The 115343-nt window shown below is 39.3% G+C and carries 95 protein-coding genes, 5 tRNA genes, 1 other RNA gene and 2 pseudogenes (1 of these 103 only partly in view); 28 read left to right on the top strand and 75 right to left on the bottom strand.

The window, feature by feature from the left end; all coding sequences use genetic code 11:
• Positions 1–36 precede the first annotated feature (36 nt).
• From cas1f to ACJJVZ_RS08525, 3 genes are all read right to left on the bottom strand, one after another.
• Positions 37–1020, bottom strand: coding sequence for a type I-F CRISPR-associated endonuclease Cas1f (gene cas1f / locus ACJJVZ_RS08535; RefSeq protein ID WP_405599765.1), 984 nt, complete (start codon positions 1018–1020; stop codon positions 37–39).
• Between the two features lie 132 nt (positions 1021–1152).
• The gene (locus ACJJVZ_RS08530; protein ID WP_193154459.1) at positions 1153–1995 is read right to left on the bottom strand and encodes a WYL domain-containing protein; all 843 of its coding nucleotides are present in this window, start codon (positions 1993–1995) and stop codon (positions 1153–1155) included.
• Between the two features lie 288 nt (positions 1996–2283).
• Complete coding sequence (locus ACJJVZ_RS08525) at positions 2284–2844, bottom strand: outer membrane beta-barrel protein (RefSeq protein ID WP_226894471.1); 561 nt, start codon at positions 2842–2844, stop codon at positions 2284–2286.
• A gap of 205 nt (positions 2845–3049) precedes the next feature.
• On the opposite strand from ACJJVZ_RS08525, the gene ACJJVZ_RS08520 reads away from it, so the two are divergent.
• Positions 3050–4288 carry a helix-turn-helix domain-containing protein gene (locus tag ACJJVZ_RS08520; RefSeq protein ID WP_405599763.1) on the top strand — a complete coding sequence of 413 codons (1239 nt, stop codon included), beginning with the start codon at positions 3050–3052 and terminating at the stop codon, positions 4286–4288.
• On the opposite strand, the gene ACJJVZ_RS08515 is transcribed toward ACJJVZ_RS08520, so the two are convergent.
• The 4 genes from ACJJVZ_RS08515 to ACJJVZ_RS08500 all read right to left on the bottom strand — a co-directional run bounded on the left by ACJJVZ_RS08515 (position 4278) and on the right by ACJJVZ_RS08500 (position 7565).
• Complete coding sequence (locus ACJJVZ_RS08515; RefSeq protein WP_405599760.1) at positions 4278–4622, bottom strand: 2OG-Fe(II) oxygenase; 345 nt, start codon at positions 4620–4622, stop codon at positions 4278–4280. The two genes, ACJJVZ_RS08520 and ACJJVZ_RS08515, sit on opposite strands and share 11 nt — an antisense overlap.
• 311 nt (positions 4623–4933) lie before the next feature.
• Positions 4934–5386, bottom strand: coding sequence for an FxLYD domain-containing protein (locus ACJJVZ_RS08510; protein ID WP_405599758.1), 453 nt, complete (start codon positions 5384–5386; stop codon positions 4934–4936).
• A gap of 309 nt (positions 5387–5695) precedes the next feature.
• Positions 5696–5980 (bottom strand): hypothetical protein, encoded by a 285-nt coding sequence (locus ACJJVZ_RS08505; RefSeq protein WP_405599755.1) that lies wholly within the window; start codon positions 5978–5980, stop codon positions 5696–5698.
• Between the two features lie 124 nt (positions 5981–6104).
• Positions 6105–7565, bottom strand: coding sequence for a PLP-dependent aminotransferase family protein (locus ACJJVZ_RS08500; protein ID WP_405599752.1), 1461 nt, complete (start codon positions 7563–7565; stop codon positions 6105–6107).
• A gap of 109 nt (positions 7566–7674) precedes the next feature.
• On the opposite strand from ACJJVZ_RS08500, the gene ACJJVZ_RS08495 reads away from it, so the two are divergent.
• Complete coding sequence (locus tag ACJJVZ_RS08495) at positions 7675–8451, top strand: aldolase (protein ID WP_405599750.1); 777 nt, start codon at positions 7675–7677, stop codon at positions 8449–8451.
• Between the two features lie 10 nt (positions 8452–8461).
• Positions 8462–9349, top strand: coding sequence for a dihydrodipicolinate synthase family protein (locus tag ACJJVZ_RS08490; RefSeq protein WP_405599748.1), 888 nt, complete (start codon positions 8462–8464; stop codon positions 9347–9349).
• 269 nt (positions 9350–9618) lie between these two features.
• Here the strand turns inward: ACJJVZ_RS08490 and ACJJVZ_RS08485 are convergent.
• The 17 genes and pseudogenes from ACJJVZ_RS08485 to ACJJVZ_RS08405 form a co-directional block, all read right to left on the bottom strand.
• Positions 9619–9723, bottom strand: a pseudogene (locus ACJJVZ_RS08485) (2OG-Fe(II) oxygenase); the annotation flags it as partial.
• Positions 9724–9949: 226 nt separating this feature from the next.
• Positions 9950–12223 (bottom strand): collagenase, encoded by a 2274-nt coding sequence (locus ACJJVZ_RS08480; RefSeq protein ID WP_405599745.1) that lies wholly within the window; start codon positions 12221–12223, stop codon positions 9950–9952.
• A 929-nt stretch (positions 12224–13152) separates the two neighbouring features.
• A complete protein-coding gene (locus ACJJVZ_RS08475; RefSeq protein ID WP_273050719.1) occupies positions 13153–13701 on the bottom strand; it encodes a hypothetical protein in 549 nt (182 codons plus the stop codon).
• Positions 13702–14348: 647 nt separating this feature from the next.
• Positions 14349–14657 (bottom strand): DUF6419 family natural product biosynthesis protein, encoded by a 309-nt coding sequence (locus ACJJVZ_RS08470; RefSeq protein ID WP_405599742.1) that lies wholly within the window; start codon positions 14655–14657, stop codon positions 14349–14351.
• Between the two features lie 844 nt (positions 14658–15501).
• Positions 15502–15861, bottom strand: a complete 360-nt coding sequence (locus ACJJVZ_RS08465) for a VOC family protein (protein WP_405599740.1) — start codon at positions 15859–15861, stop codon at positions 15502–15504.
• Between the two features lie 1024 nt (positions 15862–16885).
• Positions 16886–17275 carry a hypothetical protein gene (locus ACJJVZ_RS08460; RefSeq protein WP_405599737.1) on the bottom strand — a complete coding sequence of 130 codons (390 nt, stop codon included), beginning with the start codon at positions 17273–17275 and terminating at the stop codon, positions 16886–16888.
• Positions 17272–17910 (bottom strand): N-acetylmuramoyl-L-alanine amidase, encoded by a 639-nt coding sequence (locus ACJJVZ_RS08455; protein WP_405599735.1) that lies wholly within the window; start codon positions 17908–17910, stop codon positions 17272–17274. Before ACJJVZ_RS08455 ends, ACJJVZ_RS08460 begins: the two co-directional genes overlap by 4 nt.
• Before the next feature lie 606 nt (positions 17911–18516).
• Positions 18517–18645, bottom strand: coding sequence for a DUF4365 domain-containing protein (locus ACJJVZ_RS08450; RefSeq protein WP_405599895.1), 129 nt, complete (start codon positions 18643–18645; stop codon positions 18517–18519).
• Between the two features lie 1327 nt (positions 18646–19972).
• A complete protein-coding gene (locus ACJJVZ_RS08445) occupies positions 19973–20473 on the bottom strand; it encodes an AAA family ATPase (protein ID WP_405599732.1) in 501 nt (166 codons plus the stop codon).
• Between the two features lie 129 nt (positions 20474–20602).
• A complete protein-coding gene (locus ACJJVZ_RS08440; protein WP_405599730.1) occupies positions 20603–21007 on the bottom strand; it encodes a hypothetical protein in 405 nt (134 codons plus the stop codon).
• A 1020-nt stretch (positions 21008–22027) separates the two neighbouring features.
• Positions 22028–24418 carry a hypothetical protein gene (locus ACJJVZ_RS08435; protein WP_405599727.1) on the bottom strand — a complete coding sequence of 797 codons (2391 nt, stop codon included), beginning with the start codon at positions 24416–24418 and terminating at the stop codon, positions 22028–22030.
• A gap of 12 nt (positions 24419–24430) precedes the next feature.
• Positions 24431–24664 (bottom strand): hypothetical protein, encoded by a 234-nt coding sequence (locus ACJJVZ_RS08430; RefSeq protein ID WP_033028539.1) that lies wholly within the window; start codon positions 24662–24664, stop codon positions 24431–24433.
• A 259-nt stretch (positions 24665–24923) separates the two neighbouring features.
• Positions 24924–25343, bottom strand: coding sequence for a hypothetical protein (locus tag ACJJVZ_RS08425; protein ID WP_405599725.1), 420 nt, complete (start codon positions 25341–25343; stop codon positions 24924–24926).
• Positions 25344–25379: 36 nt separating this feature from the next.
• On the bottom strand, positions 25380–27350 hold the full coding sequence (locus tag ACJJVZ_RS08420) for an AAA family ATPase (protein ID WP_405599723.1): 1971 nt from the start codon (positions 27348–27350) through the stop codon (positions 25380–25382).
• A 108-nt stretch (positions 27351–27458) separates the two neighbouring features.
• The gene (locus ACJJVZ_RS08415) at positions 27459–28580 is read right to left on the bottom strand and encodes a hypothetical protein (protein WP_405599721.1); all 1122 of its coding nucleotides are present in this window, start codon (positions 28578–28580) and stop codon (positions 27459–27461) included.
• 167 nt (positions 28581–28747) lie between these two features.
• An RNA gene (gene ffs / locus ACJJVZ_RS08410) (signal recognition particle sRNA small type) lies at positions 28748–28844 on the bottom strand.
• 138 nt (positions 28845–28982) lie between these two features.
• On the bottom strand, positions 28983–29876 hold the full coding sequence (locus tag ACJJVZ_RS08405; protein WP_405599718.1) for a DUF3014 domain-containing protein: 894 nt from the start codon (positions 29874–29876) through the stop codon (positions 28983–28985).
• Between the two features lie 238 nt (positions 29877–30114).
• Here ACJJVZ_RS08405 and ACJJVZ_RS08400 point away from each other — a divergent pair, with 238 nt between their 5' ends.
• Entirely contained in the window at positions 30115–31260 is a 1146-nt protein-coding gene (locus ACJJVZ_RS08400; protein WP_193155926.1) for a patatin-like phospholipase family protein, read from the top strand.
• A 9-nt stretch (positions 31261–31269) separates the two neighbouring features.
• Here the strand turns inward: ACJJVZ_RS08400 and ACJJVZ_RS08395 are convergent, their stop codons facing one another.
• Complete coding sequence (locus tag ACJJVZ_RS08395) at positions 31270–33243, bottom strand: monovalent cation:proton antiporter-2 (CPA2) family protein (RefSeq protein ID WP_405599716.1); 1974 nt, start codon at positions 33241–33243, stop codon at positions 31270–31272.
• A gap of 133 nt (positions 33244–33376) precedes the next feature.
• Here ACJJVZ_RS08395 and ACJJVZ_RS08390 point away from each other — a divergent pair, with 133 nt between their 5' ends.
• The gene (locus tag ACJJVZ_RS08390; protein ID WP_077537438.1) at positions 33377–34273 is read left to right on the top strand and encodes a GGDEF domain-containing protein; all 897 of its coding nucleotides are present in this window, start codon (positions 33377–33379) and stop codon (positions 34271–34273) included.
• Positions 34274–34507: 234 nt separating this feature from the next.
• On the opposite strand, the gene ACJJVZ_RS08385 is transcribed toward ACJJVZ_RS08390, so the two are convergent.
• The 6 genes from ACJJVZ_RS08385 to lpxB form a co-directional block, all read right to left on the bottom strand.
• Entirely contained in the window at positions 34508–34846 is a 339-nt protein-coding gene (locus ACJJVZ_RS08385; RefSeq protein ID WP_193155928.1) for a hypothetical protein, read from the bottom strand.
• A complete protein-coding gene (tilS, locus tag ACJJVZ_RS08380) occupies positions 34847–36151 on the bottom strand; it encodes a tRNA lysidine(34) synthetase TilS (RefSeq protein WP_405599712.1) in 1305 nt (434 codons plus the stop codon).
• 82 nt (positions 36152–36233) lie between these two features.
• Complete coding sequence (accA, locus tag ACJJVZ_RS08375) at positions 36234–37190, bottom strand: acetyl-CoA carboxylase carboxyl transferase subunit alpha (protein WP_077537435.1); 957 nt, start codon at positions 37188–37190, stop codon at positions 36234–36236.
• 16 nt (positions 37191–37206) lie between these two features.
• The gene (dnaE, locus tag ACJJVZ_RS08370) at positions 37207–40698 is read right to left on the bottom strand and encodes a DNA polymerase III subunit alpha (protein ID WP_405599710.1); all 3492 of its coding nucleotides are present in this window, start codon (positions 40696–40698) and stop codon (positions 37207–37209) included.
• 2 nt (positions 40699–40700) lie between these two features.
• On the bottom strand, positions 40701–41303 hold the full coding sequence (rnhB, locus tag ACJJVZ_RS08365; protein WP_193155931.1) for a ribonuclease HII: 603 nt from the start codon (positions 41301–41303) through the stop codon (positions 40701–40703).
• On the bottom strand, positions 41293–42450 hold the full coding sequence (gene lpxB, locus ACJJVZ_RS08360; protein ID WP_405599707.1) for a lipid-A-disaccharide synthase: 1158 nt from the start codon (positions 42448–42450) through the stop codon (positions 41293–41295). The genes rnhB and lpxB overlap by 11 nt, the downstream gene beginning before the upstream one ends.
• A gap of 301 nt (positions 42451–42751) precedes the next feature.
• Between lpxB and ACJJVZ_RS08355 the strand changes: the two genes are divergently transcribed.
• The 5 genes from ACJJVZ_RS08355 to cydC are packed head-to-tail and all read left to right on the top strand — an operon-like array spanning position 42752 to position 49169.
• Entirely contained in the window at positions 42752–44335 is a 1584-nt protein-coding gene (locus ACJJVZ_RS08355) for a cytochrome ubiquinol oxidase subunit I (protein WP_405599705.1), read from the top strand.
• Positions 44332–45471: a cytochrome d ubiquinol oxidase subunit II gene (cydB, locus tag ACJJVZ_RS08350; protein ID WP_405599703.1), complete on the top strand. Its 1140-nt coding sequence runs from the start codon at positions 44332–44334 to the stop codon at positions 45469–45471. Before ACJJVZ_RS08355 ends, cydB begins: the two co-directional genes overlap by 4 nt.
• A gap of 12 nt (positions 45472–45483) precedes the next feature.
• Positions 45484–45648, top strand: coding sequence for a cytochrome bd-I oxidase subunit CydX (gene cydX, locus ACJJVZ_RS08345; protein ID WP_138584327.1), 165 nt, complete (start codon positions 45484–45486; stop codon positions 45646–45648).
• Positions 45638–47431, top strand: a complete 1794-nt coding sequence (gene cydD, locus ACJJVZ_RS08340) for a thiol reductant ABC exporter subunit CydD (protein WP_405599893.1) — start codon at positions 45638–45640, stop codon at positions 47429–47431. Before cydX ends, cydD begins: the two co-directional genes overlap by 11 nt.
• The gene (cydC, locus tag ACJJVZ_RS08335) at positions 47424–49169 is read left to right on the top strand and encodes a thiol reductant ABC exporter subunit CydC (RefSeq protein WP_405599700.1); all 1746 of its coding nucleotides are present in this window, start codon (positions 47424–47426) and stop codon (positions 49167–49169) included. The genes cydD and cydC overlap by 8 nt, the downstream gene beginning before the upstream one ends.
• A 74-nt stretch (positions 49170–49243) precedes the next feature.
• Here the strand turns inward: cydC and lpxA are convergent, their stop codons facing one another.
• The 13 genes from lpxA to rpsB form a co-directional block, all read right to left on the bottom strand.
• A complete protein-coding gene (gene lpxA / locus ACJJVZ_RS08330) occupies positions 49244–50014 on the bottom strand; it encodes an acyl-ACP--UDP-N-acetylglucosamine O-acyltransferase (RefSeq protein ID WP_405599698.1) in 771 nt (256 codons plus the stop codon).
• Positions 50015–50016: 2 nt separating this feature from the next.
• Positions 50017–50469, bottom strand: a complete 453-nt coding sequence (fabZ, locus tag ACJJVZ_RS08325) for a 3-hydroxyacyl-ACP dehydratase FabZ (protein ID WP_077537426.1) — start codon at positions 50467–50469, stop codon at positions 50017–50019.
• Positions 50470–50496: 27 nt separating this feature from the next.
• A complete protein-coding gene (gene lpxD, locus ACJJVZ_RS08320) occupies positions 50497–51519 on the bottom strand; it encodes a UDP-3-O-(3-hydroxymyristoyl)glucosamine N-acyltransferase (RefSeq protein WP_193155936.1) in 1023 nt (340 codons plus the stop codon).
• A 7-nt stretch (positions 51520–51526) separates the two neighbouring features.
• On the bottom strand, positions 51527–52045 hold the full coding sequence (locus ACJJVZ_RS08315; protein ID WP_077537424.1) for an OmpH family outer membrane protein: 519 nt from the start codon (positions 52043–52045) through the stop codon (positions 51527–51529).
• A gap of 11 nt (positions 52046–52056) precedes the next feature.
• A complete protein-coding gene (gene bamA / locus ACJJVZ_RS08310) occupies positions 52057–54528 on the bottom strand; it encodes an outer membrane protein assembly factor BamA (RefSeq protein WP_405599693.1) in 2472 nt (823 codons plus the stop codon).
• A gap of 98 nt (positions 54529–54626) precedes the next feature.
• The gene (gene rseP / locus ACJJVZ_RS08305; RefSeq protein WP_405599690.1) at positions 54627–55979 is read right to left on the bottom strand and encodes a sigma E protease regulator RseP; all 1353 of its coding nucleotides are present in this window, start codon (positions 55977–55979) and stop codon (positions 54627–54629) included.
• A 1-nt stretch (position 55980) separates the two neighbouring features.
• A complete protein-coding gene (ispC, locus tag ACJJVZ_RS08300) occupies positions 55981–57186 on the bottom strand; it encodes a 1-deoxy-D-xylulose-5-phosphate reductoisomerase (RefSeq protein WP_405599687.1) in 1206 nt (401 codons plus the stop codon).
• Positions 57183–58049: a phosphatidate cytidylyltransferase gene (locus ACJJVZ_RS08295; protein ID WP_405599685.1), complete on the bottom strand. Its 867-nt coding sequence runs from the start codon at positions 58047–58049 to the stop codon at positions 57183–57185. Before ACJJVZ_RS08295 ends, ispC begins: the two co-directional genes overlap by 4 nt.
• Positions 58050–58067: 18 nt before the next feature.
• On the bottom strand, positions 58068–58847 hold the full coding sequence (locus ACJJVZ_RS08290) for an isoprenyl transferase (RefSeq protein ID WP_077537419.1): 780 nt from the start codon (positions 58845–58847) through the stop codon (positions 58068–58070).
• Between the two features lie 324 nt (positions 58848–59171).
• Complete coding sequence (gene frr / locus ACJJVZ_RS08285; protein WP_220492750.1) at positions 59172–59693, bottom strand: ribosome recycling factor; 522 nt, start codon at positions 59691–59693, stop codon at positions 59172–59174.
• Between the two features lie 49 nt (positions 59694–59742).
• A complete protein-coding gene (pyrH, locus tag ACJJVZ_RS08280) occupies positions 59743–60492 on the bottom strand; it encodes a UMP kinase (RefSeq protein WP_077537417.1) in 750 nt (249 codons plus the stop codon).
• 158 nt (positions 60493–60650) lie between these two features.
• The gene (tsf, locus tag ACJJVZ_RS08275) at positions 60651–61502 is read right to left on the bottom strand and encodes a translation elongation factor Ts (RefSeq protein ID WP_007376818.1); all 852 of its coding nucleotides are present in this window, start codon (positions 61500–61502) and stop codon (positions 60651–60653) included.
• A 104-nt stretch (positions 61503–61606) separates the two neighbouring features.
• A complete protein-coding gene (gene rpsB, locus ACJJVZ_RS08270; protein WP_077537416.1) occupies positions 61607–62335 on the bottom strand; it encodes a 30S ribosomal protein S2 in 729 nt (242 codons plus the stop codon).
• A 271-nt stretch (positions 62336–62606) separates the two neighbouring features.
• Between rpsB and map the strand changes: the two genes are divergently transcribed.
• The 5 genes from map to ACJJVZ_RS08245 all read left to right on the top strand — a co-directional run bounded on the left by map (position 62607) and on the right by ACJJVZ_RS08245 (position 68142).
• Complete coding sequence (gene map / locus ACJJVZ_RS08265; RefSeq protein WP_077537415.1) at positions 62607–63392, top strand: type I methionyl aminopeptidase; 786 nt, start codon at positions 62607–62609, stop codon at positions 63390–63392.
• 81 nt (positions 63393–63473) lie between these two features.
• Positions 63474–66092 carry a [protein-PII] uridylyltransferase gene (glnD, locus tag ACJJVZ_RS08260; protein WP_405599680.1) on the top strand — a complete coding sequence of 873 codons (2619 nt, stop codon included), beginning with the start codon at positions 63474–63476 and terminating at the stop codon, positions 66090–66092.
• A 9-nt stretch (positions 66093–66101) separates the two neighbouring features.
• Positions 66102–66929: a 2,3,4,5-tetrahydropyridine-2,6-dicarboxylate N-succinyltransferase gene (gene dapD / locus ACJJVZ_RS08255; RefSeq protein WP_138584315.1), complete on the top strand. Its 828-nt coding sequence runs from the start codon at positions 66102–66104 to the stop codon at positions 66927–66929.
• 194 nt (positions 66930–67123) lie between these two features.
• Positions 67124–67816, top strand: coding sequence for a hypothetical protein (locus ACJJVZ_RS08250; RefSeq protein ID WP_405599678.1), 693 nt, complete (start codon positions 67124–67126; stop codon positions 67814–67816).
• Entirely contained in the window at positions 67804–68142 is a 339-nt protein-coding gene (locus ACJJVZ_RS08245; RefSeq protein ID WP_405599676.1) for a hypothetical protein, read from the top strand. The genes ACJJVZ_RS08250 and ACJJVZ_RS08245 overlap by 13 nt, the downstream gene beginning before the upstream one ends.
• 127 nt (positions 68143–68269) lie before the next feature.
• Here ACJJVZ_RS08245 and ACJJVZ_RS08240 read toward each other — a convergent pair whose 3' ends face one another.
• The 8 genes from ACJJVZ_RS08240 to pspA all read right to left on the bottom strand — a co-directional run bounded on the left by ACJJVZ_RS08240 (position 68270) and on the right by pspA (position 75208).
• On the bottom strand, positions 68270–68614 hold the full coding sequence (locus tag ACJJVZ_RS08240; protein WP_182700777.1) for a 4a-hydroxytetrahydrobiopterin dehydratase: 345 nt from the start codon (positions 68612–68614) through the stop codon (positions 68270–68272).
• A gap of 38 nt (positions 68615–68652) precedes the next feature.
• The gene (phhA, locus tag ACJJVZ_RS08235; protein WP_405599674.1) at positions 68653–69450 is read right to left on the bottom strand and encodes a phenylalanine 4-monooxygenase; all 798 of its coding nucleotides are present in this window, start codon (positions 69448–69450) and stop codon (positions 68653–68655) included.
• 237 nt (positions 69451–69687) lie between these two features.
• Positions 69688–70869 carry a methionine gamma-lyase gene (megL, locus tag ACJJVZ_RS08230; RefSeq protein WP_405599672.1) on the bottom strand — a complete coding sequence of 394 codons (1182 nt, stop codon included), beginning with the start codon at positions 70867–70869 and terminating at the stop codon, positions 69688–69690.
• A 470-nt stretch (positions 70870–71339) separates the two neighbouring features.
• The gene (locus tag ACJJVZ_RS08225; protein WP_405599670.1) at positions 71340–72365 is read right to left on the bottom strand and encodes a TIGR01620 family protein; all 1026 of its coding nucleotides are present in this window, start codon (positions 72363–72365) and stop codon (positions 71340–71342) included.
• Positions 72362–73780 (bottom strand): YcjX family protein, encoded by a 1419-nt coding sequence (locus ACJJVZ_RS08220; RefSeq protein WP_405599668.1) that lies wholly within the window; start codon positions 73778–73780, stop codon positions 72362–72364. Before ACJJVZ_RS08220 ends, ACJJVZ_RS08225 begins: the two co-directional genes overlap by 4 nt.
• 63 nt (positions 73781–73843) lie before the next feature.
• On the bottom strand, positions 73844–74245 hold the full coding sequence (pspC, locus tag ACJJVZ_RS08215) for an envelope stress response membrane protein PspC (RefSeq protein WP_138584310.1): 402 nt from the start codon (positions 74243–74245) through the stop codon (positions 73844–73846).
• The gene (gene pspB / locus ACJJVZ_RS08210) at positions 74242–74475 is read right to left on the bottom strand and encodes an envelope stress response membrane protein PspB (RefSeq protein ID WP_011328706.1); all 234 of its coding nucleotides are present in this window, start codon (positions 74473–74475) and stop codon (positions 74242–74244) included. The genes pspC and pspB overlap by 4 nt, the downstream gene beginning before the upstream one ends.
• Before the next feature lie 73 nt (positions 74476–74548).
• Positions 74549–75208, bottom strand: coding sequence for a phage shock protein PspA (gene pspA, locus ACJJVZ_RS08205; protein ID WP_077537406.1), 660 nt, complete (start codon positions 75206–75208; stop codon positions 74549–74551).
• Between the two features lie 186 nt (positions 75209–75394).
• On the opposite strand from pspA, the gene pspF reads away from it, so the two are divergent.
• The 7 genes and pseudogenes from pspF (at position 75395) to ACJJVZ_RS08170 (ending at position 82496) form a co-directional block, all read left to right on the top strand.
• Complete coding sequence (gene pspF, locus ACJJVZ_RS08200) at positions 75395–76459, top strand: phage shock protein operon transcriptional activator (RefSeq protein WP_405599663.1); 1065 nt, start codon at positions 75395–75397, stop codon at positions 76457–76459.
• A gap of 14 nt (positions 76460–76473) precedes the next feature.
• A complete protein-coding gene (locus ACJJVZ_RS08195; RefSeq protein ID WP_405599661.1) occupies positions 76474–78081 on the top strand; it encodes an ABC transporter substrate-binding protein in 1608 nt (535 codons plus the stop codon).
• The gene (locus tag ACJJVZ_RS08190) at positions 78081–79115 is read left to right on the top strand and encodes an ABC transporter permease (protein WP_405599659.1); all 1035 of its coding nucleotides are present in this window, start codon (positions 78081–78083) and stop codon (positions 79113–79115) included. The genes ACJJVZ_RS08195 and ACJJVZ_RS08190 overlap by 1 nt, the downstream gene beginning before the upstream one ends.
• On the top strand, positions 79102–79995 hold the full coding sequence (locus ACJJVZ_RS08185) for an ABC transporter permease subunit (protein WP_405599658.1): 894 nt from the start codon (positions 79102–79104) through the stop codon (positions 79993–79995). Before ACJJVZ_RS08190 ends, ACJJVZ_RS08185 begins: the two co-directional genes overlap by 14 nt.
• Positions 79996–80988 carry an oligopeptide/dipeptide ABC transporter ATP-binding protein gene (locus ACJJVZ_RS08180; protein ID WP_077537402.1) on the top strand — a complete coding sequence of 331 codons (993 nt, stop codon included), beginning with the start codon at positions 79996–79998 and terminating at the stop codon, positions 80986–80988.
• On the top strand, positions 80988–81749 hold the full coding sequence (locus ACJJVZ_RS08175) for an ATP-binding cassette domain-containing protein (protein WP_077537401.1): 762 nt from the start codon (positions 80988–80990) through the stop codon (positions 81747–81749). Before ACJJVZ_RS08180 ends, ACJJVZ_RS08175 begins: the two co-directional genes overlap by 1 nt.
• 285 nt (positions 81750–82034) lie before the next feature.
• Positions 82035–82496: pseudogene (locus ACJJVZ_RS08170) on the top strand (VOC family protein).
• Positions 82497–82856: 360 nt separating this feature from the next.
• Here the strand turns inward: ACJJVZ_RS08170 and ACJJVZ_RS08165 are convergent.
• The 11 genes from ACJJVZ_RS08165 to ACJJVZ_RS08115 form a co-directional block, all read right to left on the bottom strand.
• A complete protein-coding gene (locus ACJJVZ_RS08165; protein ID WP_405599655.1) occupies positions 82857–84758 on the bottom strand; it encodes a SurA N-terminal domain-containing protein in 1902 nt (633 codons plus the stop codon).
• Between the two features lie 171 nt (positions 84759–84929).
• Positions 84930–85220: an HU family DNA-binding protein gene (locus ACJJVZ_RS08160; RefSeq protein ID WP_157849304.1), complete on the bottom strand. Its 291-nt coding sequence runs from the start codon at positions 85218–85220 to the stop codon at positions 84930–84932.
• A gap of 195 nt (positions 85221–85415) precedes the next feature.
• Positions 85416–87773: an endopeptidase La gene (gene lon / locus ACJJVZ_RS08155; protein WP_077537398.1), complete on the bottom strand. Its 2358-nt coding sequence runs from the start codon at positions 87771–87773 to the stop codon at positions 85416–85418.
• 150 nt (positions 87774–87923) lie between these two features.
• On the bottom strand, positions 87924–89207 hold the full coding sequence (gene clpX, locus ACJJVZ_RS08150) for an ATP-dependent protease ATP-binding subunit ClpX (RefSeq protein WP_077537397.1): 1284 nt from the start codon (positions 89205–89207) through the stop codon (positions 87924–87926).
• Between the two features lie 132 nt (positions 89208–89339).
• On the bottom strand, positions 89340–89957 hold the full coding sequence (gene clpP / locus ACJJVZ_RS08145) for an ATP-dependent Clp endopeptidase proteolytic subunit ClpP (RefSeq protein WP_077537396.1): 618 nt from the start codon (positions 89955–89957) through the stop codon (positions 89340–89342).
• A 164-nt stretch (positions 89958–90121) separates the two neighbouring features.
• Positions 90122–91426, bottom strand: a complete 1305-nt coding sequence (gene tig, locus ACJJVZ_RS08140) for a trigger factor (RefSeq protein WP_193155952.1) — start codon at positions 91424–91426, stop codon at positions 90122–90124.
• 377 nt (positions 91427–91803) lie between these two features.
• A tRNA-Pro gene (locus ACJJVZ_RS08135) sits at positions 91804–91880 on the bottom strand.
• A gap of 71 nt (positions 91881–91951) precedes the next feature.
• A tRNA-Pro gene (locus tag ACJJVZ_RS08130) sits at positions 91952–92028 on the bottom strand.
• A 15-nt stretch (positions 92029–92043) separates the two neighbouring features.
• Positions 92044–92119 (bottom strand) — tRNA-His (locus ACJJVZ_RS08125).
• Positions 92120–92142: 23 nt separating this feature from the next.
• Positions 92143–92219: transfer RNA gene (locus ACJJVZ_RS08120), tRNA-Arg, on the bottom strand.
• A gap of 58 nt (positions 92220–92277) precedes the next feature.
• Positions 92278–92354 (bottom strand) — tRNA-Pro (locus ACJJVZ_RS08115).
• A gap of 353 nt (positions 92355–92707) precedes the next feature.
• Here ACJJVZ_RS08115 and folD point away from each other — a divergent pair.
• A complete protein-coding gene (folD, locus tag ACJJVZ_RS08110) occupies positions 92708–93562 on the top strand; it encodes a bifunctional methylenetetrahydrofolate dehydrogenase/methenyltetrahydrofolate cyclohydrolase FolD (protein ID WP_077537394.1) in 855 nt (284 codons plus the stop codon).
• Positions 93563–93633: 71 nt separating this feature from the next.
• On the opposite strand, the gene cysS is transcribed toward folD, so the two are convergent.
• Entirely contained in the window at positions 93634–95013 is a 1380-nt protein-coding gene (gene cysS, locus ACJJVZ_RS08105) for a cysteine--tRNA ligase (protein WP_193155953.1), read from the bottom strand.
• Positions 95014–95168: 155 nt separating this feature from the next.
• Here cysS and ACJJVZ_RS08100 point away from each other — a divergent pair, with 155 nt between their 5' ends.
• The 3 genes from ACJJVZ_RS08100 (at position 95169) to ACJJVZ_RS08090 (ending at position 97327) form a co-directional block, all read left to right on the top strand.
• Complete coding sequence (locus tag ACJJVZ_RS08100) at positions 95169–95660, top strand: peptidylprolyl isomerase (protein ID WP_077537392.1); 492 nt, start codon at positions 95169–95171, stop codon at positions 95658–95660.
• A gap of 89 nt (positions 95661–95749) precedes the next feature.
• Positions 95750–96487 carry a UDP-2,3-diacylglucosamine diphosphatase gene (locus tag ACJJVZ_RS08095; RefSeq protein WP_405599650.1) on the top strand — a complete coding sequence of 246 codons (738 nt, stop codon included), beginning with the start codon at positions 95750–95752 and terminating at the stop codon, positions 96485–96487.
• A gap of 54 nt (positions 96488–96541) precedes the next feature.
• On the top strand, positions 96542–97327 hold the full coding sequence (locus tag ACJJVZ_RS08090) for a transporter substrate-binding domain-containing protein (protein ID WP_405599647.1): 786 nt from the start codon (positions 96542–96544) through the stop codon (positions 97325–97327).
• A gap of 2 nt (positions 97328–97329) precedes the next feature.
• Here ACJJVZ_RS08090 and miaE read toward each other — a convergent pair whose 3' ends face one another.
• Positions 97330–98091: a tRNA isopentenyl-2-thiomethyl-A-37 hydroxylase MiaE gene (gene miaE / locus ACJJVZ_RS08085; protein ID WP_193155955.1), complete on the bottom strand. Its 762-nt coding sequence runs from the start codon at positions 98089–98091 to the stop codon at positions 97330–97332.
• A 203-nt stretch (positions 98092–98294) separates the two neighbouring features.
• Between miaE and ACJJVZ_RS08080 the strand changes: the two genes are divergently transcribed.
• Entirely contained in the window at positions 98295–98894 is a 600-nt protein-coding gene (locus tag ACJJVZ_RS08080; protein ID WP_077537388.1) for a Yip1 family protein, read from the top strand.
• Between the two features lie 281 nt (positions 98895–99175).
• Here ACJJVZ_RS08080 and purF read toward each other — a convergent pair whose 3' ends face one another.
• The 10 genes from purF to fabB form a co-directional block, all read right to left on the bottom strand.
• A complete protein-coding gene (purF, locus tag ACJJVZ_RS08075) occupies positions 99176–100702 on the bottom strand; it encodes an amidophosphoribosyltransferase (RefSeq protein WP_077537387.1) in 1527 nt (508 codons plus the stop codon).
• Between the two features lie 18 nt (positions 100703–100720).
• A complete protein-coding gene (locus tag ACJJVZ_RS08070; RefSeq protein ID WP_077537386.1) occupies positions 100721–101215 on the bottom strand; it encodes a CvpA family protein in 495 nt (164 codons plus the stop codon).
• Positions 101216–101410: 195 nt separating this feature from the next.
• A complete protein-coding gene (locus tag ACJJVZ_RS08065; protein ID WP_138583909.1) occupies positions 101411–102028 on the bottom strand; it encodes an SPOR domain-containing protein in 618 nt (205 codons plus the stop codon).
• 11 nt (positions 102029–102039) lie between these two features.
• Positions 102040–103305 (bottom strand): bifunctional tetrahydrofolate synthase/dihydrofolate synthase, encoded by a 1266-nt coding sequence (gene folC, locus ACJJVZ_RS08060; RefSeq protein ID WP_405599641.1) that lies wholly within the window; start codon positions 103303–103305, stop codon positions 102040–102042.
• 25 nt (positions 103306–103330) lie between these two features.
• On the bottom strand, positions 103331–104206 hold the full coding sequence (gene accD / locus ACJJVZ_RS08055; RefSeq protein WP_077537383.1) for an acetyl-CoA carboxylase, carboxyltransferase subunit beta: 876 nt from the start codon (positions 104204–104206) through the stop codon (positions 103331–103333).
• A gap of 155 nt (positions 104207–104361) precedes the next feature.
• Positions 104362–105156 carry a tRNA pseudouridine(38-40) synthase TruA gene (gene truA / locus ACJJVZ_RS08050; protein WP_405599638.1) on the bottom strand — a complete coding sequence of 265 codons (795 nt, stop codon included), beginning with the start codon at positions 105154–105156 and terminating at the stop codon, positions 104362–104364.
• 224 nt (positions 105157–105380) lie between these two features.
• On the bottom strand, positions 105381–109685 hold the full coding sequence (locus tag ACJJVZ_RS08045) for a FimV/HubP family polar landmark protein (RefSeq protein WP_405599636.1): 4305 nt from the start codon (positions 109683–109685) through the stop codon (positions 105381–105383).
• 344 nt (positions 109686–110029) lie between these two features.
• The gene (locus tag ACJJVZ_RS08040) at positions 110030–111046 is read right to left on the bottom strand and encodes an aspartate-semialdehyde dehydrogenase (RefSeq protein WP_077537381.1); all 1017 of its coding nucleotides are present in this window, start codon (positions 111044–111046) and stop codon (positions 110030–110032) included.
• A gap of 47 nt (positions 111047–111093) precedes the next feature.
• Positions 111094–112215, bottom strand: a complete 1122-nt coding sequence (locus ACJJVZ_RS08035; RefSeq protein WP_405599633.1) for a 4-phosphoerythronate dehydrogenase — start codon at positions 112213–112215, stop codon at positions 111094–111096.
• A gap of 109 nt (positions 112216–112324) precedes the next feature.
• A complete protein-coding gene (fabB, locus tag ACJJVZ_RS08030) occupies positions 112325–113536 on the bottom strand; it encodes a beta-ketoacyl-ACP synthase I (RefSeq protein WP_405599631.1) in 1212 nt (403 codons plus the stop codon).
• A gap of 178 nt (positions 113537–113714) precedes the next feature.
• Between fabB and mnmC the strand changes: the two genes are divergently transcribed.
• On the top strand, positions 113715–115343 hold the 5' portion of the coding sequence (mnmC, locus tag ACJJVZ_RS08025) for a bifunctional tRNA (5-methylaminomethyl-2-thiouridine)(34)-methyltransferase MnmD/FAD-dependent 5-carboxymethylaminomethyl-2-thiouridine(34) oxidoreductase MnmC (protein ID WP_405599629.1). It continues 381 nt past the right edge of the window; the window shows 1629 of its 2010 coding nt (coding positions 1–1629); it begins with the start codon at positions 113715–113717; its stop codon lies beyond the right edge, outside the window.

Here is a 115343-nt window from a genome sequence, read left to right as displayed (position 1 = left end):
GTTATTTGACGCGCTAAAGCACGACCTACCGGCTTATTAAGCATCTTTGTGCATCCCGTCATTATTAATCTCTTTATGATTTTCTAAGGCTATTTGCTTGACCGTGTCAAACATAAAGTCGAGGGATTTATGATCCGTAAAAGCTTGTAATACTTGCTGGCGAAATTCTTGCTCTGTGGCGTTCTCTTTGGCGCATATAAAGGCCCAAGGCAGTACAATGGCATCTTTTATTAAATCGGCCACATCAAACACCAATGCACCACGTCTGGTTTTTCCATGCATTACAGCAAAACCATGAGGAATACCTAACACCCATAAACAGCTTGCAGCTAACCCATAGGCAAGGTAGTTACCATGATTTAAGAAGTCGTTGGCTTTATCAGTGCTTTGATGCTGGCGTTTAAATGCTGCGGTGCTGGTATTATTAGCCGCGTATTTATAAAGTACTTTGGTTAATTGCGCTTCGGTAAGTAGTAACTCTGACTGTTTAGTCGCTGCACTGGTACGCGCTTCAAAGGTGCTCAATGCTATTTGTATTTGTTCACTATTAAAGTCGAACCCTTCGTTTTTTAAATCGCGGTCTTTATTCCATACTTTTTGTAAATAACTAATGCGGGCTTGCTGCATTGTTTTTGCAGCTAGTAAGCGTTTTTTGTCTTCAAACCAAAATTGTAGCCAACCATGTAAATATTCTGTTGGCCTGTATTCACTTTGTGGTGTAAACCATTCGACCTCACACGCCATATATAAAGGAGTGCCCCCACCACCGGTAAAGCCAACAAGCACACCCGCTTGTGACAACATTCGCATTGCAGCTTGCGTTATTGATGTGCCATTTCCCAGTAATAATACAGTGGTATTGGCAATAGGTACGTTAAAGTATTGGTTTTCGTTTTTAGCTTCAGTAAGGTACAAAACACGCCCATCTTTTTGCATAACACGGCAGTATTCTAGGTAGTACATATTAGCGCGTTTTGAATGCAAAATTGTTTTTAAGTCACTTGGGCTAAAATCATCCATTACTTTTTATCCTTTATTATCGTTGCGTCTAAATTACTGGCTGTTTACCTTTTCAGCAACACTGTATATTTATCACCTGTCGTAATTTTAAGCATGTTTTTAGTTTATTATTATCTGCCTATTTATTAGATATTACGGCATGTAAGGTTGTAAATTAGCTAAGCAATCGGGGCTGAGTATAATTTGTTGCGCTTCGGGGTTTGCTTGATAGCTATCTACACGTAGTTGTTTTAAAAGGTAAAGTAATAAAGCAGCGCGAACTTTTAGGTTACGCTTGTAATGACCATTGGGTTGTTGGTGCATTTGGTGGTCGAGCGCTATTATTTTTGCCTTATTGGCGGTTAGCCGAGGATCTGGCTCTATACTAACTACCAGTTGAGTTTGCCATAATGTGTCGTTTTGTTGGTCATACTCAGCTGGCCCTTCTATTTCACATTCGCCATTAAAACGAGTAAGAACAAAGTCTCTAAAATCACGATTTTTTTCGCAATAAGCGCGTACATGCCAGCGAGCACCATCAAAAACTAAATTATGCGGGCTGATAATACGCGATTCAAACTCAGGGTTTGATACTGAGGCATAACCAACGTCTATTCGTTGCTTATGTTTTAGTGCGTGTAATATCCCACTCACTCTTTTTGGATTTACTGGTACTAGCGGGGATTGCATAGCAGTAAAGTGATTATAATATTCACTTTGAATACCTTGCTGGGTAATGCTTAAATATGTACCAAGATCTTTTTCACCATACCTTGGCATAAAGTGATTTGTTGCCTGATAGCCTTTTTTTGAGTTGTTGTAAGTTAAAGATTTAGGATACAGTTTTACATAATCTTGTATATATTTAGATGCACTTGAACGACTTATATTAAAATGGTGTTGTATGTGCTTAGTCGTTAAGCGATTTTCCCAAAATACAATAAGTTCTATAAAATGAAAGCGCTTAATTAGATCGTAATTTATGTGTGGCGTCATGCTGTTCCTTAGCTATTTTTTTATCCTTTTTACAAAGTATCAAATTAGCTAAGAATAACAATGACAAATTTTGTGATAAAACATTTGTAAACACAGACGTTTTTGAGTGCTTACTTAAGCATCATGTCGATCCGCATATAAATTATGCCACTTTATCTGATCTCTAAAGTATATGGTTTTATAGCCCTTATAATAAGGGGGTGTAAATTAACTACGCGGTTTAGACGCCTTACCTACTATTCTTATAATTATTAAATGGCGAGCCGCCTCGCCGTTTAACAGTTGGTATTAAAACTCAAATAATATACCAATTTGAGTGGTTTCATTTCGGCCGAACTCAGCTTCAGTATTCGCATACGAGAGTGAAAGTAAAACCAAGTCACTTACAGGGACTTCAAACCTTACTTTATAAGTAAAATCGGTGCCTGAAAACTCTTCTTCGGCCTCAGGTCCGGGGTTCAAAAACAGTCCTTGTTTTGTCTCCAGTTCCCAGTGTGAGAAGCCGACCATTGGCACAACTTTAAAATACGTAGCTAAATCAAAAGAATAGCCTGCCATCGCCTTAATTTCATAGGTTTCGTAACTATCAAAAGTACCAAATAATATATCGCTTGATGAGTAGGCTACGTTAGCTTCTGTTACTACATTGTTTGCAAATTTATAACCTAGTACGTAATTTATAGAGAGTCCGTCTGTATCAAAATCCTCTTTTAAAATAGCAAAATCTTTATCTACAGCTATTTTACTAGTACCTAGCTCTACACCCATTCTTATTTGAGCCTCATTTGCATGCGAAGAAAAACTACTTATGAGTAAAGTAAGAGCAGTAAGTGAGATCATTTTTTTCATTTTATTATCCAATATTAAGTTAATCCTAAAAGCGATGCAGTGTTGCCCCTAGGCTAGGTTCAATATATGATAATGAGCGACCCTAAATTAATCTACAGACATAGCGGGACATTTTTAAATATGCCATGCTGCGCGAAACTTTAATTAGCAGTTAAAATCCCTTTGATCATACGTATATTTAACGCTGAGTTATAAGAGCAAAAAATTGAACAACTCAAAAACCGCCCTGCTAAACAGAAAACAGTTACAACAATTAATCTTACAAAAATCAATAAAACACTTATGGCTTGCCAATCAAATTGGTGTGAGTGAAAAAACATTAACTCGATGGCTCAATGGATCGGTTTCCAGAATTAGGCTTAGTAACTTAACTAAACTTGCTCATGCCTTAAGCTGCACTAAAGAAGATTTAATTGCCCGCTCAGAAATAGATATTTATCCTAGTGAAGAAAACCGCGATATTTTAGTCAACGAGTTGCATAACGATGGGCTTTTATATGAACTAATGATGAGCAGTAAAATTAAACTCGCCATTTCTTTAATAAAATCGACATTTCATTCAACGTTACCCCGCGCTATTATCGCTAATTTTTATATTAAACTTGGTTACGCATCTCTTATTCATCGTCAATATAAAAATGCACTGCAATATTTTGAAAAAGGCTTTAATAAAGCGACAAAAGCGGATGATCTTTCGCTCGTTTTTTCTGCTAATTTAGGCTGTGCAATTACATTGTTTTTTTCGTGTGAGTTTAAAAAGTCACAATATTACTTAGTTATTTGCAGTAATTCATTACAATACGCTAATCAAGAGAAAGCGCATTACTACAGCACCTATTCGCTCTTTAATTTATATTCTGGTGATATAAACGCAGCGATCCAATCTGCTAATTTATGTTTAACCGAATGCGGGGAAAAAACAGACTCAATAGAAAAAAACCTATTTAAAGGGACAGCTTTACAGCTACTTGGGGCATGTTATTTATTAAAAGGTGATACTAAAGCCGCCTATACGTTTTGCGCCGAGTCACTCAATGTCGCCAACCTTTCTGGGTATAACCGTTGCGTTGCGGTATCTAAGGGATACTTAGCGGCAATTCATTGTACAAATGAAAAACCCGCACTCGCAGAGCAACTTATTGAGCAGAGCATAGCCTTAGTAAGTGATGAAGACATTTCCCTGCCAAGTTTATTATGTATAGCACTCTATATTTATCGAAAAACGGCAAACACAACAAAATTTCTAGCCTGCCTAAGCACACTAAATGCGATGTGTAACACAACAAATGTCGTCAATACATTTGCTACCTACCAACTTTACCTTATAGATATAGAGCAAAACAATACACTCGCCGCACGTTCAAAATTAACGCAGATTGAAAGCGCGCTAAACCAGCTTTCACTCCCTTTGTGGCTGGCATGGTTAACAAAACCTAATCTTTAATCCACCCAATACTCAAAATATAGCGACAACCTATTTCTATTTTCATAACGCGGTGCTCATTAATGTCGGGGCGAAAAAGCTTTACTCTGCGGGTGTTAATTATTGAATCCTTGCATATAAACTCACCTCCTTTTTTTGCGGGCTTTAACACTATATTTAACCTGAAGTGTTTACCTGCTTTTACTCTATCTGTATGCGGCTTTATTTCACTCCCTTGCGGGAATTTTATTAAGTAAACATCAAACTTTATAGGCCACAAAGCACCACATAACAGCATTTTGTCGTAGCCTGTTTTTTGCCTGCCTCGTTGCCAGCGAAATAATTTATTAAACATAAAAGCTCGATTGTTAGGGTGTTTTGATCTTTCAGGATTAAAGTTAAATAACCTGAACTCTGGATAATAAACCTATCTCGAGCAGCTATTTTCAGCGCTAACTGCGTTGAGTTTACTTGCAATAGGCCAACTATTGATGCGTAAATTCGCCTTGTTTTCACTGAAAATCTCTGGCTAGAGAAAATAAATTTAAATATCACCATTATTCAATACGTTGGTAAATCTCTTAACCAAAGTTCAGGTTAAATAAGCTCTTCTAAGCAGATTGGATTCAACAAATCCCATTAGGTATATTTTTAATAAACTAAGCGCTAAAGCCATTTAATTTTTAGCTTTGCAGAGTGAACTCTACTTACTTGTGGCCTTAATAAATTGCAATTTATGTCAATATAACTTGTCGCATTTGGCGCTAATGAAAGATCATTACTTTGACCTATACAGTTACCAATAAATTTACCATTTTTGTCGAATGTTGATGCAACAACAGCCCCCGTATAGATACTTTCGTTAGTAACATTTTGTAACTCTGCCGTTATTCTTACTTTACCATTATCTTTAAAAACCTCAGATAGAGTGAGTCTATAGCTACCACTAAAATCAGACGTTGTTTCAAGTGTTTTATTAGACACCAACTGTTTAAACCCACTGTTTACCTCAGCCGCTATTGTTAAAGCGTACACACTTAAACAACCAAGCAAAGCAATGACAAATCCTATCCCCCAAAAAAAACCTTTTATTGATTCGTTAAAGTTACTACTGCTCATTTAAACTCCTTTTTATTTGCTACCATTGTATTTCGTTAATAATGTATCCAAAATAGCTTTTTTCACCAACTAAATTTACGCTTTTATTTTTCAGTGTTAGTAACTCATTTTTATTTAAGTACCACCTTATTGAATGCTCTTCATGGGTAACTAAATCTGAAAACGTTAGCTTCACGCACTGTGGTTCGTAGTCGCTACTACATGTATCTGTTTTAATTAGCAAATACTCTTGCGACCACTGCTCACCCAAGTGGTAATGGGCCCAAAGCTGTATTGGTACAGCGCTTAGTGACCAAAAATAAAAATAAATTAAAATAGGCGTAAACAGAAAGTAAAACAGGTAATTAATTTTCCCTCTTCGCTAAATTGATATTTGAGTGATTCACGTACTTTTTTACTAGTTTTATAACGAACAAAAAATATGATCACAGCCAGTATCGTTAACGCTATCAGCACCCTGCTTTTTAAAAAATTATAATATGTGTTAGGAATAAATGCAGGGTCTATACTCTCAAACCATCCATAAAATATAACGGGTAAAAACATCAACAATAATCCGATGATAAGAAATAAATAGCCACGTGTTTTGGTCATAATCGGTGTACCTAAGCTTTTACTAAAATAGTTAAAAATTTGTATTACTGTATTTATAATTATATTTACTGTAAGGGTTTGATTGCAAAAAGTAATGCTGCCATTGAATATGAGGCACTAATTTTTACTTTATTAGAGCTTGAGCTAACTTTTGAATCGATTTGGTTATTTCAATCGTACTTATAGCGCCATAGCCAAAGCGAATATGCGTAAGAGCTTTTTGATCTACAGCAAATAGCGTACTTAACGTTGAATCGTTGTTTTTAAAGTCAGAAAGATCCCTTCCCTCAATTAACTTTGAGATATCGACCCAAATGGCTAAGCCTCCTGTCGGTAGTAAGAATGAGATTTTATCGCCAAATACTCGAGTGAATTCTTGTGCTGTATGGTTTCTTCTTTCTTTATACTCTCGCCTTACTTTTCGTATATGTCGCTTTACTTCACCTGACTCCATTAAGTCTGATATAACGTGTTCTGTTATGGTATTGCCCTGTCTATCAATAAGTACTATTTCTTGTGCTGCGCGTTTAATAAACTGAGTATCTGAAACAATGTACCCAAGTCGTAGTGCTGGCGCAAACACTTTAGACATAGAACCAATATGCACCACGTTTTCGGAATTAGGAAGACTTGCCAATGGCGGAATTGGATTACTTTCATAATGAAATTCATGGTCGTAGTCATCCTCAATAATAGAAAATTGATGGGTTTTAGATAGCGCCAACAAAGCCAATCTTCTGTGCATGGGCAGGCATACCGTTGTCGGGTATTGATGGTGCGGGGTAACATAAACACCCGACACATTGTGATTTTCGAGTATTTCACGTAAGTGAGCTATATCAAGCCCCTGCTCATCTAATCTACATTTAACGACTTCAAAACCATTTGATTCAAACGCAGCTTTTGCAGGTAAATAACATAAATCTTCCATAATAATGACCCCTTTTTTGGAGTCTAATATTCTTGATGCTAAATAAATCCCCATTTGGCTGCCTCTGACTATACATATTTCTTGTTCTGAGCAGTTCATGAATCGATCGCTGGAGAGCATTTTTTGTATTGAGTTACGAAGCTCAATAGCGCCGCGAGGATCGCCGTACCCTAGCTTAGCCTGACGGCTTAAATTAACGCACACTCGCCGATAAGTACGTGCCAATAACTCATATGGAATTAAACGAGCATCAGGTGTGCCATCATTCGTTATTGATACACAATCAGCTAACGCCAAAGCATCAAGATATAAATTTTCGACCAACTTAGATGATGGTTTCGTTTTTATTGTACTGCTGAGCAAACTGGTATTTGCAGCTGACAAACTTTGCTCTGGTAGTGTTTCAGATACGAACGTACCGCGCCTCCGTTTGCTTTTCAACCATCCTTGCACCTCAAGCTCTTCGTAAACTTGTTGCACTGTTTTTCGATTAATACCTAACTGATTAGCCAGTGAGCGAGAGCCCGGCAATATACTTCCTGGCGTTAAACGCCCAGTTTGTATGTCTTTTGTTATACGGTTCAGTAGTTTCGAATGGAGCGTTTTACCGCAGCTATCCTCAAAAGTGAACTGAATATCCCAAGGTCTTAACATAAGCACCTCATCACTGGACCCCTTAACTTTTCATTTCTGGCTCTTATTTTCCATCCAGACTATCGCTATCTTACTGCCATTGTCAAAACATAAAAAGAGAATAACTCACATGAAAACATTAAATACAACTAAAGAGGCCTTGATGAAAAGTACGCAGCAAGACATGCAAACACTCATTCAAGATAGCAACTTAACAGATCGCGAAAAACTGGCGCTAACATGCCGAATATTATTTGATAAAGGCCATGACTCTGGGTTAGCGGGGCAAATTACTGGCCGTACAGAGAAAAATAATACCTTTTTAACACAACGATTTGGATTAGGTTTTGACGAAGTAAGTGCAAAAAACCTAATTGAAGTCGATCAAGATCTAAAGCCTTTAGATGGAGAAGGCATGGCTAATCCTGCGAACCGTTTTCATACATGGATTTATAAAGAACACCCAGAAGTAAACTGCATTATTCATACACATCCAACACATATTGCTGCGTTATCGATGCTAGAAGTCCCTTTGATCATATCTCAAATGGATACATGTGGATTGTATAACGATTGTTCTTTTGTGGCTGACTGGCCTGGTGTACCGGTTGGTAACGAAGAAGGAATGCTTATTTCAAAAGCACTGGGTAAAAACCGTGCCGTGTTTCTTGCACATCACGGGCAGCTTGTTATAGGCAAAAATATTGAAGAGGCGTGCAACCTCGCAATATTGATTGAACGAGCCGCTAAATTGCAATTACTCGCAATGGCTGCAGGTGAAATTAAGCCGCTTCCTCACAAACTAGCTCAAGAAGCTCACGACTGGGTTTCTACCGACAAACGAAATAAAGTCAATTTTGCGTACTACGCAAGACAGGCATTAAAAAATCACACTAACTGTATTTAAGGCACATAAAATGAATATATCTGGAATTATAGGTTACCCAATAACCCCTTTTCACAATAACGGCCAAGGTGTTGATTTTGATAAATTAAGAATTGTTATAGACACATTACTTACTGCTAAAGTAGATGCTATAGCCGCTTTAGGCAGTGCTGGCGAAGCCGCTTATTTAAGCCAAACTGAATGGGAAAATATTTCCAGTTACACAGTTAAATATGTAGCAGGTAGAGTACCCGTTGTTATTGGTATTGCTGAATTAACCACTGAGCAAGCACTAAAACGCGCGACATATGCTCACAGCATTGGTGCTGATGTGATCATGCTTTCGCCATTTTCTTATTATAAATTGAATGACGATGAGATTTATGCACATTATCAAAGTGTATCCGACGCGACACCTCTTCCTATTATGATATATAACAATCCAGCGACATGTGGAGTTGATATGTCACCTCAATTTATGCTGAAAATGGTCAACAACATAAAAAATGCAGTCATGATCAAAGAAAGCACTGGCGATATACAACGTATGCATAAAATCTATAAACTTTCTAATGGCGAAGTACCTTTTTTTAATGGCTGTAATCATATGGCTCTTGAAGCCCTAAACGCTGGCGCTGTTGGCTGGTGCACTGCAGCTCCGTGCTTAATTGGTGATCAACCAAAACAATTATTAGCAGCAGTTAAAAGCGGTAATAGCAGCAAAGCAAAAGAGCTATTTTATCAACAATATGACTTTTTAGAATTTATTGTTAAATCGGGTTTGGCTGCTGCCGTTAAATCTGGCTTTGCCTTACAAGGTGTTGACGTGGGCGGCCCTAGAAAACCGCTTTTACCTTTATCTGTATCAGAGCAGGCACGACTTAAAGGCATGTTATCAAATTTAGGTGCTCTGTGTTAATTCAGAAATAGATATCTTCAGACTAAGTCGAGTTGACCTTTCGTGATTAATTTTACAGCAGACTGTTTGGTATTTAGCCCGAACTCTGGATAATAAATCTATCTCGAGCTGCTATTTTCAGCGCTAACTGCGTTGAATTTACTTGCAATAGGCCAGCTATTGACGCGTAAATTCGTCTTATTTTCACTGAAAATCTCTGGCTAGAGAAAATAACTTTAAATATCACTTTTATTCAATACGTTAGCAAATATCTTAACCAAAGTTCAGGTTAAGTAAACATCAAACTTTATAGGCCACAAAGCACCACATAACAGCATTTTGTCGTAGCCTGTTTTTTGCATGCCTCGTTGCCAGCGAAATAATTTATTAAACATAAAAGCTCGATTGTTAGGGTGTATTGATCTTTCAGCATTAAAGTTAAATAAGCTCTTCTAAGCAGATTGGATTCAACAAATCCCATTAGGTATATTTTTAATAAACTAAGCGTTTAAATGCTACGTTAGGGCGCTAAATATATTTAGCGCCCTTTTTTATTGCCCGCTGCATTACGCTAGTTTTTATTTAATGCATAACAATGAGTTGCTATTTAACAGTAAATTATTAAAGAACAAATACATTACTGGTTCCGTTAAGATCGAGCACTCCAATACAACTGTCGCTTTCATCAGTAACCATCATACGATCACCCTCAGCCCAAAATGTTTCAGTGTAAATTTCTCCCTCGCCCAATGTAGCATAAGCATTTGTTAACACGGGCTCTCCCGTATTATTATTAATCCAATACAACTTAACGGAGGTGGTCGTGGTGTTTGCAACTTGTAAATTAGGTGCACTGTTTGACGTTCTTGTATATGGTACAGCTAAATCACAACTCCCCAATTCTGCTGTAGCTTCTGGGATCACAACCGGTGGCGCTTCATTTTGTGCATTTTCAACCATCTTTTCGGTTACTTCAAACGCATTGTTTTCATCGTTTAATAATGCAATACCTAAGCAGCTACCTGCACCGTCCGTTAGCATAATACGATGGCCAATATCCCAATCATCCGCTGTATAACTTTCGCCTTGAGCTAAAGTTGCATATGATTCACCGGATCTTTCGCCCGTGTTTCTATTTAGCCAATATATATTAACAAGTTTGTCTGTTGGATTAGTAATAGAGAGATCAATTGCAGGCTTTTGAGAGTTGTAATAAGTCTGCGCTAAACTACATGTTCCTATCGTACCTTTTTCAGGCCAGTGCGGTAAATAAGGTTCAACGGCTGTTACTAGTGGCATTTGTTCAGGTGTCGTTACGTTACAGTCATCACCCGCACATGCACTAAAGTAAAGATCGATAATATCTGAACCAATAAAATCTGATGAAATAGCGATGAAGTATTTACCCGATTCAGGTGTTGTAATTACACATTTTTCTTCATTCGTGTTTTTTGTCACTGATTGGCAAGTAAACTCTGTATCAATTGCAGGATGAACCGCCGATCCTTTTTTCACCCAAAGATCAACATTTCCCGAGCCACCATTAGTCGCAAATGTAATAGATGGTAAGCTTGCAGGTACATCAACAGAAAATAGCCATCCACCACGGCCATTTATGTGTTGGTAATCGCCAAGCGTTAATACTTCTACACTGTCTTTATATTGATCAACCAAAGTTGTGGATAGCCATGTTGTAAATTCTATTTGATTATCTGTGGCAATGTTATTGAGCAAAATCTCAAAATCGTCCCACTGACCATCACGCATATAAACGAGCATTTGATAAACTAACTCTGGGTGCGTTTCAATCAAAAATGCAACACCAAGTTGTCCCCAAGAATACGCATCAGCATTACCTGCAAAAATATCCGCTAAGGTATAAGAGTCGCCACTGTTTGCTGTTGAAATACGTGTGTAATACTGATTATAAAAAGTGCTTAAATACTCGGCTAGCCCTTCAGTCCACCAATTTAACTTACTGTTATACCCACCCTCTTTATTATATCGACCATCTAATGCATGAACGTATTCATGTGCCAATGAACGAATAACCGATCGTCCGTTAGACCATTCTATGGCATCAAAGGTCCAAATATCAGAGCTATGCCACCAGTCAGTTGGCGATGTTTCAAAGTAAATACCACTGGTATTATTGGTATTTTCTAAATGTTTAGCCCACGAGGCATGGTTTGATAAACTAGATAAAATATGAATATTAGTAATTTCGTTTAAATCATTTTCAACTGCTTGCTGAAATTGAGGGGTAATACCTGAATGTAACACTTCATCAAATACCCTTTTTGTTTGTTTGATCACATTGCAGGCGTTTTCTAATTCGCTCATTGACATAGCTTGTGCTCGGATCCGAACAGGCTCTTCGCACATTATGTTAGCGCTAAAGAGTTCTGTGGTAGCAAACATTGACGCATCAACAGTGTCTCCACCATCATATGCGTCAATAAATATATGATACTTACCCGCTTTAGGTTTATCGATAATACACGCTTCGTTATTGTTATTCCCTTTGTAAGAAACACAATCAAATACCCCATCAGCACCTGGGCTAGCCTCTTGATTATATTTTACATACAGGTCAGGATCGCCCAGATCTTTATTGTCAATGCCACCAAATAAGCTCACAACTAAAGTTTCTGCATCTTCAGGTAAATCAACATAAAATGACCGCCCTTGTCCCTGTGATGTGCTAATGTTTGTTTTAACAACACCGAGCTTTAGTGCTGGCTCTTGGGCATTAGTGAAATCAACTTCGGGAGTGCTTGGGGTAACACCTGTGGGAGTAGTCGGCTCTGGGAGTTTGCTTGATGAATCGCTCCCGCCGCAACCCGAAAGTACGCACAGCAGTGCGCTTGTTAAGGTCAATGTTCTAAAAAACATTTTGTTTTCCTTCTTAATTATTATTTTATTTTGATAGTAAATTTATTCGATTACTCATAGCTGCAAATATTAAAAGTTGAGTTTTAATAAAGAAAAGATCTGTCGTAACATGAGTTTGAAACCTAGTGAGCTAAGTAACGAAGAACAACATCTTTATAAAAACACGTTTAATAATGCATGTTTTGTATTCATATTTGGTTCGACTTCGTGCATTACATGCATCATTTTTATGATACTTAGCCAAAATGGATACTAGATTTGAATACAACGCTCATATTTGTAACACAAACATTAGCATAATGTAAATTGTATACAATATATTAAGTGGGTGTTGGCAAAAGTAGTTAACCTGAACTCTGGTTAAGAGATTTACTACCGTATTGAATCATGGTGGTATTTAAAGTTATTTTCTCTAGCCAGAGATTTTCAGTAAAAATAAGACGAATTCACGCGTCAATAGCGGGCCTATTGCAAGTAAATTCAATGTAGTTAGCGCTGAAAATAGCTGCTCGAGATAGATTTATTATCCAGAGTTCAGGTTAGTTAATAACTGCGATTTAAAAAGGCGGAAGTTATACATATTATTATTTTCATAAAAGTGAACTTTAAATACCTAACTCGCTCAAGTATTTGAAGTTCTATCTTTTATTGACACTTTTAAGTGTGTTATTTGAAAATAAATAATATCAATCTGCTTAAATATTAGATGATTTAGTTTGTTATATTGTTCAGTGACTTATGCTGATTAAGATAATGGGTTGGGGCTGGGGTTGTTCAAGTAAATCTTCTTTTACGTTGGCAGTAAAGTAAGCAAATATATTTACGTAGGAAAACTTATAAATTAAATAATTATTTCTTAAGTAATATAGAGCCAAAAGCGTTTAGGCCACTCTAAACGCTTTGCTGTACCACCGTTGAAACAAACCTGCTTACTTCCAACTTATTATACTTTCGAAGCCCTCACAATTTTGTACAACATCAGAAGCGTTTGAAATAAATACTTGCTGTGTTTTAGAAACTGGATAACTAAGGTACTCAGAACATTGGGCGCTTTGACCATTACCCACTACGACCTTAGTGCCTGGTTTCAATGTACATTTCACCAGCTTATCAAGCGGCGACCATTGATAACAAATTTCATAGTTTTCTCTATATTTAGCCGTACTACCTGTTGGAAGCTGAAATGACCACCACTGACCAAGCTGACTACGAGGGTTTGTGCTATTCCATGCTCGATACACTGTTACTTCATCCGTGCTTTGGTAGACTGCTCCTTGGCATAACCGACCCTTTAATGGCTCCCCGATTGCCTGAGAAAGAAGATCAGGATCTTGAACTAGTACGAATTGATCACCTAATTCACCAGTGATTTCTGTACTACCTAAACATGCTTGCGGCGGCACTTGCACTGCTACCTCAGGCTTATTAGCACACCCCTGAATAGCAACGATTAGTGCACCGATTAAAATCCTTTTCATATTACCCACCTATGTTTAATGTAAAATTATTAGCGATATATAGTCGTTTCCGCGCTGTTTTTAGTAGCGGATTTGCGTTTGAAGTAAAGCCAGAACACATCACTTTGCTCAATAACCAAACAGTTTAGACTAACATAGGTAAACATAGCATATATTTATTCAATCAGTGATTCTCATAGGTAACTCAATAAAATAGCCTATTAAACAACATAAAGATTGCGCTATTTTTGATAGCTTACTTGGTGCAGGGCAACAATCACTTTACCACTACATAGCGCCTCGATTATTAACTGCCATGGGGTCAAATCGTGACCGTTATAAATGCGCTGCTGACATACAAAAATACGCAGGCATTGCCAGCCAATGTTAGCAAACGCAATGGTAAGAAAGAATACACTGACGATACTCGTGCACAAAATTTTTAAGACAAACATTTGTGGAATGGGCAGGGTTATCGATTCGTTTTGGGCTAAAGTGTATTGTGAGCAACAGAAAGCCAAGGGGAAGCCGCACAACAGCATTATTAGAACACTGGCATTTAAATGGATAAGGATTGTATTTAGCGGCCTTAAAACGAAGAGGCTCACCGCTTTTAAAAATTTGCAATTAATAGCTAAATTTTTAAGTCGTTTACCTCAGGCGTGTTGTTATGTAATGGTTCTCACAACTAATTTTCTTACACCAATTAAAACACCCCCATATGAAATTGGAAAAAATATTAGTACGAAAATTAATGCATCGGTATTAGAGATATCCATACTTGGACTTCCAATAACAGCGAGAGTATTGAGTAACAGCAACACTAAACTCGATTGGAGAAAACCCTTATAACCAATAAAGCCCGCAAACAATAACATAATAAATGATACGCCTATCGCGGGAGTAAAAGGTGCAGCTGCTAGCAACATACAAAGAAAAGAAAGTACGATAGAGAATCCGATTAATACTTTGAACATTGCAACCTCCATGGCACATAACATTTTAGTATTTATACGACACGCGGTTTGTGTTGCAGTGTCGCTTGTTGGACTGAGGCGCTACCTGCTCGGTGTGTTTGAGTTGGTGTTGTTTATGCTATGGACTTTACATTTAAACAAAGGCTTTTGTGACATCAGCTACCTCAAGCCATTTAATCGGCGCGCCTGTTACATCTAAGCTGTCCTCGCATTGCTCAGTGTTTATTATACTGTTATTACACCTAAACCTTGCTCAATAAGCAACCAAATCATTTAAATAAACAGCAACTAAATTAGACAGCCGCTCTAATTGAGCAAACAAAACTACAACACTAAATTTACTTTTTTGGCTAAGCGCTCATCTCTTCTGGTATTGTTATTCACAAAGCACTCATTAAATAAGCCATTATCACTATTAAACCTAAATTACATTCATGAAAATCACGGCATAATCGCAGTTTTAATTTTGACTGAGTCGTTTAAGTTTTATGCGAGTAGCTTTTCGCAGTTGCTGATACTCGCTCGCCGTTTTCAATTTATATTTTCACAGTAATTTGCTTGTGAAGATGACCGGCGTACGCAACGTGATATTCAGTGATAGTACTATGTAAGTACTATGTAATTACTATGTATTAACCAAACTTGCTTGACGCTTTCTCGCAGTAGCCATATGGCAGCCTGCTTTTTTTGCACAAAATAAAAACGAGTACTTAGTTCAAAAAGTGAAAATATTAGAATGGATGTCTAGTTTACTCATCTGCTTTGAAAAGTAAGGGTTCACCGCTGTTAAAATTTACGGTGGAAAGTAAGCTTTAGCGCTTGCTGTCCACCTAAGGGCGTGTTGTTATGTGAAAAACTCCATTAGTTCATTTACGATCCCTGATGGGTCTTTAAAAGCGGCATAGCGACCCCACCTATTTTCATTAGGTGATTTATGTACAAAAACAACACCTTTTGATTTTAACTCGTTAATTTTTTCATCCAAATTACTAACAGTAAGCACCAATGATGAGTTTGAATTAAATCCGTGCTCATAGTTTGTTGCCTCCATTGCTCCTCCAAACATGAACACAGTATGTGAGCCACTTCTAAGCTTTAAACTGTCTTCGTATTCTTCGACAAGAATTAGACCAAGGACATCAACGTAGAACTTTTTTGAAATAAGAAGGTCTTGAACAACTAATAAAGTTGATGGATTACCCATAGATGCTTAACCTCCTTTTCACCTAACGAGCCTGTAGGTTAACTCGTTTTTTATTTGTTTTTATTGATAAACAAACCATAGCTGAGTTCCTATTTTGGTTCAATCTATTACTGTACTTTTACGCAGCATATAATGAAGTGTTTGATATTGTTTTAATTGACGTTTTGGAAGAGGTTACGGGTGTTTGAGTGGATTTATTTTAGGTTAAAAGGGCTTCCCTTTCTTAATGCATCGTGTTTTGCAGTTTTTCTATATTATGAACAAGGCAATACAGTTGCCGCAGCGTAAGCTAAAGGCATTCACTTTCGTTTGTCCGCGTAAGATCAATTTACTCATGCCTTTGTTGACGGTAATATTGCGCTTTTTATTTAAAGGAAAGCAAGCTCAAAACAGCCGAGTCGTTTGCCATTCTTTAATAAACAACTGTCGTCGCCCTATTGGGCTGTCTATTTTTACTTCCATCTTGTCTACATTACTCAGCTTTTTACGTAACTAACTATTTATGATTTACACTTAACACATTGCTTTAATTGATTATTTCATTGAATTTAGAATGGGTGTCATCCTATCATCCGAACTGTTAATAACCAACAAGGTTTAACCTGATTATATGCCTACAGACCTAAGTCACCTGCCTTGATTAGACGCTCAATACGCGTGCATTAATACAATAAACAAAGTCGCTTACACCTGACTTGGTAACTGCGTTAGGCACCTTAATCTAACTGGATCACAATGATGAAACCAGCCGCCTTGAATAGTGCCATGATTAGGTTAATCGATGAATGTCTAGTGCCCCAGCAAGCCCAAAAGGATATGGGGAAAACCTGGCTGCGATGAGATCGCAATAAGAAATTACGGCGAAACGCACCCTATATGTGTTTGCCGTAAGCTATTTGCTTAACAGCCGCATCAACAGACGAAGTAAACGAATTCGTTTATTGATAAAAACAGTCAAATAAAATACTAGTGTCTATTGACAGAGTTAAGGCTCATATATGTTTGTTGTTACCCTCCAAACGTTTCAGCACAGGTTTGAAAAACGGCTACAGCAATTAGTATTTTTGCAAATGAAGTTTTTTAGAACCCATCCTTTGTCATCGTAAATATACCCAGTCCCCCCAGCAAACACCTCATATGAATAGATCTCCTTATTCATTGTTAATTCCCCTGAATATTTACAAGGCATAATAATTGACTCTCCATGAGCTTCTTCATTACTGACTTCCTCCGCAGTTTGAAAGTACAAAGTAATGTCGCTTTTTGTCAATTGAAAGCTATCACAAATCTTAGAACCCTGCTTGGTGATATCGACAACTTTTTCTGTAGTCAATATTTGAATTTTTTTTTCATGATTAAAGGCACAAGATGTAATAAAAAAAGCAGCGCCTAGACAAATGATATTTTTTATCATGGAGCAACCCCTACTTTTAAATATTGAAGCAACTGGATTCCTTCTGCTTTCTTTTTCCTAGCAATTACACCATGTGCGTAAACATCTTTATTTAAATTTAAAGAGAACTCTTTTAATAATATATCCACTAACAACTTCAATGATTGAAACTGTTCATTTGTTGGTCGTTCAAAGATATTTGTAGCTTTGTTAAACCGACCTACAACCTCAATTCCTAATGAATCATTATTTGAAGGATAACGAAGAGGATAAGCTTTTCCTAACTCATGCCTAGATACATTTTTTACTCTTTTGGAAAATGAAAATCCTTTCTGATGAAGCAAACTATTAACCGTTTTTAATTCTTTAGGGTCACATGATTTTTCGTCGGCACACCGAGAATATAAGATACCAACATGCCAACAGAGTTTTTCTAAACTAGCTGTTTGGTATATTGTTCCATCATTAGCAATTAAAAAATGAGCTCCAGTTTTTTGCCCTGAAGCATAACCATTCAGGGATGAAATAGCACTCGAACCTGCAGTTCGATGAAGCACTATAGATGTTACGTTGTTAATATTCCCATGTTCAATAGAGTTGTATCGCTTGGCCGTTATACGCTCATCTACGATTATTCCATTTGTAACTGTTGTCATTAAAGTTCCTTTTAAATTGTGTTTACAAAATATCAAATTTACCTGTTAGCTTGAAAGCAAACTAACGAGCCTGTAGATTAACTCGTTTTTTATTTATTTTTATTGATGGTTTAACCATAGCTGAGTTCCTATTTTGGTTCAATTGATTACTGTGTTTTTACGCAGAATATTAAAAAGTGTTTAGTGTGGGTTTTATTCGCGTTTTGGAAAGGATTACATGTGTCTGAGTGGCTTATTTGAGGTTAAAAGGGCTTCACCTTCTCAATGGCAGCCTGTTTTGCAGCTTTTCTATATTATGAACAAGGCAATACAATTGCCGCAACGTAAGCTAAAGGCATTCGCTTTCGCTTGCCACCGTAAGGTCAATTTATTCATGCCTTTGTTGACGGTAATATTGCGCTTTTTATTTAAAGGAAAGCAGGCTCTATACAGCTAAGTCGTTTGCCATACTTTAATAAACAGCTGTCGTCGCCCAATTGGGCTATCTATTTTTACTTTCATTTTGTCTACATTACTCAGCTTTTTGCATAATTAATTATTTATAACAACGCACTCTTAATTCTGTTTTTGTTGACTTTTTTCGTAAAAATTAGGATGGGTGTCATCCTAACTATCTTCAACGTAACCCCAACGGTTTTCTTCGGATAAAAAAGAGCTTCCACATTTAATCTGAACGGCAAACATTTTACCAGTAACATAACCGCCTTCACTGACAACTTCAATATACCCATCAATTCCGAAGTCAGATTATTAATGGTTTCTTTTGAATATCCATCCTAGCTTTTCCGTAACAATTTCAGTGACAAAATTTACCCCAAGCTCTCCTGATTAAGCTGATTTTGAATATTTCGAATATCCATTTGACATATTCAATTCTCAATAGTGTATAAGTTCCAAAAAACATAACGCCCTTGTTTAACAGCTTGTTATAGCAACAATCGCCATACCAAACCGAGTAAACAGATAAATACTCCTGACAATGAAAGCCATTGTTGTACTCTTGGATTCCCTATCGTTGGGATGCTTTCTGATTTTAAAATATTAGTTAATGGCGAGAAGAATAATTTCGGCATTAAGCCTGCGCTTAACAGTATAAGAAATACGCCAATAGTCATTACTAGTTCCCTGACTATGAATGCGACAATCAAGAAATCGTAAATGCCGGTAATTAGGATTAAAGTAGCAAAACTAATACATAAAATGAATGCTAATTTTTCTTTCAAAGGTAGATGATTCAATACGAAACTCTCCATGTTGCATATAACGAGCCTGTAGATTAACTCGTTTTCTTATTTATTTTTATTAATGAACAAACCATAGCTGAGTTCCTATTTTGGTTCAATTGATTACTGTGTTTTTACGCAGAATATTAAAAAGTGTTTAGTGTGGGTTTTATTCGCATTTTGGAAGGAGTTACGGGTGTTTCAGTGGCTTTATTTTGGCTTAAAAGGGATTACCTCTCTTCAATGCATCGCGTTTTGCCGTTTTTCTATATTATGAACTACGCAATACAGTTGCCATTGCGTATTCACTTTCGTTTGACCCCGTAAGGTCAATTCACAACTAAATTAGACAGCCACTCTAATTGAAAAATAAAACTGTGCTATTAAATTTACTTTTCAGGTTAAAAATTTATCTTTTACTAATACGTTACTTTCATTTCATCCAGTAAATAAGTTATTTATACTCCTAAGCCTAAATTGCACGCATGAAAATGACTGCATAATGCAGTTTAACTTTTTACTGAATGGTTTTTAATTTATGCGAGTAACTTCTCGCAGTTACTAATATTTGATCGCCGTTTTCTGTTGAGATTTTCGCAGTAACTTGCTTGTTGTATCACCAGTAAAGGCCCTTGTAGAAGCTCAAAAACAAAAGGAATTAACATTGCGCTAGGTAATGACTATTTAGCATCACAAGGTTTAGTGTCATTGAAAGATATTTGGATCAATATTCATTACGGGAGGTGAACCGCCCATTGCGCTTCCTGTTAATAAAAAGCGCATGATGGGTGGTGTGGGGGCTGGAGGTTAGAGACCTCCGGCTACCCGATTAGGTGCATTTATACACCCAGCCTTTCAATAAGCTTTTGAATTGATCGCTCAGGTGATTCACCAGCGGTATCAATTGAGATTATCTCCGAATCCCAAGAGTGAAATTCTCTTGATTTTACACTTTCCCAAGATGGTAAAGCCAAACCTTTCACAGGAGCATCACGGCTCTCTACTCTAATTTTATGCTCAATTTTATTAGAACAACTAATTTCTATATTAACGTATTTTGCACCAGAATTAATAGCAGTTTGCTCCCATTCAACTCTAGATTCAGGGACAGTGTTACATGAGTCGCCAACCACATTTAGCCCTTGTATTAAATTATCTGAAACCAGCCTATAAGCTATTTGATAACCTTCAGCATAAACCTCTAAACTACAGATATCCTTTAGGGATTGCTCAATAGTATCAACTCGTAAATACGACGCACCGAGGTATTTACTTAAAAGTGCCGCTAAAGTACTTTTCCCAGTCCCCGGCAATCCTGAAAAGATATAAAGTGTTGCCATACTAGATTTGCACCTAACTTTTAAATAAGGGGCGCAGGCATGTGGGGCATAATGGCGAAGCCGCCCCGCATGTAGGCGTCCCAGCGAACGAAGTGAGTGACTTAAGTTTTTTGTTCGCTCGCTTGCTGATTAATCCCACCATAGTAGTAACTTATTGTTTATAACATCACTTTCTGGATTAAAGGCCATGCCTTGGTTAGAAGCTTCTTGATTTGCAATATTGAATATTGCCTCCTTTTCGCTCTGAGTACTAGGTAAAGATATTTTCAAAGCGTCTGCGTAAGGTTCACCTTCTTGTTGGACTCGGTTGTTACTGTCATAGATTGCACTCTTGGGAATAGTCACTTTAACTGCCCCAATGCTATACAGGTTATCTACAAAACTAATAGCGTCCTGAGTACTAGCAAATCTATTACCTGCAAGAGCGTGCTTGTTGTTATTTGATATGAGCCATTCCCGAGCCTCGGGTGACTTTGGGTAGATGAAATAAGCTATCACTGCCAGAACAAAAACGAGTAAAACAATTTTAAACACTTCAACATTCCCATGAGAGCTAACAATTTTTTAGTGCGCTCGTCGTGCATATTTCTGCCAACGATACGCTCATGTATTTTATAAATCATTTTTATCAAATAACTTAATACATTGCTATATATAATTTTTTATTAGCACTCAAACTATTAATAAAGAAAATGCGCTCGTCGCTCATTTTCTTGAATATGGGAGCAGTACAACTAAGCTGTATATAAAAACAGCATTATGGTTGCTGGTAATATGAAAAACGCGTTCTCCCTTTTTAAATTATATTACTGATTATATGTTGGTAGGTTGGCATTCATTACGTACCGTGATAAGTCTCCTAGATGGATTGCACCTTATATCCATTTTCATAATAAGCGACACCCCGCCTCAATGAAAGACAACAAAGCCGAACGCCCGCAATAATACTTGATCAATTTGAGGGCTTAAACCTGACGCTAACAGTGTTAAAAATTTCTGATATAGAACAACTAAATAACGAAATTTTTGCCTTGTTATCAACAAGGTTTTCTTACCTCAAATAGCTCACTTAATTAATCAAATTGGTATTAGAACATTGAGTGCTAAAAAATATTGCACCACGTACACAAGTTTCGGTGCTCAATTAATTATGTTGACCCACCCTAATCACCCTTTGCAAGTGGCACTAAAATAAATCACTTATTTGATGCAATTAGTATTAAGGACGTTAATTTAAAAAGAATATATTTATGAAGAATATTAAATAAGATTTTAGCTATATCACCCAAATGTTGTTTGAAGTGTAAGTTGGCATAAGAACATACGCTTTTACTGAGCTACAGCGCCGTAAGTGAAGTGTAACTTGGCATAATATTGAAGCTTATAATGGCATAAAGTTACCAAATATAAGCTTTAAAAAGCCGATCTCATAAGAATACTTACTAGTTTTTGTTAGCTGCTATGTACATATTGCGAACCTTGAGACTTCCGGTATAACTCAGGTAGATTATATTGCTTAGCCACCACTAACTGGCTTTATTATAGAGAAACCAGTCATCTAAAAGTTTCACATAATTTCCCCCCTAATGAGTATACAGACTCGATAAAATCAACGTCTTCAACAAAATTAAAGTATCTTGTTATGTCGCTTTTATTGATGTATTTAACAATTATGGGTTGAAGAGAAGTCGGTAAATTTGATTTTCGACTTTTATTTGCTATGTCTATATGTTTAAAAATACGTAGTAATCCCTCGGTTAAGTTTTTTCTTTCCGAAGCAGATTGAACGCTCAATTTATAGCTAGAGTACTCCTTCGCAATTCTTTCTATAAGTAATTTTGCATCAGGAACGTGCATTGTGAAAGTTTTTCGAATGCGATTTCCTATTGCTTTGTGAAAGGAGCTTCTCGCTAAAAACCTAATTTTTTCTAATTTATCAAAGTTGCTTTGGTCAGTTCCATTTCTATACGCTTTTTTTCTAATTAGTATTGCCAAAAATTCAAATATAATCTCGCTGTCAGAGTCTTCAACAGACTTATACACAACGCCCGAGCTGGCAAGAAAGTGAGTAAATCCTGCATCTAAAAACTTAGTTGAAAACCTATAAAAGCCGCTGTATGCACTTTTTTTGTATTCTTTGTCAAATATAAAATCAAAAAAAGTCCGATAACCGAAAGGATATCGTTTGAATAAGTATTTGCTTAGCAAGAATAAAAAAGAGTCATGAACCTCAAAATATTCTGATTCGCTAACGCGAAGGTATTCAGTTAGCTTGAGTATCGAATACGGTATTAATTGCTTTGCTTCAGATTCATGCAAATCATCAAGAAACACTTCTACTGTAGATAACAGAAACTTTTTGCTTTCATTTTTAGTCAAGAGCTTAAAAATGGCACCAATATAAAGAGTAATTTGTTCAATTAAGTTGCTATCGTAGCCGCTGTTAGCTGTAGACGCCAAACATCTATATAATGCATATGTTAACAAATTTTCATGATAAACGCCTTCATTCAAAAGCCGAGAGCCTTTAGACAACCCATTACTTAATACTTTGTAGGTTGCATTCAAAAACTCTAAACCATAGTCTCTTCCACTATAATTTAGAAGAAAAATAGCTCCTTCCAAACTACCATAACCCTTGCACAACTGCTCAATATGCAAAGGTGTGCCACTTCTAAAGGAATAGTATTGATATATGATCTTAAAATGGCTTTCTAGTGAGCTGTTTGTGCCAAAGTGCTCTCTGAATTTCTCGATATCAAAACTTTCTTCTATTGCTCTCACCGCGAAAAAATAAGCCCATAGTAAAGGAATATTTATTTTATAAACTGGTGCCGCATTAGATTCAGAAACTAATATGAGCCTAGTGTTAATTAGCTGGTTAATCGAAGTTTCACGTGCAGCTTTTTCTGCGTTTAAACTTCCTAAAAAATCAAGGGTTAAATGAAAACCCTCACGCTCTTCGCTGAAAAATTCTAACTGTTTTATGGAAGATAGTATTTTTCCACGGTCAGCGGAATTCAGGTTGAGTCTGTCAAAAATGTAATGAACTAAGAGTTTAAATATATCATTCACTTCATTAAAAGAAGCTAAAAGGTCGGCGTTTTCGGACATTACGCCTATTAATGCAGGCGGATAAAAATCAAGTTGCTCTAATTCTACATTTCTTTCCTGAAAAGTGTCGCACCAAAGCCTTTGAGAAACATTGAATTGAATATTAATTAAATCCAAATCATACCAATTAGCTAAGTAGGCTTTCTCGTCATTTTGCGACCCTGAATCAGACTGGTTTTTAAATTGAAATGAACTAAGTTTTGAGTATAAAGGGTTGCATATAATATTTACATGATCAGAACTCGTAATCACCCATCTTACATTTTTGTGTTTTGTTGAACTATCCATCGTTTCGATTATCTTTCTCAACGATATTCCAACTTCCTCAATTAACTCTTCAATTGTATCTATGATTAAAAGTGTATTAGTTTCTTCCACAATTTCAGGAATCTGAGAAAAATCACCATTGAGTACCTGATTTATTCGAACTCGCTTTACTTCTAACTCCTCATCAACACTTATACCTTCCCTATATGCACTCAATAGGTTTACGACTTTTAGACCTGCAATGTCCGAAAAAGATTTTTCGAGGCTTGATTTCCCAGAACCTAAAGTACCGTGAAAAAGTAAACTGTTGCAGGGTAAAATATTTTGAATTCGATTGTATTCTTGCCTCGTTAGAAATCGATCTTGAAACAATTGATAGGCAACTTTCTTATACTCTGAAATGGTTGAGTCATAAAGGCAACGCTTATATTCAGGAAAATTCCCACCTTCACCAATATCATCCAGCCTCTTTTTAGCTTTGCCCAAAATTTCTTCTAAAATTTTTTGCCAGCTAGGCGAATCTATGAGTTTTTTCGATAATTGAGGAATAACTTCGTAGTACATAGGTTCTCCTTGCTATAATCGTCCACTAGATAACTGTTTTGCAGCTTTGTCAAAAAGAGTTGCTACCATGTCTAAAACTGCCGACGCTGCTAGCATTGTAACAATTATCGGCTCTTTCAATTCGTCCGAGGAGTTAATAACCCAACTGATGGCGAAGAATAGTATAAAAATATTAATTGCAATACGTACCCATGGGTACAACTTTAAATATAATGCCGCTAATTCAATCTTTGTTGATTCATTCATTTTATTATTTAACTCCTTTTTTCATATGAAAATATTGATGCATATGTATCAATTAGAAATCCTTCTGATTATCTAAAAATGACTTAAGGTAGCTATAGCACAGCCAAAGGCTTGTAATCACCCTGTGATTAAAAGTACTATCAAATAAATCTCAATAGTATTTCCAGAGGACTGAATTTTAACATATCTCAGTTTTAGGTTTTCGCTCTCAAAATAGTCCAATTCATCTAAAAGAAGTTTGCTTTTGATTACAAAATAGTTATGTTTCAAATTCTAAAATAACTTCACACACGCCTTTTTCTACTCGTCTAAGTATTTCAGCATCAATCAATTTATTTATTCCGTCCGCGACAAACGCAGCTAATGAACTATCTGATAGATTATCACTAATACTTGGAGCACATTTTTTCACAAAAGCTATAACTTTTTTATTCTGAATTTTTAACATCGGTTGCTGTTTATTTCTAAATATTAGGTAAAGTGTATGAACAACAACCGCCTGACAAATATAGCTATTAGCAGACTCAACAGCTTTTAAGACAATCGGACGCTTAAAATCTTTTTGGTTACTCATGGCTAAAAGTACTGCACTTAAAAATATACACATATTCGTTTTTGCTTCAGTGCTAATTACTCTTTTTTTATTCAGCAAAGCTCCAATTTCTCTTACTTGGTTCACAATAAAATCTTTGTCGTCTTGATTAAATTCTGTAGCTCAACATGTGAAACAATTTAAATGCCTTGGTGTTATTAGCCCACATTTATCACAGAAAGATAAACTAGCTTGACCCTGATTTATCTGCGAGCCCAATTTTATATTACTGATTCCCGTCATTTTAAGATATTCAGTACTAGTATTACTCCAGCTAATAATTCCCTTTTTATGACAATTTAGTTGTAAGTGTGATATGAGTAGCTCTTGAATAAGGGGATTTAAATCACAGTAAAACAAGAACCCTTTCCATTCTTCACACCACTCCAGTTGAATGAAATCATCTACAACTAATCGCTTCTCAAAATTAAAATCCTGAATTTTATTTTTCATCAATCCTTTTTCAGCTATCGTATCTACTTTGTTAGGGTCAGCAGCCAAGATACGTTTCCCTAACTCGCTGTAACGCCCTTTCTTTATTAAGTTAGCGTTCAATAACACAAAGCATCTGCTAGTTGCTCTGGAATATGCACAGAAAAATTCAGAATCAGAAATGTTTTCTGATGAATAGATTATTACAACTGGTTTTTCTAAACCTCTAAACCGGCCAATACTTTCTACATCCACACCAGCAGGAACGAGATCAGCTGGCATACTAAGGTAACCCGGTTTTAATACGCAAATATCTTCCTTCGCTATACCATCGCTTAATAGCCTAGCAACGACCTGTCTCAGCCTTTGTGTTTGATCATGCGTAACTAATCTATGCAACGTATCTTTTTCTGGCTCCCGTTTATTTATGACTGCATAACGTGGAGTACTAAAAAGTTTTAATTCCTCACAGACAGCTTTGGGCATTCGTAAGCTCTCAGTGAGTAGATATGGAGTAACGTCCAATAGTTCAGACAAGAAACCTTCAGAGACTGAGCGTTCATACCCAAAAGCTTGAGCGTCATCACACATCACTATTATCTGTTTATCTTTAAATGAATTCTCGAATAATTTCCACGCTTCCTGACTTATAGCTTGGCCTTCATCAACCAATAAAGTATCAAATTCGTCTAATTTATTTTCTTTTACCACTTTAGACAAAGTCGATTCATCGTGAAATATAGCAGCTGGTTCATCACTATATTCAGAACAAAGCTTATTGAAACTTATAACTTTACAGTTAGACTCCCCTACCAGCTCTTTGGCAATTTTATCTGAAAGTAGCTTGTTGAACGTAACAACTAATGCTCGCTTTCCTTTCTTAACTATTTGTCGACATGCGTGAATAAGGACTATTGTTTTACCTGATCCTGGCCAGCCAGTAACCAAAGTTCTCTTACTCTCAACTGCTTGGTTAGCGTAGCTACTTTGCTCCTCTGTGAGCTTAAGCCAAGTCCTATTATCATCCTTAATCCTAGCTATCCAACAAGCTCTTCCATGACCTTGAGGCAGTAAACATTGTATTACTTTATTAACACCATTAATGCCTAAAGCACCTATGCCAAGGAGGGCTTTATAAAAATCCATCAGAGACTCTACCCTTTCAGCTTCATAAGTTAGATCTTCTTTGTCTATTACTAAACGAATACGCTTACCCATGTGCATATCAACATATTCAGGGGGTAAATTTAATCCGAAATCAGTATTAGGGAAGTAATAAGCTTTTCCTAGTCGACTATATATATTTGCATCTTTTAATATCTTTTGAATAGCGAAAACACCACGATTCAACTGTTCAAAAGGATCAAAATGGCTTCGGCTCTCTCCTTGGCTATAATAAAAACCATTGTCATTACGTGAAAAGTTACCGCCTTTTACCTCGATGGCTAACATGCCTTTTTCTGGATGAATTACTAAGAAGTCGACCTCACCTATTCCACTAGGATCATCGTATATTTCGACTAAAGCAGATGATAGCCAAGGAATTGAATGAATAACTGTGTATTCATCACTTAATCCTGTTTTTAATAATTGATATAGTTTAGGTTCTGCATAAAAACTATTATTGGATTTAGGCCCAAAATCAGGATACATTTTAGCCATCTATAATCTACCTTTTTACTGTCGTTAATACATTACGTACTACTTACTAATTTAAGTACTCTGGATTACTTCATATTGCAATTCAATTGCCCACATTAAAACAACTTATTAATCATAAACCACTGAATTACCGCATAACTTACAATAAATAAAACATGCTTTGCTTCTGAACTGTGTCATATCTTCATTCCCACAGTGGCACTTCAGCTTTTTATTTTTTTCATTTAGTTCAGCAATTAAACCTTCTTGAATAACTCTTGGCTGTATATATTTATCAGCTACAGATGCGTAAGCAGAGTTACCACTTAGTCTATTTTGCCTTTTTTCATCTAACCTTTTTCTATAATCATCGTTCTCTTGTTGGCGCTGTTTATATATCTGATCGGCTTCGTCTTTTGCATCAGTTTCTGACTGCTGAACATCAAAATAAATCAGGCTACTTTCGTTAAAGTGTAAGTCGTTCAAATTCACTAGTTTAGATTGCTCTGAACTGACAACTTGTACCTGAAAGCCTAAATCATCGATTCCGTATTGTGTATAAAAACACTTAAAAAACAGCTTGCTTTGATCTCGGCTAGTGATTTTTGATTCAAGGTCAAATATGTAAAGATTTTCGTTAGAGTTATAAAATATGTCTTTTCGGGTGAAGTTGTTTTTGTCTTGTAGAAATAGCCAAAGGACTGTAGCGCCTTGTTCTTTAAAAAATCGATCTCTTGCAACAATAACATCTAGTGGTACTTGGTCTAACACTAACTCAATAGCTATATCCATGCTGTGCGTGTTAGAGTAAAAACTTATATCTGGTCTTCGCCACGCTTTAGCTAGCCCCGTCTGAAATTGCTCTCGATAAGTTTGTTCTACTTGAATATTTTCATACTCAACTTCGCTTTTAAGAAAATTTGATATAGTCGATTTATAGTCTTTATGTTTTTTACTTTCTTTTATTCCATTGTAACTAATGGCCTGCAGTTCACTATCGGTGAGGCTTGTCGTGCTTTTTACAGGGCAATCTTCTGAACCAATAGGATGTTTGAAATGATGTTTTTGTGAGGAAGTTCCAGCAAGTATTAAAGGCTGAAAAAATGTAGCACATAATATACTACCAAGCCCTTCAGGCTCTCTTAGAAAGCGCCTAAGCTTAAATAGACCTGCTTCATCTAAAGACAGAACTTCATTAGAGGTATAGGTTTTTCCCTCATCAGGTAAAAACACTTTAAAGACTGTAGACATAAATTAAGCTTTTAATTCCATTTAAATGATCATACTTAAAGTAGCTAATTTAAAGATCAGAATATGGATAAGCAAGCTTTAATAATTTTATTTAAAAAGAGTATATTTACAAAGAATGTTTAATTAGATTTTAGCTATATCACCCAAATGAGGAATTTGGGTGGCAGTCTTACCAGCCACATCTCGGCACACACGTCACAAACTGTGGCTGCTCCCTTCCGGGCCTGACCAGGTTCGCCTGCTAGTGTTGCGAGAGGACCAATAAGACTACCATTGAGGGCCTTGGTTGGCGCGGGGGGATTATCTCTACTTTTGCTCTGTTATTCAAGGGATAATCTAAAAAGAAAGTGCGATTGCATACTTCATATACAATCGCGGCGTATTTAGCTGTTTTTGTGCATATTAATTACTCTCTAACTGAGCCTTAATATTACGCAGTGCTGCTTTTACTTTTTTCATGTTCTCAGGACCCATGCGTAAAAGTTGTTTTTGAGCAGCAGGTAATTGCTCCCATTCTGAAAATGCATACTGATATGTTACCGAGTTACGAAGTAATGGTAAGTCGCCTTGGGGCTCTGGCGTATCGAGTAGTAAATTAATTGCATCTGTTAGGGTTTGATTAAACTCATCATCGCCGTAACCTATTTCAGTGTATGCACTGTTAATAAGTGGTTTATATTCTTCGTACAAACGCACGGCTTGAGCTGCACTCATGCTGGTGAATACTTTTACATACGGTGTATAACGCTCATAACTGTTGGGATCAATCGTTAAAATATCCCCTTCAGTTACGCTAAAACTCTCTTCTGGTTTAATAACAGGTGCATGTTTTTTAGCGACTTTTCCTTGGGCAATGTTATCTATAAACACGACACCACGGCGAATTACATCGTCGGTTACCATTAAACTCATTACTGGGTCGCTAAAGTACTCGTCAATTTTAGTTACAACAACCGTGTCGCTTTCATTAAGGGCTGGGAGTGGCTTTACAATTGGTTTAGTTTCAGTCTCAGGTTTAGCTACAGACTGCGCAGGCACTTCAAGTTCAGCTGGTTTCTCTGGTTTTACAGAAAGTGTGCCCTGTTCAACGTCTTGAGCATTTTCTGGTTTAAGTTCAAGTATTGGCTGCTCTTTAACTGGCGGCTCGACTTCGGTGCGCGTTACTTGCTCATCGTTTGGTTTAAGCAATATAAAAGCAGCCGCGCATGCTACGACTATTAAAATAATAACGGCGAAAAGAAGGTTGTTATTCGGTGGACGTTTTTGAACATCTGACGCTTCTGGTTTATCTGACATACGAACTCCATAAAAATAAAAATGCGGTGTCACTTAGAGTGCGCTAAGTGGATTAAATTCATTCTACCAACAATACTAATGGCATTTAATACAAAATCGTTTAGCGAATGAAAAATACACGCTAAAGCCCTTGGTATTTAATGTAATTAGTATAAAAGTAGTTATCCTTTGATTCTTCTAGCTTAAAGACTTACAGTTAATAAATAAAGTAAAGACGTAGAACAGTTTAACCACCAATATGAAAATCAAGCAAGTTGATCCAAAAAAACCAAAAATAGCCTTGTTACTAACAGGTGGCGGCGCTCGTGCAGCTTATCAAGTTGGCGTACTAAAAGCGCTTGCTCATAGCATGCCACGCACCGCGCCATTACCGTTTAGAGTTATAAATGGCACCTCAGCAGGGGCAATTAACTCTGCTGCATTAGCATGTTACGCTTCTTGTGCGCATTTAGCAGTGAGGAAACTTGAATCTGTTTGGAAAAACTTTTCAACGTCTATGGTGTACAAAAGCGACTTTTTAAGTGTTTTTGGTCATATTGCTCGTAATATTTTAACGAGTTTTCAATCAGAGCATATTAACCACCCACCTGCGAGTTTGTTAAATAATCGTCCTCTTCGTGGCTTATTAAACGAGATATTAGATTTAAATCGAATTGAGCGTAACTTACATCGAAACTATTTAGATGCGTTATCGATCACAGCCTCCAGTTACACAACCGGTGACTCGGTGGCATTTTTTCAGTCAAATACGCAAGCACCTTGGCAACGCGCTAAACGAGAAGGACGTGCAACACGTATTAACGTTGAGCATTTAATGGCATCAAGTGCTATTCCAATGGTATTTCCAAGCGTAAATATTTATAACCACTATTTTGGCGATGGCTCTATTCATCAACTATCCCCGCTTAGTCCGTCTATTCATTTAGGCGCTGAAAAAATATTTATAATTGGGGTAGATGAGCCAAAGGAGCAGCATCCTCCTGGTTATTCAGCACATTACCCTGGCCTTTCTGCGGTTGCAGGGCATTTACTCGACAGTGTATTTACCGACACAATGCAGTCGGATTTAGAGCGTTTAGGCCGAGTAAACCGCACCTTAGGGCTATTACCCGCACGCGATAAACATCAAGAACTTAAACAAATTGAGGCGTTTGTAGTTAACCCTTCGCAAAACTTCAATGCTATTGCAGCGCAGTATTACAACGATATGCCGTGGGCTATTAAAGTGCTGCTTAGAATAATCGGTGTGAAAAAGCATTCGCAATCGAGTTTAACCAGTTACTTATTATTCGAAAAGCGCTACACCCAGCACTTAATGAAAATAGGCTATGAAGATGGCATGGCAAAATTGCCTGAAATACGCCAATTTTTAGAATTAGACTAACCTAAGCAACTATTCGATTCCGTCGAGCAGGTAGTGCTCTACCCGCTCAACACGACGTGGCTTGCCTTGCAAAACTAAAATATCGTTTGCCAATAACAAAGTTTGATCTGATGGGGCATCAATTTCACGATCTTGCCTGCGCAATGCTTTTATCGACACTTTTCGTTTTGCTAAGTTAAGCTCACTAATACTTTTATTTACGGCGTATGCTTTATCGGGCAATGCTATAACGTGCAAATACTCTAATCTGTCGCTGCTATTTTCATCGCCATCAATATGTTCGCCTGTAAAAAAACGTTGTAAAAACTGATAGCGGTTACGACGCTCTTTGCTTACGCGCCTAACAATTCGACTCATAGGCACGCCCGACATAGATAACACATGCGATACAAGCATTAAGCTTGCTTCTAACGTTTCGGGCACAACTTCGGTTACCCCCAATTCTTTTAATTTTTCGAGCTGACTATCATCTCGTGTGCGTATAAGTATTTTAACTTCGGGCGCTATTTGTTTAATGGCATCTATTACTACTTGTGTTTGCTCAAACTCGGTAAAGGTAATAATAACGAGACGCGCACGTTCTACACCGGCACATTTTAAAATATCTTTTTGTTTAACATGCCCATATATCACAGGCTCACCTGCGGCTTTGCCTTCTTGCACAAGTATTGGATTACTCTCAATAGCAACGTACTCGATTGCCTCAGGCTTTAAAAACCGTGCAATTGTTTGCCCTACTCTCGAAAAACCACAAATAACGACATGATTACTATAAAGTGTGCTGCTTTTAGGCTCGCTTTCCCAAGCCATGATTGCTCTATCAAGTACACCTAAACGTTTTAGTATAAATGGAGTTTTATCAATCAAAAATGGTGTAAATGCCATTGAAAGTACACCCAGTGCAATTAAAAATGAGGCTTGTTCGCTAGTTAATAGTTGCTGCTGACTGCCCAAAGCAATAAGCACAAAGCCAAACTCACCCATTTGCCAAAGCATAATTGCACATGCCAATGCATCTTGCTTTCGCTCTCCCATAAGCTGAGCACTGATTGCAACAACGGCAATTTTTAAAATTAATAAGCCAAGCAACGCGCCAATAATAAACAAGCCATTACTGAGCACATAAAGGATATCGAGCTGCATACCTACAGTTACAAAAAATAACCCCATTAAAATATCGCGAAAAGGCCTTATATCAGCCTCTAGTTGATGCCTATAATGACTCTCCCCTAGCATCATGCCAGCTAAAAAAGCGCCCAAAGCCATAGATAAGCCAAACATGTACGTTAAAAGTGCTGCAAATAAAGCAACCAATAATGTGGTAAGTACAAATAACTCATCAGTACGCACTAGCGCTATTTCATTAAATACTTTGGGAAGCACCCATTTGCCTATTGCCCATAACAATAAACACACAAATGCGCCCTTAGAAAGAGCAAAAGCGAGCGCCCAACTAATACTTTGCGAATCGCTTGTGGCAAGTAAAGGAAGAATAATAAGCAGAGGAACAACCGCGATATCCTGAAATAACAACATGCCGATGGCAAGTTGCCCTCGGCGCTGATTAAGCTCCCCTGTTTCTTTTAATAACTTAACCACTACCGCCGTAGAAGAAAGCGCCATAATAACGCCGATGGTAAAGCTGGTGAGCAAGCTAAAACTTAAGCTATACAGCGTAATAATAAACACAAAACTGGTTACTACAACTTGTAAGGAGCCTAAACCAAACACAATATTTCGCATTGCCATTAAACGTGAAATAGAAAATTCGAGCCCTAAACTAAATAACAAAAATACAATACCAAGCTCGGCCACAAAGTCGATTTCGTGCGTTTGCGCCATCCAACCAATACCATGACTACCCGCTAAAACGCCAGTTGCTAAGTACGCCAAAATAGGCGGCAAACCAATACGCTTAAAAAACCACACCAAAAGAACCGCCGCGACCAATAAGCCAAAAATTTGAACATTAATACTCTGCAAGTACGGCCTCTCGCGCTAATTAAACAGTGGAACTTACTTTAAATATAGCAAGCATCTGTTTTTCAGCCAGTTTTAAAATATGGCATAGAAATAGCTTGTTAAGTGTAAAGCAACACCCTCGGGGGAGAATAGAATGGAAAATGTCCATATTTTGACACAACGTGTAACTGGTCGCGGTGATTTTTTGCCGTTTTCAGCCGAACCTACACGTTTAGATGAGCCTACGGCAACGCATGAGCTTGTTACTGAATTACAAACTAGTTTAATCATTGAAGATATTTTGGCTATGTATGCAAAGTTTGCAAAAAAATTGCTGAACTTTTCAGGGCTACAGTTTCAATCAACGCTTGGTACTACACAAACATCAGATAGCAGTACTACAAGCACGCCATATTTTTACGATTTAAGCATTGGCAAAGAGCATTTAGGACAGCTAATATATTTTAGCCAGTATCCGCTTAATGCTGTAATTGAAAGAAAACTACGAGCTTTGCACGCTGCCCTTGTTTACCCACTTCGTAATGCAATGATGTATAGCCGAGTGTTAAAACTCGCGACAAAAGATGCATTAACAGGGTTAAATAATCGTAGTCAATTTAATGACATTTTATTACAAAAGCTTGAAAATTGCCGACGTTATCAACGCCCATTCAGCCTTATGTTGCTTGATTTAGATAACTTTAAACAAGTAAACGATAACTTTGGTCATAAAATTGGCGATGACACACTCATTGAGTTTTCTAAGATTTTATGCAGCAGTATTCGCGGCACCGACTCTGTATTTCGATTTGGCGGCGATGAATTTGCAATATTAATTGAAGATCCAGAGTTTACTACCAATAAAGTGATTGCTGAGCGTATTATGCGCCTAGTTAGGCACTCAAGTATGATGTTGCAATATAAAGTAACAACCAGTATTGGCTTTACATTAGCAAGCAGCAAAGATTGCGAAAATGAGATATTTGCTCGTGCGGATAAAGGTTTATACAAAGCAAAAGCGTCTGGCAGAAACTGCGCAAAAGCCTATTAGTCGCAGCATCTAAACCAATTTTCAATAAAAAGCCTAGCTTCCCCCGCTAGGCTTTTTATTGGTGCGTGTTTAGCCAAAAATGTGACTAATACCAAACTGCATAATTCTTTGATCAATTTAACGAATTAAATTGCACTATAACGTCGTTAAAAATTTTTTATTTAGAACAACTAGATTCAAAAATTTTTGCCTTGTTATTGCGCTATTTTTTTGTCGCTATAATAGATTATTAATTTAATGCCTTTGGTATAATTTATAAGCAACCAACGCCGCGCAAAAACCAAAAAAGAAACCACTCACTAAATTAAGCAGTGCAGTAATTCCAGCAAGCGGTGTAAATAAAACCAGCAGCAATGGCAGGCTTACGCCTAAAACAAAAAACAACCCACCTTTGCCTAACCAATAAGCTAATAAGAGCATTGCTGAGAGAGCACCACCAGCAATTGCATAACCTAAGGTAATAACATTCAACTCAAGTAAAACATTGGCTATAACTGCAATTATAGCTGTAATTAACATACCCATTGGCGCTTTAGTTATCAACGATAAACCAACATGCGGCTGTTTACTCATTTATTTACACTCCCAAAAAATACCACTTTCATCAATATGGTTAGCACTTATAAAATAGCCAACCACTTGCACTAATTCATCATTATAAAAAATAAGCGGCACACTGGCGCGAAGCCACGGCGCTATTTTTGCATCCTTAAACCAATGTTTAACTGTATTACTACCAGGCTTTTTAAGTGGTTTTATACGCGCGCTATTGCAATTAAAGCGCACTATTACTTGCTCATTAGAGTATGGAGGTCTTAGTCCGCAACCGATGTTTTTAATTAATAAGCGCCCGTCTGCAAGTGTTAGCTCTGAATGATTAAGCTCGACATCTGTTAATACTTCACTTGGTGTTACAAAATACAAATCCCCTTGATGACGACGTATTTGACCATCTAGCAAATCAATACGTATTTGCGCGTCGTTTTTTGCATTTATTGCTTGATCTATAATTTGCTCAAGTTGCTTTTGCGATGGCATCACTTGTGTAAATAGTGCAAGCCATGTACGTACAATATTTGCAATGCGCGCTGGGCTGTATTCGCTTATTTTGCTAATGCACAGTGCTTGATGCTCGTTAACACACTTATTTAAATCAAGCTCGGTATATTCATCAAGTAGAGTTTGTTGTTGCTGTAGTAGCTCAATGCTTCGTGCAGTGCATTGCTCAAATCCATTAAAGCGCTCAGCTAACACAGGCACTATTTTTGAGCGTAAAAAATTACGATCAAAACTTTCATCTGTATTAGAGTCATCGGTTATGTGGTTAATACCAAACTGCGCTGCAAACGCTTCTATATCGCTGCGCGTTACATTTAACAATGGCCTAAAGCACACTCGCCCACTTTGCAGCAAACGCGCTTTATGCATAGCACCAAGCCCTTTTAAACCAGAACCTCGCTTTAAGCGCAGTAAAAACGTTTCTATTTGGTCGTTTAAATGTTGGCCCAGTAAAATAATGCTCCCTTTTGAGCTTTGCTCATCAAGTGCTTTGTAACGGGCGTCGCGTGCTTGGGCTTCAAGGCTGGTGCGCGACTGCGGCTTAATAACAACTTTCGCAGCTTCAAAAGGCACCTCAAGATCAATGCATACGTTTTTACAAAAGCCTTGCCAATTATCAGCATACTGACTCAAGCCATGGTTAACATATATAGCCGAGATATTAATTGCAGGGTTATCTGCTTTTAAAGCTCGCATTAAATACAGCAACACCACAGAATCAACCCCACCAGAGAGCGCCACAGTAAAATCAGTATTGCCTTGCTCAATATAGTTATTTAGTGATTTTTTTAATTGCTGATAAATTGCTGATGTATGCATATGGGCGCACTTTAATATAAAAACTCTGGGTATTTTAAAGCAAAAAAGCCGCATAAGCGGCTTTTTTTAACATTAAATGTGCTTAACAATAGCCAAACGACATTAAACGTTTATAACGTTGATCAAGCATTTCCTCAAGCGTAAGTGCTTGTAAGTCTGCTAAGTCACGTTTAAGGCGAACTTTTAAATTACGTGCCATAGCATCGTAATTGCGGTGCGCACCACCTAGAGGCTCATCAACTAAGTTGTTGATTAAGTCTAATTCTTTAACGCGCTCTGCGGTTACACCCATTGCTTCTGCTGCAAGCGGTGCTTTATCAGCGCTTTTCCAAAGAATAGACGCACAACCTTCAGGCGAAATTACTGAGTAAGTGCTGTACTGCAACATATTAACTCTGTCGCCAACACCAATCGCTAATGCACCACCTGAACCGCCTTCACCAATCACCGTACATATTGTCGGCACTTTAAGTGTCGCCATTACTTTTAAGTTACGCGCGATTGCTTCAGATTGCCCACGTTCTTCAGCGCCAACACCTGGGTATGCACCTGGCGTGTCGATAAAGGTCATGATTGGCATTTTAAAACGCTCAGCCATTTCCATTAAACGTAATGCTTTACGGTAACCTTCTGGCTTTGGCATACCAAAGTTGCGTTTAATTTTTTCAGCCGTATCACGGCCTTTTTGTTGGCCGATAACCATGACTGGTTCGCCATCTAAACGCGCTATACCACCTAAAATAGCAGGATCGTTAGCAAAAGTACGATCGCCAGAAAACTCATCAAATTCCGTGAAAATGCGCTCGATATAATCTCGAGTGTAAGGACGCAACGGATGACGTGCTAACTGTGATACTTGCCAAGCACCTAAATTAGAAAATATCTCCTGTTTTTGTTTGGCACTTTTTTCTTTTAATTTGCTGACTTCCTCTTCTAACTCAAGGTCTAATTCGCCAGCGCGGCTTATATTTTGTAATTCTTCAATTTTTGCTTCTAATTCTGCAATCGGAAGCTCAAAATCAAGATAATTGAGGCTCATGCTCTAAACTACCTAATTAGTTAAATTCTAGTTCTACATCTTGCGCCGCCATTAGCGATAACTTATGAATTAAGTCGTCACTTGGCGTAACACACCATTCGATACCAAGAGTTAATTGCGCCAACGCATCTGGACGTTGGTAATAAACTTTGATCGGACACGTTCCCATTTTGTATGGTTCGAGTACTTTTTGTAATTTATCGAAGAAACCAGCCTCGACTTGCACCATGTTCAGCGTCATTTTAATCGCTTTAATACGTTTTTCACGCGCTTGAGCTATGGTGTTTATTTCTCTCGCGGTCATTGTAATACCACCAGAGAAGTTATCAAAGCTGACCTGTCCAGATATTACCAAGATATTATTAACTTGCAGCATATCTTGGTACTTTTCAAACTCGTCTGAATACAAGCGTACATCAATGCGTGCACTCTTGTCATCTAAAGTTACTAAGGCCCAGCGATTTCCTTTTTTATTAATTAATACCCTAGAAGCAATCACTAAACCAGCGGCCGTTGCGAACACGTCGCGATTAGTTGGCTGTAAATCAACTATTTTTCCACTGGTGTAATGCTTAAGTTCACGGCGGTACTGATTTATCGGATGCCCTGTTAAATAAAGGCCTAGGGTTTCTTTTTCGCCATCTAACCATTCGTTATCGGTGAGGCCTGTGGCTTTAATAAAGGCTTGTTCAACTTCATCTGGTTCGGTGGCTAATAAACCAAACAAATCACTTTGCCCTAATAACTCAGCTTTGTTGTGTTGGTCGGCCGCACGCATCGCACTTTTTAAACTAGCTAATAACGTAGCACGCCCAGGTTGGGTTTTTTCTGGCCCTAAATTATCCAGTGCGCCTGAGTAAATTAATTTTTCAGTAACACGTTTATTTAAGCGTTTTAAGTCAACGCGGGCACAAAAATCAAATAAATCCTTAAATGGTCCCCCTTTTGCACGCGCTTCTAAAATAGCATCAACTGGTGCTTCACCCACCCCTTTAATAGCGCCAATGCCGTAAACAATTTCACCTTGCAGATTTACTGTAAATTTAAATTCGCCTGCGTTTACGTCGGGTGGCAATAAGGTGAGCTTCATGTTTTCACATTCATCCACCAAAATAACTATTTTGTCGGTGTTATCCATGTCGGCCGACATTACCGCAGCCATAAACTCTGCAGGATGATGGGTTTTCATCCACAGCGTTTGATACGATACCAGTGCGTACGCCGCTGAGTGAGATTTGTTAAAGCCGTAACCAGCGAATTTTTCTACCAAGTCGAAGATTTTTATCGCGAGCTCGCCGTCAATGCCGTTATTTCGTGCGCCATCTTCAAATGTTGAACGCTGCTTTGCCATTTCTTCGGGTTTTTTCTTACCCATCGCACGACGCAACATGTCGGCACCACCGAGCGTGTAACCTGCTAGTACTTGCGCAATTTGCATTACTTGTTCTTGATACAAGATAATACCGTACGTTGGATCAAGTATTGGTTTTAAGCTTTCGTGCTGATATTGCGCATCTGGGTATGAGATTTCTTCTCGGCCCAACTTTCGGTCGATAAAGTTATCTACCATGCCTGATTGCAGCGGCCCTGGGCGGAACAAGGCCACAAGTGCAATCATATCTTCAAAGCAATCGGGCTTTAGACGGCGTACTAAGTCTTTCATACCGCGCGATTCTAGCTGGAATACAGCGGTCGTTTCGGCGCGAAGTAGCAACTCGATACTTTTTTTATCATCCAGTGGAATGGTATTTATATCAACTAGATCTTTACCTTGGCGCTCCATGCGCACATTGGTCATATCGACCGCCCACTGCAATATAGTCAGTGTACGCAAGCCCAAGAAATCGAACTTAACTAAGCCTGCGGTTTCTACGTCGTTTTTATCAAACTGTGTGACCGGAAACTTACCTTCGTCATCGCAATAAAGCGCAGCAAAATCAGTAATCGTGGTTGGCGATATTACTACGCCACCCGCATGTTTACCGGCGTTACGTGTACACCCTTCAAGGATGCGACACATGTCGATTAAATCTTTTACTTCGTTGTCGCCATCGTAGGCTTCTTGCAAGCGTGGCTCTATATCAAACGCTTTTGCAAGTGTCATCCCGGGATCGCCTGGAATCATTTTTGAAATACGATCAACGAATCCATAAGGATGCCCAAGCACTCGCCCTACATCGCGTATTACCGCTTTTGCAGCCATAGTACCAAAGGTAATAATTTGCGATACTGCGTTACGCCCATACAAAGCAGACACGTGATCAATTACTTCGTCTCGTCTATCCATACAGAAATCGACGTCGAAATCGGGCATTGATACACGTTCAGGATTCAAAAATCGCTCAAAAAGTAAATCGAATTCAAGCGGATCCAAATCGGTAATTTTAAGTGCGTACGCAACTAACGAACCCGCACCTGAACCACGACCTGGTCCAACCGGAATATTGTTATCTTTACTCCACTGAATAAACTCCATTACGATTAAGAAGTAACCTGGGAATCCCATTTGGTTAATTACGCCAAGCTCTATATCAAGTCGCTCATCGTATTCAACACGTTTTACTTTTCGCTCTTCTTCATCGGGGAATAAAAACTGTAATCGCTCTTCAAGACCGTCTTCTGATACTTTAACTAAAAACTCATCAATCTTAAGTGAGCCCGTTGGGTAATCAGGTAAAAAGTAAGTCCCTAGCTGAACCGTTACATTACAACGTTTAGCGATTTCTACTGTGTTTTTTAGCGCTTCTGGAATGTCGCTAAACAGCTCAGCCATTTGCTCTGGTGTTTTTAGGTATTGTTCTTCAGAGAACCGTTTAGGCCTGCGTTTATCATCAAGTGTGTAACCGTCAAAAATAGCAACGCGAATTTCATGCGCTTCAAAGTTTTCAGGCTTTAAAAATACCACTTCGTTGGTGGCTACAACAGGTAACTGCTCTTTAACTGCAAGCTCTACCGCCATGTGCAAGTAGTCTTCTTCTAAAGGGCGATTGGTGCGAACAAGCTCAAGGTAGTAGTTATCGCTAAAATGCTGCTTATAAAAACTAACAACCGATTCAATAACACTTGGATTATTTTTTAATAACGCTTTACCTAAATCACCGTCTTTAGCGCCTGAGAGAATAATTAAGCCCGTTTTGTGTTCCACCAGCCATTCTCGGTCAATCACTGGGCGATGAAACACATGCCCACGTTGATACGCTTTAGATATTAATAAGGTAATGTTTTTATAGCCGTCATTGTCTTTGGCTAATATGGTTAAGCGGCTTGGCTCGTCAGGAAATTCAGGACTACGAACCCAAAAATCAGCACCCACAATAGGTTTAATACCGGCGTTATGCGTTGCGCCATAAAAGCGCACTAAGCCACAAAAGTTCATTTGATCGGTAATCGCAATAGCCGGCATTTGCAGCTCTTGCGCTTTAGCGACTATCGGCTTTGTTTTAGCAAGGCCGTCAACCATCGAAAAATCTGAATGAACCCTTAAATGAACAAAATCAGGAGCAGCCATGCTTAACCCTCACCATTGGCTTGCGCCAAAACGCGCTGCACAGGTTTAAAGCTTTTACGATGCTCCGCAATGGCGCCATACTGCTCAAGCGCCGCAAAATGTGCTTTAGTTGGATACCCTTTGTGCCCCGCAAAGCCATATTCAGGGTGGCGTTTATCAAGTTCAATCATTTCGTCATCGCGCGCTACTTTAGCTAAAATAGATGCGGCTGAAATTTCTGCTACTAAGCTATCGCCTTTAACAACGGCTTGCGCTGGCATAGTGAGTTTTGGTAAGCGGTTTCCATCTATAAATACAAATTCAGGTTGTGTGCTTAACGCCTCTACTGCGCGGGTCATGGCAAGCATCGTTGCGTGCAGAATATTTAATTCATCAATCTCTGTCGGATTGCAGCGACCATAGGCGTAACACAATGCTTTTTCTTTAATTTCAATAGCAAGTGCTTGGCGTTTTTTATCTGTTAATTTTTTAGAATCCGCTAAGCCAGCAATAGGTTTAGTGGGATCTAAAATAACGGCGGCAGTGACCACATCGCCAACAAGTGGGCCGCGCCCTACTTCGTCAACACCGGCAATTAAGGCTACGTTGGGTCTATCAATTTGCATTTATTAACTCCGCCACAGCGTTGGCTGCTTGTTCGCTGGCATTTAATCTAATTTTTTCGTGAATAGCTAAAAAGCGTGCTTTTAGCGCTCTGTTATTAGTGTTAAGCATAGGAGTAAGCGCGTTTGTTAAGTTAGTCACGTTACACTCACTTTGTAAAAACTCAGGGACGAGTTCTTCGTCGGCTAATAAATTAGGCAGCGAAAAGTACTTAATATTAAAGGTAAATAAGGTTTTAAAAATCCAATAACTCAACGGCTTTATTTTATAGCCCACTACCATAGGTTTTTTATATAGCATACCTTCTAGTGTTGCAGTACCCGACGCTAATAAAATAGCATCGGCGGCTTGCATCGCTAACTTTGATTGCCCATCAAGCAGGTTAACATTTAGGCTTGGTGCTGTGGCATTTAAAATAGCGATAAATTGCGCTTTGCGTTTTTCGTTTACTAGTGGCACCACAATTTTAAGATTGGGGTTTTGCGCTTGCAGTTCTGCAGCCGTTTTAATGTAAGTTTCACTTAGTAAACCAACTTCAGAGCCTCGACTACCAGGCAGCAATGCCAGTACTTTGTCATCAAGGCTTAAACCTAATTCTTCACGAGCTTTGCTGTCGTCGTGCTCAAGTGCTATATCGTCAGCCAAAGTATGGCCCACAAATGTACACGGTACTTGATGTTTATCGTAAAATTCTTTTTCAAATGGTAATAGTGCAAGGACTAAGTTAGTCGCTGCACTTATGGTATGAATACGCTTTTCGCGCCATGCCCATACCGATGGACTGACGTATTGCACCGTTTTAATGCCCGCATCTTTAAGCTGCTTTTCTACTCGTAAATTAAAATCGGGAGCATCGATGCCAATATATACATCTGGTGGGTTATCAACAAAGTGCTGCACGAGTTGTTTACGAATTTTAAGTAAACGCGGCAAACGCCCTAACACTTCAACAAGCCCCATTACCGAAAGCTCTTCCATATCGAACAAGGTTTTACAGCCCTGCGCTTGCATTTTAGGCCCCGCTATTCCTTCAAAAATAGCATTAGGGAAGTGTTGCTTAAGCGCTTTTATTAAGCCTTCGCCTAAAATATCGCCCGACAGTTCACCTGCCACAATACCAATACGTAGTTGTTTTTTATCTTTATTCATTTGATTTTATTTCACAAGTAAACCAAGCGTTCATGCTTGTTAGTTTACCGTGTTTTAGTGTTTGATTAAACGCTTTAAATAACTGGTTTTTTATAAGCAAATTTAATTTATTGAATTATTTATTTTTAATACTCATGTAGCATATGAAATATATATTAAGTTTTGCTAATATACGTATTGACAAAAATTGCACAAACGTAAATAATATTACAAACTTTCAGTAACTACTGAAAGCTCAACAAGTCTAACTTTGCCAATTATTATATTGCCCTGTTAATCCGTCACTTTTAAGGAGCTAATAATGATAGATGAAACCTTTGTGGATCTATCGCGATTACAGTTTGCTGTTACCGCTCTCTTTCATTTTTTATTTGTACCTCTCACTATAGGTATGACCTGGATTTTAGTAATCATGGAATCGGTTTATGTTATGACCGGTCGCGAGATTTACCGTGATATGACTAAGTTTTGGGGAAAATTGTTTGGTATTAACTTTGCGATTGGTGTGGCCACAGGCCTTACCATGGAATTTGAGTTTGGTACTAACTGGTCTTATTACTCCCATTACGTAGGTGATGTTTTTGGTGCCCCGCTGGCTATTGAGGGCTTAATGGCATTCTTTTTAGAATCAACCTTTGTGGGGATGTTCTTTTTAGGCTGGGACAGGCTTTCTAAGCGCCAACATTTAGGGGCAACCTTTTTAATGGCGTTGGGAACAAATATGTCGGCACTATGGATTTTAATCGCTAACGGTTGGATGCAAAATCCTGTGGGCGCTGAGTTTAACTATCAAACTATGCGTATGGAAATGACCAGTTTTGCAGAGCTTGTGTTTAATCCTGTAGCGCAAGTTAAGTTTATTCATACCGTATCGGCAGGTTACGTAGCTGCCTCGATGTTTGTACTGGGCATAAGTAGTTGGTACATATTAAAAGGTCGTGATTTAGCGTTTGCTAAACGTTCTTTCTCGGTTGCATCTGGCTTTGGTTTAGCGTCTATTTTATGTGTAATTTTACTCGGTGATGAATCAGGCTACGAAGTCGGCGAAGTTCAAAAAGTTAAACTTGCCACAATTGAAGCAGAATGGCACACAGAAGAAGCCCCCGCTGCATTTACTGCGTTTGGTTTTCCTGACTCAGAAGAGCAAGTTACCCATGCCGCAGTTAAAATACCTTATGCGCTTGGTTTAATTGCTACGCGCTCACTCGATGAGCAAGTAACGGGAATTAACGACTTAGAAAAACAACACGAAGTGCGTATTCGCAACGGCATGATTGCTTATGAATACCTTACAAAACTCAGAAACGGCGAAGATACACCAGAAAACATAGCCAAATTTGATACCCTAAAAGACGACTTGGGCTATGGTTTGTTGCTTAAGCGCTACACACCTGATGTTGTAGACGCCACAGAAGAGCACATTCAAAAAGCCGTTAAAGACTCATTCCCTAAAGTAGGCCCTATGTTCTGGTCATTTAGGATTATGGTTGCCTGTGGCGTAGCCATGCTCGCGGTATTTATTTTAGCATTTTACTACAACGCACATCGCGTTATTGAGCAAAAGCGCTGGTTGTTATGGGCTGCAGTATTGAGTATTCCACTACCTTGGATAGCGATTGAATTTGGCTGGATAGTTGCTGAGTATGGCCGTCAACCTTGGGCTATATCTGAAATACTGCCGACCTTTTTAGCGACATCGTCACTGACAGTAAACGATATTTTAATTAGCTTAACTGGGTTTATTGTTTTCTACACTGGTTTAGCCATTGTGGAAGGCTGGCTGATGATCCGGTTTGTTAAGCAAGGACCAAGCTCGCTACATACTGGTAAGTATCATTTTGAATTACCAAACAAAGCTGAGAAAACTGAAGGAGAGCAATCATGATTTTTGATTATGAAACGTTAAAAATGCTTTGGTGGTTGATCATTGGTGTGCTGCTTATTGGTTTTGCTATTACCGATGGTATGGATATGGGCGTTGCTATGTTGCTTCGCCTCGTTGGTAAAACAGATTCAGAGCGCCGCACAGTAATCAACACTATTGGCCCGCATTGGGATGGTAATCAAGTATGGTTTATAACTGCAGGCGGCGCGTTATTTGCAGCGTGGCCTATGGTTTATGCTGCCGCATTTTCGGGCTTTTACTTTGCCATGATGCTGGTACTTTTTGCCTTATTTTTTAGACCACTTGGATTTGATTACCGCAGTAAAGTAGACTCAAAACGCTGGCGCAACAACTGGGATTGGGGCTTGCTTGCAGGCAGCGCGATTCCAGCTCTCGTTTTTGGCGTTGCATTTGGTAATTTATTTTTAGGCGTACCATTTAATATTGATAACCTAATGCGTGTTAGCTACCAAGGCTCATTTTTTGGCTTACTTAACCCATTTGGATTACTGGCAGGTTTAGTAAGTATTACCATGTTAGTTGCGCATGCGGGAATGTGGTTACAACTTCGTACAGCAAGTGTAGTCGCAGAGCGTTCGGGTCAGTATGGTCGTTATTCGCTGATTGTATTTATTGTATTATTTGCTGCTGCTGGTTTTTGGGTTGCTAATTTAACCGGTTACCAAATTGTATCTATGGCTGATACACAGAGTCATGCAGATCCTTTAGCTAAAGTAGTCACAACAGCGCAAGGTGCTTGGTTAAGTAATTATAGCATTCATCCGTGGACAATGACCTTCCCTATTTTAGCGTTTGCAATGGCATTAAGTGCACTTGTATTTTCTAAATTAAATAAGCCAGCGCTTGGACTTATTTCAACAAGCTTAATGTTAATTGGCGTAATAATGACGGCGGGTGTATCACTGTTCCCATTTATTATGCCATCAAGCAATAATCCAAATATTAGCTTAACAATTTGGGATGCGGTATCGAGTCATAAAACGCTCAATGTAATGTTTGTCGCAGTGTGTATTTTTGTACCACTTATTTTGACCTATACCACTTGGTGTTACGTAAAAATGTGGCGCAGAGTAACGGTTGAAGAAATTGAAAACAACACTCACGGTAGCTATTAAGGAGACTAAACTATGTGGTATTTCGCTTGGATTTTAGGTGTACTTTTGGCCTGTACCTTAGGTGTTATAAATGTAATGTGGTACGAGTTTCAGCAAAACAAAAACAGCATTGCTGATGATGAACAAGACATGCATGATTTATTAAATGATGTTAACAACACAAAAGATGACGACTAATCCCCAACCAGATCGCGCGCAGCAGCAATCACTGCGCGCTTTTTTAAAGCGTCAAAGTAAACCCGCTGCAATGTGGTTAAAATTAAGCATTGCATTGGGTACTTTTAACGCATTACTAATGATTGCAGGTGCTTATTTACTTGCGCAAACCATTCACAACGTTATGTTTGAAGGTCATAACTTAGCCCAAGTTACTTATTTACTATGGCCCTTAGCAGGTATTATTTTATTACGCGCAGTATTTTTGGCGCTAAGTGAACGTTTGAGTGCATTTGCTGCACTTAAAATAAAGTCGGCTATGCGCCAAACACTTCTAAATAAGCTCAGTTTACTTGGGCCAAGCTATATAGAACAACACGGCCAAGGTGCTACATTAAATACCCTACATAATGGCGTAGAAGCACTCCACGACTATTATGCTAAATACTTACTCGGTGTTGCTTACAGCGCGCTTATTCCGCTGGCAATATTGGTTGTTATTTTTCCGACAGATTATAAAGCTGGGCTGATATTTTTATTAACCGCCCCGCTCATTCCTTTTTTCATGATTTTAGTTGGCTCTAAAGCCGAAGCTTTAAACCAAAAACGCTGGAAGCAACTTGCTGTGCTGGGCAATTACTTTTTTGACCGCGTTCAAGGTTTAACACAACTCAAGCTATTTAATGCAACACGTATCGAACTTAAACAAATCGCTAAGATTTCAGATGATTTTAGACACGCGACACTCGATGTTTTAAAAATCGCGTTTTTATCATCGTTTGCACTTGAGTTTTTAGCCACCATTAGCGTGGCATTGGTTGCTGTAATTATTGGTTTTAGATTGTTTTTTGGCACTCTTGATTTTGCTACTGGCTTTGTGGTGCTACTTTTAGCGCCTGAATTTTATTTGCCATTGCGCCAACTGGGGAGTCATTATCATGCACGCTTACAAGGTATTAGTGCGGCGGCCGATATGGTTGCGATTTTAAATGCCCCACTACCAAGTGACGAAAATACATCAGTAACTACAACCAAGCCTGAAAACAACTTAACTTTAGATACAATTAACTCAATAAATATTACCAACCTTAATTTTATATATCCCGACAGTAACGAAGGGATTAAAAATATAAATTTAACACTGCCAAATAAAGGCTTAATTGCAGTTGTGGGCAGTAGTGGCTCAGGTAAAAGTACGTTGTTTGATTGTTTGTTAGGGTTTCACCCTGAGGTGATTAACCACCTATCTATTAATGAGCAGAGTTTAAGTACAACCGATATTACTTACCTACAAAATAATATTGCATGGATACCACAAAAAGCGACGCTGTTTTACGACACCATTGCTGCCAATATTAAACTGGCCAAACCAAATGCCACACAACAAGAGCTTGAGCATGCAGCAAAGCAAGCGGGTGTGCTTGAATTTATAAATACCCTACCCGATGGTTTTAACACACTAATAGGTGAGCAAGGCGAAGGGCTTTCTGGCGGTCAAAAACAACGTATCGCACTGGCTCGCGCATTTATAAAACAAGCACCAGTCTTAGTGCTTGATGAGCCTACAGCGCACCTTGATAGCCAAACAGAGCAACTTATTCAAAATGCTATTAGTGAATACGCTAAAAATAATTTAGTGTTAGTTATTGCTCATCGGTTAAATACCGTAAAACATGCCAGTAATATCATTGTTATGCGCGATGGAAAGATAGCTGAGCAAGGTCACTTTGAAACACTTGCAGCGCAAAATGGAGCATTTGCTGATTTATTAAAAATGGCTAAACAAGGGGTGGCACATGACTAATTTTATTCGCTTATTAAAGCTTTGTGCTCCTCATTACAAAGCTATGCTATTAGGTACATTTTTAGCGACGATTACGGTATTAGCTAATGTGGGCTTGTTGGCTATATCAGGCTGGTTTTTAGCATCAATGGCGGCTGCTGGTATTGCGGGCGTACAAATGAATTACTTTACCCCTGCCGGCACGATTCGGTTTTTAGCTATTGTGCGAACTGCATCGCGATATGGCGAGCGCCTAGTTACTCATAACGCCACGTTTTTATTACTCAGTGAAATACGTACCAATGTATTTGCAACGTTAAGTAAGCTTAACAATGTTGATTTAGCAATGAGCCGTAGCGCTGATTTAGTTAACCGATTACAAAACGATGTAGACGCGCTCGACAAGTTTTATTTAAACGTTTTACTGCCTATGCTGGTCGCGCTTTTAAGTGTGCCAATCATCATGCTGTTTATGTCGGCCTATAATGGCAACGTCGCCCTTATTTGCTTTACTGGCATTATACTTATCGGTGTGGTTATACCTGCCCTACTCAGCGCAAAGCTCACTAAAAACAGCCATAAAGAAACACAACTGAGTGCACAGCTTCGCTCTGAGCTTTCAGATACACTCACAGGACTTAGAGAGCTTAGTATTTATCAAGCCCGTTCACAGCAGCTTAATAAGTGCGACAAATTAAGCGAGCAGTACAATCAGCAATTATTTATTCGCCACAAAGCACTGGCAAACTCAGATGGGTTGAGCTTGTTGGTTGTTCAATTAGCCATGCTTGCTAGCATAGTAACCATAGTGCCATTGGTTTACGCCAATATTATGGTAAATGTAGAGCTTGCTATGTTGAGTTTATTTGTACTGGCAAGCTTTGAAAGCGTATTACTGCTACCCAATGCGTTTATTGAGCTTCCAAGTGTATTAAAAGCAGCAGAGCGATTATTTACGCTTGAAGATAAAGCCGCTAGTTCGCAAATTGAAAGTACAATTATAGAGGCAGATGAAAGCTTTAGTGCGCAAAATAACACATTGGCACTTAACAATATCAGCTACCAATATGGTGAACAAACGGCACTAACTGATGTTAGTTTTGAGCTGATGCCTCAGCAAAAAGTAGCGATTGTAGGTAGAAGCGGCAGCGGTAAAACCACGCTTGTAAATTTACTTACTGGTTTATGGCCTTTGCAACAAGGTAGCATCACTCTAAATAATCAAAATAGTGTTGTTAATTTACATTCATTAAATAGCGATATACGCGCAAGTGTTATAAATATACTCGCTCAGCAGCATCATATTTTTGATGGCACATTAAGTGAAAACTTACGTTATGCTGCGCCAAATGCAACTAAAGAGCAAATGATTGAAGCGCTCTCGTTAGCCCAATTGAGCCCATGGTTTAATGAGCTAAAAGAAGGCTTAAAAACACGATTAGGCACTGGCGGGCGTAACGTATCGCAAGGTCAATCTAGGCGTATAGCCATTGCGCAAGCATTACTTAAAAGCCCCGCTATTTTAGTCCTTGATGAACCAACAGAGGGGCTTGATAATCAATCTAAGCAAGGGGTAATGCAAGCAATAATGCATGCTATGAATAACGCGAGCGTGCTGACAATTACGCACGATCCCGCTCTTCTTGCTCAAATGGATAATGTCGTATGGTTAGAAGACGGTAAAGTGGTTGCGCAAGGCTCTCATAAGGAGCTCAGTGGCACTTATCCCGACTATGTTGCGCTAACTACTCGGTTTTAAACGCTGGACAATAAAAAACCACCTTCGATTTATCATCTAGGGTGGTTTTTTAATGCTTAAAGCAAACGCGCTAATTATCTTACAATGCCGCGCTCTGAGTTTTTTACAAAATCGATCATCAACTGCACTGCTGGATACTTTGCAGCATCTTCCGTGAGAGACTCAATCGCTTCGTCTGCACCTAAACTCTTACGATAAAACGCTTTATAAGCACGGCGTACCGCCATAATTTCATCACTTTCGAAACCACGACGTTTCATGCCTTCTTTATTGATAGCTGCAGGGCCTGCTGGCATACCAATGGTAGTAACAAATGGTGGTACATCTTTATTAACACCTGAATACATACCAATAAAAGCATGTGCACCAATTTTACAAAATTGATGAACACCCGAATTACCACCAAGGATAACCCAATCACCTACATGTACGTGGCCGGCAACGCTTGCGTTGTTAGCAAAAATTACGTTATCGCCAATTACCGCGTCATGTGCAACGTGTGTATAAGCCATAAATAAGTTATTACTACCAATTTTAGTAACGCCTTGGTCTTGAATTGTTCCACGGTGAATTGTGGCACATTCACGAATAACGTTGTTATCACCCATGATCAATGTGGTTGGCTCGTTGTTGTATTTTTTGTCTTGGCAGGCTTCGCCTACAGACGCAAATTGAAAAATATGATTGCTAGAGCCAATCGTCGATGGCCCTTTCACAACAACGTGAGACTCAATAATACAGTTATCACCGATAACAACATCATTGCCAATATAACTATATGGGCCAACTGAGACATTGTTGCCTAGTTTCGCGCCAGGTTCGATTATTGCTGTAGAATGGATCACAATTAAAACTCTCTTCTAGCACACATAATTTCGGCACTACATACTAATTTGCCATCGACTTTTGCTTGAGCTGCGAATTTCCAAATATTGCGGCGCTCTTTTAAAAATTCAACATGAAGATGCATAGTGTCGCCTGGGATCACCGGCTGCTTAAAACGGGCATTGTCTACAGCAGCAAATAAGTAAAGCTCATTTTCGCTACGGTTTTCAACTGTTTTAAAACCAAGTAACCCTGTTGCTTGTGCCATTGCTTCTAAAATTAACACACCTGGAAAAATAGGCTGATTTGGAAAGTGCCCAGTGAAAATAGGTTCGTTTATAGAAACATTTTTAATAGCATGCAAAGATTTACCTGGTGTAAAATCAATAACACGGTCAATTAGTAGCATCGGATAACGGTGCGGTAATAAAGCTAAAATTTCTTGAATATCAAGGCTATTTAATTCGTTTGCCAAAATAGCATCCTTATTAGTGTTCAACGTTTATGACTTAGTCAGTGCTTCTAGCGCTTTAAGACGAGATTTCATGTCTGAAAGATTTCGCAAATGAGCAATAGACTTTCGCCATTCTTTGTTAGTTGTATGGGGCATACCAGATGAGTAAATACCTGGTTCGGTGATTGATTTTGTCACCATACTCATGCCGGTAATTATAACACCATCACATACAGACATGTGACCATTAATTGCAACCATGCCACCAATCTGGCAATTCTTACCAATGGTTACACTTCCTGCAAGTACGGTGCAGCCAGCGATTGCTGTGCCTGAATTAACTTCAACGTTGTGTGCTATTTGACATTGGTTATCGATAATAACATTGCTATGAATTATGGTGTCATCGAGTGCCCCCCGGTCAATTGTGGTGCTTGCACCAACTTCAACCTTGTTGCCTATAATAACCGATCCAAGCTGAGGTATTTTGATCCACTGCCCTCGCTCGTTTGCATAACCAAATCCATCACTACCCACAACACTATTTGCTTGAAACAAACAATCCGAACCAATTTCAACGTCATGATAAATAGTCACACTAGGCCAAAGCTTAGTACCTGAACCTATTTTAACACGTTCGCCAATAAAACTGTTCGGACCAATCTGTGCGTTATCGCCAATAACGGCACCAGCTTCAACCACGGCATTAGCACCAATAGCAGCACTTGGACTTATTACAGCCGTTGGATGAATAACAGCACTAACATGGATACCCGTAGATGCTGAGCGTGGCGTTGTATCAATTAGTTGCGCTAGTTTTGCATAGCTAACATAAGGATTCGCAACAATGATTTTGTTACCATTAAAATATGGCGCATCGGCTTCACTTACAATCACAGCACTGGCTTGAGTAGTTTGCAGTTGTGGGCGGTATTTTGAGTTCGCTAAAAATGCAATATGCCCAGTACGGGCATTTGCAAGTGTCGCTATTTTTTTTATTTCTAAAGCGCCATCACCCTGAAGTTCGGCGCTTAGAAGTTTCGCGATTTGCGAAAGCGTATAATTTTGCATAGAGTGATTATTTCTTGCTAACAGCTGCTACGACTTTATCAGATAAATCAGTTACTTTTTTAGGATTAAAGTAAATAGTTGTATCTTTTACTTTAACTTCATCAAAGTCGCCATCTTTAGCAATTTCTTCAATCGTTGTAATAATTAAACCTTGAACTTTCGCCAGTTCTTGGTTTTGACGTGTTTTTATTTCTTGCTCTAGAGGACGACCTTTTTCGGCAAGGTTTTTTTGCATGCCTTGAATTTTATCGCGCAGTGTATCTTTTTGAGCTTGGCTCATCGTTGTGCTTTCGCGCTTAAACTTCTCAGCTTCAAAACGAATATCGCCTTGTAATTTTTCAAGCTCTTGACGACGCTCTGCGAACTCTGATTGTAATGATTGTTCAATTTTAGCCATTTGAGGAAGCTGCTTGTAGATTTCTTGCATATCTACTATGCCTACTTTATGTGCTAGTGCACTTGCAGAAGTACCCATCATTAACGTTGCTAAAACAGCTACTGCTGTAGATTTAAATAATTTAGTCATAAAAAACTCCTTTAGAAAGTATTACTAATATTAAAACTAATTGTTTTTGTATCGTCATCTTCTTCTTTTTGCAATGGATACGCAAAACTAATCAGCATTGGACCCATTGGGGAGATCCACTGTAGTGATAAACCGGTTGAAACCCTAAAACGCATCGGATCTGAATAATCATCTAACTTAGCACGCTGTTCCGATAGTAAGTTTTGAAAACGATCGACGTTAAACTCTGTGTCCCATACGTTTGCAGCGTCAACAAAGAAACTCGTACGAACTGAGCTAGTGTTCTCTTCATCTAAGAATGGTGTAGGGACAATTAACTCCATACCAGCCACCGCTTTAGCATTACCACCTATTCGACCTTGAGCTGATAATACATCAAACTCAGGTGCGCCGCCTATACTACCAGTTGTAACGCCATCCGGATCCGGTGTACCTGGAATCGATAGTGGTCCACGAGATACTGCACGAGGTAAGATTGTATTTCGGTCAAAACCTCGTAACTCCATTTCAGTAATACGGAAATACTCTTGGAATGGCAGAGTTTGATCATAGCCATTTGTTGAACCATAACCATTGCCGTAACCAAGTGCAGCACGTGTTGAAAACACCCAACGGTGATCGTTTGAAATTGGCCAGTAAAAACGCGAATCATAGTTCAATTTAAAATATTGAAGATCTGAATTAGGCGTTGTTGCTGTTAGGTTCAAGGTTTGGCGCGAGCCCGCTGTTGGGAATAAACCTCGGTTCACAGTAACACGAGACCAACCTACACTTAACTCATATTTAGTAAAGTCAAAGCCTTTATCTGGATTCTCTGGGTCTAGAAAAGTTTCACGTAGTACTCGTGTTTGCTCATATTCAGCAATATCCGATAGCTCTTCTTGTATCCACCGAACTCCAAAATTAACCCTGTTAATTGCATCAATTGGAAAACCTATATTCGTACCAAGTCCATAGCTTTTTGATTTATAATTAATAAGGCTAAATGCGCTTGCATCATAGTTACTATAAAAAATACTACTACCTTGTGATACACCATCAGGCGTAAAGTACGGGTCTGTGTAAGATACACTTACGCGTTCAGAGCCCTTAGACGTATTTATATTAAAACCAATTTGGTTACCAGTACCTAAAAAGTTAGATTCTGTTACACCAATATTGAATTGTAGCCCTTGGTAAGAACCATAGGCAAGACCAGCATTAAAGCTACCTGCCGACTGCTCTTTTACAGTAAAGTCTACGTCAACTTGGTCGTCAACACCTGGTACAGGCACTACATTAAAGTCAACTTTTTCCATATAAGTTAAACGCTGAATTTGTAACTTTGAACGCTCTAGGTTTTGATTAGATAACCAAGCACCTTCTAACTGGGTCATTTCGCGGCGCAACACTTCGTCTGACGTATTTTGATTACCGCCTACAATTATACGGCGAACATACACTCGTTTACCTGGATTAACAGACAGTGTTAGCTGTACTTCTTGCTTTTCGTCATCAATTTCTGGAATTGTACGTACTTCAGCATTAGCATAACCAAATCGTGCTAAATAACTCTTAATAAACTCTTCAGAAGACGTAACGACAGAGCCGTTATATAACTCTCCAGCTCTCAGTGGAATTACACTTTTAATTAAGTCTTCACGGCCAAGTAAATCACCTATAAAGTCGAAACCTTTAACTGTATATTTAACACCTTCCGTTAAATTGGCTGTAACGTAAACAGACTCACGCTCCGGACTTACAGACACTTGTGTTGAGTCAATATTAAAACGAAGATACCCACGGTCTAAATAAAAGCTGCGAATTTTCTCTAGATCGCCTTCAACTGTTTGCTTTTGGTAACGATCGCTACCCATAAACTGCCACCAAGGCAAATCTTGCTGAGACTCAGCAAGTTTAAGCAGATCTTCATTTGAAAAAAGTTCATTACCCACTAGGTTAATTTGGCGAATAGATGCCGCATCACCCTCATCAAACTCTAATTTAAGTTTAACGCGGTTACGTGGCAGTTTAGTCACGCTAATATCAACTTTAGCGTTGTATTTACCGATACTGTGGAAAAACTCAACTAGGCCTTTTTCAATATTATCTATAACTGTCTGATCTAGGGGTTCACCTTGGCGAATATCTTGCTGATTTAACGACTCATTAAGCTGCTCATCTTTTATATCTTTATTGCCTTCAAATTCTATAAAGCTAATAGTTGGACGTTCAGTTACTTTAAAAACAACGTTATTGCCATCGCGAAGCGCTTTTATATTATCAAAGTGTCCTGAGCGATAAAGTGACTTTATTGTTTTTGAAATCGTATAGTCATCTACATTATCGCCCACATTGATAGGAATATGCGTTAACGCAGCACCCAGTGCTACACGCTGTAAACCTTCAACTTTTAGATCTTCAACAATAAAGGAGTTTTGGCCCAGGGCTGCAAAACTTGCCCCTAATAAACTTGTCATTGCCAAATGTTTTTTTATAGCCATTTTATTATCTTTATCCTATACAACTGTATTACCGCTCAACACCTCTACTTAGAGATATTTTACAATCGAGTTCTAATTAGTAATTGGTCACGTTGCAACTACAAACGCGATACATCATTGAACAAAGCGAAACATGTTAGAAAAATGAGCAATAAAGCACCCACTTTAAAACCAAACTCTTGTGTCTTTTCAGAGACTGGCTTTTTACGTAAAAGTTCAATTATGTAATACATTAAGTGTCCACCATCAAGCACTGGCAGGGGTAATAAATTGAATACACCCAAGTTAACGCTTATCAGTGCCAAAAAGCTCAAAAAGGCAACTAAACCATAGCTTACGCTAGTTCCTGCGCCTACTGCAATACCCACCGGACCACTTAAGTTTTTAACCGAAACCTGACCTGTAATTAAATTACCTATCATGTCAAAGCTAAGGGTAATCAAACGCCATGTTTCTTGTGTGCCGCGAACAATACTATCGAGTGGACCGTACTGTCTAGTCTCTACGTAACCATCAGGCCATTGCTGAACGACAGGGGCTACACCTAAAAAACCTTGTTCCATACCGTTATTATCAATACGAGCTTGAGGCGTTACAGCTATTACTTTTATACTATCTTGTCTTTTTACACTAAATTGTAAAGATTTGTTAGCCGATTGCGTAATAAGATTAACTAATTGCTGCCAATTGCTTATTGTTTCGCCATTTACAGCCAATATTGTATCGTTAACCTGCAAATTTGCATGTTCTGCCGCTGAATTTTTAGTCACTGCCGCTATCGTTAATGTTGCTTGTGGCCTAAAGGGCACTATGCCCAGTGAGCTTAGCGGTGGCACATCTTGTTGATCTAATTTCCAACCATCTAAATTAAGCGTTTTAACTCTTGGTTGAAGATTTTCATCTCGAACCGTTACCTCAACACTTTGCCCACCTAAGCTAGACATCAATGCAAATGTGGCGTCTTGCCATGTTGCGATTTCATTATCGCCAATTTTAATGATTTGCTGGCTTGGCATTATGCCCGCTTGCTCTGCGCGACTGCCTTGGGTAACACTGCCAACAACAGGCTTAACGGATTGCACACCCACCATATACATAACGGCTAGTGCAAAAATAGCAAACAAGAAGTTAGCCATGGGACCTGCGGCAACGATAGCGATACGCGCCTGAACCGATTTTGCATTAAAAGATAAATGCCGTTGACTCTGCGGTACTTCATCAACGCGCTCATCTAGCATCTTTACATAACCACCTAATGGAATAGCGGCAATTACATATTCAGTATCGTATTTATCGCGCCATTTCAATAAGGGCTTTCCAAAACCAATAGAAAAACGCAGTACTTTAACACCCGCCTTACGCGCCACCCAAAAATGACCATACTCGTGCACTGTAACTAAAATACCGAGAGCGAGAATAAATGAGCCGAGATTCCAAAAAAAATCAAACATATTAATGCGCCACTTTTGTTATAAATTCTAAAGCGCTAATGCGCGCTAATTTATCGCATTCTAGAATTTCATCTAGGCTTTGCACATTGGTATACGTCGCAGCATCGAGCGTCTGTTCATTTATTGTATATATATCGGTAAAACCAATTTTACCGTTTAAAAATGCATCTACAGCAATCTCATTTGCTGCATTAACGGTTGTAGTTGCCCCTTGGCCTGAACTACACGCATCAATCGCCAACTGTAAATTCGGGTAACGAGTAAAATCAGGTTTAGTAAACGAAAAATCACAAATATCAGAAAAGTCTAACGGCTTAACACCTGCATCAATTCGCTCAGGATATGCTAGCGCATGCGCTATGGGTGTACGCATATCTGGGTTACCCATTTGCGCTAAAATAGAACCATCGTGATATTGTACCATTGAATGGATAATGCTTTGCGGGTGGATAACCACATCAATATCGCTAGCATCACAATTAAATAACCATTTGGCTTCAATAAACTCTAAGCCTTTATTCATCATAGTGGCTGAATCTACTGATATTTTTTGACCCATAGACCAATTAGGATGCGCTACCGCTTCATTCACAGTGACACTTTTAAGGGTATTGATATCGCGAGTTAAAAATGGACCACCAGAGCCGGTAAGCAAAATTTTACTTACGCCGTGCTGTTGTAAATGTTGATCGCCTTTGGCATTTTGTAATGAAGAAGGAAGACATTGAAAAATAGCATTATGTTCGCTATCAATTGGCAGCAGAGTGGCTTTGTTTTGTTTTACTTTATCGATAAACAACTGACCAGACATAACTAATGATTCTTTATTAGCAAGCAACACTTTTTTACCCGCCTCAACGGCACTCAATGTAGGCATTAAGCCCGCAGCACCAACAATTGCCGACATAACAATATCAACATCAGGATGAGCACATAAATCGCTCATTGCTTGAACTGAGTGCATTACTAAAGTTTGACACTGAGTATTAGCTAAGTATGAAGATAACTGCTCAGCGGCTTGCTGCGTTGCCATAATTGCATACATAGGCTGATGTTCAATACACAACTCAGCCATTTTTTTTGCGTTTTGCCCTGCAGTTAAGGCAAACACATCATATAACTCTTTATTTCGCGATACGACCTCAAGTGTACTTAAACCAATTGAACCCGTGGCGCCTAAAATAACCAGTAATTGCCTGTGGTTCATAAACTCAGTGTCCACGCGTAGCACATCACAAACATTGGAGCCGCAGCCGTTAAGCTATCAATTCGGTCTAAAATACCACCATGCCCTGGTAAACAGCTACCACTGTCTTTAAGGCCCGCTTCACGTTTAAACATGCTTTCAAGCAAATCACCAACTGCAGAAAATAAAGCTATAAATGCTGTCATAATCGCATACACAGGCCAAACAACTAAATCAACATCAGTAAAATGGCAAAATATTAATACAAATATAATTGATGCAACAACACCGCCTGCTAACCCTTCAATTGTTTTGTTTGGGCTTACTTTAGGCATTAATTTATGCTTACCGAAACTCTTACCTGTAAAGTATGCACCTACATCAGCACTCCATACAATTCCTAACACAACTAAAATAAGCATAGAGCCAAAATGAGTCGACTCTGTATATTGTGCGCTTCGTAATGTATTAAGTGCAAGCCATAATGGGACAAGCGTTAATAAGCCTGCAATACCGCGCATCACTAAGCCTTCATTCCATGCTTTAGCCATCGATGGGTAACGCCATACTAAATAGCTCGCAACAATCCACCAAGCAAATGCCAGTGTAAATACATAATTTGCATCACCAACAAGTTTACCATTTTGCCATAATGCATCTATTGGCCAATGTAAATTAAGCAGTGCGAGTAACACCCCAACTAAAACAACAAACGCGCCTCTTTTAAGCTTACCGCATAAGCCCATAAAAGCAGACCATTCCCATGCCCCCAATAACACGATTGCACCAGCAAAATAACTAAATAACGTAAGCGGTGTATAAAAAACCAAAGCCAGTGCTAAAGGAGCTAGCACGAGTGAGGTTAAAATTCGTTGTTTTAACAAAATGTGACCCTTATTCTTTTAGTTTTGAGCGAGTAATTGTTTTATTTGTTCGCCCGTACAACCAAAACGTCGCTCTCTGGCAACGTAACATGCAATGGCTTCAGCAAATGCTGCTTCATTAAAATCAGGCCAAAGTGTGTCGGTAAAGTAAAGTTCGGCGTAAGCTGCTTGCCATAGTAAAAAGTTACTAATACGAACATCGCCACCTGTACGAATGAGTAAATCAGGTTCAGCCTGATCTGCCATGCTCATATGCTGCGCTAAACGCTCTTCGGTAATATCGTTTGCATTGAGCTCGCCTTTTGCCACTTGCAAAGCAAGTTGTTTCGCAGCGTTAGCCATATCCCAACGACCACCATAGTTAGCAGCTACATTTAAACACAGCCCCGTATTGTTCTCAGTCAGCTCTTGTGCAGAATATACTTTACTACGCAAGCTCTCCGAGAATCGTGATAAGTCTCCAATAATGATTAGTTTTACATTATTTTTATGAAGCTTTTTCACTTCTTTTGTTAAAACAAACAAAAAGAGCTCCATCAAAGTATTCACTTCGTCTTCAGGGCGGCGCCAGTTTTCACTACTAAAAGCAAATAAGGTTAACGATTGTATCCCTAATTTAGTACAAAACTGAACTGATTGACGCACAGCGTCCACACCTTTTTTATGCCCATATACACGAGGTCTGTTTCTAGCTTGTGCCCAACGTCCATTTCCATCCATGATGATGGCAACGTGTTTAGGTAAACATTGCTGTGAAATTGTATCAGCGTCTAGAGCCATAAATATCGAGTATTCCATAAAAAAACGCCGCCTAGTATACCCCAGACGGCGTTTCAAAACTAATAATTTTAATAGGTCCTGTCGACCTTTCAGGATTGTAATTTGTTCAATTTAGGGGCGACTTAATCGCGGCGCGAGATTTGTAACCTAGTGGACTAAGTAAAAATCGAGTAACAAAGAGTTAATCCCCCCTAGGCAGAACCCTTTGGGCAGCGCGTGTTTGGATTTTATGCGTCGTTATCGCCTAATTATGGGGAATAACCACACTACATAGGCTCTGTCTTGCTTAAAAACCAAACACACTGCTGTAAATTCAACCTCGAAAGATAAACAGGACCTTACTTAGATTTCCATCAATTCTGTTTCTTTGGCAGCTAATAGCGTATCCATTTCTTTAATAAACTTATCAGTAAGTTTTTGAATCGCATCATCTGATTGACGCGCTTCATCTTCTGATATGTCTTTATCTTTTAATAACGCTTTTACATCGCCATTAGCATCGCGACGAATATTACGAACAGCAACACGACCGCCTTCTACTTCAGCGCGTACAATTTTAATTAAATCTTTACGACGTTCCTCGGTCAGTGGAGGAAGAGGTACACGGATAACAGTACCTGCAGACATAGGATTTAAGCCTAAATCTGATGCCATAATTGCTTTTTCAACAGCTTGCGCTAAAGACTTGTCAAATACACCAATAGCCAGTGTGCGAGAGTCTTCAATTGTTACATTAGCAACTTGATTTAAAGGCGTTGGTGCACCGTAGTACGACACCATAATGCCGTCTAAAATTGCAGGGTGAGCACGGCCAGTACGGATTTTAGATAATTGGCTACCTAGTGCTGTTACACTTTTTTGCATGCGCGCTTGCGCGTCTTTTTGAATATCGTTAATCACGGTTTAATCCTAATTATTTGATTATTTCATCTGAGGCTTGTGAAGAAATAAGGGTTCCTTCTTCTTCACCCATAATTACGCGTTTTAACGCGCCTGATTTATTCATGTTAAATACGCTCAACGGCATATTATGATCGCGGGCCAAAGTAAATGCCGCTAAATCCATAACTTTTAATTCTTTTTCAATAATTTCATTGTAGCTTAAGTGGCGATAAAGCGTCGCTTCAGGGTTTTTAACAGGATCATCACTGTAAACACCATCTACTTTGGTTGCTTTAATAACGGTATCTGCTTCAATTTCTATACCACGTAAACACGCCGCAGAATCGGTAGTGAAAAACGGATTCCCCGTACCTGCTGCAAAAATAACAACACGGCCCGTTTTTAACAAGCTAATTGCTTCTGCCCAATTGTAAGCATCACACACACCATTAAGTGGAATAGCCGACATTAAACGACAATTAACAAACGCACGATGCAATGCATCTCGCATGGCAAGGCCATTCATTACGGTTGCAAGCATACCCATATGATCGCCAACAACACGATTCATACCGGCTTCGGCCAGTGAACCACCACGTAAAAAGTTACCACCGCCTATCACTAAACCCACTTCTACGTCGAGTTCTACTAGCTCTTTAATCTCTTGTGCCATACGGTCTAAAACTTTAGGGTCGATGCCGAAGCCTTCGTCTCCCATTAAAGCTTCACCACTTAATTTAAGAAGAACACGTCTAAAAATAGGTTTGCGATTGATAGTCATAGTATTGGGGCCAACTTTTATTGAATTATGGATAAAAAATAACCGCGCTTATGTTAAACATAAAAGCGCGGTTATTTTAAAGAATTTCTAGCTGTGAAGCAAAACCAAATAGTACTTTAATTGCATCTAATTTCCTTTTGCATCACAAATAGTGTGTCTTACTGACCTTTAGCAGCTGCAATTTGAGCAGCAACTTCAGCAGCAAAATCTTCTTCTTTCTTCTCGATACCTTCACCAACTTCTACACGTACGAAGCTAGTAACTGTCGCGTTTTTCTCTTTAAGAATGTCGCCAACAGATTTTTTAGGTTCCATGATGAAAGCTTGACCAGTAAGAGAAACCTCACCAGTGAACTTTTTCATACGACCAACAACCATCTTCTCAGCGATTTCAGCAGGCTTGCCTTCGTTCATCGCGATTTCGATTTGTACTTGCTTTTCTTTTTCAACAACATCAGCTGGAACATCTGAAGGTGTTAAGTATTCAGGGCTAGATGCAGCAACGTGCATTGCAACGTGCTTAAGTGTTTCTTCATCAGCAACACCTGCAACAACAACACCGATACGATCGCCATGACGGTACTCAACTAGGTTTTCACCCGTTACGTATTGTAGACGACGTACATTGATGTTTTCGCCAATTTTAGTCACTAGCTCAACACGGTCTTCTTCAAACTTAGCTTGTAAGTCTTCGATAGAGATAGTGTCAGCAATTGCAGCGTCAGCAACTTTATTAGCAAATGCTAAGAAGCTTACGTCTTTTGCAACAAAGTCTGTTTGACAGTTAACTTCTACTAGTACTGCAACACCCGCGTTTTGCTTGATGATGATAGTACCTTCAGCAGCAATGTTACCTGCTTTTTTAGCAGCTTTGGCAGCGCCACTTTTACGCATATTTTCAATCGCTAACTCGATGTCGCCATCAGTTTCAGTCAACGCTTTTTTACAATCCATCATGCCAGCGCCTGTGCGCTCGCGTAATTCTTTAACTAGGGCAGTAGTTACAGCCATTAGTAAATCCTCAAATCTGAATTCTGGTTTAGATAAGCGGGTTACCCGCTCTACAAGAATAGCAAGTCTTCACCTTAAAAAGATGAAGACTTGATGACAGCTAATTACTCAGCTTCTACGAAGTCGTCTTTCTCAGCTTGAGCAACGATGTTATTCTCGCGGCCTTCAGTGATAGCAGTAGCAACAGCACTTGTGTAAAGGCTTACTGCACGGATAGCATCATCGTTACCAGGTACGATGAAATCAACACCGTCTGGGTTAGAGTTAGTATCAACGATTGCAACAACTGGAATACCTAGGTTGTTAGCTTCACGGATAGCAATGTGCTCGTGATCAGCATCGATAACGAAAAGCGCGTCTGGAAGACCGCCCATGTTTTTGATACCACCAAGGCTTTTTTCAAGCTTGTCCATTTCGCGGTTAAGCATTAACGTTTCTTTCTTAGTTAATTTCTCGAAAGTTCCGTCTTGGCTTTGGATTTCAAGGTCTTTAAGACGCTTGATTGATTGACGAACTGTTTTCCAGTTAGTCAACATACCACCTAACCAACGGTGATTTACGTAATACTGGTCGCTCGCGATAGCTGCTTCTTTAACTGCTTCGCTTGCTGCGCGCTTAGTACCAACGAAAAGAACTTTACCTTTGTTTGCTGCAGCACCAGTTAAAAACTTAAGTGCGTTGTTGAACATTGGTACAGTTTGCTCAAGGTTGATGATATGTACACGGTTACGTGTGCCGAAGATGAAAGGCTTCATCTTAGGGTTCCAGTAACGTGCTTGGTGACCAAAGTGAACACCAGCTTGAAGCATATCGCGCATTGAAACGTTTGCCATTTTATAGATCCTCTATAGTTGTTTAGGGTTAGGCCTCCACATATCCCATAGCACCAACACCGAAGTAATTAAACTTCAAATGCACCCAAGTGTATGTGACGATACGTGTGTGTGTTAAAATCAAATTGTGTTTGCCTTAAATACAAAAAATCATTTAAGAATTTATTTGTAAAAAGACGGCGCGCTTTATACCATATTAAAAACAAATACTCAACATCGCGTGCAAAAATTATGCAGCGATAAATGTTAAAAACTCAACTTTGGAGCCTCAATGAGCGCTATTATCAAGACCCCTGAAGAAATAGAGAAAATGCGTGTAGCTGGGCGCTTAGCAGCCGATGTACTCGAAATGATCGGCCCACATGTAGTGCCAGGAATTACCACCGATGAGCTAAATACAATTTGTCATGATTATATTGTTAATGTGCAACAAGCAATCCCTGCTCCATTAAATTATCATGGTTTTCCAAAATCAGTTTGTACGTCAGTTAATCATGTTATTTGTCACGGAATTCCAAATGACAAAGCATTAAAAGATGGCGATAGCGTAAATATTGACGTAACAGTCATTAAAGATGGCTACCACGGCGATACATCTAAAATGTTCCACGTTGGTACACCCAACATTCAAGGCAAACGTCTTGCAGAAGTAACCCAAGAAAGCTTATATCTGGCAATTAAAATGGTAAAACCAGGTGTGCGTTTAGGTGATATTGGCGAAGCAATTCAAAAATATGCAGAGAGCTTTAATTACTCAATTGTCCGTGAATATTGTGGCCACGGTATTGGCGCAGGATTTCATGAAGAACCACAAATAATGCATTACGGCAAAGCCGGTACTGGTGAAGCCTTAAAAGCAGGTATGTGTTTAACTATTGAACCTATGGTGAATGCAGGTAAACGTCAATGTAAGCTTCTTAAAGATGATTGGACTGTAGTAACACGCGACCGTAGTTTGTCAGCGCAGTGGGAACATACTTTATTAGTGACTGAAAATGGTGTTGAAATTTTAACGCTACGATCAGATGATACAATCGACAGGATCATAGAACACTAATAATAAGGGCATGTGACTTTTTAGATTTAACGAATTTTAATTCTAAAAAGTTAATGCGTCCAATAACAGGAGCCAGCCCACGTGGCATTACCCAACAAAGTAAAGAAGTTGCTTAGCGATGCTGAGCAACTGAGTGATTATCGCGATTGTTCTAGCTATTTTTATAAGTGGTTACATAACGAATTTTCGAAACAACCCGTTGGGAATTTAATTAATGCTCGGGCTGAGTTTATTGACCGCCTACTCATTAAACTATTCCATGTTTATGATTTAGCACACGAACCTGACCTTGCATTAATTGCTGTTGGTGGCTATGGGCGCGGCGAGCTGCACCCTTACTCAGACATCGATTTTTTATTGCTTGTTACTCAACAACCAAGCGAAAATGTTTGCGAAAAAATTGGCCAGTTTGTCACCATGCTGTGGGACCTCAATTTAGAGATAGGGCATAGCGTGCGTACTATAGAGCAAGCTATTGAACAAAAGCGTGAAGACGTCACCTTTGCTACCAGCTTGCTCGAAAGCCGCCTTATTTTTGGTAATCATATTGAGTTTGAAAAACTCAAAACCTTTGTACTTGAAACGCCAGTTTGGGGCTCTAGTGACTTTTTTGTTGCCAAAGTGCAAGAACAAAATTTACGCCATAGAAAATGCCACGGCACGGCCTATAACCTTGAACCAAATATCAAAGAAAACCCTGGCGGCCTTCGCGATTTACAAACTATTATTTGGGTGGCAAAAAAACACTTTAGAGCCGAGACCCTGCAAGAGCTTATAAATCATGGCTACCTTACTCACGAAGAGTTTCAAGAGCTCTCAGAGTGCAGAGAAAATCTGTGGAATATTCGTTTTGCGCTGCATTTAGCCGCTGAACGTTCTGAGAATCGCTTATTATTCGATCATCAACCACAAGCCGCTGAAATACTAGGTTTTGGTAGCGATGGTAAAGCATCAGTTGAGCGTATGATGAAGCGCTTATTTAGAATAATGAGTCGTGTACGTGAATTAAATCAAATGTTGCTTTCATACTTTGAGCAAAGTATCAGCCCTCAAAACAGTGAAAACCCAGCAGTAGAGCTCGACAGAAACTTTGAGCAAATAGGCCATCAAATAAGAGTAAAAGATCCATCCGTATTCTTCAGGCGCGATCAGCTCTTTGTATTGTTTGAGCACATAGCCGATAACCCAACAATAACGCATATTTACCCAAGTACTATCCGAACTATTCGCCAAGTTCGCCGTCGTTTATTGGGAGACTTACAAGACTACGCGGCCTGTCGTGAAGCCTTTTTACGTCTCGTTAAACATCCTAACGGTATGGGCCGCGCATTTACGCTCATGCACAAGCACGGCATGCTTGCCGCCTACTTACCCCAGTGGCGTAATATATTTGGACAAATGCAATTTGATTTATTTCATGCCTACACAGTAGATGAACATACCCATAAGCTAATCAAAAATATTTACCAATACTTTGATAAAACCGGTATTAGCGAGTTTCCTATTTGCAGTGAAATCGTGACTCGCATGGATAAACCAGAGCTGCTTTATTTAGCGGGTATTTTTCATGATATAGCAAAAGGGCGTGGTGGCGATCACTCAGAACTTGGTGCCGTTGATGCTATTGCATTTGCTAAACTACATGGCTTTTCATCAGCTGATGCAAAGTTAATTGCATGGCTGGTAAGTAATCATTTACTTATGTCGGTTACCGCTCAGCGTAAAGACATTAACGATCCTGGTGTTATTAAAGATTTTGCTACGCGAATAAAAACAGAGCGTCAACTCGACTATTTATATTGTTTAACCGTTGCAGATATACGCGCAACCAACGACAACTTATGGAATGATTGGAAAAACACCCTGCTGCGTGAGCTTTACCTACATACACAACGGGCGTTACGTTTAGGGCTTGAAAACCCAATGGACCAACGCGACCAAATTCGCGATAAAAAACACCAAGCTAAACAGCGCCTTCTTAACTTAGGTTATGCTGAGGAAAAAATTGATTTAATTTGGAGCCGTTTTAAAGCGAATTATTATACCGCTTTTAGTGAACAACAAATATCGTGGCAAAGTGAGCACTTGTTAAGTAGTACTGATTTAAGCCAACCGAGTGTTATTGTGTCGAATAAGGCAATGCATGGCGGGACGCAAGTGTTTGTATACAGCCCTTATTCTAGCGTATTATTTGCTCGTTTAGTCAGTGTGATTGGCTCTAAAAAAGCGCAAATACAACACGCACAGGTTCTAACCACTAAAGATGGCTATGTACTGTTTAGCTTTGTAATACTAGAAGTAAATGGTCAGCCTATCGCCAGCGGCCGTGCGCAATCAATTAAACGAGGGCTTGAACAAGCACTTAACGATCCACGTAAAAAAATACGTTTTAAAAAGAACCGTTCACAACGCTTTAAAGACTTTAATATAAAACCTAAAATCATTCTGCGCCCACATGCACGTAAAGACCGCAGTTTAATAGAAATTCAAGCCGTCGATATACAAGGTTTACTAACCAAAATAGCCGAAGTTTTCCAAGCGCATTTATTACATATTCACGCTGCTCGTATAACAACCGTAGGTGAACGTGCTGAGGATTTCTTTGTTGTATCTAATAACGAATACCAAGCGCTGACCGATGAAGAGCAAGCAAAAATTCATCAGGCATTACGTAAAAAATTCAACGCCGAAACGCAATAGAGGACACACATGTCAGATTTAAAAACGATGATCGAAAACGCATGGGACAACCGCGATAGCATCAGCCCAAGCACCGTATCTAGCGATGTAAAACAAGCTATTATTGATGCACTCGATTTACTTGATAGCGGCGCAGCACGCGTTGCTGAAAAAATATCGGGGGAATGGGTTGTACACCAGTGGCTTAAAAAAGCCGTGTTACTGTCGTTTCGTATTCGCGACAACCAACCAATGAACGACGGCGTAAACCAGTTTTACGACAAAGTACCGCTTAAATTTAGCGACTATACACCGGAGCAGTTTCAGCAAGGCGGTATGCGCGTAGTACCCAATGCGGTAGCACGTAAAGGCAGCTTTGTAGGTAAAAACGTCGTACTTATGCCATCGTACGTAAATATTGGTGCCTACGTTGACGACGGCACCATGGTTGATACATGGGCGACTGTAGGCTCGTGTGCACAAATTGGTAAGAACGTACATTTATCTGGTGGCGTAGGCATAGGTGGCGTTTTAGAGCCTCTACAAGCTAATCCAACTATCATTGAAGACAACTGTTTTATTGGCGCACGTTCTGAAATTGTTGAAGGCGTAATTGTTGAAGAAGGCGCAGTAATTTCAATGGGCGTTTACATCAGCCAAAGCACCCGTATTTATGACCGCGAAACCGGCGAAATTCACTACGGTCGTGTACCAGCAGGTGCTGTAGTTGTACCAGGCGCACTACCTTCAAAAGACGGTACGCACAGCCTATACGCTGCAATCATCGTGAAAAAAGTAGATCAGCAAACACGCGAAAAAGTAGGCATCAACGCCCTACTACGCTCAATTGATGAGTAAATAATAATTTTTAGCTTATCTAAAGCACCTGTTTAACGAATAAACGGTGCTAAATTAGCAAATTAAAAAAAGCCCTGAGTTTTAAACTTGGGGCTTTTTGCATCTATGTATAACTTTTTAGCTATCAAGTGTATTTATACGCTTTGGTTTGTTAAACTTATGTAAAGCTATGTCATTACCGAGCAGAGGTTAAGTTGTTACGGCTATCCAGTGTTTTCTTTTGTTTATTACTAAACGTTCAGCAAGTATTTGCAGAAGACTTTAGTGGCTTCAAAAATAAGTTAGACTTAGCTGAAGATTATCTAGTTGTTAGTCCATCCCGCTCTATCACTATTCTTGAAAGCCTTGATAATTTAGATAATGCTCCCCCTGAGCTGTTTATTCGTTGGCACCAAATTTACGCACGGACAGCCGTTTATACTAGTCACTATGATCAGCTTCACAAATCTTTAGAAGCTATTTTTAAACATCATAAAACGGCTTACTTTCAACAAAACATGACCTCTATTATGAGTGCTTTAGGAATATGGCTACGCCACGCTGGATACTTCAATGATGCAGAACTCGCGTTTGAATGCAGCTATAAATATGCCAAAAATGACCGTCAACGCCTAACACTTATCAACAGTATAGCTATTGTGGCCAGTTCAAAAGGTGACTATATAAAAGCGCGTAATTTATATATTGATAACCACAAAATTGCCTTAGATCTAAATTTATCAAATGTGGCTGCCCTTATAGAAAGTAATTTAGGGTATTTAGCCCTTTACGAAGGTAACACCGCTGACGCGGAATCATGGCTGCGCAAAGCATTTATTAATTACCAAAAATCAACAAGCGGGCTGGACAGGTTTCTGCGGGACTTAATTTGCTTATGGTATTTTTAATTCAAGAGAATGTAGTTAACTTTGAAAGATTACACGAACCCACATCAACACTCACCCATGCATTTCCAAATGAAGCAAAAAAAGCACTGCTCTTATGGTTAGAAGCAGGTTACAAAAAGCTAACAGGCGGATACATAAGCCGTAACGAAAAAGAGCAACTACAGGTTGCGTATAAACAGTTAGAAAGCGATAAAATAAAAATGCTCGTGCACAATCATTTAGCAAAAAAACTAGAGATGAGCCTAGATCTGCCCACTACTCCAACCCCAAAACGCTTTTCCAGCACTTGGTTTAATTTAGTTAAAACATGTAACTGGGAAATTTAAACTGCGTTAATCCCTGTTCAAGTAATAAAGTTCAGCACAAAATTAGACAACAATATTTGATTATATACTTAAAGTAAAAAGGCACTTAAAAAGTGCCTTTGTTGGTTTGCTCAATTAATATTTTTTATTACAGCGCGTTAAATACGTCGTCTGTTTTAGCTGCGCAAATAAAGTCGTTTTTGTGTAGGCCTTTAATTGAATGGCTCCACCATGTAACGGTTACTTTGCCCCACTCGGTTAATAAACCTGGGTGATGGCCTTCGTCTTCTGCCATGTCGCCTACTTTGTTAGTAAATGCGATAGCCTGTTTAAAGTTTTTAAATTTATAAACACGCTCAAGCTGCATAATGCCGTTGCGTACTTCTGGTACCCAGTCTGGGATATTAGTAATTAATTGCGCTAACTCTTCGTCAGATACCTTTGGCGCATCTACATGACAGGCTTCGCATTTTTGTGCACTTAATGAAGACATTCTAAATCCTTACTTTTTAGCTTTTTGAGCATTAATGTTTAACTGGCTAATTTTTCTTTTGGTGGAAATTTTGGGTCGTGCAAACCAAGCTCTTTAGCTCGCTCAACCAAAGTCATAATATCCATTTGCGATATATCAAACAGATCATGAATCGAATTTATAGTGAAATACTGTGGTTGCATAATATCAATACGATACGGCGTACGCAGTACATCAAGCACATTCATTGGGCTTATTTCTGGTGTATTTGAGTATACGTATTGAGTTTCACCTGGGCTTGATAAAATACCGCCGCCGTAAATACGCAGGCCGTCTTCGGTTTGCATTAAACCAAATTCAACTGTAAACCAGTATATACGCGCAAGGTATACACGGTCCTTTTTCTGCGCTGCGTAACCTAATTGCCCGTACTTGTGCGTAAACTCGGCAAAGTCAGGGTTAGTTAGCATGGCGCAATGGCCAAATATTTCATGAAAAATATCTGGCTCTTGTAGGTAGTCAAATTCTTCGCGGCTACGAATAAATGTAGCTACCGGAAACTGCTTGTTTGCCAGTAATCTAAAAAACTCATCAAAGTCGATAAGCGCAGGTACTGGCGCTACTTGCCAACCGGTAGTGGCTAGTAACACTTCGTTTAGTTCGCTTAACTGCGGAATACGATCGTGCGGCAGGTTAATCTTTTTTAACCCTTGCATGTACTCGTTGCAGGCTTTGCCTTTAATGCACTCAAGTTGACGCGCTACAAGCTCAGACCAAATTTTATTTTCTTCATCACTCCAGTGTATAACACCATTTTCGTCTGGTGTTTTGGATGTGTATTTACTTGCTTTAGCCATAAGTACCTTCTTGGGTGTGAGCCCTAAATCGGTGTCAGTGTGATACTCAAATCTATTGAATATCGAATGACCCCATACTATGCAAAAGTGAAGAAAAGTTTAATAGACAGGCTAACATCAGTATTTGGCGCGATCACTTAGATCGTAAATTTAAAATTACACCTGTGGCACATTAAAAATACAGGGCTTTAGATAAAGGCCTGCAGCTTGCTTTTATGTGTACATAATTAAATACACCTAACCAATTTTAGTAAAAGCTTGGTCTAAATCACTAATAATGTCGTTAACATCTTCAAGCCCAACCGAGAGTCTGATCAGCCCATCACTTATTCCAGCAGCGGCTCGCTCCTCTGCCGTGTAAGGCGAGTGAGTCATAGATGCAGGATGCTGAATCAGTGTTTCAGCGTCGCCGAGGCTTACTGCAAGTGTACAAAGTTTCATACTATCAATAAATTGTGCGCCATCTTGTAGCGTGCCTTTTATTTCAAATGCAATAACACCACCAGCGGCTTTCATTTGGTTACCAATAAACTTATAACCTGGGTGCGATTTAAGCCCCGGGTAATATACGGTGCTTACTTGTGGGTGCGCTTCTAGATATTCGGCTATTGTTTGTGCGCTTTGAGAATGGCGCTCTATTCTAATGGCGAGTGTTTTTAGACCTCGATTAATTAGCCATGCGTCGTGCGGGCTTATGGTTGCACCAATGTCTTTTAGTACCGTCATTTTAATGTGTGTTATGTGCTCAAGCGATCCACATACAATACCAGCTACTACGTCTCCGTGGCCATTTAAGTACTTGGTCGCACTGTGCATTATTATGTCGATGCCATATTTTTTTGGTGATTGCAGTAGCGGCGTTAAAAAGGTGTTGTCGACCACACTAATTAAACTGTGCTCTTTAGCAACTGCGCCAATGAGTGCCAAATCAATAACCGCCATAGTGGGATTGATTGGCGTTTCTACAAATATCATTTTTGAATTAGGTTTGATGGCAGCGCGTAGTTCGTCCTCGTTGGTCATATCAACAAAGGTGACTTCAATTCCCCATCGCGGCAACATGTGCGAGAAAAACGCAAAGGTACAACCATATAAAGCACTTGAGGCAACAAGGTGATCTCCCTGCGATAAAAAGCTCAGTACTGAAGCGGACACAGCGCCCATACCCGTGGCAGTTGCCGCAGCTGCTTCACACCCCTCTAGTTGGGCAACTTTCTGCTCAAGCTCTGTGGTTGTGGGGTTTCCTAAACGCGTATAAATATAGCCTGGTTCGTCGCCTGCAAAACGCGCTGCACCTTGTGCGGCATTTTCAAAATGAAAAGTAGAGGTTTGATATAAAGGAGAAGTGAGTGCGCCATGTGGATCGTTTGCTTTTTGTGGTCCGTGAATACATTGGGTGTTTATATGATGCTTGCTCATTGTAGGCTCATTTTTTGATTATTATGTTTTTGCGATTCAACAATCAAAACGTATGCGCTTACAAACAGCAAGCATGCCGGATGCTCAGATGGCTATTTGTGTAAAAACCGTGCAGCGCACATTTGTACACAAATATTGCCACTAAGGCGTGTTGACCTTTGCGGATTGAAATTTGTTCAATCTAGGGGCGATTAAATCGCGGCGCGAGGCTTGTAATCGAGTGGGCTCGGTAACTGCTCCTGCGTTACTCTAATGGCTTACATCCCTGTAAGAATAAGTAAAAACCGAGCAACAAAGAGTTAATCGTCCCTAGAAAGAACCCAAAGGGCAGCGCATGTTTGGCATTTATGCTGCGTTATCGCCTATTTATGGGGAATAACCACACTACATAGGCTCTGCCTTGCCTAAACACCAAACACCAAACACACTGCTGCAAATTCAACCATCAAAGATCAACACGCCCTCGTATTTTATTGTGTTGGCTCCGCCTTTTTACGACTCATAATTTTACCTGCGATGCTTTGCACAGTGCCTTTTAACAAGCTGCGCTTGTTTTCAAGCCGTGGTAATGGGCGACTAAGCTCCATTGCTTTGTAACCAATACGCGCTGTAAAAATACCGGCACTGACCCCTTGCGCAGCCCGACCCGAAAGTTTACCTAAAAGCTCAGCACTTAATGCAGTTGCAGCAAGGTCAGACATAAGCTCAGCACTGCCTACAAACATTACTTGTTTTATCAGCATACGGTATAACTTTATACGGCTCGCGTAGCCAAAACCAATGCCATAAATTTTACCAATTTGTTCTATTAACTTAGTACCGCGCCAAAGTACGGCCATCATATCCACCAGCGCAAGTGGGCTTAGGGCAACTAGCAGTGCGGATTCAGTCGCAAAACGATTTATAAGCTTTTTGGCTTTGGTATCTTGAGTTATTAATAGACTATTGGCATACAGCGTCATTATTTCTTTGTCGCTGTGATGCGTTGCTACTTGGTTTTTGAAGGTTTCAAAATTATCAAGTTGCTGGTGTTTATTGAGCTTTTCAAGCCAAGGGAGTGCACCGCCTACTTGCTCGCTGTTTAAAAGCCTGTCGGCTTCAACTCGGTGCAACTGGTTACGCTTTAAACTGCGCAGCATTCGATACTCTCGCCACAATAAGCGCCCTATTAGCAGCACGCCACTTACAACCGCAGTTAAATAAACACTGCCTAAAATAATTGACTGCTCGAAAGCAAATACTAACGAGTATGCAAACTCTAAAAGCACCAGTACTATAAAGCTAATAGCGAAAACACCTTTAAGTGTTTGCCACTTTGACTTTTTGTACACAGGTTCCAAATCTATTTCTGGCTCAAGTGCTTCGTCTTCAAGCTCTTCGTCATCACTTTGCCCGTGCTGAATAATTTTTGCCGGTGCTAAAACGGGTTCGTTTTTCTCAATGCTTTGCGTATCTATACGACGCCCTGCTTGAAATGTTTGGTTTGACTCACTCATGTTAATTTGTCTCCTAGCAGGTACTGCATGACATGATCTAATCGAATATGTTTGAGTTGTTTATCGGGGCTCGGCATTGGCGAGAATGATAAAAACTCAAATCCCTGTGCTGGCCACTCACGTTTATTAAGCATTCGCGTGGGTGGTTGCGGTGGTAAATACGTAAGCCAATCAGACTCGTTTAACGGTTTGCCATAAATGCAATCAAGCGTTTGGCCTTTGTCGGTAATTTGGCGTGGCTGCGTGGCTGTAATTGAAGACATAGCCATGGTTTCTATTTGCACACCATCAAACTTTAAATGATTACTTTGCTCATGCACGAGCGAATCTAGTAGCAGTGCTAAGTCTTTATGGTGCTTTGCACTTATATGATCAGATTTATTAGCTGCAAATAATATTTTGTCTATATTGGGCTTAAATAAACGTTTAAAAAAGCCCGACTCACCGTAATTAAAGTGCGCGAGTAATTGGTTTATTACACTGCTTTGCTCTTGTAGGGTTTCATGCCCTTCGTTTAATGCACTAAGTACATCGACAAGTACAATTTGGCGATCAAAGTGCCTAAAATGCTCATTATAAAATGGTTTTACGACTTCTTTAATATAGCCGTTAAAACGCTTAATTAAATGCGCTAAATTAGAACCTGCAACGACATCGTCACTATTTATCTCACCCGATACCGGAAAAAACAATAACAATGGCGCGCCTTGTAAATCACCTGGCATAAGCATGCGCCCAGGTTGCAACATGGCAAGTTTGGTGTCTTTTTTAAGCCCTACTAACATGCTTTGATAAAGCTGAGCAATATGAGCAAGTGCGTTTTCATCAACGGGAGCGTTTAAGTCAAGTTGCTCAACGGCCATTAAAAAATCACTTGATGTGTTTACGCGCGAAGGCTGAGTTAATAACGGATATTGCTGCTCGCACCATTGAGAATAGCTTTGCTCAAGCATAGGTAAATCAAGGAGCCATTCACCCGGGTAGTCAATAATATCTAAATAAAGCGTTGATTGCGGCGAAAAGTGCCCACGCAGCCCCGCATTACTTTGGTACTTTATTGCCAAGCGTAGTGTATTAATACGCTCGGTTGATGCAGGCCATGAGGGCATCCCATCGCTGGGTAATAATGAATTTAACGCGCGGGTATAATTAAATGTAGGGACTTTTAACGCTTCTTGTGGCACAACTTTGGTGGCAACGTGGCGATGCTCACGCATTACATCAAAAAAAGGTAAGTTTTTATCGTCCGTTTGGGTTGTTAAGTGTTTAACAAGCGCGGTAATAAACGCTGTTTTACCGCTGCCACTTAGGCCCGTTACGGCCAGCTTTACGTGCTGATCTAAACTACGATGAAGGGCTTTTTGTGCTTTGCCTTTAATGCTTTTAAAGGTCTTTTTTGCAAATGATTGGCTCATAAAGTGTCTTGCACCTAATTTGCCGTAATTTATCACGCTGCAAATAAGGTGCTATTAAATCCTTTAAAGTTTGTTAATTTCACGGCTCACCGTAAACTCGCTTGAAGTAACATGACGTTCCATATCTTGAAGGCGAGTATCTACGCGCGTTAAACGCTCTTTTAAATCTTGCAAAGCACGGCGCGGTGGCTCGCCTTTTTGCCATACTTTAAATTTTACTTCTAGTGGGTCGTCATGTTTAGCAGAGCTTGTATTATTAGCTGTAGTTGGCTCTTTTTTATCCAAAATAAACCAAGCAGCAATATACGCTACCACAAATAGTGGACCACCTGTTAGCAGTACCGCACTAACAAATATAATGCGAACTAACCATAACTCCATATTAAAGTAGTCACTTAATCCCGCACATACACCCGCTATTTTACCGCGCTGTGGGTCTCTTAATAATTCGCGTTTGGTACTCATACTTTACGCCTCCACTGTGGTGACTCTTGATCAAGTAGTGCTTCTAACGTTTCTACTCTGTCAGCCATTTTTTCGGCTTTTTGTGCAAGCTCCAGTAACTGACGATGTTCGTGCTCACTCAACCCTTGACTGACTTGTTTTTTGCTACGGTAGTGTAAAATTAACCACAGCGGTGCAACAAAAATCATAAATAAGATAAATGGTGCAACTAATATCTCTGGATCAAACATAACCCTCTCCTAACAATCCGTTTTGATGTTTTTAAGCAGTGGGGCACATGGCCCCATCTATTTTTATATACAATTATTTATCAGCTAGCTTCTTTTTAAGTTCGGCGAGCTCATCATCTATTTTTTCATTTTTTTGTAGATTAGCAATTTCGTCCGCTAACGTCTTTTTACCTAAATCGTAAGACTCAATTTGAGATTCTAGCCCATCAATTTTAGTTTCGTAACGTTCAAAACGATTAAGTGCATCTTCTACTTTTGAGCTATCAAGTGCTTTTTTCACTTCAAGGCGCGACTCAGCCGAACGTTGGCGAAGTATAATGGCTTTTTGACGAGATTTCGCATCTGCTAGCTTTTCTTGTAGTGTCGTTACTTCTTGTTGAAGTTTCTCTATGTGAGACTCTACATGTTCAAGTTCACTTGTTACTGTAGCAACGGCATCAGCCGACTTTTGTTTTTCAAGTAATGCTGAGCGCGCTAAATCGTCGCGATCTTTACTTAACGCAAGTTCTGCTTTCTCTTGCCAATCGGTTACTTGCGCTTTTAAAGTATCTACACGACGTACAATTTCTTTTTTCTCAGCCAGTGTTTTAGCTGAAGTAGAACGCACTTCTACAAGCGTATCCTCCATTTCTTGAATAATCAGACGAACCATTTTTTCTGGGTCTTCTGCTTTATCTAAAATGGCGTTGATATTAGAATTAACAATATCTGCAAAACGTGAAAAAATTCCCATAACATTTACCTCTGTAATTAAAACGTAGTTAGTCTGCTATAACTAGTATCAATATACTTGCCAACTTTTTAAAAGATAAAATACACTTTATTTTCATTAAGTTAAACTATATATACAAATTTCTTTAGTTCTCCCCGATTATGAAATACACTAACTGTTAGTAAAAATGACCAAGAGTTAGGAAATATGAGCCAATATCGCCAACAGGATAATTTACTCGGCCAATCAGATAGCTTTTTATCTGTATTAGATCAGGTATCGCAGCTAGCTAATTTAGATAAGCCGGTGCTTATTATTGGTGAACGCGGCACAGGTAAGGAGCTAATAGCAGCACGCTTACATTTTTTATCTAAGCGTTGGGAGCAAAACTACGTAAAGCTCAACTGTGCAGCGCTTAACGAAAACCTACTCGAAAGTGAATTATTTGGCCATGAAAGCGGTGCGTTCACGGGGGCAAGTAAACGTCATGAGGGTCGTTTTGAACGCGCAAATAGCGGGACGTTATTTTTAGATGAACTAGCCAATACTTCCGCTATGGTACAAGAAAAATTGCTACGTGTTATTGAGTATGGTGAGTTTGAACGTGTTGGCGGCAAACAAACCGTAAAAGTAGATACACGCTTAGTGTGCGCGACAAACGAGGACCTACCTTATTTAGCCGAGCAAGGTGAATTTAGAAGTGATTTACTCGATCGCCTCGCATTTGACGTAATTACCCTACCGCCGCTGCGCGATCGCCAAGACGATATTATGCTCCTTGCTGAACAGTTTGCGATGAATATGGCACGCGATTTAGAATGGGCGTTATTTAGCGGCTTTACCCGAAGCGCAACAGAAACACTCCTTAGCTACGATTGGCCTGGTAATATTCGTGAGCTTAAAAATGTTGTTGAGCGTAGTTTGTATCGCCATGGCAGTGAACATATTCCCGTTCACCAGATTATTTTAGACCCATTTGACAGCCCTTTTAGGCCAAAAGCACGTGTTAAAGCGCCACTAGCGATTCAAACCGTCAACACAGACCCTATTGTTATTGCTCCACCTATTACTCAAGCAAGCACTGATATAGCCGTTGATATTCAATTTCCGTGTAGTCTCAAAGAGCGCTCAAACGACTTTGAAATAAATATGATTAATAAAGCGCTCGAGCATAGCCAATTTAATCAAAAGAAAACTGCAGAAGTACTTGGTTTAACGTATCATCAATTACGTGGTTATCTTAAAAAATACAACTTGTTGGATCAACAATAGTAGAGGTTATGCGGGTGCATAAATTATTACTTGTTTTGCTAGCGGCTACATTAGTTGGTTGCATAGATAGTAAAGAAGAAGTCATCGAAGAAAAAAACCAAGGCTTAGTTTATTGCGCCGAAGCTAATCCTGTGTCGTTTAATCCGCAAGTGACCACTACGGGTTCCACTATTGATATAATTGCCAACCAGTTATACGACCGCTTAATTAGTATTGACCCTGTTACAGCTGAGTTTCAAAGCGAATTAGCTACCGACTGGAAAATAAGTAAAGATGGTAAATCAATCATGTTTACGCTACGCAAGGGCGTAAAATTTCACACCACATCTTACTTTACCCCCACTCGCGACTTTAACGCTGATGACGTTATTTTTACGTTTAGTCGACTGTTTGATGTTTATAATCCTTATCACTTTGTAGGCGCAGCTGACTATCCATATTTTCAAAGCGTAGGCCTTGACCAGCTTATTCAAAACATTGTTAGAGTATCTGACTATCAAGTTCGCTTTGAGCTATTTAATGCTGAAAGTAGCTTTTTAGCCAATATAGCAACCGACTTTGCGGTTGTGCTCTCGCAAGAATACGCAATGAAGTTAAAAGCAAATGAGCAAACCAATTTATTCGATCAATACCCTGTTGGCACCGGCCCTTATATTTATAAAGAATATCGCCGCGATCATCTGGTGCGTTTTTATAGAAACCCGCTGTACTGGAAACACGATGTGGCACTAGAGCAATTGGTTTACGATATAACACCAAATGGGACTGCACGTATTGCAAAAATGTTGACTAAAGAATGTGATGTGACGGCCCATCCAAGCAGCGCCCAGCTGAGTATTTTAGCTCAGCGTGATGATATTAATATTGAAAAAGAAACCAATTTGAATGTGGGTTACTGGGCCTTTAATACCGAACGTGCTCCATTTGACAATATAAAGGTACGCCAAGCATTGGCTCATGCCATCGACATAGATAAAATAATGCAAGCGGTGTATTACGGTAACGGCACGCGTGCGCAATCAATTTTACCACCAACATCATGGGCGTTCGAGTCACAAAAAAATATGCCTACGTTTGATCCCGAGCTTGCTAAACAATTATTGATTGAAGCTGGCTTACCCAATGGGTTTGATATGAACATTTGGGCGATGCCAGTAAGTCGAATTTATAACCCTAATGCACGTAAAATGGCTGAGCTTATGCAAAGTGATTTACGCAAAATTGGTGTTAATGTCAGTATTGTAGAGTACGAATGGAATACATTTATACAACGCATTGGTGAGCATCGCCACGACAGTGTTTTACTCGGATGGGCCGCAGATACACCCGATCCGGATAATTTTTTTAGTCCATTGCTCAGTTGCTCCGCCACTTTTAGCGGCAAAAATCCAGCTAATTGGTGCAACCCTAAATTTGATTTACTGCTGACTCAAGCTCTCGACACCACAGATATCAATTTACGTAAAAAATACTACGTACAAGCGCAAAACATGATTATAGATGAACTCCCACTATTACCTCTTGCTCATGGCTTGCGTTTTCAAGCAAGTAGCGCCGATGTAGAAGGTATAAGATTGGGCCCGTTTGGCGCTATCTCATTAGCTAATGCAAGGAAGAAATAATGATTTTAGATTATATTTTTCGGCGCCTTGGCTTGTTTGCCTTTATGGTATTTATGCTCAGTGTTTTTACCTTCTCACTTGCTTATTTATTTCCTGGAGATCCACTCAGTAACTTAAGTGGCATACCGAGTAATAACTTTGCTCAGCACAGTGCACTTGAAGATAAATACTTATATAACAGTAATTACTTTATGCAATATATCGCCTTTTTAGGACGCATTTTACAAGGTGATTGGGGCGTGTCGTTTGCCTCTGGGCAAAATGTATTTACGCATATTATTGCTTTATTACCCGCGACATTAGAGCTGAGTATTTATGCACTTATTGTATCGGTTATAGTAGGTGTACCCGTTGGTATTTTAGCTTCTGTTTATTATAAGCGTTGGCCAGATAAGCTCATTAACTCTAGCGCTATTGTTGGCTATTCAATGCCTGTTTTTTGGTTAGCTCTGTTACTCATTATGGTATTTTCATTAAAACTAGGTTGGTTTCCTATGTCGGGGAGAATGGGCTTACTTTACGAAATCCCATCGGTAACAGGCTTTATTTTAATTGATATTGCATTAGCCAAATTTCCTTATCGAGGAATGGCATTTTTAGATGCTCTGCGCCATTTAACATTGCCAACTATTGTACTCGCTATGTATCCAACCACCGTTTTGATACGTTTTACACGGGAATCAATGCTCAAGGTAATGGACCAAAACTTTATAAAAACAGCCAGAGCAAAAGGGCTTAATCGCAGACAACTTATAATGCACCATGCATTGCGTAATGCATTGCTGCCGGTCATTAAACAAATTGGTTTGCAGTTTAGTACGCTTATTACACTTGCCATGATAACAGAGGTTATATTCTCATGGCCTGGTGTTGGTCGTTGGTTAATCGATAGTATTTATCAGCGCGACTTTCCCGCAATTCAAGGTGGGTTAATGGCCGTGTCGTTGTTTGTTATTTTAGCTACTATTCTTACCGAACTTACTTACACACTATTCGACCCAATTTCACGGAACCAAGCCCATGGCAAAGTTTAATTTATTTTCTGAAGAGTCGAATACATCGCCACTGGCGCGATTTTGGCGAAAGTTTAAAAATAATCACCCTGCATTAGTTGGTTTGTGGATATTTTTAGCCTTTGCTTTGCTTGCCGCCAGCGCACCATTTTTAGCGCCTTATGGCGTAAACCAACAGCATAGTGATGCACTGCTTATTCCACCGTCATGGCGCGAAATGGGCGATGTACGTTTTATTTTAGGTACCGATGATTTAGGTAGAGATGTACTTTCGCGCTTAATGAATGGCGCTACTTATACGTTCGGACTGTCGGTTGTAGCGGCGCTCCTTACTACTATTATCGGTGTTCTGGTGGGCACTTTTGCTGGCATTAGCCGTGGGCTACGATCAAGTTTTTTAAATCATTTACTTGATATAACACTGTCTATTCCTTCTTTATTATTAGCGATTATTATTATTGCGGTACTTGGGCCTGGTCTAATGAACACTGTGTGGGCTATTATTTTAGCTCTGCTACCGCAATTTATTCATTCAATAAAAAGCCTCATTGTTGATGAATTAAATAAAGATTACATTACTGCTTTTAAGCTTGATGGTGCATCTAACTGGCATATAATATCGCGCGGTGTATTTCCCAATATTTACGAACATATTGTAGTTATTTTTACAATGGCGCTATCGACCGCAATATTAGATATTTCAGCACTGGGCTTTTTAAAATTAGGCGCTCAACCTCCCACCACAGAATGGGGTGCAATTTTAGCCGAAAACCTTGGCCTGATTTATTTAGCGCCCTGGACTGTTGCGTTACCAGGCGTATTATTATTTTTAGCGGTACTATCAACCAATTTGGTGGGTGACGGACTGCGACAGGTGTTAAAAGAACGTAAGGCTGATTAAATGCAATTACTAGATGTTCGAAACCTAACTATTGAGCTACGCACCTCAGAAACGGTAATTAGAGCCGTAGACAGAGTCAGCTTTAGTTTAAAAGAAGGCGAGGTACACGCACTTGTAGGTGAGTCTGGCTCTGGCAAGAGCCTAATAGCAAAAGCCATTGTCGGTGTTTTAAACGAACGCTGGGACATCACCGCAGATAGAATTCACTGGCGTGGTGTTGATTTAATGCGCTTAACACCCGAACAACGTCGTAAAACAGTGAGCCAAGATATTGCGATGATTTACCAAGATCCAAGTCGCAGTCTTGATCCAACCGCAAAAATATTCGATCAAATAGCTGAAACATTACCGGAAGTCGCAAGCAAAGGATTTTTCTTAAAACGCAATCGCGAGCGAAAAGATAGGGTAAAGGCACTGATCCATAAAGTTGGGATTAAAAATCATGAAGCCGTACTCGATAGTTACCCACATGAGCTCTCAGAAGGCGTGTGCCAAAAAGTAATGATTGCGATGGCCATAGCCCGAACGCCAAAGCTGCTTATTGCAGATGAGCCAACAACGGCGCTTGAAAGTACCACGCGTGCACAAGTATTTAGGTTATTAAAAAGCTTAAATCAATTAAAAAACATGTCTATTTTGATGATTTCTCATGAACTCGAAGAAATTGCACATTGGTCGCATGGTATTCATGTTTTATATTGCGGACAAATGGTCGAAGCGGGACCTACTCACAAAATTTTTAGCCAGCCTCGCCACCCTTATACACAAGCTTTATTAAAAAGCTTACCGGATTACGAGCAAGGCCTCTCTCATAAAGAGCCTTTTTATGCACTCAAAGGAAGCATTCCTACGTTGCAGCATTTACCTATAGGTTGTCGACTAGGACCACGCTGTCCACAAGCACAAAAAGCATGTGTTGTTACCCCCCCACTTACTAAGCACAATGGCCACAGTTATGCGTGTCACTTTCCACTTATTAAGGATATGAGATAATGCAACCGGTATTAAAAGTACAAGCTTTATCTAAAACATTTAATGTACGGGCTGGCTTATTTAATCGAAAGAAATTTGAAGTACTCAAAAATATTTCGTTTTGTATAGGTAAAGGTGAAACTCTTGCTGTAATTGGTGAAACGGGCGCTGGTAAAAGTACGCTAGCTAAGTTACTCGCCGGCGCTGATCATGCTGATAGCGGACAAATTTTACTAGAAGGTAATATTATTGAGGACAATGGCATTCGCGATGATCAATGTCGTCATATTCGAATGATTTTTCAAGACTCAGGGGCGTCACTAAATCCAGGATTAACCATTGGCGATATGCTTGATGACTGCCTTTTATATAATACTGAGTTTGATAAGGCGCTGCGCATCGAAAAAATAAATACCACACTGTCTAAAGTTGGATTATTAAGAGATCATCAGCATTACTATCCGCATATGTTTAGCGTAGGTCAATTACAACGTGTAGCACTCGCTCGTGCATTAATTTTGGATCCCAAGGTTGTTGTACTCGACGAAGCAGTATCATCATTAGACCCTTCTATACGTGCGCAGATAGTTAACTTACTACTAAAGTTACAACGTGATACAGGACTGACATATATTATGATCACCCATCACTTGAGTTTAGTGCGCCATATTAGCGACCACGTTGTGGTGCTCGACAAAGGCGAAGTAGTCGAATACGGTGCCACCGAAGTCGTTTTCCAAAACCCGCAGTCAAAAGTAACGCAGCGTTTACTGAGCTGCTAAAAGCAGCTTATAGATTTATACCTTTTTTGTGAGATAACCGTATTTAGATAGGTCTTATTGTTAACTGCATTTAATTAACAAGAGATATCATGTTTAAAAAAACGTTATTACTTAACCTGAACTCTGGTTAAGGGATTAACTAACGCATTGAATAATGGTGATATTTAAATTTATTTTCTCTAGCCAGAGATTTTCAGTGAAAACAAGGCGAATTTGCGCGTCAATAGCGGGCCTATTGCAAGTAAATTCAACGCAGTTAGCACTGAAAATAGCTGCTTGAGATAGATTTATTATCCAGAGTTCAGGTTACTTAGTCTTTCTCCCCTACTCCTGCTATCCGCTTCTGTTATTGCTGGTACACCAAAAGACGTTAAAAATTGAGTTAGCGGCGTCGATCACCTAGCGCTAACCGTATCAAACCTAGATGCTTCAAAAGCATTTTTTGCAGATGTACTTGGTTTTAAAACGCTAGGAAGTGATTCAACCTATCCCGCTTATTTTTTATCAAACAATAAAATAACTATTACATTGTGGCGAGTTAAAAATGATCGAAAACCTGTGGAGTTTAATCGAGCAGAAAATGTGGGGTTACACCACTTAGCACTCAGTGTTGATAGTATTGAAAAGTTAGCGCAGCTACACGATCATTTAAAAACGCAAAATAATATTAAAATTGAATTTGCACCAGAGAATTTAGGCAAGGGCCCAACGCAGCATATGATGATAAGAGAGCCTAGGGCGTGTTGACCTTTCGTGATTAATTTTGCAGCAGACTGTTTGGTATTTAGGCAAGGCAGAGCCTATGCAGTGTGGTTATTCCCCATAAATAGGCGATAACGCAGCATAAATGCCAAACATGCGCTGCCCTTTGGGTTCTTTCTAGGGACGATTAACTCTTTGTTGCTCGATTTTTACTTAGCCCACTCGATTACAAACCTCGCGCTGCGATTAAATCGCCCCTAGATTGAACAAATTTCAATCCACAAAGGTCAACACGCCCTAGCGGCAATCGGATTGAGTTTATTGCCAGAAGTAATTAATACCAACTTTATTCAAGACAATAAAAAAGGCGCTTTAAAAGCGCCTTTCTTTATGAGCTAAAGTTAATTACTCAACAGATTGTGTAACCGTTGGTAAGTTAAGCTCAGCATTCGCTTTAAGCGCTTCAATAAATACCATGTAGTTTTTATTTGCTTGCGCCATAGTAATGCTTTGCTTGGCTTGTGGATCAATATCAGCTGCAACTTGTGCATCAGTTACCGACTTAAGCGCGACAATCGCTGCATCACCGTTATTTAAATCAACAATGTCTACCACTGCAGAATCTACTGGGTGAGCCATTTTAAAAGCTTGAGTCACAATCGCAGGTGATACCGTGTAGCTTTGACGTGTTAACTGCGCTTCTTGACGAACCGTTAAGCTTTGCTCGCTCGCTACATCATTTAAGCCCTTACCTGCTTGCACTTCTGCAAATAAGCTACGTGCTTTACTTTTAGCCAGTGTTGATGACTGTTCGTTAACTAAGCGGGTTTTAATTTGCTCACTTACTTCGCTTAATGGTTTAGTCGTAGCAGGTTTGTGTTCATTAACACGAACAACAATGGCATGCTCATTACCAAGCTCTATAACCTCAGAGTTTACTTTATCTTCAAGTAAATCAACTGACGATAACGCGGTTATAACCGACGCATTATTTAATGGCTCTGGCAATGCATTAAGTGCTAAAAGTGATGTTGATTTAATCTCTAAACCAGCTGCCTCAGCAGCATCGTCTAAACGGTCTGAAATTTCAAATGCAAGCGCACCCATTTCTGTTTGCTTTTCGTAAAATGCGTCAACTTTTTCAGCTTGTTCAAGCTCTGCACGTAAATCAGCTTTAACATCATCATAGGCTTTTACCTGTTGTGGCTGAATATCAGTTAACATGATTATGTGATAACCAAACTCTGAAACAACAACATCTGAAAACTCACCTTTGTTTTTGAGAGCGAATGTAGCATCTTCAAAAGCAGGATCCATTACGTCGCGTTCGATCCATTCAAGATCTCCGCCAAGTTCTGCACTGACAATGTCATCCGATGATGATTGTGCAAGCTCAGCAAAATCTGCACCTTCTTTTAACTGTGCTAAAAGCGTATCCGCTTTTTCCTTTGCGGCATCGTCATCTTCGCTGTTATCAATTAAGATGTGTGAAACGCGGCGCTTTTCAGGCTCTACATACTGTGCTTTATTTTGTTCATAGTATGCTTTTACATCATCCTCAGTAACCGACTCAACAGTGATATCTTCAGCTTTAAGCTCAATATAATTTACCGAGATAAGCTCTGGCGACAAAAACTGCGATGCATTTAGCTCATAGTAGTCAGATACTTGCTCATCAGTTATTACGATATCAGCCGCTAATGCTTCTTTGTTTACAACTAAGTAGTCAATGCTACGCGTTTGCTGTTGCAGGGCAATTGCACTTTTAAGCTCACTGTCTAGTGCAAAGTCAGTACCTGCGACTGCTGATACAAGCTGGCTACGAGTCATATCTTTACGTAGATATTCACGAAATGCATCTGGTTGAAAATTCATTTGACGAATAACTTGTAAGTAACGGTCGTTATTAAACTGCTCGCCTACTTGAAAGTACGGTAACTCTAAAATTGTTTTTCGAATACTTGCATCGCTTACGCGAAGACCCAATTCTGCCGCTAGTTGTGTTTGCAGTTCTTGTTGTACTAAACGGTCAATGACACCTTGACGAATTCTCGCCATGTAAGTTGGATCTGCAGATATTTGTGCAAAGTATTCACCAAATTGTTGCTCTAGTCGACTGCGCTCATTTTGATACGCGCGATTAAAGTCGGTTTGGCTAATTTTAACTCCATTTACTTCAGCAACGGGTTGTTCCGTGGTTTGACCAAGGTAACTGCCTATCCCTGCTAAGGCAAAAGATAAAATCACCGCGCCTAAAATTATTTTGGCTACAGGTCCTTGCGAACCTTCTCTGATTTTCTCAAGCATTTGTTTATCTCTTTTTGATCAAGGTATTTTACCTTGTCACATGTAAAAAAAGCGTATCTTACCAGATACGCTTTTTCACTTGAAGTAACTGGCGGTAAAGTTACTTAACTCATCATTTGCGATTATTAAGTACTTGTACATTCGCCATAACTAATCTGTTTAAAATGATGATTAGTTTACTGCGTCTTTAAGCGCTTTGCCGGCTTTAAAAGCAGGAATGTTTGCAGCAGCAATTTGAATAGTTTCACCTGTTTGTGGGTTACGGCCGGCTCGTGCAGCACGTTCACGTACAGAGAAAGTACCAAAACCGACAAGTGCAACTGAATCGCCATCTTTTAACGCGCCAGAAACAGATTCGATGAATGAATCTAGTGCACGACCTGCAGCCGCTTTAGAAATGTCAGCATCAGCTGCGATTTGATCGATTAATTGAGATTTATTCACAATATCATCCTCTTTCATTGTTATTATCAAGAGCGACGGTTTTTTAAACTAACATCACTTTTTTGAAAATTTTAGAGCAAACTTTTAATGCTCATATGATTATATTTTTCTTAAGCCTAGGCCTCATAAGGGCTAGGCTTGAAAACCAGTGCTTAACTTATCATACCGTTTAGATTTGAAAAGCCCTAAAAAGCACTTTTTTTGCGTTTTTTACTACTTTTTTGCCGTTTCGACTGAAAAACTCTCAACCGGATGCACTAAAGCCAGTTTTAATACTTCATCAATCCAAGTAACAGGGTGAATATCTAAGCCTGCCAGCACATTGTCTGGGATCTCTTTTAAATCACGTTCATTAATTTTTGGAATAATAACGGTTTTGATACCACCTCGGTGAGCTGCCAATAATTTCTCTTTTAAGCCACCAATAGGTAATACTTCACCGCGTAGCGTAATTTCACCTGTCATTGCAACATCTGCACGCACTGGATTGCCTGTTAAACTTGATACTAACCCAGTCACCATAGCAGCACCTGCGCTCGGACCGTCTTTAGGTGTCGCACCTTCAGGTACATGCACGTGAATATCACGTTTTTCGTAAAAATCGCTATTAATACGGAATGTATCTGCACGATTACGCACGACCGTCATAGCCGCTTGAATCGATTCTTGCATTACATCGCCTAAGGAGCCTGTATAGGTCAATTTACCTTTACCAGGCACTGCCGCACATTCAATAGTAAGTAAGTCACCACCCACTTCAGTCCATGCAAGGCCCGTTACTTGGCCAATACGATCGCCGTCCTCCGCTTTACCGTAATCAAAGCGCTGTACACCTAAAAACTCTTCTAGGTTATCTTGATTGATAGTCACTGTTTTAGTGTCTTTTTCAATTAAAATATTCTTAACTGCTTTGCGACACAATTTCGAGATTTCACGCTCAAGATTACGCACACCCGCTTCACGCGTGTAATAACGAATAATACCAACAATTGCACTATCAGCAATTTCAATTTCGTGATCTTTTAAGCCATTACGCTTCACTTGCTTAGTAATTAAGTGCTCTTTTGCAATGTTTAACTTCTCGTCTTCGGTATAACCCGATAAACGGATAACTTCCATACGGTCTAATAATGGACCTGGAATGTTAAAGCTATTTGAGGTAGCTACAAACATAACATCAGATAAATCGTAATCAACTTCTAAGTAGTGATCAGCAAAGTGGCTATTTTGTTCAGGATCGAGTACTTCTAATAATGCAGACGCTGGATCGCCACGCATATCTGATGACATTTTGTCTATTTCGTCTAACAAAAATAATGGGTTTTTAACGCCCACTTTTGTCATGTTTTGAATTAACTTACCAGGCATTGAACCAATGTAGGTACGACGATGTCCACGTATTTCAGCTTCATCACGTACGCCGCCGAGTGCCATACGAATATACTTACGACCCGTTGAGCGTGCAATAGATTGCCCTAGTGAGGTTTTACCCACACCTGGTGGCCCTACTAAACATAAAATCGGACCTTTAAGCTTATTAGTACGCTGTTGCACCGCAAGGTACTCTAAAATACGTTCTTTAACTTTATCAAGACCATGGTGATCGCTATCAAGAATTTTTTGCGCACCCGCTAAGTCTTTTTTAACTTTAGAACGTTTTTTCCACGGTACATTAATTAATGTATCAATGTATGAACGTACTACGGTCGCTTCTGCTGACATTGGCGACATCATCTTAAGTTTATTAAGCTCTGTGGTCGCTTTTTCTTGTGCTTCTGTTGGCATGCCTGATTCTTCAATGCGCTTTTTAAGTGCTTCAAATTCGTCAGGTACATCGTCAAGCTCACCAAGCTCTTTTTGAATGGCTTTCATTTGCTCGTTGAGGTAATACTCACGTTGAGATTTTTCCATCTGCTTTTTAACGCGGGTACGAATTTTCTTCTCAACTTGCAGTAAGTCTATTTCGCCTTCCATTAATGCCATTAAATATTCAAGACGTTCTGTCACACTTGAAATTTCTAGCACTTTTTGCTTTTCAGGGACTTTTAACGGCATATGTGCAGCCATCGTGTCGGCCAGACGAGCAGGCTCATCGATACCTGAAACTGAAGTTAGTACCTCAGGTGGGATTTTTTTATTAAGCTTTACATAGCCTTCAAATTGGCTAATAGCGCTGCGAATAAATACATCTTGCTCTTGCTCATCAATTAAATCAGATTCAATAAATTGAGCATTAGCAACAAAAAAATCATCGTTATCTACAAATTCTTCTATTTGCGCACGTTGTGTACCTTCCACTAATACTTTAACTGTGCCATCAGGTAACTTTAATAACTGAAGTACAGTTGCAATAGTACCAATACGATAAATATCATCTTGCTCAGGCTCGTCTACAGTTGCATCTTTTTGTGCAACCAAGAAAATTTGTTTGTCTTTGTCCATTGCCGCTTCTAGGCATTTTATTGATTTTTCACGGCCAACAAAAAGCGGGATCACCATGTGTGGATACACCACAACATCGCGCAGTGCTAGGACTGGGATTTCGACTCGGTCGGTTCTCTCAAGCGTCATTATATTTTCTCTTCGCACTTTATTTATTTTAAAGATTACTCAAGTATATGGGGATAACCTAATTAAAGTTCAACAATTTTTCCCAACTCGATTAAATTAATTATAAAAAAAGGAGCCTAAGGCTCCTTTTTTATGCAAATAGCTTAAAAACTACTCTGATGCAGTTTTTTCTTGTTTATTATTTTCATAAATCAAGATTGGGTCTGACTCACCTTTAATAACGGTTTCGTCAATAACCACTTTACTTACATCATCCATCGAAGGAAGTTCATACATAGTATTAAGCAGTACGCCTTCAACAATTGAACGAAGACCACGTGCACCTGTTTTACGCTCCATTGCTTTGTGAGCAATGGCAGCTAAGGCATCTTCGCGGAACTCAAGCTCAACATCTTCCATACCAAATAAAACAGAAAACTGCTTAGTAATGGCGTTTTTAGGCTCACTTAAGATTTGTACAAGTGCAGCTTCATCAAGCTCTGTTAACGTTGCAACTACTGGCAAACGACCTATAAACTCAGGGATTAAGCCATATTTAACTAAATCTTCTGGTTCTACGTCTTTAAATGTTTCACTTAACGAGCGACTCGCAGCAGATTCTTTTACGCTAACACCAAAACCAATACCGGTATTTTTATGACTTCGCTGCTCAATGACTTTATCTAAGCCCGAAAACGCACCACCACAAATAAATAAGATTTTAGATGTATCTACTTGTAAAAACTCTTGCTGTGGATGTTTACGGCCACCTTGCGGTGGTACTGATGCAATTGTACCTTCAATCAGTTTAAGTAACGCCTGTTGAACGCCCTCACCCGAAACGTCACGTGTGATCGATGGGTTATCTGACTTACGAGAAATTTTATCAATTTCATCAATGTAAACTATACCACGTTGTGCTTTTTCAACATCGTAGTCGCATTTTTGTAATAGCTTTTGAATGATGTTTTCAACATCTTCACCTACATAACCTGCTTCGGTTAATGTCGTTGCATCTGCCATTGTAAATGGCACATCGAGTAAGCGTGCTAACGTCTCTGCTAATAATGTTTTACCACTACCAGTTGGACCAATTAATAAAATATTACTTTTACTTAGCTCAATATCTTGCTTTGTCGATTGGTTACGCAAGCGTTTATAATGGTTATAAACAGCAACAGACAATACTTTTTTAGCATGATCTTGACCAATAACATAGTCGTCTAGGTGTTTACGAATCTCTTTTGGTACAGGTAATTTATCAGACGCATCATGCTTTGGAGCAATGTCTTTTATTTCTTCCCTGATGATATCGTTACACAACTCTACACATTCATCACAGACGTATACTGAAGGGCCTGCAATTAATTTACGAACTTCATGCTGGCTTTTGCCACAAAAAGAACAGTATAACAATTTACTACTTTTGTCGCCGTCTGTAGGAGTGTCAGACATTCAGCTACCTCATTTTATACGTTGGCCACCAAATTGGTTGGTGGCTATTTCAATACGTTTTAACTATACCAAAATTTAATTTTTTCGCATAGTAACTCAAAGTGGTAAACAGGCAACCTGTTTACCAAACGCTTACTTTTTATCGCGATTTGTGAACACTGAATCTACCAAACCGTAATCTACAGCCTGTGATGCACTCATGAAGTTATCACGATCAGTGTCTTTCGAAATCACCTCTAGTGGTTGACCTGTATGCTCAGCCATTAAGCGATTTAATTTGTCTTTAATCGACAGTATTTCTTTCGCGTGTATTTCAAAATCAGATGCTTGACCTTGGAACCCACCTAGCGGTTGGTGAATCATCACCCGTGAGTTTGGTAAACAAAAACGCTTACCTTTAGCACCAGCTGTAAGTAAAAAAGCACCCATGCTTGCAGCTTGACCAACACATATTGTACTTACATCAGGTTTGATGAAGTTCATTGTATCGTAAATAGCCATACCTGCAGTTACTGAACCACCTGGTGAGTTAATGTATAAAAAGATATCTTTATCAGGATTTTCTGATTCTAAAAATAGCATTTGCGCTAAAATCAGATTTGCCATGTTGTCTTCAACTTGACCTGTTAAAAAGATAATACGCTCTTTTAATAATCTCGAATAAATATCATACGAGCGCTCGCCTTTTGGTGTTTGCTCAACAACCATTGGGACCAATGCATTTAGGGGATCTGTAATACCAGTGTTCATACTTATTTAATTCCTTATGCGCTTATACTTATCCTTATTATAAGGAAGCATAGTTATCGTTTTTCGCAAATTTAGAGCCAAAAACTAAAATGGCCCGGGCACGCTGTATAAACAGAGTAGCACGAGCCATTTAATCGTTAGCGAGAGCTTAAGTCAATGACTTATTAAGCGCCTTGCTTTGGATTCATGATGTCATCAAATGCTTTTTCAACATCAGTAACAGTTGCTTTAGCTAAAATAGCTTCAACTGCTTGCTCTTCCATTGCTACATTACGCATTTGCTGCATAAGTTGATCATTCGCCTTGTAGTATTCTACTACTTCAGTTGGATCTTCGTATGCAGAAGCTACTGTAGCAATTAATGCTTCAACTTTAGCGTCATCAACTTTAATCTCGTTAGCTTTGATCACTTCACCTAATAAAAGGCCAGTTTTAACACGTGTTACTGCTTGCTCATGGAACAATTCAGCTGGAAGCTCAGGCATGTTTTGCGCGTCGCCGCCAAAACGTTGAGCCGCTTGCTGACGTAGTGCATCAACTTCTTGATCAACAAGTGCTTTAGGCACTTCAATTTCGTTGTTAGCTAAAAGACCTTTGATTGCTTGGTCTTTAACGTTAGCTTTAACCGCTTGGTCTAGCTCACGCGTCATATTCTTTTTAACTTCTTCTTTAAGCGCATCTACGCCGCCTTCGGTAACACCGAATTTAGTTGCAAACTCTTCGCTTAATTCAGGTAATTCTTGCGCTTCAACTTTCTTCACTGTGATAGTGAATTGAGCCGCTTTACCTTTTAAGTTTTCAGCGTGGTAATCATCAGGGAACGTTACATCAGCAACAACTTCTTCGCCTGCTTTCTTACCTACGATGTTATCTTCAAAACCTGGGATCATACGACCTTGACCAAGTTCTAATGGGAAGTCTTCAGCTTTGCCGCCTTCAAATACTTCACCGTCGATAGTACCTACGAAATCAACTGTTACACGGTCGTTTTCGCCAGCAGCTGTATCAACATCAGCCCACGCTGCGTGTTGTTTACGAAGTGTTTCTAGCATGTTAGCTAAATCTTCGTCAGTTACTGTTACGGCAGGTTTTTCAACAGTAATTTTATCTAAACCTTGAACTTCAACTTCAGGGTAAACTTCAAATGTAGCTGAGAACTCTAAATCTTTACCAGCTTCAAGTGATTTAGGTGCGAATGTAGGCGCGCCAGCTGGGTTGATTTTTTCAGAAACAATTGCTTCGTAAAAATTACGTTGCATTACTTCGCCAGCAACTTCTTGACGAACTGCAGGGCCAAAACGCTTGTTAATTACAGATACTGGAACTTTACCAGCACGGAAACCATCTATACGCTGTGTTTTTGACAGTTGTTGTAGGCGTTTTTTTACTTCGGTCTCAACGTTCTCTGAAGGAACGGTGATAGTTATACGGCGCTCAAGGCCTTGGGTCGTCTCAACAGAAACTTGCATGATTTACCTCAATATTCAATTTTGGCGATTGTTCGCCTTCCTTACAAACAAAGTGATCTGCATGAGTCTTGATAAAATTCAAGCGGTTTTTCGCACTTAAAAACATCCGTCGCTACCATGAGATACCATTGCTGCTTTGCCCTTCGGGCACTATGTTAAACAATAGACGCGGCATTATAACCTAATATTTATGATAGTCGAGTACAGGGGGCAATTATTTGGACTAGATAAGGGACTATAGAGGCTAACTGAATAAAAAACAGGCTAACTGTAAATTACAAACAGTAAAACACAAATTATTTAATAGGATTAAAGGTTAACAAAAGTAGGTTTATAGTTTTGAGGATTTTATTTACTCATCTTATTAGATAAGAAAATGGTCGGCGATGCAGGATTTGAACCTGCGACCCCTTGGACCCAAACCAAGTGCGCTACCAAACTGCGCTAATCGCCGACATTCGAAGAGTTAACTTCATTTTTCATACTGAACACTTAAACCGAGAGTTTAAGACCACTTTAAGAAAGTGGTCGGCGATGCAGGATTTGAACCTGCGACCCCTTGGACCCAAACCAAGTGCGCTACCAAACTGCGCTAATCGCCGATATTCTTTTGTAAATGGGGTGACTGATGGGGCTCGAACCCACGACAACCGGAATCACAATCCGGGGCTCTACCAACTGAGCTACAATCACCGCTATATTTACATGTTTTCAAATGGTGCACCCAGAAGGATTCGAACCTTCGACCCACGCCTTAGAAGGGCGTTGCTCTATCCAGCTGAGCTATGGGCGCATCGAAAACTTCATAGTTTACCAATAAGCTATTCGATTATAATTGTATTATAAAAAAATGGTCGGCGATGCAGGATTTGAACCTGCGACCCCTTGGACCCAAACCAAGTGCGCTACCAAACTGCGCTAATCGCCGATACTTACTATTGCTTGCGAGTGACCTCGTTGACAACGGGGTGCATAATAGTGATTTGACGGGGTTAGGTCAAACGTTTTTTTTATAAAAACAATCAAGTGGTCATTTTTAGTGCACAATGGTTAAATATTACAATAGAAGGCTGAATTTTAAACTATTTAACGACTCAAACACCATATACTTTAAAAGCAACTTGGCGCTGCAATGCTTTTCTGCGAAAATAGTCAGCACATTATAAAGCGAATGACCTAAAGACTGTATTTTCTTTATGTTCATAATTACCCCTATTTTATTATGTATTCGTTTTTAGAGTATCGGTATCTAGTTAATTAACCCCCAATTAAAGGTCACCCATGACGGCAAACATCATTGATGGTAAGGCAATCGCAAAACAAGTACGTAGCGCTGTAGCAGAACGCGTAAGTGAACGTGTAGCAAATGGTTTACGTGCTCCAGGGCTTGCAGTAGTACTTGTAGGGCTCGATCCAGCAAGCCAAGTTTATGTTGGTTCAAAACGTAAAGCCTGTGAAGAAGTTGGTTTTATTTCTAAATCATTTGATTTACCTGCTGACACTAATGAGCAAACTCTTTTAGATTTAATTGACGAGCTGAATAATGATGCACAAGTTGATGGTATTTTAGTACAGCTTCCACTGCCAAAAGGACTCGATGCGGAAAAGATTTTAGAACGCATTACCCCGCACAAAGATGTAGATGGTTTTCATCCGTACAACATAGGCCGATTAGCACAAAGAATGCCTGCGCTTCGTCCATGTACGCCAAAGGGTATTATTACATTACTTGATTCTACCGGTGTACGTTATAAGGGAATGCATGCGGTTGTAGTTGGCGCGTCAAATATTGTGGGTCGTCCAATGTCGTTAGAGCTTTTATTAGCCGGCTGTACAACCACAGTATGCCATAAGTTTACCCAAGATTTAGAAACGCATGTTCGCCGCGCTGACTTATTAGTTGTGGCCGTCGGGAAACCTGAATTTATCCCAGGAGATTGGATAAAAGAAGGTGCTATTGTTATCGATGTAGGCATTAACCGCTTAGATACGGGTAAATTAGTCGGCGACGTGCAATACAGCGTGGCTGAACAAAAAGCGCATTTTATTACCCCAGTCCCAGGTGGCGTTGGCCCGATGACGGTCGCTAGCTTAATTGAAAACACACTTGAAGCATGTGAAAAATACCACAGCTAAGCGTTAGAAAAAGCAAAAAAGGGTTGCCATTTGGCAACCCTTTTTAGTTGAACGTGAATTACTTTAAACGCTCACGCTTTACGCCACGTTGTTTTACCGGCTGAATCTTCAAGTATTACACCTAACGCATTAAGTGCATCACGAGCCTCATCAGCAGCACCCCAATCTTTACTAGCACGCGCTTCATTGCGTTTTACAATTAATGCTTCAATTGTCGCTACTTCATCGTCACCTTGCCCGCCTTGTAAAAACGCTTCTGGTGCTTGTTGAGCAACCCCTAACACTTCACCAAGGCTGCGCAGTACAAACGCTAACTTACCAGCTTGAACTGCATCGCTGTCTTTTACACGGTTTAGCTCTTTGGCAAGTTCAAACAATACCGGCAATGCCTCTGGCGTATTGAAGTCGTCATTCATTGCTTTTCTAAACTTAGCAACAAACTCATTGCCTTCAAGGCTACACTCTGTAGGCTCAACATCACGAAGCGCTGTATAAATGCGTTCAAGTGATGAACGCGCTTGGTCTAAATTCTCTTGCGAATAATTTAATTGGCTACGGTAATGGCCTGAAATTAAAAAGTAACGAACAGATTCAGCATCGTATGCTTTTAAAACTTCACGCACTGTAAAGAAATTATCTAACGACTTAGACATTTTTTCTTTGTTTACTTGCACCATGCCCGTGTGCATCCAAGTATTTACATACTTGCCGTTATTTGCACAGCATGATTGCGCTATTTCGTTTTCATGATGCGGAAACTGTAAATCAGACCCCCCACCGTGAATATCAAAATGCTCGCCTAGGTGCTTTGAGCTCATTGCCGAACATTCAATATGCCAACCTGGACGCCCTTCACCCCACGGTGATGACCATGATGGCTCGCCTGCTTTTGCTTTTTTCCATAACACAAAATCAAGTGGATCGTCTTTATCTTGTGCTACTTCAACACGAGAACCCGATTGCAACATCGTTAAATCTTGCTGCGAAAGCGCGCCATATTGCTCAAACGTTGATACATCAAACAAGACATCGCCATCTGCGGCGACATAGGCATGGCCCTTTTCGATCAAACGCTTAACCATAACGATAATTTCATCCATATGGCTTGTAACTGTTGGTTCAATATCTGGGCGTAGCATGTTTAAACTATCAAAATCTTCATGCATCGCTTTTGTCATACGCACTGTTAAATCGTTTATTGATTCACCATTCTCGTTCGCACGTTTAATTATTTTATCGTCGATATCGGTAATGTTACGCACATATTTTAAATCGTAACCGATGTGGCGTAAGTAGCGCACAATAACGTCAAACCCTACAAAAGTACGAGCGTGTCCAATATGGCAGTAATCATAAATGGTGATACCACACACATACATGTCGATTTTTCCTTCGACCATAGGTTTAAATTGCTCTTTTTGTCGCGTCAGTGTGTTGTATATATTTACCATTTACTTTGAGTCCTTGACTATTTACTAGAACAGTTATGTTACCACTTGAAAAGCCCCTGCTCTAGCGCTTTATAACAAACCAAACATCTACTTTGTTAATCTTAGCCAACTACGATAAAATAGCGCCAATATTTAAACCGGATATAGGAAAACACATGGTTGTTCTACACACTAATTTTGGTGACATCACCATTAAAATGTTTGAGCAAGAAGCTCCAAACACAGTTAAAAACTTTTTAGAGTATGCAAATGCTGATTTTTTCAACGGCACTATCTTTCATCGTGTAATCGATGGTTTTATGGTTCAAGGCGGTGGTTTTGTTCCAGGTATGGAACAAAAAGACGTAAATGACCCAATTCAGAATGAAGCTAATAACGGCCTATCTAATAAAATAGGCACTTTAGCTATGGCACGTACGCCAGATCCTCATTCAGCTACAGCGCAGTTTTTTATTAACGTGAATAACAACGACTTTTTAAACCACAGCAGCGAAACATCGCAAGGTTGGGGTTACTGTGTTTTTGCTGAAGTTGTAGAAGGCATGGACGTAGTAAATAAGATCAAAGCAGTTGCAACAGGCAGTACTGGGTTTCACCAAGATGTGCCTCTTGAAGACGTGATCATCGAAAGCGTTACTGTTAGCTAATAGTACGTTTACCCACGTAATGTGGAGTATCAGCGGGTGTTTGTGCAATATTCATACGCCCGCTTTATTTATATCGAAAAGACTTCCCTATGACTCGTAAGACATACTTTATTGCAGATTTACACCTAAGCGAAAACCGCCCAGATATAAGCGCTGCGTTTTTTGATTTTTTAAATACGCACATACTTAATAAAGAAGTAGATGCACTGTATATTTTAGGTGATTTTTTTGAAGTTTGGGTCGGGGATGACTACATCACAGCACTAAGTGGCGATGTGGCAAAGCACCTTAAAGCAGTCAGTGATAGTGGTACTCCCGTGTATTTCATTCATGGTAATCGTGACTTCATTATGCGTAAGCAATACGCAGACATGGCAGGGATGACATTACTTGCTGAACAAACAGTCATTGATTTATACAATACCCCTACAGTCATTTTACATGGCGATGAAATGTGTACTCAAGATACCGAATATCAAAATTTTCGAAAAAAAAGCAGAGGTTGGTGGTGGCCAAAACTAATGCTTGCAATGCCGCTTTGGTATCGTAAAAAAATAGCGCGTAACGCCCGTGAAAAAAGTAAACTAAGCCAAGCTGATAAACCTATTGAAATTTTAGATGTTGTAGATGATGCTGTGCTTAGCACTTTTGCCAATCATAATGTAACAAACATGATTCATGGTCATACTCATCGCCCCAACGTTCATATGTACAAAGTTAATAAACAAACACTTACTCGCACTGTACTGGGTGATTGGTATACACAAGGCTCTTATTTAGTCGTTACCCCACACTCACAAGAATTAATTAACACGCCTTTCGCATAAATTAAAATTCTGACTATTATTTATTTACACAATTTAATAATAGTAGTCACTTTAATGATAAAGCTATTAATTTTCATCGCAGTTATATCCATGCCGACAAAAGTTTTTAGCGAGCAGGCATGGCAGATTGTCACTGAAAACTACCCTCCCTATTTTAGCGAAAACCTTCCCGAAAATGGCTGGTTATATGACGTAACTAAAGCCGCTCTCAAAACACAAGGTATTAATAGTGAGATTGAATTCACCACATGGGATCGCGCCCTCAAGCTATTAGAAAAAAAGAGAAAAACAGCTATCTTAGGTGCTTTTTATTCCGTAAAAAGAAATGAAATCTTTTACTACTCCCGCCCACTTGCCGTCGCTCACTCGGGGATTTTTAAACGAAAACAAAGTACTGTTAATTACGATGGTTCTATTCAATCACTACAGCCCTACAGTATAGGAAAGGAAGATAGTGCCTTTGTAAGCCAAGAATTCGCTAGCAATACTGAGTTGGCAATAACGTCCACTAAAAGCCTACCTACAAGCTTGTATTTACTTCAGCAAGGGCGCATTGATTTAGTCGCGGGTACTAAAGAAGTTGGAAAATATTGGCTTGAGCACAATAAAGAAATCGCTTTAGGTAAAAATAAAATAGAATATTTATCGCCAGATCTTGCTGTGCATAAATTGTATCTAATCGTTTCTCAATCAAGCTACCAAGCAAAAGAACGCTTATACAAATTTAATGGAGGAATTAATATACTGATTAAAAATGGAGAAATTGCCAAAATCATGAAAAAACATCATTTCAGCAATGAAAAAATAACTAAATATATTAATTTTTTAAAAGAAAATTAGCTTTACGCTATTGGCACACCGCTGTGAAACTTAAAATCAGTGTCGGGTGTAGAAATTAGCTCTTTTTCTTTTTCACCAAAGAAGTTTACGCGTTCGGTAATATCAAAATCAGCTATTTCTTGCGCCAACGTTAAATAATCTTGGTAATGACGCGCTTCAGAGCGAAGTAACGAAATATAAAAATCACCTAAACGCTTATCAACGTGCGGCGCAAGCTTTGCAAAACGCTCACACGAACGCGCTTCAATGTAAGCGCCTACTATTAGCTTATCAACCAACGCATCAGGCTCAAACGTTTTAACATGGCGGAGCATGCCTTTTGCGTAACGACACGGTGTAATACTTCGATACTCAATACCGTATTCATCCATAATTTCGAGCACTTGATAAAAATGATGCAGCTCTTCTTTTATCAATAGAACCATTTTATCGATTAGACCTTGCCCGTATGGTGAACTCGATTTAGGAATTATTGATTTAGTTAGCTTATTTTTAGCCGCTAAATCGCGCCAATTCCCTTCTCGTTTATAAATAAGCGTTTCAAATGGCTTTAGCCACTCTAGCAATGCGTCGCTCCCCTCTTTATCTACCGCGTATTTACGTATTAAAAACATAGCGCTTTGAGCGGCTTTTAATTCGCATATTAAATGATCAATTAAGATTATTGATAAGTTTTCTTTTTTTATTGCTTGCTCAACCCACTCGTCAGGCGTGTTACACAATAAAAATTCATTAATAGGCTCTAAAAGTTGGCTATGGGGCACGTTGGCTACTCGTTACTTAAATAGGTTGATAGGCCACTATTTTAACAGAAAAATGGCTAAAAATAACAAAACATGTTTGCACATTAAATTGTTAATAACGAGTTAACTTGACTTTGCAAAATAAGTGAACCATAACTGTACATAGACTGTATAAAAATAAACCAACCAAAACAATAATACGTTCCCTGTATGGAGTACACACTATGATACTAAATCACCTCTGGGGCATTTATGCTCACCCACTCGAAGAATGGCAAACAATTGATAACCGCCACGAAAGTTTGACCTATAGTTTATCGCACATTTTGTTAATCGCTTTATTTCCTTCAATAATGGGCTACTACTCATCTGTTTATTTAGGCTGGAGCATAGGCACTGGCAACCCTGTATTTCTAACACATGATAGCGCAATATTAATAGCAAGTGCGATGTATGTTGCACTGATAATTGGCGTATTCGCCCTTGCTTATTTAGCCCATTGGATGGCGGTTACTTTCGGTGCTAAACCAACGTTTACACAAACGCTAGAACTAGCTGCTTATACTGCAACACCTGTGTTTATGTCTGCACTTTCTGCATTTTGGCCTGTGCTTTGGTTTGTCGTATGTATCGGTATTGTGGCGTTAGCTTATTCTGTTTATTTATTATACACAGGCGTGCCAATACTAATGCACATCCCTGAAGAGCGTGGCTTTATTTATGCCAGCTCAGTGGTAACGTGTGGATTAATATTACTTGTTATTATTTTAGCTGTAACAGCGATGCTTTGGACAAATGGGATTGTTAGCCCTATGTTTACTTAATAAAGTTTACCTAATAAAGAGTCGTGTTTGTTAGAAATGTTCCCTTTCTTTCCTTCGCAAAAAAGGAGCTAATTAGCTCCTTTTTTTATATGTAATAATACCAATTTAATCAAAAACATGATCATTCTATCGCATTAAATAACTCACTAACTGCGTTAAAAATCATTCATATAGAACAACTATATGTCACAATTTTTGCCTTGTTATTGTGCTATTTCTTTAACGCTATAATAGGTCACTTATTTAATGCAATTGGTATAATATTTATTAATTATTAATTATTAATCAGCTTCGTTTTCGTCTTGGTTATGAATTTCTAACCCTGAAGACATTGCACTTTCGCGGGTGCTTTTAGCTGAATCGTTACGTAGTTTATCAATACGATTTAGATAGTCTTGATCAATATCGCCAGTAATATATTGCCCATCAAACACTGATGTTTCAAACTTAGTAATTTCAGGATTTTCTTGGCTAACCGCTGCAATTAAATCGGGTAGCGATTGAAAGATTAAACCATCAGAACCGATGCTTACGTTAATATCTTCGACCTCACGCCCGTGAGCAATCAGCTCAGCTGCTGAAGGCATATCAATGCCATATACGTTAGGGAAACGTATTTCCGGTGCAGCAGATGCAAAGTAAACGTTTTTAGCACCTGACTCTCGGGCCATTTCAACTATTTGTGCTGATGTTGTACCACGAACAATTGAGTCATCAACCAATAGCACATTTTTGCCTTTAAATTCACGGTCAATTGCATTTAGCTTTTGACGTACTGATTTTTTTCGCATCTCTTGGCCTGGCATAATAAACGTACGACCAATATAACGGTTTTTAACAAAGCCTTGGCGGTATGGTAAATCAAGCACTCGTGCGATTTCTAATGCTACATCACATGACGTTTCTGGAATTGGAATAACTACATCAATGTCTTTATCAGCCCATTCCCGTGCAATTTTTTCGCCTAATTTTGTGCCCATATTTACGCGTGTTGCGTAAACCGACATACGGTCGATAGTTGAGTCAGGTCGTGCAAAGTAAACAAATTCAAAAATACATGGTGAGTAAGATGCTTTATCAGCACAGCTTAATGAATGAAATTCACCAGTCTCAGTGACGTAAATAGCTTCACCAGGCGCAACATCGCGAATAAACTCAAAACCATCTGGTTTTAGTGCGACACTCTCTGAGGCAAACATATATTCAGTGCCTTGTTGCGTTTCACGCTTACCAAATACAAGTGGACGAATACCATTAGGGTCGCGAAAAGCAACAATACCATGGCCAATGATCATCGCAATAGTTGCATAACCACCACTGACTTTGTTATTAACTTCACTCACCGCTGTAAAAATATCTTCAGGGTCTAACTTTAGCTTATCTGACTTACTTAATTCATGAGCAAGTACATTAAGTAAAATTTCTGAATCAGATGTCGTATTTACATGACGACGTGCTTCTGAAAATAGCTGCTCTTTTAAAGCCTCAGCATTAGTAAGATTACCATTATGGGCAAGTGCTATACCAAATGGAGAGTTCACATAAAAAGGCTGTGCTTCAGATGAACTAGAAGAGCCTGCCGTAGGATAACGCACATGGCCTAAACCAATTGTACCTTGTAGTCGTTTCATATGACGGGTGTGAAAAGCATCCTTCACAAGACCATTTGCTTTGCGTAAGCTAAACGTGTTGTTCTCAATGGTAATAATACCCGCAGCGTCTTGGCCACGGTGCTGCAAAACAGTTAAGCCATCATAAATCGCCTGATTAACAGGGGATGTTCCGACTATTCCAACGATACCACACATGTAATTTATCCTCGCCGATTAACGGTTTACTGAATTTAAAAAGCTCGAGTTGTTTTCTAGGTACGAAAAGAACCATTCAACTACAAAGCCAAATTCTGGAATCAAAATAGAATTGCCCCACCAATGCGTATTAGGTGCACCAGTAAAAGCATCAAGAAAGAAGAGTAACGCGCTCACGACCAACACGCCTCGAAGAGCACCAAACACTATGCCAAAGACACGGTCGGTACCCGATAAACCGGTACGCTGTACAAGCTCACCTAAAATGTAGTTTAGTAAACCGCCTAACAGTAGCGTCGCAAAGAATAATATGGCTATGGCCGCCGCATTTCTTAAAAGGGGTTCAGAAATGGTTGTTAGGAAGGAAGCTAAATATTGGTAAAATAAACTAGAGATGATAAAGGCGCCAGCCCATACAGCTAATGACATTGCTTCTTTAACAAAGCCGCGTATTAAACCGATGATGGTAGACAGTGCAATAATGCCAAGAATGGCGTAATCAACCCAGATCATAAGAACCAATTAGTCGCTAATTTGGGGCGCATTCTATACCCAAACATTGCCAATATGCAAGTTTAAACGGGAGATAACTGGCGGTAATTGAATACAAAAATTTAACATATAATGTCAAAATAAATATTGTTAATTACAGTAAAAATATAATGAATTAAATTTAAATAGCCTTGCTAAACAAGGCTATTTAAATAATTATTTTGTCACTTCGTAGCGAGTTACTTTACCATTTAACTTTGTCAGCACTTTAAGTTCAGGTAATTGTTTTTGTAACTCATTTTTATCAAGTGACGGCCCTACAAACACTTTCGTTAATGTACCATTTGGTGTTTTAACTGGTTTAGTGAACGTTTTAAAGCCTTTTTCTTTAAGCTTAGCTTGTAGTGCTTTTACATTGGCTGCATGAGAAAAACTGCCCAATTGCACAACATAAGCCATACTTGTGAGGTTTTCGTCACTTTTTCGAGCCCTAATTGGCTCTGCATTTGCTTGGGCTTTAGGCTCTATTACGGCTTCAATAACCTTAGGCTGAGAAGCATAGTCGCTTTCTGTCAATTGAGTTTGCTGCTCAAGAGCTTCATCGTCGGCTTTTATGTCTTCAATTTCATTTTGTTTAAGTGGCTCGGCATCCGCCATGCTTTCATCTATTGAATTTTGAAGATCGATTGTTTTTAACTCAGGGTTATTAGGAATAGCTTTAAAAGCTTCTTTATAATGAACTTTTTCGCCGTCGAGTATATTGGGAATAAACACGATTGCTGCGATCACGACAATACTTGTCCCGACTAAGCGATTAATAAAACTTGAGTTCACCGACATTCCCTCTATTTTTTAAAATAATTAATAGCGTCAGCCACTGTAAAAAATGAACCAAAAACAATCAAAACAGTGTCGATTTTTTGCTTTGGTAAAATTATAGCAAGTGCTTTTGCCACGCTATTATAGCTATGAATAGTATTATTATGAGGTACACTTTGTAATGCATTTTGTAAATTACTGGCAGTATCGCCTCGCGGACCACTTAAGCTTGCTAGTGACCACTCATCTACTAAATGGCTTACTTCTTTAAGCACACCTGCTTTATCTTTATCCGCAAGCATAGCGGCTAAAGCATGAATTTTAAAGCCTTTATCTTTAAACTTTAATAACTTATTAGCCAGATAACGTGCAGATTCTGGATTGTGTGCAACATCAGTAAATACTAAAGGCTCAGCGCTTAGCTGCTGAAATCGCCCTTCTACCACTAAATTTGCCAAGCAATCTCTTATTACCTGCTCACTTGGCAATAAATTTAAAACACTTAAAACAGTTAACGCCGTAGCCGCATTCTGACAAGGGATTGCTGGTTTATTCAGTTCAAGGTTATACTGTTTGTACTGCCAATTAAAACTATCAGCACTCTCTTTAAACATAAAGTCTGTGCCCGATAACGTCATCTCAGCATTAATTTCTTTACCATAATCAGTCATCGTGTGAGGAATATTTAAGTCACCGATAATAGCAGGGGTATGCTCTCGAAAAATACCGGCTTTATCGTAAGCAACTAATTCACGCGTATCACCTAAGTATTCTTTATGGTCTAAGTCAATGGTAGTAATTACACTTGCATAGGGGGTTACAATGTTTGTAGCATCAAAACGCCCCCCTAAACCCACTTCTAATAATACATAATCAACGCGACAGCCTTTAAAAATAGCCAACGCACCCAACGTGCTATATTCAAAATAAGTAAGTGGTGTGTCTTTACGACCTTGCTCTAACTGATGAAAAGCATCAATATGAAACTGGTCAGCTAACTCCTCACCGTTAACTCGTACACGCTCGTTATAACGAATTAGATGAGGAGATGCATAAGTGCCCACGCTAAAGCCTTGCGCTAGCAATAGCGACTCTAAGCAACGTGCTGTGGTGCCCTTACCATTCGTACCCGCAATAAGAATAATTTTACTTGAGGTGTTTAAAAGGCCAATGTTGTTGGCAACATTAGCAACACGTTCTAAGCCCATTGCAATGTTTGCAGGGTGAACACTTTCTAAATAAAAAAGCCAATCATCAAGGCTTGATGATTGGCTAGGAATTGTTTTTGTCATAGCGTGTAATCAGTAAAGCTGAAATTTACGCTACTCTATGCTCTTGTTCCGTAGAAGGCAAGTTCATAAATTTAGCTAGTATGCGGGCAAGGGTATCACGCATTTCACGACGGTCAATAATCATGTCAATTGCACCGTGCTCAAGCAAAAATTCACTACGTTGAAAGCCCTCTGGTAGTGTTTCACGAACAGTTTGTTCAATAACACGAGGACCCGCAAAACCAATTAACGCTTTAGGTTCAGCAACGTTAATATCACCCAGCATAGCAAGTGATGCAGATACACCACCCATGGTCGGATCGGTCATTACTGAAATAAACGGTAGACCTTTTTCAGTCATTTTTGCAAGTGCAGCACTTGTTTTAGCCATTTGCATAAGCGACATAAGCGCCTCTTGCATACGTGCACCACCTGATGCAGAAAAACAAATAAGCGGCATATTATGTTCTAAACATTGATCAACAGCATCAACAAAACGAGCGCCAACAACCGAAGCCATTGAGCCACCCATAAATGAGAACTCAAATGCGACAGCTGCAACCGGAATACCTTTTAATCGGCCCTTAATAGCTACAAGTGCATCTTTTTCACCACTTGCTTTTTGGGCTGCGCTGATGCGGTCAGAGTACTTTTTAGAATCTTTAAATTTAAGAATGTCTTTAGGCTCATGTTGTGTACCAAGCTCTTGACGATCACCTTCATCTAAAAAGTGCTCTAGGCGCTTACGGCCACTAACACGCATGTGGTGGTCACACTTAGGACATACGTTTAATGACTTTTCTAATTCAGCTTTATATAAAATTGAATCACACGATGTACACTTCGCCCATACACCTTCTGGGATTTCTTTACGACCTGATGACTTTGTCGTTTTAGGTAAGATTTTTTCTAGCCAACTCATTTGCAACTCTCTTAATACTGTTCTGTGTCGCGAGTCTACCAATAGCGATTAGTAGACGAATTTTTTCAATTAAAACATGAATTTCATTAACACGGTATAAAAAACTGGTCTTAGTAGTTAGAAATGCGCATAAAAAGTACTAGTAATACCCAAAATTAAATACCAATATCAGGTAAAAACAATGGTCCTAATGGCATCTTAGGAACTTTAAATTGCTCAGGGTAATCAACGTCAACCAAATATAAACCAGCGGCTTTAGCTGTCGCGCTGGCCTTTGCACGCTCTTTACAATCAAGTAACTCTTTTAACCAAATAGGTTGCTGTTTATGTAAACCAATGTCCATAAGACTACCCGTTATATTACGGACCATATGATGTAAAAATGCATTCGCTTTAATATCAATAACAACATAGTTTTCAATACGTTGCACCGATAAGTGATGAATTGTTCGAGTAGGCGTATTTGCTTGGCAATGAATAGCCCTAAAAGAAGTAAAATCGTGCTTACCAACTAGATACTGGCATGCCTGCTGCATTTTCACTTCATCTAAGTGATGATGAAAGTGTGTAACGCCCTCATTTAATACAGCTCCACGCAGAGGCGAGTTGTAAATAATATAACGATAACGACGAGCCGTGGCGCTAAAGCGAGCATGAAAATCTTCCGCCACTGGCTGCGCAAAACGAATTGCAATATCTTTAGGCATTAACGTATTCATGCCTAAAGTAAATGCCACCATGTCACGGTCGGCCTCAGTGTCAAAATGTATTACTTGGCCTGTACCGTGAACGCCTGCATCGGTGCGCCCCGCACATATTACTTCAACAGGGTGATTGCAAATACGCGACAACGCTTTTTCTACTTCTTGTTGTACACTATTTACATGTGATTGGCGTTGCCAACCACTGTAGCGTACGCCATTGTATTCAACCCCAAGTGCTACTCGCATAATTACCGTTTTACCCTACTGTGCTAATGAACGAGGCATTTTATGCTATCTAACGATGCAATAAAAGTAATACCAGCCTGCTTATGTATGGGGCTTGTTTAATTCGTTAAATTGTTCAAATATTTATACCGGTTGGCATAATTGTGCTGAAACCCAATCAATACCTATAAAAAAACCCATAATTAGCTAAGCTAATTATGGGTTTAAACGTATTTGTTGTTATTTTATTTCAATTTGGCTTTTAAGCTAAGCGCTTCTTCTTGAACTTCTTCAGGGCCTTTGTTGATAACATCTTCAATTACTTTTAGCGCAGAGTCAGAGTCATCGATTTCGATATAGGCGCGTGCCAAATCTAGTTTAGCTGAGTAACCACCACTTTCAGCATCTACGTCAGTCGGATTTTCACCAGCCAGTAACGCATCAAATTCACCTAACCCCACATCCATATTAACGTCATTATAAGGTTCGTGTTCAAGTTCTGCATCATCACTTTCCTCTAACAATGAATCAATATCTACAAATTCATCGCTACCTAGTTGCTCAACATCACTACTTTCAACTTGAGGCTCTTCAATAATTAATGGTTCATCAACCCCTAGATCTTCTTTGAGCAAGCTATCAAAATCAAACTCACTGCTATCATCAATACTTAATTCTTCAGGCTCTGCTAATTCATTAAGCAATGAATCAAAATCAGTATTAGTCAACTCAGCCATAAACTCGTCATCAAGTTCATCATCAGAAGCAATATCACCACTGCCGAGTTGTTTCGCTTGAGTTATTTCAGCTTCGCGATCCACGTTAGTTTGTTCATTAACTAATTCATCAGACAACTCTTCATCTAAGTACTCTGAAGCTGTTGGTTCAGCGATATCTGGATTTTCTAATTCCGCATCCAGATCTGTAAAGTCATTATCGAGTAACAGTTCGTCGTCAAAATCATCTTCTAAGCTATCTAAACTACTTTCTGCAGCAAGCGCATTGGCCAAGTCTTGCTCTGTTTGACTTACCGATACACCTTTTGTATCGGCGTCTACATTTTCAGGTAACTCTTCATCTAATGAAGTAGGCGGTGCATTTACTAACTCATCGTCATCGCCTAACTCATTTTCTAATTCACTACCCTGCTCAGCCAATTCATCATCGATTAGCAAATCATCATCTAAATCACTTCCTTCAGCAAGCGCATTGGCCAAATCTTGCTCTGTTTGACTTACCGATACATCTTTTGTATCGGCGTCTACATTTTCAGGTAGCTCTTCATCTAATGTGGTAGGCGGTGTATTTGCTAACTCATCGTCATCTAAATCGTCTTCTTGCAACGGTTCAGCGGTGGCGGATGTTTGCTCATCTAGCGCTGTTTTTTGCGAGTCGTTAAGATCTAGAGGTTGAGTTTCTTCAGCACCCTCTAATTCATTATCAAGTTCAGCAAAGTCGTTATCAATTAGAAGTTCATCATCAAAATCGTCATCTAAATTATCTAAGTCACTTCCTGCTGAGAGTGCGTTAGCTAGATCTTGTTCTGTCTGACTTGGCGATATATCTTTTACATCATCTTCTAAGTTATCGCTTTCTAATTCATCAGAATGTGAAGGAAGCTGGTTATCTGCTTCTAAAAGTGGAGTATCATCAAGCTCCTGTTCCGAGGATTCAACAAGCTCTTCGCTGTTACTAGTATCTAAAATTTCATCTTCAAGTGAAGGCTCTGGCTCAGCCTCATCGGCTAATGGGTCATCTCCTAAATCAACCTCCACTTCTTCTATTTCATCATCTAGATCTTCTGTTGACCACTCTGGGGTTTCAACATAGCTTTCGTCTTCAACTTGTTGCAACTCATTTAAAAGTTCATCAACACTCTTTAATTCACTATCGTTATACTCTTCTAGTGCATCTTCAGGATCGAGCAATGTTTCAGAGGTGTCCGAAAAATCATCTTGTTCTTCTACTGGCTCAAGTTCTTTAACAAGTGCATTTTCTTCTTCAGGCTCAGGCTCTTCAACAAGCGCGGTTTCTTCTGTAAGCTCAGACTCTTCAAGAAGCGCGGTTCCTTCTGCAAGCTCTGGCTCTTCAACAAGCGCAGCTTCTTCTTCAGGCTCTGGTTCTTCAACAGGCGCGGCTTCTTCTGCAAGCTCTGGCTCTTCAACAAGCGCGGCTTCTTCTGCAAGCTCTGGCTCTTCAACAAGCGCGACTTCTTCTTCAAGCTCTGGCTCTTCTGCAAGCTCTGGCTCTTCTGCAAGCTCTGGCTCTTCAGCAAGTGCAGCCTCTTCTTCAGGCTCAGGCTCTTCAACAAGCGCGGCTTCTTCTGCAGACTCTGGCTCTTCAACAAGCGCGGCTTCTTCTGCAAGCTCTGGCTCTTCAACAAGCGCGGCTTCTTCTGCAAGCTCTGGCTCTTCAACAAGCGCGACTTCTTCTGTAAGCTCAGGCTCTTCAACAAGCGCGGCTTCTTCTGCAGACTCTGGCTCTTCAACAAGCGCGGCTTCTTCTGCAGACTCTGGCTCTTCAACAAGCGCGGCTTCTTCTGCAAGCTCTGGCTCTTCAACAAGCGCAACTTCCTCAATCGGCGGCTCTATTAAACTATCGATATCGTCTATATCAAAATCGTCGTTTTCTTCTACTAGCGTATCAGCTGTAATGGTTGATGTATCATCAACGTCATTTTCATCCGTCGCTTCATCAATTAAACTGTCGATATCGTCTATATCAAAATCGTCGTTTTCTTCTACTAGCGTATCAGCTGTACTGGTTGATGCATCATCAACGTCATTTTCATCCGTCGCTTCATCAATTAAACTATCGATATCGTCTATATCAAAGTCGTCGTTTTCTTCTACTAGCGTATCAGCTGTACTGGTTGATGCATCATCAACGTCATTTTCATCCGTCGCTTCATCAATTAAACTATCGATATCGTCTATATCAAAGTCGTCATTTTCTTCGATTAGCGTATCGGCTGAACTGGTTAATGCATCATCAACGTCATTTTCATCCGTCGCTTCATCAATTAAGCTATCGATATCGTCTAAATCAAAGTCGTCATTTTCTTTCACAACCGAATCAGTTGCAGCTTCAGAGCCCACATTTGTCTGTTCTAATAAATCATCAATATCAAAGTCATCATCACCGGCAAGCTCTTCACTAAATGCTGCTATTTCATCATGAGAATCTAAACTATCATCGTCTTCTATCCCACTTGGCTGTGCATCAAATTCAGATGAGCTTACATCCTCGTCAAATAAGCTATCTAGCTCATCACTACTTAAAATATCGTCATTATTAGATGGTTGTGAAGCTAAATCTAAATCAATGTCTTCTTCTAAGCTGTCATCCGATGGGCTGTCAAAACCTTGTTGCATGAAAATATCAAGTTCATCATCCCCTGTATTTTCATCATCAAAAACAATGTCATCACTTAATAAACTTTCAAGGTCACCTTGATCAAGTAGGCTATCCTGATCTGTAAAATCATCTAAATTATCATCTAATGAATCATCAAATGCGGTATCTTCATCAGATAAAAGCTCATTCTCTAAGCTATCATCTAGCTGAACACTTAAATCATCGAGTGGATCAGGCACTTCCGACTCATTATCTGTATCAGTGTCTAAGTTATCATTACTGCTATAGCTTGGTGATTGTGGTAAAAAGTCATCATCTGATTCTGTATCGGCCTCGTTATTGGCTCTTTTTCGCAAAAACATAACCACAGCAAAAATAACGAGTAGGCCTGGAATAAACATTAATAAACCAAGTACAAGCGGGTTAGATAATAATGTTCCAGTGTCAGCTTCGGTTTCTGGAACAACTTCGTTTAACTTCTGCTGAGCCAGTACTTCATTTTGTTTAGCTATTAATTCTTTGAGTTGTAATTGAATCTCACTGTCTTGCCCTAACTGTAGGCGAACACTTTCAAGTTCTTTAGAGATGCCCGTTAGCTGTTTTTTTAGATTATTATTTTCAACGAGAATTTCTTCTACATTACTTACAGAACTTTTAAACTGTTGTTGTAGTTCAACTAATTTAGTTGCCTGCTCTGTTTTAATCTCTTTTATTTCTTTTTGTAATTCTTTTTTTGCATCATCTACATCAACTTTTCGGGCTTGAGTTACCTTAGTTTGTGCTGAGTTAATTTCTGTTTGCGTAAGCGTGCCATTTTTCTTTTTCTCCCATAACGCATCGTCTTGCTCAGAGCGCTGCTTAGCTAGTTGTGTGTTTACATTTCTAATTTCAGCTAATGTGGGGATTTTTAGGTAAGCACCACTTTGCATGTGGTTTAGGTTTTGTTCTAAGAATGAGTTGGGGTTTTTGTTATACAGAGCCTGCATCACTTGATAGATACTGACAGAGTTATCAGGACGAACTTTAGCTGCTATACGCCAAAGAGTATCCGTTGGTTTAATTGGCCCAATAGATCGCTCTTGCGCACCATAGTCAACGCCTTTAGGCCCCTTCAACTGGGTACTGTCTTGAGAGTAAATAGGCGTTACTATCAATGCAGACGCTAATAAAATAAGTGTAGCTAAACCGCGCATGCTGATCCTTTAATGTTTAAATGTTAACGTTGTACCAAAAAAGTTGGCGCATAAACATTGATTATTCTTGCTGCTATCAGCCAAATAACTGACTCATATTTGTTATTACAATCTATTTTTGCTGCAAGCTCTATTCCAATTACAAACTATAAACCAGTTGAGGCGTAATATCCATCGCAACACATTGAAAATAAATGTCTAAAAACATCATTGTAGTATAAATTTATTGAGGTTTATCAGTAGCTTTATATGTTTAACAGCACAAGTGGCAAAAAAGTGGCGGGTTTGATGTGTTAAAAGCGGCAAACAACTGTGGTTTACCGCTTAATTTGCTTACTCAAAAATTATAAGTAATTGGCAATAAGTTCTTCAGCGATCTGTACACTGTTAGTTGCAGCGCCTTTACGCGTGTTATCACTTACAACCCACATGTTCAACCCATGAGGATGAGAAATATCAGCGCGTAATCGGCCTATATAAACAGTATCGTTACCACTAGCGTCAGAAACAGCTGTTGGGTAATCACCTTCATCATCGATTAGCTCAACACCTGGCGCATCTTTTAATAACTGCTTAACGTGCTCAAAGTCGTAAGGCATGCGTGTTTCAATATTAATTGATTCAGAATGTCCAAAAAATACAGGAACACGTACGCACGTAGGATTAATGGCAATAGTTGTGTCACCCAAAATTTTATGAGTTTCGTTCACCATTTTCATTTCTTCACGTGTATAGCCGTTCTCTTCAAAGCTATCAATTTGAGGTATCACGTTAAATGCTATTTGCTTTGGAAATACTTTATTATCCATAGGGCGTGCATTCATTAAATTTGCTGTTTGCTTTGCAAGTTCGTCAACCGCTTCTTTACCTGCGCCTGATACAGCCTGGTAAGTAGATACATTAATGCGGTCAATTCCGTATGCATCATAGATTGGTTTTAGTGCTAACATCATTTGAATCGTTGAGCAGTTAGGGTTCGCAATAATATTGCGATTTCTAAAATCAGCTAGGCTTGAAGCGTTAACCTCTGGCACTACTAATGGGATTTCAAAATCATTTCTAAAGTGCGATGTATTATCTATTACAATACACCCCGCATCAGCAGCAATCGGTGCATACTTTTCAGATACACTGCCACCTGCAGAAAACAAACCTATATGCGCTTGGCTAAAATCAAAGCCTTCAACGTCAAGTACTTCAATGGTCTCACCACGAAACTTTATGTCTTCACCCGCGCTGCGGCTGCTAGCAAGTAAAAAAAGCTGATCAACTGGAAACTTACGATCCGCTAGCGTTTCAATGATTTGACGGCCTACTAAACCAGTAGCGCCAAGTACGGCAACGTTATATTTTTGCGACATATTTCTTCCTCTATAAACGATATTAAAATAACACCGTTAGTTAATAATTATTTAGCTATGGTAAAACCAAGTTGGCTAAGTGCAGCAAGTTGTGGGCTCTCACCTTGTAGCGATAAAGTACTAAACTCTCGTCTTACTGGGTAATTTTTACGTAAACTATCAAAACCATCATTTTCTAAATGACGCAGTAAGATTCCATCATCACGACGAACGTCATAAATTAAGTGCACCAAACGGGCAATGTCTTGCTCATTAAAATGTTGCGTAATCGTTGCGCTCGTAATAACTGGCAAGGGTAAAAAGTCATCAAGCGATTTACTTGCCTCTACGCTTTTGAGTTCACACAATTTTTGATACAGCATTTGTGTACCTCGTGCTTTTCCTTCCAGCGTATGCCCTGCAATATGCACACTGGCATAACGAACATGCTCTAGTAATTCAGTTAAAATATTGGGTTCTTTTTCCCACACATCAAGCACTAAATCTAGATCAGCCCCAACTTGCATTATCTCAAGTAATGCTTGATTATCAATTACATCGCCTCGGCTTGCATTAATTAGCGTAAGCCCTGGTTTAAGTGCTTTTAAGCGGGCTTTATTCATCATATGCAGTGTTTTATGTTCGCCACTTTTAACTAGCGGAACATGAAAAGTTACAATATCTGATTGCGCTAACAGCTCATCAAGCGTTACGTGGTTTTCTAATAGACCTTGCTCGTACTTGATTGGATCGCACAAAATTACGTCTACATTTAATGCTTTTAATTTTTGCGCTAAACAGCCGCCGATATTACCTACACCCACTATACCAATAGTTTGGCCGCTTAATGGGCGCGCATTCTCTTGGCTTAGAGCAAATAAACTGCTAATGACATACTCTGCTACAGCAACAGCATTACAACCAGGCGCACTGCTAAAAGCAATATTTTTATTATTCAGTAATTGCGTATCAATATGGTCAATGCCAATTGTAGCAGTGCCCACAAAGCTTAATTTATTTGCCTGTGCTAATAGTTCATGATTAACACGAGTCACTGAACGAGTAAGTAATACATCTACATCTACGAGCTGTTCAGGGATCAATTTACGACCATCAAAACGCTCAACCTCACCAAAGTCTGCAAAGTACTGCTCAACTAAAGGCATATTTTGATCGGCAAGAATTTTCATTACTGCATCCGTTTAGCTTTTGTGGCCTCCATTGTAACGAACAACCTAGGCGTTACACAAACTAAAAAGCCGAGCAATGCTCGGCTTCAAGGTATTTAGTAAAAACTAATTAACCTTTATATTTGCTCATTACTAAAGTGGCGTTTGTACCACCAAAGCCAAAGCTATTAGACATTACAGTATTTAGCTCAACGTCACGACGTTCAGTAATAATATCTAACCCCGCTGCTTGCTCGTCTAACTCATCAATATTAATGGAAGGCGCAACAAAGCTGTGCTCTAACATCAATAAAGAGAAGATGGCTTCATGAACACCAGCAGCACCAAGGGCGTGCCCCGTCATTGCTTTTGTTGCACTGATCATTGGCGACTTACCACCAAACACTTCTTGAATTGCACCTAGCTCTTTAACATCACCAACAGGAGTAGATGTGCCGTGCGTATTTAAGTAATCAATACTATCTACATTTTGCATAGCTTGGCGCATACAACGTGCAGCACCTTCACCTGATGGAGCCACCATGTCGTAGCCATCTGATGTTGCACCGTAGCCAACAATTTCAGCGTAAATGTGCGCGCCACGTGCAAGTGCATGTTCTAGTTCTTCAACAACAACAATACCGCCGCCGCCAGAGATAACAAAACCATCGCGATTTGCATCATATGTGCGAGAAGCTTTTTCGGGTGTTTCATTGTACTTAGTAGAAAGTGCGCCCATAGCGTCAAATTCCATTGCCAGTGTCCAATGCAACTCTTCACCGCCACCAGCAAATACCACGTCTTGCTTACCAAGCTGAATTTGCTCTACTGCATTACCAATGCAATGCGCAGAAGTAGCACATGCAGAACTAATCGAATAGTTAACACCTTTAATTTTAAATGGTGTTGCTAAACAAGCAGATGTCGTACTTGCCATAGTGCGTGGCACCATATAAGGCCCTACACGTTTTACGCCTTTTTCGCGTAAAATATCAGCCGCTTCTACTTGCCATTTAGACGAGCCGCCGCCAGAGCCAACAATAATACCCGTGCGTTCGTTCGATACTTGCTCGTCAGATAAACCTGAATCTTCAATTGCTTGCGTCATCGAAATATAAGAGTAAGCAGCAGCATCGCCCATAAAGCGCATTGCTTTACGGTCAACATGTTCTTTAACGTCAATATCAATTTTGCCCGATACGTTACTGCGCAACTTATAATCGGCAAATTCTTGGTTAAAAGCGATACCGCTCTTACCTGCTTTTAACGATTCTAGTACTTCTTCTTTATTGTTACCGATACTTGATACAACACCGATACCTGTAATTACAGCTCTTCTCATGGGTAATTCCCTTAGCTTAATACTCAATTGCATTCTATTTTACGCGAATTTAGTCATCTAAGTGGTCAGCTTTCTAGCGTACACTTGTACTCTGAACCGCTAGCTTATAAATAACGCCAGACTATTTCAAAGAAAACCCGTAAAATAATTAAAAAATAGACTCTATAAATTTAAACTCATGATTAAAAACGCACATATACACTTTAATGATTTAGGCACACCTTTCGCTAATGACTTCAGTGATATTTATTTTTCTAATGACGATGGTTTGGCTGAATCACATTATGTGTTTTATGAGAAAAATAATATAGATGCACGATTACAAAATCATGACCAACCACATTTTGTTATAGCCGAAACCGGTTTTGGTACAGGCTTAAACTTTCTAAATACATGGCAACGCTTTACTGACCATCTTGCACGCCAACAAGTTCAAAATCAATTAGATAAAGATGTTAAACGCTTGCACTTTATTTCATTTGAAAAATACCCTTTGCAAATAAATGATCTAAACCAAGCATTAAAAGCATGGCCTTCGCTAAGCTCATTTAGCGATCAATTAATAAAACGCTACCCTATTAATTTAGCAGGATGTCATAGGCTAGAGTTTGAAGAAGGCCGTGTAATACTCGATTTATATTTTGGTGATGCGCTTGAGTCAATAAGTGCAATGAGTTTTCCGCAAACGGGCATTGTTGATGCTTGGTATTTAGATGGCTTTGCGCCAAGTAAAAACCCTGATATGTGGCAACAAAATTTATTTGACTCGATGGCTAATATTTCAAGAGCGAATGCAACTTTATCAACATTTACTGCTGCTGGCTTTGTTCGTCGAGGTTTAATTGAAGCCGGTTTCAACACTACAAAAACCAACGGGTTTGGTCAAAAAAGGGATATGCTTATTGGCCAACTTGAGCATGTTAAAAACACTCAATCAGCCCCTGCTTATTTTAATCAAGATAGTAGCACGTTAAAAAATGTAGCTGTTATTGGCGGTGGTATTGCCAGTAGCTGCATTTTATATAGTTTGGCTAAACGCGGTATAGCAAGCCAGTTATATTGCCAAGATGAACAACCCGCAATGGGTGCATCGCACAATGTACAAGGTGCTATTTATCCTCATTTACAAGCTAAAAACTCACCTCACAGTGAGTTATTTGCACATAGCTTTTTATACGCAAAGCGCCTATATAGCGAATTACTCACTAATGGTTTTAGTTTTGATCATGATTGGTGTGGCGTACTACAGCATGCTGTCAAACAACCTCTCGCCGATAAGCATCAGAATTTAGCACAAAAGCAACTGTGGCCAACCCAGCTAATGCGCAATGTAACCCCAGAGCAAGGTGATGAAATAGCCGGTGTAACGACAGGTTATTCAGGCGTGTTTTTTGAACAAGGTGGCTGGGTAAATCCCCCTCAACTGGTCAATGCCATGCTAAATGCAGCAAATAGCTTAACGCCATTTAAAAGTACATTTAACTGCGATATTAAACAGCTTAAAAAAACCGAGGATGGCTGGTTTTTATTAACTAATACAGAACAACTAGGCCCCTTTAGCGATGTCATTATTTGTGCTGGTGAACACAGTGATGCATTTGAGCAAACAAAGGCATTGCCAATTGTAGGCGTACGAGGTCAAGTTTCGCACGTTCAGGCCAGTGAACAGTCAGACAAACTTAAAACAGTGCTATGCCATAAAGGCTATTTTACCCCTGCTTATTTAGAGCATCACTGTATGGGGGCCACATTTGAAAAAAACACGAAAAGCCGTCAAGTTACAGCCCATGACAACCAATTAAATCAA

Origin of the sequence: Pseudoalteromonas sp. Ld19, from assembly GCF_045064135.1 — a bacterium.
Lineage (GTDB): Bacteria > Pseudomonadota > Gammaproteobacteria > Enterobacterales > Alteromonadaceae > Pseudoalteromonas > Pseudoalteromonas aliena.
The sequence above is the reverse complement of the archived record's forward strand: the minus strand, read 5'-3'. Positions and strand labels throughout refer to the sequence as shown.

Coding starts and splice junctions, on each gene's coding strand:
- ACJJVZ_RS08400 (WP_193155926.1), top strand. CDS start 30,115: ATGAAAATCAAGCAAGTTGATCCAAAAAAACCAAAAATAGCCTTGTTA.
- cysS (WP_193155953.1), bottom strand. CDS start 95,013: ATGGTAAATATATACAACACACTGACGCGACAAAAAGAGCAATTTAAA.
- dapD (WP_138584315.1), top strand. CDS start 66,102: ATGTCAGATTTAAAAACGATGATCGAAAACGCATGGGACAACCGCGAT.
- rpsB (WP_077537416.1), bottom strand. CDS start 62,335: ATGGCAAACGTTTCAATGCGCGATATGCTTCAAGCTGGTGTTCACTTT.
- map (WP_077537415.1), top strand. CDS start 62,607: ATGAGCGCTATTATCAAGACCCCTGAAGAAATAGAGAAAATGCGTGTA.
- cydC (WP_405599700.1), top strand. CDS start 47,424: ATGACTAATTTTATTCGCTTATTAAAGCTTTGTGCTCCTCATTACAAA.
- ACJJVZ_RS08220 (WP_405599668.1), bottom strand. CDS start 73,780: ATGAGCCAATCATTTGCAAAAAAGACCTTTAAAAGCATTAAAGGCAAA.
- ACJJVZ_RS08095 (WP_405599650.1), top strand. CDS start 95,750: ATGACTCGTAAGACATACTTTATTGCAGATTTACACCTAAGCGAAAAC.
- cydX (WP_138584327.1), top strand. CDS start 45,484: ATGTGGTATTTCGCTTGGATTTTAGGTGTACTTTTGGCCTGTACCTTA.
- ACJJVZ_RS08355 (WP_405599705.1), top strand. CDS start 42,752: ATGATAGATGAAACCTTTGTGGATCTATCGCGATTACAGTTTGCTGTT.
- ACJJVZ_RS08090 (WP_405599647.1), top strand. CDS start 96,542: ATGATAAAGCTATTAATTTTCATCGCAGTTATATCCATGCCGACAAAA.
- ACJJVZ_RS08240 (WP_182700777.1), bottom strand. CDS start 68,614: ATGTCTTCATTAAGTGCACAAAAATGCGAAGCCTGTCATGTAGATGCG.
- ACJJVZ_RS08465 (WP_405599740.1), bottom strand. CDS start 15,861: ATGGGTAATCCATCAACTTTATTAGTTGTTCAAGACCTTCTTATTTCA.
- ACJJVZ_RS08515 (WP_405599760.1), bottom strand. CDS start 4,622: ATGTTTAATAAATTATTTCGCTGGCAACGAGGCAGGCAAAAAACAGGC.
- tig (WP_193155952.1), bottom strand. CDS start 91,426: ATGCAAGTTTCTGTTGAGACGACCCAAGGCCTTGAGCGCCGTATAACT.
- ACJJVZ_RS08415 (WP_405599721.1), bottom strand. CDS start 28,580: ATGTCTACAGTCTTTAAAGTGTTTTTACCTGATGAGGGAAAAACCTAT.
- cas1f (WP_405599765.1), bottom strand. CDS start 1,020: ATGGATGATTTTAGCCCAAGTGACTTAAAAACAATTTTGCATTCAAAA.
- ACJJVZ_RS08475 (WP_273050719.1), bottom strand. CDS start 13,701: ATGAAAAGGATTTTAATCGGTGCACTAATCGTTGCTATTCAGGGGTGT.
- ACJJVZ_RS08460 (WP_405599737.1), bottom strand. CDS start 17,275: ATGATAAAAAATATCATTTGTCTAGGCGCTGCTTTTTTTATTACATCT.
- ACJJVZ_RS08445 (WP_405599732.1), bottom strand. CDS start 20,473: ATGGCAACACTTTATATCTTTTCAGGATTGCCGGGGACTGGGAAAAGT.
- phhA (WP_405599674.1), bottom strand. CDS start 69,450: ATGGCTAAAGCAAGTAAATACACATCCAAAACACCAGACGAAAATGGT.
- pspF (WP_405599663.1), top strand. CDS start 75,395: ATGAGCCAATATCGCCAACAGGATAATTTACTCGGCCAATCAGATAGC.
- ACJJVZ_RS08180 (WP_077537402.1), top strand. CDS start 79,996: ATGCAATTACTAGATGTTCGAAACCTAACTATTGAGCTACGCACCTCA.
- ACJJVZ_RS08290 (WP_077537419.1), bottom strand. CDS start 58,847: ATGGAATACTCGATATTTATGGCTCTAGACGCTGATACAATTTCACAG.
- ACJJVZ_RS08165 (WP_405599655.1), bottom strand. CDS start 84,758: ATGCTTGAGAAAATCAGAGAAGGTTCGCAAGGACCTGTAGCCAAAATA.
- ACJJVZ_RS08470 (WP_405599742.1), bottom strand. CDS start 14,657: ATGTTCAAAGTATTAATCGGATTCTCTATCGTACTTTCTTTTCTTTGT.
- ACJJVZ_RS08385 (WP_193155928.1), bottom strand. CDS start 34,846: ATGAGTAAACAGCCGCATGTTGGTTTATCGTTGATAACTAAAGCGCCA.
- ACJJVZ_RS08530 (WP_193154459.1), bottom strand. CDS start 1,995: ATGACGCCACACATAAATTACGATCTAATTAAGCGCTTTCATTTTATA.
- ACJJVZ_RS08490 (WP_405599748.1), top strand. CDS start 8,462: ATGAATATATCTGGAATTATAGGTTACCCAATAACCCCTTTTCACAAT.
- ACJJVZ_RS08420 (WP_405599723.1), bottom strand. CDS start 27,350: ATGGCTAAAATGTATCCTGATTTTGGGCCTAAATCCAATAATAGTTTT.
- pspC (WP_138584310.1), bottom strand. CDS start 74,245: ATGAGTACCAAACGCGAATTATTAAGAGACCCACAGCGCGGTAAAATA.
- pspB (WP_011328706.1), bottom strand. CDS start 74,475: ATGTTTGATCCAGAGATATTAGTTGCACCATTTATCTTATTTATGATT.
- frr (WP_220492750.1), bottom strand. CDS start 59,693: ATGCAAAAAAGTGTAACAGCACTAGGTAGCCAATTATCTAAAATCCGT.
- ACJJVZ_RS08500 (WP_405599752.1), bottom strand. CDS start 7,565: ATGTTAAGACCTTGGGATATTCAGTTCACTTTTGAGGATAGCTGCGGT.
- folD (WP_077537394.1), top strand. CDS start 92,708: ATGACGGCAAACATCATTGATGGTAAGGCAATCGCAAAACAAGTACGT.
- ACJJVZ_RS08225 (WP_405599670.1), bottom strand. CDS start 72,365: ATGAGTGAGTCAAACCAAACATTTCAAGCAGGGCGTCGTATAGATACG.
- purF (WP_077537387.1), bottom strand. CDS start 100,702: ATGTGTGGTATCGTTGGAATAGTCGGAACATCCCCTGTTAATCAGGCG.
- pspA (WP_077537406.1), bottom strand. CDS start 75,208: ATGGGAATTTTTTCACGTTTTGCAGATATTGTTAATTCTAATATCAAC.
- ACJJVZ_RS08185 (WP_405599658.1), top strand. CDS start 79,102: ATGGCAAAGTTTAATTTATTTTCTGAAGAGTCGAATACATCGCCACTG.
- clpP (WP_077537396.1), bottom strand. CDS start 89,957: ATGAACACTGGTATTACAGATCCCCTAAATGCATTGGTCCCAATGGTT.
- ACJJVZ_RS08435 (WP_405599727.1), bottom strand. CDS start 24,418: ATGTACTACGAAGTTATTCCTCAATTATCGAAAAAACTCATAGATTCG.
- fabB (WP_405599631.1), bottom strand. CDS start 113,536: ATGAGAAGAGCTGTAATTACAGGTATCGGTGTTGTATCAAGTATCGGT.
- bamA (WP_405599693.1), bottom strand. CDS start 54,528: ATGGCTATAAAAAAACATTTGGCAATGACAAGTTTATTAGGGGCAAGT.
- ACJJVZ_RS08455 (WP_405599735.1), bottom strand. CDS start 17,910: ATGACAACAGTTACAAATGGAATAATCGTAGATGAGCGTATAACGGCC.
- ACJJVZ_RS08035 (WP_405599633.1), bottom strand. CDS start 112,215: ATGAAAATTCTTGCCGATCAAAATATGCCTTTAGTTGAGCAGTACTTT.
- ACJJVZ_RS08390 (WP_077537438.1), top strand. CDS start 33,377: ATGGAAAATGTCCATATTTTGACACAACGTGTAACTGGTCGCGGTGAT.
- ACJJVZ_RS08070 (WP_077537386.1), bottom strand. CDS start 101,215: ATGATCTGGGTTGATTACGCCATTCTTGGCATTATTGCACTGTCTACC.
- ACJJVZ_RS08510 (WP_405599758.1), bottom strand. CDS start 5,386: ATGAGCAGTAGTAACTTTAACGAATCAATAAAAGGTTTTTTTTGGGGG.
- tilS (WP_405599712.1), bottom strand. CDS start 36,151: ATGCATACATCAGCAATTTATCAGCAATTAAAAAAATCACTAAATAAC.
- folC (WP_405599641.1), bottom strand. CDS start 103,305: ATGACAAAAACAATTCCTAGCCAATCATCAAGCCTTGATGATTGGCTT.
- lon (WP_077537398.1), bottom strand. CDS start 87,773: ATGACGCTTGAGAGAACCGACCGAGTCGAAATCCCAGTCCTAGCACTG.
- megL (WP_405599672.1), bottom strand. CDS start 70,869: ATGAGCAAGCATCATATAAACACCCAATGTATTCACGGACCACAAAAA.
- dnaE (WP_405599710.1), bottom strand. CDS start 40,698: ATGGCTGCTCCTGATTTTGTTCATTTAAGGGTTCATTCAGATTTTTCG.
- ispC (WP_405599687.1), bottom strand. CDS start 57,186: ATGAACCACAGGCAATTACTGGTTATTTTAGGCGCCACGGGTTCAATT.
- lpxD (WP_193155936.1), bottom strand. CDS start 51,519: ATGCAAAATTATACGCTTTCGCAAATCGCGAAACTTCTAAGCGCCGAA.
- ACJJVZ_RS08405 (WP_405599718.1), bottom strand. CDS start 29,876: ATGTCAGATAAACCAGAAGCGTCAGATGTTCAAAAACGTCCACCGAAT.
- accA (WP_077537435.1), bottom strand. CDS start 37,190: ATGAGCCTCAATTATCTTGATTTTGAGCTTCCGATTGCAGAATTAGAA.
- tsf (WP_007376818.1), bottom strand. CDS start 61,502: ATGGCTGTAACTACTGCCCTAGTTAAAGAATTACGCGAGCGCACAGGC.
- ACJJVZ_RS08495 (WP_405599750.1), top strand. CDS start 7,675: ATGAAAACATTAAATACAACTAAAGAGGCCTTGATGAAAAGTACGCAG.
- ACJJVZ_RS08245 (WP_405599676.1), top strand. CDS start 67,804: ATGGTATTTTTAATTCAAGAGAATGTAGTTAACTTTGAAAGATTACAC.
- ACJJVZ_RS08315 (WP_077537424.1), bottom strand. CDS start 52,045: ATGACTAAATTATTTAAATCTACAGCAGTAGCTGTTTTAGCAACGTTA.
- cydD (WP_405599893.1), top strand. CDS start 45,638: ATGACGACTAATCCCCAACCAGATCGCGCGCAGCAGCAATCACTGCGC.
- truA (WP_405599638.1), bottom strand. CDS start 105,156: ATGCGAGTAGCACTTGGGGTTGAATACAATGGCGTACGCTACAGTGGT.
- ACJJVZ_RS08175 (WP_077537401.1), top strand. CDS start 80,988: ATGCAACCGGTATTAAAAGTACAAGCTTTATCTAAAACATTTAATGTA.
- ACJJVZ_RS08045 (WP_405599636.1), bottom strand. CDS start 109,685: ATGCGCGGTTTAGCTACACTTATTTTATTAGCGTCTGCATTGATAGTA.
- ACJJVZ_RS08080 (WP_077537388.1), top strand. CDS start 98,295: ATGATACTAAATCACCTCTGGGGCATTTATGCTCACCCACTCGAAGAA.
- ACJJVZ_RS08190 (WP_405599659.1), top strand. CDS start 78,081: ATGATTTTAGATTATATTTTTCGGCGCCTTGGCTTGTTTGCCTTTATG.
- lpxB (WP_405599707.1), bottom strand. CDS start 42,450: ATGAATAAAGATAAAAAACAACTACGTATTGGTATTGTGGCAGGTGAA.
- ACJJVZ_RS08480 (WP_405599745.1), bottom strand. CDS start 12,223: ATGTTTTTTAGAACATTGACCTTAACAAGCGCACTGCTGTGCGTACTT.
- cydB (WP_405599703.1), top strand. CDS start 44,332: ATGATTTTTGATTATGAAACGTTAAAAATGCTTTGGTGGTTGATCATT.
- accD (WP_077537383.1), bottom strand. CDS start 104,206: ATGAGTTGGCTAGAAAAAATCTTACCTAAAACGACAAAGTCATCAGGT.
- ACJJVZ_RS08505 (WP_405599755.1), bottom strand. CDS start 5,980: ATGACCAAAACACGTGGCTATTTATTTCTTATCATCGGATTATTGTTG.
- pyrH (WP_077537417.1), bottom strand. CDS start 60,492: ATGACTATCAATCGCAAACCTATTTTTAGACGTGTTCTTCTTAAATTA.
- ACJJVZ_RS08040 (WP_077537381.1), bottom strand. CDS start 111,046: ATGTCGCAAAAATATAACGTTGCCGTACTTGGCGCTACTGGTTTAGTA.
- rnhB (WP_193155931.1), bottom strand. CDS start 41,303: ATGCAAATTGATAGACCCAACGTAGCCTTAATTGCCGGTGTTGACGAA.
- ACJJVZ_RS08525 (WP_226894471.1), bottom strand. CDS start 2,844: ATGAAAAAAATGATCTCACTTACTGCTCTTACTTTACTCATAAGTAGT.
- clpX (WP_077537397.1), bottom strand. CDS start 89,207: ATGTCTGACACTCCTACAGACGGCGACAAAAGTAGTAAATTGTTATAC.
- ACJJVZ_RS08430 (WP_033028539.1), bottom strand. CDS start 24,664: ATGAATGAATCAACAAAGATTGAATTAGCGGCATTATATTTAAAGTTG.
- ACJJVZ_RS08100 (WP_077537392.1), top strand. CDS start 95,169: ATGGTTGTTCTACACACTAATTTTGGTGACATCACCATTAAAATGTTT.
- ACJJVZ_RS08160 (WP_157849304.1), bottom strand. CDS start 85,220: ATGAAAGAGGATGATATTGTGAATAAATCTCAATTAATCGATCAAATC.
- rseP (WP_405599690.1), bottom strand. CDS start 55,979: ATGTTTGATTTTTTTTGGAATCTCGGCTCATTTATTCTCGCTCTCGGT.